Annotated in this window: 122 protein-coding genes, 1 riboswitch and 1 other annotated feature (2 of these 124 only partly in view); of the genes, 9 read left to right on the forward strand and 113 right to left on the reverse strand. The window is 46.6% G+C overall.

Features of this window, described 5'->3' with window-relative positions:
• The 4 genes in view from proC to MKZ13_RS19190 are tightly spaced (at most 3 nt apart) and all read left to right on the forward strand, a layout consistent with a single transcriptional unit that may run on beyond the window.
• Positions 1-290 carry the end of a pyrroline-5-carboxylate reductase gene (gene proC, locus MKZ13_RS19175; RefSeq protein WP_036607595.1) on the forward strand. Its footprint begins 571 nt before the window's first position, so only the last 290 of its 861 coding nucleotides appear in the window; its start codon lies beyond the left edge, outside the window; it ends in the stop codon at positions 288-290.
• Complete coding sequence (locus MKZ13_RS19180; RefSeq protein WP_339177442.1) at positions 287-1,510, forward strand: 2,3-diketo-5-methylthiopentyl-1-phosphate enolase; 1,224 nt, start codon at positions 287-289, stop codon at positions 1,508-1,510. The genes proC and MKZ13_RS19180 overlap by 4 nt, the downstream gene beginning before the upstream one ends.
• Positions 1,507-2,184 (forward strand): 2-hydroxy-3-keto-5-methylthiopentenyl-1-phosphate phosphatase, encoded by a 678-nt coding sequence (locus MKZ13_RS19185; protein ID WP_339177443.1) that lies wholly within the window; start codon positions 1,507-1,509, stop codon positions 2,182-2,184. Before MKZ13_RS19180 ends, MKZ13_RS19185 begins: the two co-directional genes overlap by 4 nt.
• 3 nt (positions 2,185-2,187) lie before the next feature.
• The gene (locus tag MKZ13_RS19190; RefSeq protein WP_036607600.1) at positions 2,188-2,841 is read left to right on the forward strand and encodes a methylthioribulose 1-phosphate dehydratase; all 654 of its coding nucleotides are present in this window, start codon (positions 2,188-2,190) and stop codon (positions 2,839-2,841) included.
• Between the two features lie 162 nt (positions 2,842-3,003).
• Here MKZ13_RS19190 and MKZ13_RS19195 read toward each other — a convergent pair whose 3' ends face one another.
• The 25 genes from MKZ13_RS19195 to MKZ13_RS19315 form a co-directional block, all read right to left on the reverse strand.
• Positions 3,004-4,296 (reverse strand): multi-tm2 domain protein, encoded by a 1,293-nt coding sequence (locus MKZ13_RS19195; RefSeq protein ID WP_339177446.1) that lies wholly within the window; start codon positions 4,294-4,296, stop codon positions 3,004-3,006.
• Between the two features lie 37 nt (positions 4,297-4,333).
• Positions 4,334-4,786 (reverse strand): hypothetical protein, encoded by a 453-nt coding sequence (locus MKZ13_RS19200; protein ID WP_339177448.1) that lies wholly within the window; start codon positions 4,784-4,786, stop codon positions 4,334-4,336.
• A complete protein-coding gene (locus MKZ13_RS19205) occupies positions 4,779-5,393 on the reverse strand; it encodes an RNA polymerase sigma factor (RefSeq protein ID WP_339177451.1) in 615 nt (204 codons plus the stop codon). Before MKZ13_RS19205 ends, MKZ13_RS19200 begins: the two co-directional genes overlap by 8 nt.
• 132 nt (positions 5,394-5,525) lie before the next feature.
• Positions 5,526-6,230, reverse strand: a complete 705-nt coding sequence (locus MKZ13_RS19210; protein ID WP_221820358.1) for a DnaD domain-containing protein — start codon at positions 6,228-6,230, stop codon at positions 5,526-5,528.
• Positions 6,231-6,250: 20 nt separating this feature from the next.
• Positions 6,251-7,546, reverse strand: a complete 1,296-nt coding sequence (asnS, locus tag MKZ13_RS19215) for an asparagine--tRNA ligase (protein ID WP_017687752.1) — start codon at positions 7,544-7,546, stop codon at positions 6,251-6,253.
• Between the two features lie 101 nt (positions 7,547-7,647).
• Positions 7,648-8,853 carry an acetate kinase gene (locus MKZ13_RS19220; protein WP_036671987.1) on the reverse strand — a complete coding sequence of 402 codons (1,206 nt, stop codon included), beginning with the start codon at positions 8,851-8,853 and terminating at the stop codon, positions 7,648-7,650.
• Positions 8,850-9,722, reverse strand: a complete 873-nt coding sequence (locus MKZ13_RS19225; protein ID WP_017687750.1) for a 3-hydroxyacyl-CoA dehydrogenase NAD-binding domain-containing protein — start codon at positions 9,720-9,722, stop codon at positions 8,850-8,852. Before MKZ13_RS19225 ends, MKZ13_RS19220 begins: the two co-directional genes overlap by 4 nt.
• A 133-nt stretch (positions 9,723-9,855) precedes the next feature.
• The gene (locus tag MKZ13_RS19230; RefSeq protein WP_339177456.1) at positions 9,856-11,358 is read right to left on the reverse strand and encodes an AAA family ATPase; all 1,503 of its coding nucleotides are present in this window, start codon (positions 11,356-11,358) and stop codon (positions 9,856-9,858) included.
• Positions 11,351-11,878, reverse strand: coding sequence for a hypothetical protein (locus MKZ13_RS19235; protein ID WP_100527246.1), 528 nt, complete (start codon positions 11,876-11,878; stop codon positions 11,351-11,353). Before MKZ13_RS19235 ends, MKZ13_RS19230 begins: the two co-directional genes overlap by 8 nt.
• A 302-nt stretch (positions 11,879-12,180) precedes the next feature.
• Positions 12,181-12,711 carry a DUF5590 domain-containing protein gene (locus tag MKZ13_RS19240; protein WP_339177460.1) on the reverse strand — a complete coding sequence of 177 codons (531 nt, stop codon included), beginning with the start codon at positions 12,709-12,711 and terminating at the stop codon, positions 12,181-12,183.
• Positions 12,712-12,748: 37 nt separating this feature from the next.
• Positions 12,749-14,053, reverse strand: coding sequence for an amidohydrolase (locus MKZ13_RS19245; protein ID WP_339177462.1), 1,305 nt, complete (start codon positions 14,051-14,053; stop codon positions 12,749-12,751).
• Positions 14,040-14,693 carry a redox-sensing transcriptional repressor Rex gene (locus MKZ13_RS19250; protein WP_076209939.1) on the reverse strand — a complete coding sequence of 218 codons (654 nt, stop codon included), beginning with the start codon at positions 14,691-14,693 and terminating at the stop codon, positions 14,040-14,042. The genes MKZ13_RS19245 and MKZ13_RS19250 overlap by 14 nt, the downstream gene beginning before the upstream one ends.
• Positions 14,694-14,911: 218 nt before the next feature.
• Positions 14,912-17,773 carry an ATP-dependent DNA helicase DinG gene (dinG, locus tag MKZ13_RS19255; protein ID WP_339177465.1) on the reverse strand — a complete coding sequence of 954 codons (2,862 nt, stop codon included), beginning with the start codon at positions 17,771-17,773 and terminating at the stop codon, positions 14,912-14,914.
• 141 nt (positions 17,774-17,914) lie between these two features.
• Complete coding sequence (locus MKZ13_RS19260; RefSeq protein ID WP_339177468.1) at positions 17,915-18,529, reverse strand: tetratricopeptide repeat protein; 615 nt, start codon at positions 18,527-18,529, stop codon at positions 17,915-17,917.
• Between the two features lie 126 nt (positions 18,530-18,655).
• Positions 18,656-19,039, reverse strand: a complete 384-nt coding sequence (panD, locus tag MKZ13_RS19265) for an aspartate 1-decarboxylase (protein WP_017687742.1) — start codon at positions 19,037-19,039, stop codon at positions 18,656-18,658.
• Positions 19,032-19,928 (reverse strand): pantoate--beta-alanine ligase, encoded by an 897-nt coding sequence (panC, locus tag MKZ13_RS19270; protein ID WP_339177471.1) that lies wholly within the window; start codon positions 19,926-19,928, stop codon positions 19,032-19,034. Before panC ends, panD begins: the two co-directional genes overlap by 8 nt.
• Positions 19,925-20,803, reverse strand: a complete 879-nt coding sequence (panB, locus tag MKZ13_RS19275; RefSeq protein WP_339177473.1) for a 3-methyl-2-oxobutanoate hydroxymethyltransferase — start codon at positions 20,801-20,803, stop codon at positions 19,925-19,927. The genes panC and panB overlap by 4 nt, the downstream gene beginning before the upstream one ends.
• Positions 20,804-21,146: 343 nt before the next feature.
• A complete protein-coding gene (locus MKZ13_RS19280) occupies positions 21,147-22,124 on the reverse strand; it encodes a biotin--[acetyl-CoA-carboxylase] ligase (RefSeq protein ID WP_237174721.1) in 978 nt (325 codons plus the stop codon).
• Positions 22,111-23,409: a CCA tRNA nucleotidyltransferase gene (locus tag MKZ13_RS19285; RefSeq protein WP_339177476.1), complete on the reverse strand. Its 1,299-nt coding sequence runs from the start codon at positions 23,407-23,409 to the stop codon at positions 22,111-22,113. The genes MKZ13_RS19280 and MKZ13_RS19285 overlap by 14 nt, the downstream gene beginning before the upstream one ends.
• A 62-nt stretch (positions 23,410-23,471) precedes the next feature.
• Positions 23,472-24,632, reverse strand: a complete 1,161-nt coding sequence (gene bshA / locus MKZ13_RS19290; protein WP_036672009.1) for an N-acetyl-alpha-D-glucosaminyl L-malate synthase BshA — start codon at positions 24,630-24,632, stop codon at positions 23,472-23,474.
• Between the two features lie 99 nt (positions 24,633-24,731).
• Positions 24,732-25,430, reverse strand: a complete 699-nt coding sequence (gene bshB1 / locus MKZ13_RS19295; protein WP_237174719.1) for a bacillithiol biosynthesis deacetylase BshB1 — start codon at positions 25,428-25,430, stop codon at positions 24,732-24,734.
• Positions 25,427-25,867 carry a methylglyoxal synthase gene (mgsA, locus tag MKZ13_RS19300; RefSeq protein ID WP_017687735.1) on the reverse strand — a complete coding sequence of 147 codons (441 nt, stop codon included), beginning with the start codon at positions 25,865-25,867 and terminating at the stop codon, positions 25,427-25,429. The genes bshB1 and mgsA overlap by 4 nt, the downstream gene beginning before the upstream one ends.
• A gap of 11 nt (positions 25,868-25,878) precedes the next feature.
• Positions 25,879-26,682: a 4-hydroxy-tetrahydrodipicolinate reductase gene (gene dapB, locus MKZ13_RS19305; protein WP_076209932.1), complete on the reverse strand. Its 804-nt coding sequence runs from the start codon at positions 26,680-26,682 to the stop codon at positions 25,879-25,881.
• Positions 26,683-26,763: 81 nt separating this feature from the next.
• The gene (locus tag MKZ13_RS19310) at positions 26,764-27,288 is read right to left on the reverse strand and encodes a tetratricopeptide repeat protein (RefSeq protein ID WP_091028965.1); all 525 of its coding nucleotides are present in this window, start codon (positions 27,286-27,288) and stop codon (positions 26,764-26,766) included.
• Between the two features lie 50 nt (positions 27,289-27,338).
• Positions 27,339-27,668, reverse strand: coding sequence for a nucleotide pyrophosphohydrolase (locus tag MKZ13_RS19315; RefSeq protein WP_017687732.1), 330 nt, complete (start codon positions 27,666-27,668; stop codon positions 27,339-27,341).
• Positions 27,669-27,839: 171 nt separating this feature from the next.
• Here MKZ13_RS19315 and MKZ13_RS19320 point away from each other — a divergent pair, with 171 nt between their 5' ends.
• On the forward strand, positions 27,840-28,709 hold the full coding sequence (locus MKZ13_RS19320; RefSeq protein ID WP_221820340.1) for a YitT family protein: 870 nt from the start codon (positions 27,840-27,842) through the stop codon (positions 28,707-28,709).
• A gap of 109 nt (positions 28,710-28,818) precedes the next feature.
• Here the strand turns inward: MKZ13_RS19320 and MKZ13_RS19325 are convergent, their stop codons facing one another.
• From MKZ13_RS19325 to mtrB, 32 genes are all read right to left on the reverse strand, one after another.
• Entirely contained in the window at positions 28,819-29,688 is an 870-nt protein-coding gene (locus MKZ13_RS19325) for a sporulation protein YpjB (protein WP_339177481.1), read from the reverse strand.
• A 66-nt stretch (positions 29,689-29,754) separates the two neighbouring features.
• Positions 29,755-30,381, reverse strand: a complete 627-nt coding sequence (locus tag MKZ13_RS19330; RefSeq protein ID WP_339177485.1) for a DUF1405 domain-containing protein — start codon at positions 30,379-30,381, stop codon at positions 29,755-29,757.
• Positions 30,382-30,491: 110 nt separating this feature from the next.
• Entirely contained in the window at positions 30,492-31,376 is an 885-nt protein-coding gene (locus tag MKZ13_RS19335; protein WP_036607643.1) for a menaquinol-cytochrome c reductase cytochrome b/c subunit, read from the reverse strand.
• Between the two features lie 21 nt (positions 31,377-31,397).
• On the reverse strand, positions 31,398-32,069 hold the full coding sequence (locus MKZ13_RS19340; protein ID WP_017687726.1) for a cytochrome b6: 672 nt from the start codon (positions 32,067-32,069) through the stop codon (positions 31,398-31,400).
• A 15-nt stretch (positions 32,070-32,084) separates the two neighbouring features.
• Positions 32,085-32,627, reverse strand: coding sequence for a ubiquinol-cytochrome c reductase iron-sulfur subunit (locus tag MKZ13_RS19345; protein ID WP_017687725.1), 543 nt, complete (start codon positions 32,625-32,627; stop codon positions 32,085-32,087).
• 192 nt (positions 32,628-32,819) lie between these two features.
• Positions 32,820-33,242: a DUF2487 family protein gene (locus MKZ13_RS19350; RefSeq protein WP_339177486.1), complete on the reverse strand. Its 423-nt coding sequence runs from the start codon at positions 33,240-33,242 to the stop codon at positions 32,820-32,822.
• A gap of 152 nt (positions 33,243-33,394) precedes the next feature.
• Positions 33,395-33,574: an IDEAL domain-containing protein gene (locus MKZ13_RS19355; protein WP_017687723.1), complete on the reverse strand. Its 180-nt coding sequence runs from the start codon at positions 33,572-33,574 to the stop codon at positions 33,395-33,397.
• A 23-nt stretch (positions 33,575-33,597) separates the two neighbouring features.
• Positions 33,598-34,104 carry a gamma carbonic anhydrase family protein gene (locus MKZ13_RS19360; protein ID WP_036607653.1) on the reverse strand — a complete coding sequence of 169 codons (507 nt, stop codon included), beginning with the start codon at positions 34,102-34,104 and terminating at the stop codon, positions 33,598-33,600.
• Positions 34,105-34,148: 44 nt separating this feature from the next.
• Positions 34,149-35,267 carry a hypothetical protein gene (locus tag MKZ13_RS19365; RefSeq protein WP_339177489.1) on the reverse strand — a complete coding sequence of 373 codons (1,119 nt, stop codon included), beginning with the start codon at positions 35,265-35,267 and terminating at the stop codon, positions 34,149-34,151.
• 233 nt (positions 35,268-35,500) lie between these two features.
• Entirely contained in the window at positions 35,501-36,100 is a 600-nt protein-coding gene (locus tag MKZ13_RS19370) for a histidine phosphatase family protein (RefSeq protein ID WP_339177491.1), read from the reverse strand.
• Positions 36,101-36,143: 43 nt separating this feature from the next.
• Positions 36,144-36,779, reverse strand: coding sequence for a hypothetical protein (locus MKZ13_RS19375; RefSeq protein ID WP_307410807.1), 636 nt, complete (start codon positions 36,777-36,779; stop codon positions 36,144-36,146).
• Positions 36,776-37,369 (reverse strand): sigma-70 family RNA polymerase sigma factor, encoded by a 594-nt coding sequence (locus MKZ13_RS19380; RefSeq protein WP_036607662.1) that lies wholly within the window; start codon positions 37,367-37,369, stop codon positions 36,776-36,778. Before MKZ13_RS19380 ends, MKZ13_RS19375 begins: the two co-directional genes overlap by 4 nt.
• Before the next feature lie 728 nt (positions 37,370-38,097).
• Complete coding sequence (locus tag MKZ13_RS19385; protein ID WP_074095636.1) at positions 38,098-39,192, reverse strand: prephenate dehydrogenase; 1,095 nt, start codon at positions 39,190-39,192, stop codon at positions 38,098-38,100.
• 26 nt (positions 39,193-39,218) lie between these two features.
• Positions 39,219-40,319, reverse strand: coding sequence for a histidinol-phosphate transaminase (hisC, locus tag MKZ13_RS19390; protein ID WP_237174708.1), 1,101 nt, complete (start codon positions 40,317-40,319; stop codon positions 39,219-39,221).
• A gap of 86 nt (positions 40,320-40,405) precedes the next feature.
• Positions 40,406-41,212 carry a tryptophan synthase subunit alpha gene (gene trpA / locus MKZ13_RS19395; RefSeq protein WP_339177497.1) on the reverse strand — a complete coding sequence of 269 codons (807 nt, stop codon included), beginning with the start codon at positions 41,210-41,212 and terminating at the stop codon, positions 40,406-40,408.
• A complete protein-coding gene (gene trpB / locus MKZ13_RS19400; protein WP_017687714.1) occupies positions 41,209-42,408 on the reverse strand; it encodes a tryptophan synthase subunit beta in 1,200 nt (399 codons plus the stop codon). Before trpB ends, trpA begins: the two co-directional genes overlap by 4 nt.
• Entirely contained in the window at positions 42,405-43,106 is a 702-nt protein-coding gene (locus MKZ13_RS19405; protein WP_339185417.1) for a phosphoribosylanthranilate isomerase, read from the reverse strand. The genes trpB and MKZ13_RS19405 overlap by 4 nt, the downstream gene beginning before the upstream one ends.
• A 35-nt stretch (positions 43,107-43,141) precedes the next feature.
• Positions 43,142-43,930, reverse strand: coding sequence for an indole-3-glycerol phosphate synthase TrpC (gene trpC / locus MKZ13_RS19410; RefSeq protein ID WP_339177499.1), 789 nt, complete (start codon positions 43,928-43,930; stop codon positions 43,142-43,144).
• A complete protein-coding gene (gene trpD, locus MKZ13_RS19415; protein ID WP_091034830.1) occupies positions 43,920-44,960 on the reverse strand; it encodes an anthranilate phosphoribosyltransferase in 1,041 nt (346 codons plus the stop codon). The genes trpC and trpD overlap by 11 nt, the downstream gene beginning before the upstream one ends.
• Positions 44,961-45,028: 68 nt before the next feature.
• Positions 45,029-46,597, reverse strand: a complete 1,569-nt coding sequence (gene trpE, locus MKZ13_RS19420) for an anthranilate synthase component I (protein WP_036607674.1) — start codon at positions 46,595-46,597, stop codon at positions 45,029-45,031.
• Between the two features lie 730 nt (positions 46,598-47,327).
• Complete coding sequence (aroH, locus tag MKZ13_RS19425; protein ID WP_036607677.1) at positions 47,328-47,705, reverse strand: chorismate mutase; 378 nt, start codon at positions 47,703-47,705, stop codon at positions 47,328-47,330.
• A gap of 5 nt (positions 47,706-47,710) precedes the next feature.
• On the reverse strand, positions 47,711-48,805 hold the full coding sequence (gene aroB / locus MKZ13_RS19430; RefSeq protein ID WP_127549783.1) for a 3-dehydroquinate synthase: 1,095 nt from the start codon (positions 48,803-48,805) through the stop codon (positions 47,711-47,713).
• Between the two features lies 1 nt (position 48,806).
• Complete coding sequence (gene aroC, locus MKZ13_RS19435) at positions 48,807-49,976, reverse strand: chorismate synthase (RefSeq protein WP_339177504.1); 1,170 nt, start codon at positions 49,974-49,976, stop codon at positions 48,807-48,809.
• 178 nt (positions 49,977-50,154) lie between these two features.
• Positions 50,155-50,949: a protein-glutamate O-methyltransferase CheR gene (locus MKZ13_RS19440; protein ID WP_047843560.1), complete on the reverse strand. Its 795-nt coding sequence runs from the start codon at positions 50,947-50,949 to the stop codon at positions 50,155-50,157.
• 25 nt (positions 50,950-50,974) lie between these two features.
• On the reverse strand, positions 50,975-51,418 hold the full coding sequence (gene ndk / locus MKZ13_RS19445; protein ID WP_017687704.1) for a nucleoside-diphosphate kinase: 444 nt from the start codon (positions 51,416-51,418) through the stop codon (positions 50,975-50,977).
• A 154-nt stretch (positions 51,419-51,572) separates the two neighbouring features.
• Positions 51,573-52,547 carry a polyprenyl synthetase family protein gene (locus MKZ13_RS19450; protein ID WP_017687703.1) on the reverse strand — a complete coding sequence of 325 codons (975 nt, stop codon included), beginning with the start codon at positions 52,545-52,547 and terminating at the stop codon, positions 51,573-51,575.
• A 345-nt stretch (positions 52,548-52,892) separates the two neighbouring features.
• Complete coding sequence (locus MKZ13_RS19455) at positions 52,893-53,513, reverse strand: flavin prenyltransferase UbiX (RefSeq protein WP_237174702.1); 621 nt, start codon at positions 53,511-53,513, stop codon at positions 52,893-52,895.
• Positions 53,514-54,380 carry a UbiA-like polyprenyltransferase gene (locus tag MKZ13_RS19460; RefSeq protein WP_339177509.1) on the reverse strand — a complete coding sequence of 289 codons (867 nt, stop codon included), beginning with the start codon at positions 54,378-54,380 and terminating at the stop codon, positions 53,514-53,516. It abuts the gene before it with no gap.
• Positions 54,373-55,101 (reverse strand): demethylmenaquinone methyltransferase, encoded by a 729-nt coding sequence (locus MKZ13_RS19465; RefSeq protein ID WP_017687700.1) that lies wholly within the window; start codon positions 55,099-55,101, stop codon positions 54,373-54,375. Before MKZ13_RS19465 ends, MKZ13_RS19460 begins: the two co-directional genes overlap by 8 nt.
• Before the next feature lie 15 nt (positions 55,102-55,116).
• The gene (locus MKZ13_RS19470) at positions 55,117-55,980 is read right to left on the reverse strand and encodes a heptaprenyl diphosphate synthase component 1 (RefSeq protein ID WP_076209916.1); all 864 of its coding nucleotides are present in this window, start codon (positions 55,978-55,980) and stop codon (positions 55,117-55,119) included.
• A gap of 98 nt (positions 55,981-56,078) precedes the next feature.
• On the reverse strand, positions 56,079-56,633 hold the full coding sequence (locus tag MKZ13_RS19475; RefSeq protein WP_339177513.1) for a hypothetical protein: 555 nt from the start codon (positions 56,631-56,633) through the stop codon (positions 56,079-56,081).
• Positions 56,634-56,754: 121 nt separating this feature from the next.
• Positions 56,755-56,976, reverse strand: coding sequence for a trp RNA-binding attenuation protein MtrB (mtrB, locus tag MKZ13_RS19480; protein ID WP_017687697.1), 222 nt, complete (start codon positions 56,974-56,976; stop codon positions 56,755-56,757).
• A gap of 147 nt (positions 56,977-57,123) precedes the next feature.
• Here mtrB and MKZ13_RS19485 point away from each other — a divergent pair, with 147 nt between their 5' ends.
• Positions 57,124-57,285, forward strand: coding sequence for a hypothetical protein (locus tag MKZ13_RS19485; protein ID WP_237174699.1), 162 nt, complete (start codon positions 57,124-57,126; stop codon positions 57,283-57,285).
• A 66-nt stretch (positions 57,286-57,351) separates the two neighbouring features.
• On the opposite strand, the gene MKZ13_RS19490 is transcribed toward MKZ13_RS19485, so the two are convergent.
• The 23 genes from MKZ13_RS19490 to MKZ13_RS19600 form a co-directional block, all read right to left on the reverse strand.
• A complete protein-coding gene (locus tag MKZ13_RS19490; protein WP_024630670.1) occupies positions 57,352-57,624 on the reverse strand; it encodes an HU family DNA-binding protein in 273 nt (90 codons plus the stop codon).
• 217 nt (positions 57,625-57,841) lie between these two features.
• The gene (locus tag MKZ13_RS19495; RefSeq protein WP_017687695.1) at positions 57,842-58,828 is read right to left on the reverse strand and encodes an ABC transporter permease; all 987 of its coding nucleotides are present in this window, start codon (positions 58,826-58,828) and stop codon (positions 57,842-57,844) included.
• Positions 58,825-60,342, reverse strand: a complete 1,518-nt coding sequence (locus MKZ13_RS19500) for a sugar ABC transporter ATP-binding protein (protein ID WP_237174698.1) — start codon at positions 60,340-60,342, stop codon at positions 58,825-58,827. The genes MKZ13_RS19495 and MKZ13_RS19500 overlap by 4 nt, the downstream gene beginning before the upstream one ends.
• A gap of 114 nt (positions 60,343-60,456) precedes the next feature.
• Positions 60,457-61,554 (reverse strand): sugar ABC transporter substrate-binding protein, encoded by a 1,098-nt coding sequence (locus MKZ13_RS19505; RefSeq protein ID WP_036672016.1) that lies wholly within the window; start codon positions 61,552-61,554, stop codon positions 60,457-60,459.
• 217 nt (positions 61,555-61,771) lie between these two features.
• Positions 61,772-63,250: a stage IV sporulation protein A gene (gene spoIVA, locus MKZ13_RS19510; protein WP_105409092.1), complete on the reverse strand. Its 1,479-nt coding sequence runs from the start codon at positions 63,248-63,250 to the stop codon at positions 61,772-61,774.
• 453 nt (positions 63,251-63,703) lie between these two features.
• Positions 63,704-64,483, reverse strand: a complete 780-nt coding sequence (locus tag MKZ13_RS19515) for a hypothetical protein (protein WP_339177516.1) — start codon at positions 64,481-64,483, stop codon at positions 63,704-63,706.
• A 46-nt stretch (positions 64,484-64,529) separates the two neighbouring features.
• Positions 64,530-64,880 (reverse strand): 2Fe-2S iron-sulfur cluster-binding protein, encoded by a 351-nt coding sequence (locus tag MKZ13_RS19520; protein WP_237175726.1) that lies wholly within the window; start codon positions 64,878-64,880, stop codon positions 64,530-64,532.
• Positions 64,881-64,897: 17 nt separating this feature from the next.
• Entirely contained in the window at positions 64,898-65,515 is a 618-nt protein-coding gene (locus MKZ13_RS19525) for a hypothetical protein (RefSeq protein WP_339177518.1), read from the reverse strand.
• Positions 65,516-65,598: 83 nt separating this feature from the next.
• Complete coding sequence (locus tag MKZ13_RS19530; RefSeq protein ID WP_017687688.1) at positions 65,599-65,778, reverse strand: DUF2768 family protein; 180 nt, start codon at positions 65,776-65,778, stop codon at positions 65,599-65,601.
• A 173-nt stretch (positions 65,779-65,951) separates the two neighbouring features.
• On the reverse strand, positions 65,952-66,227 hold the full coding sequence (locus MKZ13_RS19535; RefSeq protein ID WP_017687687.1) for a stage VI sporulation protein F: 276 nt from the start codon (positions 66,225-66,227) through the stop codon (positions 65,952-65,954).
• Between the two features lie 103 nt (positions 66,228-66,330).
• The gene (locus MKZ13_RS19540) at positions 66,331-67,371 is read right to left on the reverse strand and encodes an NAD(P)H-dependent glycerol-3-phosphate dehydrogenase (protein WP_339177522.1); all 1,041 of its coding nucleotides are present in this window, start codon (positions 67,369-67,371) and stop codon (positions 66,331-66,333) included.
• Entirely contained in the window at positions 67,364-67,987 is a 624-nt protein-coding gene (gene plsY, locus MKZ13_RS19545; RefSeq protein ID WP_076209908.1) for a glycerol-3-phosphate 1-O-acyltransferase PlsY, read from the reverse strand. The genes MKZ13_RS19540 and plsY overlap by 8 nt, the downstream gene beginning before the upstream one ends.
• An 11-nt stretch (positions 67,988-67,998) precedes the next feature.
• The gene (der, locus tag MKZ13_RS19550) at positions 67,999-69,321 is read right to left on the reverse strand and encodes a ribosome biogenesis GTPase Der (RefSeq protein WP_076209907.1); all 1,323 of its coding nucleotides are present in this window, start codon (positions 69,319-69,321) and stop codon (positions 67,999-68,001) included.
• A 185-nt stretch (positions 69,322-69,506) separates the two neighbouring features.
• On the reverse strand, positions 69,507-70,721 hold the full coding sequence (gene rpsA, locus MKZ13_RS19555; protein ID WP_339177529.1) for a 30S ribosomal protein S1: 1,215 nt from the start codon (positions 70,719-70,721) through the stop codon (positions 69,507-69,509).
• 142 nt (positions 70,722-70,863) lie between these two features.
• The gene (locus MKZ13_RS19560) at positions 70,864-71,451 is read right to left on the reverse strand and encodes a lysophospholipid acyltransferase family protein (protein WP_076209906.1); all 588 of its coding nucleotides are present in this window, start codon (positions 71,449-71,451) and stop codon (positions 70,864-70,866) included.
• On the reverse strand, positions 71,448-72,152 hold the full coding sequence (gene cmk, locus MKZ13_RS19565; RefSeq protein ID WP_339177531.1) for a (d)CMP kinase: 705 nt from the start codon (positions 72,150-72,152) through the stop codon (positions 71,448-71,450). Before cmk ends, MKZ13_RS19560 begins: the two co-directional genes overlap by 4 nt.
• Before the next feature lie 103 nt (positions 72,153-72,255).
• On the reverse strand, positions 72,256-72,480 hold the full coding sequence (locus MKZ13_RS19570) for a hypothetical protein (RefSeq protein ID WP_237174691.1): 225 nt from the start codon (positions 72,478-72,480) through the stop codon (positions 72,256-72,258).
• Between the two features lie 63 nt (positions 72,481-72,543).
• On the reverse strand, positions 72,544-73,197 hold the full coding sequence (locus MKZ13_RS19575; protein WP_076209903.1) for a flagellar brake domain-containing protein: 654 nt from the start codon (positions 73,195-73,197) through the stop codon (positions 72,544-72,546).
• 148 nt (positions 73,198-73,345) lie between these two features.
• Positions 73,346-74,692, reverse strand: coding sequence for a germination protein YpeB (gene ypeB, locus MKZ13_RS19580; RefSeq protein ID WP_124116198.1), 1,347 nt, complete (start codon positions 74,690-74,692; stop codon positions 73,346-73,348).
• A gap of 121 nt (positions 74,693-74,813) precedes the next feature.
• Positions 74,814-74,984 (reverse strand): hypothetical protein, encoded by a 171-nt coding sequence (locus MKZ13_RS19585; protein WP_165980215.1) that lies wholly within the window; start codon positions 74,982-74,984, stop codon positions 74,814-74,816.
• A 114-nt stretch (positions 74,985-75,098) separates the two neighbouring features.
• Positions 75,099-75,794, reverse strand: a complete 696-nt coding sequence (gene prsW, locus MKZ13_RS19590; protein ID WP_237174690.1) for a glutamic-type intramembrane protease PrsW — start codon at positions 75,792-75,794, stop codon at positions 75,099-75,101.
• A 43-nt stretch (positions 75,795-75,837) separates the two neighbouring features.
• Entirely contained in the window at positions 75,838-76,452 is a 615-nt protein-coding gene (locus tag MKZ13_RS19595; protein ID WP_339177534.1) for a genetic competence negative regulator, read from the reverse strand.
• A 187-nt stretch (positions 76,453-76,639) separates the two neighbouring features.
• On the reverse strand, positions 76,640-76,993 hold the full coding sequence (locus tag MKZ13_RS19600; protein ID WP_339177536.1) for a hypothetical protein: 354 nt from the start codon (positions 76,991-76,993) through the stop codon (positions 76,640-76,642).
• Positions 76,994-77,087: 94 nt separating this feature from the next.
• On the opposite strand from MKZ13_RS19600, the gene MKZ13_RS19605 reads away from it, so the two are divergent.
• Positions 77,088-77,984: a polysaccharide deacetylase family protein gene (locus MKZ13_RS19605; RefSeq protein ID WP_339177538.1), complete on the forward strand. Its 897-nt coding sequence runs from the start codon at positions 77,088-77,090 to the stop codon at positions 77,982-77,984.
• Positions 77,985-78,029: 45 nt separating this feature from the next.
• On the opposite strand, the gene MKZ13_RS19610 is transcribed toward MKZ13_RS19605, so the two are convergent.
• The 3 genes from MKZ13_RS19610 to MKZ13_RS19620 all read right to left on the reverse strand — a co-directional run bounded on the left by MKZ13_RS19610 (position 78,030) and on the right by MKZ13_RS19620 (position 79,899).
• Complete coding sequence (locus MKZ13_RS19610) at positions 78,030-78,776, reverse strand: metallophosphoesterase (RefSeq protein WP_339177540.1); 747 nt, start codon at positions 78,774-78,776, stop codon at positions 78,030-78,032.
• An 80-nt stretch (positions 78,777-78,856) separates the two neighbouring features.
• Positions 78,857-79,309, reverse strand: coding sequence for a hypothetical protein (locus tag MKZ13_RS19615; RefSeq protein ID WP_221820294.1), 453 nt, complete (start codon positions 79,307-79,309; stop codon positions 78,857-78,859).
• Complete coding sequence (locus tag MKZ13_RS19620) at positions 79,306-79,899, reverse strand: type II CAAX endopeptidase family protein (RefSeq protein ID WP_036607728.1); 594 nt, start codon at positions 79,897-79,899, stop codon at positions 79,306-79,308. The genes MKZ13_RS19615 and MKZ13_RS19620 overlap by 4 nt, the downstream gene beginning before the upstream one ends.
• 335 nt (positions 79,900-80,234) lie before the next feature.
• Positions 80,235-80,465 (forward strand) — a binding site (T-box leader).
• A 199-nt stretch (positions 80,466-80,664) separates the two neighbouring features.
• On the opposite strand from MKZ13_RS19620, the gene serA reads away from it, so the two are divergent.
• Positions 80,665-82,260 (forward strand): phosphoglycerate dehydrogenase, encoded by a 1,596-nt coding sequence (serA, locus tag MKZ13_RS19625; RefSeq protein ID WP_047843574.1) that lies wholly within the window; start codon positions 80,665-80,667, stop codon positions 82,258-82,260.
• A 299-nt stretch (positions 82,261-82,559) separates the two neighbouring features.
• On the opposite strand, the gene MKZ13_RS19630 is transcribed toward serA, so the two are convergent.
• From MKZ13_RS19630 to MKZ13_RS19750, 25 genes are all read right to left on the reverse strand, one after another.
• Complete coding sequence (locus tag MKZ13_RS19630; RefSeq protein ID WP_339177544.1) at positions 82,560-86,879, reverse strand: collagen-like repeat preface domain-containing protein; 4,320 nt, start codon at positions 86,877-86,879, stop codon at positions 82,560-82,562.
• A gap of 194 nt (positions 86,880-87,073) precedes the next feature.
• Positions 87,074-88,471, reverse strand: a complete 1,398-nt coding sequence (locus tag MKZ13_RS19635) for an ATP-binding protein (protein ID WP_339177546.1) — start codon at positions 88,469-88,471, stop codon at positions 87,074-87,076.
• A gap of 55 nt (positions 88,472-88,526) precedes the next feature.
• Positions 88,527-89,243: a response regulator transcription factor gene (locus tag MKZ13_RS19640; protein WP_017687664.1), complete on the reverse strand. Its 717-nt coding sequence runs from the start codon at positions 89,241-89,243 to the stop codon at positions 88,527-88,529.
• A 139-nt stretch (positions 89,244-89,382) separates the two neighbouring features.
• Positions 89,383-90,645: a cytochrome c biogenesis protein CcsA gene (gene ccsA / locus MKZ13_RS19645; protein ID WP_339177548.1), complete on the reverse strand. Its 1,263-nt coding sequence runs from the start codon at positions 90,643-90,645 to the stop codon at positions 89,383-89,385.
• Positions 90,642-92,315, reverse strand: coding sequence for a cytochrome c biogenesis protein ResB (locus MKZ13_RS19650; RefSeq protein WP_339177550.1), 1,674 nt, complete (start codon positions 92,313-92,315; stop codon positions 90,642-90,644). Before MKZ13_RS19650 ends, ccsA begins: the two co-directional genes overlap by 4 nt.
• A gap of 14 nt (positions 92,316-92,329) precedes the next feature.
• Complete coding sequence (locus MKZ13_RS19655) at positions 92,330-92,857, reverse strand: redoxin family protein (RefSeq protein WP_221822071.1); 528 nt, start codon at positions 92,855-92,857, stop codon at positions 92,330-92,332.
• A gap of 134 nt (positions 92,858-92,991) precedes the next feature.
• On the reverse strand, positions 92,992-93,741 hold the full coding sequence (locus MKZ13_RS19660; protein WP_036607741.1) for a pseudouridine synthase: 750 nt from the start codon (positions 93,739-93,741) through the stop codon (positions 92,992-92,994).
• A gap of 196 nt (positions 93,742-93,937) precedes the next feature.
• A complete protein-coding gene (locus tag MKZ13_RS19665; RefSeq protein ID WP_339177554.1) occupies positions 93,938-94,756 on the reverse strand; it encodes a serine protease in 819 nt (272 codons plus the stop codon).
• 63 nt (positions 94,757-94,819) lie between these two features.
• On the reverse strand, positions 94,820-95,353 hold the full coding sequence (locus MKZ13_RS19670) for a spore maturation protein (RefSeq protein WP_017687658.1): 534 nt from the start codon (positions 95,351-95,353) through the stop codon (positions 94,820-94,822).
• Between the two features lie 6 nt (positions 95,354-95,359).
• A complete protein-coding gene (locus MKZ13_RS19675; RefSeq protein ID WP_339177557.1) occupies positions 95,360-95,986 on the reverse strand; it encodes a nucleoside recognition domain-containing protein in 627 nt (208 codons plus the stop codon).
• Between the two features lie 31 nt (positions 95,987-96,017).
• The gene (locus tag MKZ13_RS19680) at positions 96,018-97,205 is read right to left on the reverse strand and encodes a D-alanyl-D-alanine carboxypeptidase family protein (RefSeq protein WP_339177560.1); all 1,188 of its coding nucleotides are present in this window, start codon (positions 97,203-97,205) and stop codon (positions 96,018-96,020) included.
• A 130-nt stretch (positions 97,206-97,335) separates the two neighbouring features.
• The gene (ytfJ, locus tag MKZ13_RS19685) at positions 97,336-97,812 is read right to left on the reverse strand and encodes a GerW family sporulation protein (RefSeq protein WP_221822074.1); all 477 of its coding nucleotides are present in this window, start codon (positions 97,810-97,812) and stop codon (positions 97,336-97,338) included.
• Positions 97,813-98,038: 226 nt separating this feature from the next.
• Positions 98,039-98,764 (reverse strand): DUF2953 domain-containing protein, encoded by a 726-nt coding sequence (locus MKZ13_RS19690; RefSeq protein WP_339177563.1) that lies wholly within the window; start codon positions 98,762-98,764, stop codon positions 98,039-98,041.
• Positions 98,765-99,142: 378 nt separating this feature from the next.
• Positions 99,143-99,799 carry an SMC-Scp complex subunit ScpB gene (gene scpB, locus MKZ13_RS19695; protein ID WP_221822076.1) on the reverse strand — a complete coding sequence of 219 codons (657 nt, stop codon included), beginning with the start codon at positions 99,797-99,799 and terminating at the stop codon, positions 99,143-99,145.
• Entirely contained in the window at positions 99,768-100,568 is an 801-nt protein-coding gene (locus MKZ13_RS19700) for a segregation/condensation protein A (protein WP_036672308.1), read from the reverse strand. The genes scpB and MKZ13_RS19700 overlap by 32 nt, the downstream gene beginning before the upstream one ends.
• Before the next feature lie 104 nt (positions 100,569-100,672).
• Positions 100,673-101,140 carry a 6,7-dimethyl-8-ribityllumazine synthase gene (gene ribE, locus MKZ13_RS19705; protein WP_076215868.1) on the reverse strand — a complete coding sequence of 156 codons (468 nt, stop codon included), beginning with the start codon at positions 101,138-101,140 and terminating at the stop codon, positions 100,673-100,675.
• 102 nt (positions 101,141-101,242) lie between these two features.
• Positions 101,243-102,475, reverse strand: a complete 1,233-nt coding sequence (locus tag MKZ13_RS19710; protein ID WP_076215865.1) for a bifunctional 3,4-dihydroxy-2-butanone-4-phosphate synthase/GTP cyclohydrolase II — start codon at positions 102,473-102,475, stop codon at positions 101,243-101,245.
• A gap of 32 nt (positions 102,476-102,507) precedes the next feature.
• Entirely contained in the window at positions 102,508-103,176 is a 669-nt protein-coding gene (ribE, locus tag MKZ13_RS19715; RefSeq protein WP_221822079.1) for a riboflavin synthase, read from the reverse strand.
• A gap of 61 nt (positions 103,177-103,237) precedes the next feature.
• Complete coding sequence (gene ribD, locus MKZ13_RS19720; RefSeq protein WP_036607842.1) at positions 103,238-104,341, reverse strand: bifunctional diaminohydroxyphosphoribosylaminopyrimidine deaminase/5-amino-6-(5-phosphoribosylamino)uracil reductase RibD; 1,104 nt, start codon at positions 104,339-104,341, stop codon at positions 103,238-103,240.
• A gap of 322 nt (positions 104,342-104,663) precedes the next feature.
• Positions 104,664-104,832, reverse strand: a riboswitch (FMN riboswitch).
• Positions 104,833-104,999: 167 nt separating this feature from the next.
• Entirely contained in the window at positions 105,000-106,289 is a 1,290-nt protein-coding gene (locus tag MKZ13_RS19725) for a hypothetical protein (RefSeq protein WP_260632835.1), read from the reverse strand.
• A 131-nt stretch (positions 106,290-106,420) separates the two neighbouring features.
• Positions 106,421-106,852 (reverse strand): peptidylprolyl isomerase, encoded by a 432-nt coding sequence (locus tag MKZ13_RS19730; protein ID WP_017687646.1) that lies wholly within the window; start codon positions 106,850-106,852, stop codon positions 106,421-106,423.
• 248 nt (positions 106,853-107,100) lie between these two features.
• The gene (gene lysA, locus MKZ13_RS19735; protein ID WP_017687645.1) at positions 107,101-108,432 is read right to left on the reverse strand and encodes a diaminopimelate decarboxylase; all 1,332 of its coding nucleotides are present in this window, start codon (positions 108,430-108,432) and stop codon (positions 107,101-107,103) included.
• A 103-nt stretch (positions 108,433-108,535) separates the two neighbouring features.
• Positions 108,536-110,203, reverse strand: coding sequence for a spore germination protein (locus MKZ13_RS19740; RefSeq protein WP_221822084.1), 1,668 nt, complete (start codon positions 110,201-110,203; stop codon positions 108,536-108,538).
• 24 nt (positions 110,204-110,227) lie between these two features.
• Positions 110,228-110,656, reverse strand: coding sequence for a stage V sporulation protein AB (locus tag MKZ13_RS19745; RefSeq protein ID WP_221822086.1), 429 nt, complete (start codon positions 110,654-110,656; stop codon positions 110,228-110,230).
• The gene (locus MKZ13_RS19750) at positions 110,637-111,293 is read right to left on the reverse strand and encodes a stage V sporulation protein AA (RefSeq protein ID WP_076215849.1); all 657 of its coding nucleotides are present in this window, start codon (positions 111,291-111,293) and stop codon (positions 110,637-110,639) included. Before MKZ13_RS19750 ends, MKZ13_RS19745 begins: the two co-directional genes overlap by 20 nt.
• A gap of 105 nt (positions 111,294-111,398) precedes the next feature.
• Between MKZ13_RS19750 and MKZ13_RS19755 the strand changes: the two genes are divergently transcribed.
• On the forward strand, positions 111,399-111,551 hold the full coding sequence (locus MKZ13_RS19755; protein WP_339177573.1) for a hypothetical protein: 153 nt from the start codon (positions 111,399-111,401) through the stop codon (positions 111,549-111,551).
• Positions 111,552-111,986: 435 nt separating this feature from the next.
• Here the strand turns inward: MKZ13_RS19755 and sigF are convergent, their stop codons facing one another.
• The 5 genes from sigF to MKZ13_RS19780 form a co-directional block, all read right to left on the reverse strand.
• A complete protein-coding gene (gene sigF, locus MKZ13_RS19760; protein WP_036607856.1) occupies positions 111,987-112,742 on the reverse strand; it encodes an RNA polymerase sporulation sigma factor SigF in 756 nt (251 codons plus the stop codon).
• 14 nt (positions 112,743-112,756) lie between these two features.
• Positions 112,757-113,212 (reverse strand): anti-sigma F factor, encoded by a 456-nt coding sequence (gene spoIIAB / locus MKZ13_RS19765; protein WP_036672324.1) that lies wholly within the window; start codon positions 113,210-113,212, stop codon positions 112,757-112,759.
• A complete protein-coding gene (spoIIAA, locus tag MKZ13_RS19770) occupies positions 113,209-113,562 on the reverse strand; it encodes an anti-sigma F factor antagonist (protein ID WP_017687636.1) in 354 nt (117 codons plus the stop codon). The genes spoIIAB and spoIIAA overlap by 4 nt, the downstream gene beginning before the upstream one ends.
• A gap of 144 nt (positions 113,563-113,706) precedes the next feature.
• Positions 113,707-114,828: a D-alanyl-D-alanine carboxypeptidase family protein gene (locus tag MKZ13_RS19775; RefSeq protein ID WP_339185418.1), complete on the reverse strand. Its 1,122-nt coding sequence runs from the start codon at positions 114,826-114,828 to the stop codon at positions 113,707-113,709.
• Positions 114,829-115,128: 300 nt separating this feature from the next.
• Positions 115,129-115,343, reverse strand: the end of a protein-coding gene (locus MKZ13_RS19780; RefSeq protein ID WP_221822088.1) for a purine-nucleoside phosphorylase. Its footprint extends 610 nt past the window's final position; only the last 215 of its 825 coding nucleotides appear in the window; its start codon lies off the right edge, out of view; the stop codon is at positions 115,129-115,131.

Below are 115,343 nucleotides of genomic sequence, written 5' to 3' on the forward strand. Positions count from 1 at the left end.
ACTATCTAATGGAGGCCATGATTGCCGCAGGTATTCGTGGTGGCTTATCCAGCCAGCAATCTCGTGATCTCACTGTTCAGACGGTGCTTGGCGCGTCACGTATGGTACAACAAACCGGTTTGGAACCAATGAAGCTTCGTAGTGATGTGACATCCCCGGGAGGGGCAACCCAGGCAGCACTGAAAACGCTGGACGAAGGAGATTTCTTTGAAAATGTAATCGCAGCCGTCAACCGCTGTGCAGAGCGCTCACGGGAGATGGGAGCTGCTTTGGAAGGGGATTTAAAATGAATAACATGTGCACAGCCACATATCGTCTGCATGATGATCATGCAGACTTTCGCAAGAAAGCTCAGTCCATCGCGATTGGCATGACCGTGGGTAGCTGGACGGAGTTGCCGCAAGCACAACGTGAAGCAATGCAGAAGCATCTGGGCGAAGTAATCAGCGTAGAAGTCCATGAAGCTGATGGCATGGCTGCGGGTGAGCGTTACGCTGATATTACCATTGGATATCCTGATGTTAACTTCAGTCGTGATATCCCAGCCCTGCTCGTGACGGTCTTTGGCAAAATTTCAATGGATGGCCGGATCAAACTAACAAAGCTTGGTTTCTCGGATGGCTTCCTCAGTGCATTCCCGGGACCCAAGTTTGGACTGAATGGTGTTCGTGATCTGCTTGGTGTACACGACCGACCACTGTTAATGAGTATCTTCAAGTCAGTTATTGGGCTAAATGCAGATGAACTGCGTGAACAATTTATTCGTCAGGCTCTTGGTGGCGTTGATCTGATCAAGGACGATGAGATTCTGTTTGAGAATAAATTGACACCCATCGAAAAAAGAGTCGAGGTCTGCATGAAAGCTGCCGAACAGGCACGCAAGGAGACCGGCAAGAAACTTCTGTATGCAACCAATCTTACAGGACCTACATCTCGTCTGAAGCAACAAGCTGAACGTGCCATTGGCGCTGGAGCAAATGCATTATTGTTCAACGTATTGTCATACGGATATGATGTCCTGCATGAACTCAGCAGTGATCCTGATATCAATGTGCCGATTATGGCTCACCCTGCTCTTGCAGGTGCACTGTATCCTTCACCACATTACGGCATCTCGGCTTCGGTTGTACTTGGCCAGCTGATGCGTCTTGCGGGTGCCGATCTGGTGCTCTTCCCTTCTCCTTATGGTTCGGTTACAATGCCGAAGGAAGAAAACATGGCGATCACGGAGCAATTACTGACAGCTGATCTGCCAGTACGAACCAGTATGCCAGTGCCTTCAGCCGGTATACACCCAGGCCTTGTACCGCTTATTTTGCGCGACTTTGGCACAGATGTCATCGTTAATGCTGGTGGCGGTATTCATGGACATCCTATGGGCACTGAAGCAGGCGGACGTGCATTCCTGCAAGCCATTGAGGCAGCTCAGCGTTCCATTCCACTCGCTCAGTATGCAATCGAGCATCCAGAGCTGAAAAGCGCATTGGACCTGTGGGGTGGCGAACGATGAGAAGTGATAAAAAAACAGTCATTTTCTGTGACTTTGACGGTACGATTACCCTCTCGGACAACATCGTAGCGATCATGAAACATTTCAAGCCTGAGGGCATTGAAGCGATTATGAAAGATACGATCGAGCAGAACATCTCGCTGCGTGAAGGTGTTGGAGCCATGTTCGCTCTTCTGCCTGCATCCCAGAAAGATGAAATTGTGGAATTTGTACTTGGACAAGCGGGTATCCGTGAAGGATTCAGCGAGTTTCTTGTATATGTTCGCAGCGAAGGGATCGAATTCAATGTGACCAGCGGGGGTATGGACTTTTTTATCGAACCGTTACTCGCACCATTTCATATCCCGCAGGATCATGTCTTTTGCAACGGAGCTGACTTCTCGGGTGAAACCATTCGGATTGAATGGCCGAATCCCTGCCAGCCTCCTTGTGAGAACGGGTGCGGTATGTGTAAAACAACCGTGATTCGTACCTTCCCGGAAGAACAATACAATCGAATTCTTATTGGAGACAGTCTGACAGATTTTGAAGGTGCCAAAATTGCCGATCTCGTCTACTCACGCTCCATTTTGACGGATAAATGTATTGAACTTGGTGTGGACCATGTGCCATTCGCTACCTTTTACGATATCATCGAAGATATGAAACAGAAGCAAACACAAGGAGTGCTGTAAACGATGGGCTTTGAAAAGATTACATTGGAACACAAACGTCAGGTCCTTGAAGAACTGGCTGATATTAAAGCGTTGTTCGCCAGTCGTAACTGGTTCCCCGGAACAAGTGGCAATCTGTCAATGCGTGTAGGAGACTTTGACCCGGAGCAATTTTATTTTGCGGTTACCGCCTCAGGCAAAGACAAATCTCTTCGCACACCGGAAGACTTCCTTTTTGTGGACAAACACGGCAAAGCGATTGAGACAACAACGTTGAAACCAAGTGCCGAAACGTTGATTCACTGTGAAATCTATCGTTTGACCGGTTGTGGTGCTGTATTCCACGTGCATACCGTGTTTAACAACCTGATTAGCGAATTCTTTGGAGCAGATGGACACGTACCGATTCAAGGAATTGAATTGATCAAGGCTTTTAACATCTGGGAAGAAAATGCGGAGATTCGTGTACCCGTCCTGCCTAACTTTGCAGATATTCCATCTATCGCTGAATTGGTGCCAGGTGTACTTGATGCCAACGTACCAGGAATTTTGCTGCGTAACCACGGCATATATGCGTGGGGCAAGGATGCTTTTGAAGCGAAACGTCATCTGGAGGCTTTCGAATTCCTATTCGAAGTGATGTACCGTCAACTTCTCCTGAAGGGTGCTACGAAATAGCAATCATTTATTCGAAATCAAAGCTGGACAACCAAAAACACGCCAGAGGCTGGTATACATAAGCCTTTGGCGTGTTTTTGTTGTGGGATAACAGCGATTGAAAGGTAGCTCTGTCATCGTATTGTCAGTGTAAATAATCTCCAATTCAACTTGGATCGTAAATTACAGTCGATCATCCCGATCCTTGAATAAAAAGAGACTGTCTGCTCCCTCATCATTTCGATGAGCAGCACTATGGATACCCGTCCCCCTCTGCTTGCCAAACAGCAGCTTCAAGCCGCCAAAAATGAGCAGCAAGGATACAATGACGGTGTTCAGATAGGAACGGATCTCATACGTCATGAATGCATTAGGGAAGAGCTCATTCAGCTGTGGAATGACAAGACGGATCGCCAGGTAATATAGACCCAGCGCGGCAATCCCGAATCCAATCAGACGCTGATGGCGGGCCCAGTCCTTGAAGATCGGTTGATCAACCAAAGGCTCGCGTCCATAGCGACTGGAACACTGTAGCCCGTCAAAGAAGCTGTAGAACCAGATCAACGGAATCATGAACAGGAACACCGATAAATGAAGCAGGTCCAGAATATAGATGCTTGCAAGGAACAGGAACATTAATTGCATGCCTCTTTTTTGCAATCCCAGATAGAGATGACCCGCACCTGGAAAAGCGGAAAGCAGCGTTGCAAGCACTTTGCTACGTCGTCCGGCTACTCTGCCCATCTCCAATTCTTCGAATAATGTCCGATCCTGCAACACCTCACCAGCCTGCTTACGGTGGACATGTTGCACCGCATCAAACATGCAGTATACCCAAATTACTGGAAGAATGAGTAAGAACATTAGAAACACCGATTCATTGGTGATCGAAGCTACAAAAACCATCATGGCAAATGAACCAAAGAACGCCATCAGAAACGACAATCCGCGATGCAACAATCCCAGATGAAGGTGTCCCAATCCCGGAACAAATGAGAGCAAAATGGTGAAGAATCGTTCACCCTCACTGCCTTTTTGGTACATGGGTTGACCATAGGGCCCCTCTGGATGGCCATATTCACCACCTGGATGTTGATGTAGCTCATCTTCATTCATCTGCTCCATAGGCCCTTGTTGACCCATGTATGCTCCCTGGTAGGCTGCTCCTTGGTGTGGAGGAGCTCCATAAGGCGCACCGTATCCCCTATAATGAGCATCTCGTGCAGAAGGCGCACGGAGTAGAACAATAATCATGTCCAGCATACTGATCCCCCAGAAAAAAGCGGCAAAAAGTGCACCGATAATCATTAAATCTTGATCATTAGTGACCATTGCTAGCATAAAAGAGCCAACAGCTGTTCCGAAGAAAAGCAATGGATAAATCACAGCCCTTGCGGCCCGTCCCCAATACATGAAACCGAGACCTGGTATCAGGTTTAATAGAAATGCGAGTAATTTGTTACGATCTGAGTGCACAGTCGTCATCCTTTCTTTTCAGGCAATGCGAAACTATTTATGGTTTAGGCTTGAAGTTATCCAGCCATGAAGTGGCTGCCTCCGTCCATTTCTCGGTAAAAGACCCTCTGTGGTCGCCATCCTGGAACTTGTGATATGGTGCTACCTTGTCAAAAAGTCCAGACGAGAGGAAGATCAATGTCAAACAGGCCGCTACCGCGTAATGGAACACTTTATGATCAAGCCAGCGCCGGTTTCGCCCAGCACGGGATTTGCGTTGTACCTTGGGTGATTGAATGCCCTCAATCCGATGCATGACTGAATCCGCAAACCCTGTTGGGTCATGTAGCGGAGGCAGTTCTCCATGGATACCAAGCGCTTCCAGATAGATGTCCATCGCATCCGGATCTTCCATCAGAAGCTGTTCCATTTGGTTCGCTTGAGTTTCACTCATATGGCCTTCAATATATTCAGTCCATTGCGCAGCGGTATACTTCTCCTGTTTACTCATACCATTCATCCTCCTTCCAATGTTTTCGAATCCACTGCCGGGCACGATACAAGCGGGATTCCACAGTCTTCACAGCCACCTGTGCATCACTGGCAATCTGCTCATAATTTTTTTCGCTTAGATAATACGCAGTGATAATGTCACGATGTTGAGCAGGCAACTGATTAATTCGCTCGCGAAGTTTATCCTGACGTTCTTCACGAACGAGACGGGTAAGAACGTCTTCATCCCGTCCGGGCATATTGATTATTTTTTCTTCTCCACCCAGATCCTCAGCAGTTCGTCTGCCCAGCTTGCGTTTGGCATCAATCGCTTTGTGAAAGGCAATTCGGGTTAACCACGTTTTGAAACCTTCAGAACGGTAGTCGGGGAGAGACTTATACATCTGTATGAACGCCTCCTGAGCTGCATCCTGTGCTTCCTGATCGTTCCTGAGTACGGAATAGGCCACATGGTATACATGCTGGCTATATTTATCAATCAGAGTACGCATCTGGGATGTATCTCCTTGACGGATTTGTTCGATTACGCGCGCTTCATCAATAACTCTCCCCTCCTCTCCAATACTATAGACGACAGCTTGTGTGTTAACCCCTGCGTGATCCATCAAATTTTTGTAAAACAAAATGAAATCATTGCCTGAAAGGTTGATGTTGCTGATCACTCATCCAATCTTTAATCCAAAAAAACAGGCACAGAATGACTTCTGGCCTGTTTCTTGTCCCTGTCTACGCTGGAATTAACGTCCACCATTACGAAACCGCTGTGTGTACGCCTTCGCGTCTTGAACGGTCTTGACACGATTGCGACTCCACTCAAGCAGGATTCGATCGATATACCGGAAATGTACTTTGCCTGCAAAAACCGCTTCCTTCAGAGCCATGAGAATCAATTCCTCTTGATAACGGTCCTGATCCAACCAGCCGGATATCGTCTCGCACTCCATTGGCGAGAGCGGACGTCCGAATTCTTTTTCGAAAATGGAGAACATGTTCCGTTCTTCCTCTTCTTTTTGAACACTGTTCGAATCTTGACGTGCTGTATTGCTGCGCTGCTGCTCCGCACGGAATGCGGCTACTTCTTCAGCAGTACATGCTGCAAGCTTGGCATATAATCCATGTAAATCATATCGCTCGTACTGGATGTCCCGTTCTTCGTCACGGTGCTCGTCAATAGCAATATACCCATCCCTCATCAGACGTTGCAACATTCTGGCAATGCCTTCAGGTGCAAGCCCCATGCGCGCCGCAAGCTCTTCAAGCGTGGGAAACTCATTGAACTCTGCCTGACGGAACCCTAACAGTTGAATCAGAAGAAGCACTTCTGCATCTGATAGGCCAAGCTGGTGATAATAACGTAACAAGGCATACGGCAGATGGGCTGTACCCGAAGTCATGCCATAAGCTGCTCCATCCAACCAAGCTTTGGATGTGGTGTCTTCCATAGACGCTCCCCGGTTAAGCATTAAGGGTACAGACGATAGAGCATACGTGGGAATGCGATTGTTTCACGTACATGATCCAAACCACAGATCCATGCTACCGTCCGCTCCAATCCCAGACCGAAACCGGAGTGAGGAACCGATCCGTATTTACGCAAATCCAGATACCATTGGTAAGCTTCATCCGAGAGATTGTGCTCCTCAAAACGTTGTTGCATCAATTCCGGATCATCGATACGTTGCGAACCGCCAATAATCTCTCCGTAGCCTTCTGGTGCAATCATATCCGCACAGAGGACAACTTCAGGACGATTCGGATCTGGTTTCATATAAAATGCCTTGATTCCAGCAGGGTAATGCGTGATAAAGACCGGTGTATTGTACTTCTCAGCAATTGCTGTTTCGTGTGGTGCACCAAAGTCTTCTCCCCAAGGAATATCAAAGCCTTGTCCATGCAGGAACTCAATTGCTTCATCATACGTAATTCGTGGGAATGGCGCTACGATGCCTTCGAGTTTGGATACGTCACGACCGATAGATTCCAGTTCTGCACGGCAGTTTTTCACCACGGATTGAACGACATGAGCGATAAATTTCTCTTGTACACGCAGACTCTCCTCGTGATCTACAAATGCCATTTCCGGCTCAATCATCCAGAACTCAATCAAGTGACGACGTGTTTTGGACTTCTCTGCACGGAATGTTGGACCGAAGGAATATACCTTGCCCAGCGCCATGGCTGCAGCTTCCATATACAATTGACCACTTTGTGTCAGATAAGCATCTTCATCAAAGTATTTGATGTGGAACAGGTTAGTTGTTCCTTCCGCAGACGATGGTGTCAAAATAGGAGGATCAACTTGTGTGAATCCGTTACCATCAAAGAACTGCTGAACAGCGCGAATAATCTCTGCACGAATCACCATAACAGCACGCTGCTTCGTGGAACGAAGCCACAGATGACGATGATCCATCAAGAAATCAACACCATGCTCTTTAGGCGTAATTGGATAGTTTTCAGTCAGGTGAATGATCTCAACCCCTGTAACAGTCATCTCGTAACCAGACGCACTGCGAGGTTCTTCACGAATAATACCTGTAACATACAAAGAGCTTTCTTGAGTCAGGCTTTTGGCATTGTTCCAGATCTCTTCACTAACTTCACTTTTTACAACAACCCCTTGGATATATCCGGTTCCATCACGCAGCTGCAAAAACTGAATTTTACCGCTGGAACGTTTGTTGTTAATCCAGGCACCGATTGTTACGGTTTCGCCCACATGCTCGTTCACATTACGAATTACACAATTCGTATTCATGCCCATATCTCCCCTTGGTTCCTGAATTTGAAAATGCAGCGGGCAGGCTTATGCCTGTCCTCTGCACTTCCTTGTCATTCTATATTTACTTTACAGTTAGATTACTGAGAATTCAATACGATTCGGTGTGTATCACGTGCAATGACCAATTCTTCGTTTGTTGGCACAACGAGAACTTCCACTTTGGAGTTCGCTGTTGTGATCCGGCGTGGTTCGCCAGAACGAATGGCATTCAGCGCTTCATCCAGTTCAACACCCAGATAAGTGAGCTGCTCACATACTTTTTGGCGAAGTACAACGGAGTTCTCACCTACACCAGCCGTAAAGACGATCACGTCTACACCGTTCATTGCAGCTGCATATGATCCGATGTATTTACGCAGACGGTACTCGTACATTTCAAAAGCAAGTGTGGAGTTGGCATCGCCATTCTCCATACCTTCCGTAATCTCACGCATGTCACTGCTGATTCCGGAGATCGCAAGCAATCCACTGTGTTTGTTCAACATGGAGTTCACTTCGCTTACGCTCAGTTCTTCCTTGTTCATTACATAAGGTACGATGGCTGGGTCAAGGTCACCAGAACGTGTTCCCATCATCAGTCCTTCAAGCGGAGTCATACCCATCGAAGTATCCACGGATACGCCACCTTTAACTGCTGTTACACTACCACCGTTACCGACGTGACAAGTGATAATTTTCAGATCTTCCACTGGACGATCCAGATATTCAGCAGCTGCCTTGCTTACGAAATCATGGGAAGTACCATGTGCGCCGTAGCGACGTACTTTATATTTTTTGTAAAGCACACGCGGAATAGCATACAGATAAGCTTTTTCCGGCATCGTCTGATGGAACGCTGTATCAAAGACCATAACCTGTGGCACACCAGGCATATTTAATTCGGCCGCACGAATACCCATCATTGCTGCAGGGTTATGAAGTGGAGCCAAGTCGAACAAACGACGAATTTCAGCTTTAGCAGCATCATCTACCAATGCAGATTCTTTAAATGCTTCACCACCGTGAACAACACGGTGTCCAACAGCTTGAATTTCACTTACAGAATCCAGTACACCATTTTCTTTGTGAGTCAAAATATCAATGACTTTACGGATCGCTGTTGTATGCTCCAGAATTTCACTAACTTCTGTAACATCCTCACGGCCTGTCGGTTTGTGTGTCAGAATGGAGGAATCCATTCCGATCCGCTCTACCAGACCTTTAGCCAGTACAGATTCGTCAGTCATATTATACAGTTGATATTTGAGCGAGGAACTCCCCGCATTAATTACGAGTACTTTCACAGTCGGTCACCATCCTTGTCGTACTTGAAGAATCCTTCGCCTGTTTTGGCACCCAGGTGTCCTGCACGCACCATTTTCTTCAGGACTGTAGAAGGACGATATTTCAATTCTCCGAATTCACGGAACATTCTTTCGAGTGCAGCTTCAACAGAATCCAATCCGAAACGGTCAGCCATTTCGAGTGGTCCATGTTGGAAGTTGTATCCGATACGCATTGCGTCATCGATATCTTCAGCAGATGCAACACCTTCTTGCAATACATGCAACGCTTCGTTAATCAGCAGGCAGATCAAGCGGGAAGTTACGAATCCAGGGGATTCATAAATCATGACTCCTTTTTTGTCCGCTACTTCTTCAACAAAACGTCTGGTCTCTTCGAATGTTGTATCCGAAGTTTTCAGTCCACGAATAATCTCTACAAGATCAACCCGGGATACCGGGTGAATAAAGTGCATACCAATAACACGCTCTGGGTATTTGGTCGAGCTTGCAAGCTCGGTCAAACTCAGCGTGGATGTATTACTTGCAAGAATGACATTGCTTGGACAAACTTGGTCCAGTTGGCTGAATACTGCTTTTTTCGCATCCAGATCCTCTGAAATCGTCTCAATGACCATGTCGCAAGTTCCAAGTTCAGCTAAATGAGCTACCTTGGTAATACGGGAAAGAATCAATTTCTTCTCCGCTTTTGTAATCGCCCATTTCTCCAGTTGTTTATCCAGATTGGTTTCGATCATGTCATATGCATGATCCAGCTTTTGTGTTGTATGCTCCACGAGAAGCACATCAAGTCCTTTGGCTGCGAGCATCTGGGAAATACCTTGCCCCATCGTACCGCCGCCGACAACTCCTATTTTTTTGAAAAACATGGTTCTGCTCCATCCTTTCGGTTCTCTATTTCTCTATTGTACCCTGTTCGCCGAAAATTACAAATTTCGACCCAACATATAATAATATCTTAGCACGAGTGAAATGTAAAAAAAAATAACCAGCATAAATAAATTATGCTGGTAGAAGGGCACTGTCACGAAATTGACAACGAAATTGTTCGCCAGACAAAACTTCCTCACGGATCAAGATGTCGAGTGAATTGTCGAAAATTGTCCGTTGTGCTTCAAGCAACTGCTTCGTCTGTTCCATCAGTTCTTGCAGAATTAATTTATTCTCTCGCATCAGTTCCTCGGTTGTGACCATATCCATGTTCACAATCCCAAGTGAAGTCAACCCCGAAGCCATCATCGTCTGAACAACATTGGTTGCCTGATCAAAGTCATTGCGTGACCCTGTGGAACGACCACCGTAGTACATTTCCTCCGCAGCTGCTCCTCCGAGTGCAATCATGATCTGCTCTTCCAGGAAGCGCTTCGTATAAAGGAACTGTTCCTGTTGCGGGTTATGACGTACATATCCCAGCGCCTGACCACGCGGACTAAGTGCCACCTGACTAACACTGCCTGGACGAACGAGTTCAGCCATAATGGCATGTCCCAACTCATGAATGGCGACCCTTTTCTTCTCTTCCACGCTGGACTCACGGTCTGTCTTCTCACCCATCATGACTTTATCAATAGCCAGGGACAAATGCCGCTGTTCAATGTTTAACAGCCCGTCTCTCATGGCGTATATTGCTGCTTCGTTCATCACACTTTCGAGCTGTGCACCGGAGAAACCATATGATTCTTCCGCTGTTTTCTCCAGATTAACTTCCTTCAACAGAGGTTTGTTCACCGCATGCAGTTCCAGGATATGCTTTCTGCCCTTTTTGTCAGGCAAGTCCACTTGAATGTGGCGGTCAAAACGTCCCGGTCGCGTCAGGGCGCTATCCAGCATCTCTTTACGGTTCGTTGCAGCGATAACCAGAATTCTTGGCGTATCGGAAGAATAGATTCCGTCCATTTCCGTCAGGAGCTGATTGAGGGTCTGATCATATTCACGCTGTTGACCACCCTCACGTTTCCCCCCGATGACATCGATTTCATCGATAAAGATAATAGCGTTTTCCTTATTTTCCTTGGTGGCACGGGTTCTTGCGTCCTTGAACAAATCCCGAATTCTGCTGGCACCCACACCAACATACATTTCCACGAACTCACTACCCGATGCTGCTACAAAAATAGAATCGGTGTAATGGGCAGCAGCCTTGGCCATCAACGTTTTCCCTGTCCCTGGAGGGCCCGTCAGCAAAATCCCTTTTAACGGGCGAATCCCGAACTTCCGGATTTCTTCATGTTTGATCAGAAAGTCAAGCGCTTCACGCAATTCCTGCTTAGCACTGTCTTGTCCGCCAATTTCTTCAAAAGTAAGCTTGGAAGGTCCTTTTTTCTTCCGTTTACGTTCCTGTGCAGCGCCTACTGTAATCCCGCCACGCATTTGCATCATGAACAGCAAAGCTCCGATAAGCACTGCTGCAATCAGGATCGGAACAATATTAACACCAGTAAAAGCAAGGAAAATAATCAATACGGGAAAAAATCCGATGGCAACTTCTTTTGTCCACTTAGGCATTAGGCCACACTCCTATCTGACCGGGCACACGCGGCAGAATAATAAACTTGCTGGCATCTCCGTCTCTGAGACTGACATATACATTGTTGTCATCCATCGCTGTATTTACCTTCATTCCATTCGTCGCCATCTTTGACAACGTTGGTGTAATCTCGGTGTATTGCTTGTTCTCCATCGCCTGAGCTACGGTGAACATCGCATCCCCCCACCAACTTTCCAGCGCTTCACTGGAATGATCCACAACATCCAACTTTAGTGAGCGTGTTCCAATCAGGGTCTGTCCTTCTTTGTGAATATATTGTACCAGTCTGCCCAAATCAACATCAGGTTGCAGATCCAGTTTCAATTGTACATCATTGCGGTTAATAGTTAATTGAACGTCATTGACTCCATCGTACTGGGTAACCATCTTTTCAATCGGATTCTGCACGGCCACTTGACGATATACAAACCAACCTCCAAACAACACAACGGCTGAAATGACGGCAGTTATAGCAATAGGCAATACTTTTAGCTTCAAGTGAATTACCCCTCCCAGAATTTGGCCCAACTTACTGGCTTATTGGTATATACGAATATGTGCACATTGACTCCTGCGAGAATTTCGACAGGATTATTTGTTTTTGAATGTAACTTTGAGTACATATCTGAGTATATCACATCGTATATACAATTTCGAAGGCGAAAATATGAATAAATTATTAATTTTAACTATTTAAATCAAATATGTTTACAGGCAACACAAAGAACCGGTTCAGTCGGATATCCGTCTGCCGGTTCTTTCATTTCTTTAAATTCTCTAGTTATGTCACTCTATTTGTTCTAGCTGTTCGGGAGTGTGTAGATCAGGTCCACCTGTTCTCCATTGCTAAAACGATAAAAGCGATAGTGGTTATGCGTACCGTCTTTATAATACACTTGCCACACATATATTCCATTCACAACTCCGGGCATGATTCGCTTAATCTCGCCGGCAGGAACCTCAGAACTGAAGCGATTGCGTATCTGCGCTTCGGACATACCATTCTGTAGCAATTCACTGTGTACAGCGTTTGCACCCGTAGCAGGTTGATTGTTTGCGTCGAACTTAACCCAGACCATAACATCCTGGTTATCCTTGTTTTTGCCGATCAGGGTCCAGTAGATGTTGTCAGAGCCTTCTTTGTCTCCCCAGATGTACTTGCGCAATTCATCATAGGATGTAATGCCCAGTTGCTTCTGTGCTGCCTGTATAGCGAGCGCTTCTTCCTTGCGCTGGTCCTGCGTGACATAGACGTAATAACGCTGAAGTCCAAACAGAATCAGAACCAGTGCAAGCAGCGAAATCCATATCCACTTCTTTTTTTTCTTCAAAAGCCGAACTTCCTTTCCCTATGATGCTGTCCTGCAATTAACGAGCAAGCAGACCATCAAATGCCAATTGAGACTCCCGCAAAATGCGTTCTTCATCCAGCGTAAGACATTCGCCATGTTTCACCACTTGTTTTCCATCCACCCATACGTGCTCAACATCTTTGGCAGAAGCCGAGTAGATCGCATGTGAGATCAGGTCTGTATGTGGATAGAAATGTGCCTGTTCAATGTCCAAGGCGATAAAGTCAGCCTTCATGCCGACCTGGAGTGCTCCGGTATTGTTCAAGAAGATAGATTTGGCACCGTATGACGTTCCGAGTAGTAACGCTTCGCCTGCTGGCACTGCCGTCGGGTCACCAGATACACCTTTGTGGATCAATGCAGCCAGTCTCATTTCCTCGAACATATCCAGGTTGTTGTTGCTTGCCGGTCCGTCTGTTCCGAGTGACACGGTAACTCCTGCTTTCAGCAACGCAGGTACCCGCGCAACACCGGAAGCGAGTTTCAGGTTACTTCCCGGGTTATGGGATACAGCCACATCATGACGGGCCAGAATCTCAATCTCTTCGTCATTCAGATGCACCGCATGTGCAACCAGGGATGGACGAGAGAAAAAGCCCAGTTTCTCCAGATGTGCCACAGGACGCAGTCCATAATCAGCCACGTTCTGCTCGACTTCACGAAGCGTTTCCGACATATGTGTATGAAGGGGAAGGTTTAGGTCGTTCGCGACCTGCACAAGCTTCTCTATGTAGTCAGGAGGGCATGTATATGGTGCATGTGGCGAGATTACAGCTGTTATACGACCATCTGCCTGTCCATTCCACTCACGTGCAAACGCTGCCGACTCCTCCAGCTTCCGCAATTGCTCTTCTTCCGAGCACAGCCCGATTACACCACGTGCCAGTGCTGCTCTAACGCCGGATTGCTCCACAACTTTGGCCACTTGATCCATGTGATCGTACATGTCCAGGAAAGCTGTAGTTCCGCCTTTCAACATTTCAAGCACCGATAGCGAAGTTCCCCAATATACGTCTTCTGAAGTCAATTTTGCTTCCATCGGCCACATTTTTTCCTGCAACCATACTTGCAACGCAAGATCGTCTCCGTGCCCTCTGAGCAACGACATTGCTGCATGACCATGCGTATTGATCAGACCCGGCAGGAAGAACAATCCTTTTCCATCCACTTTGGTACAATTTTTGTCTTCATCCGGCAATGTCTCACCAATATGCACAATCTTGTCATTCTCAACAACCATGTATCCTTGAACCACGTTCCATGTTGCGCCTTCATTAACGGCAAATTTGCCGTTGTGGATTACCCATCTATTTGTTGTCATCTTCCTCGTCGTCCTTTCCAGTCTCCAAGTAATAGGCCAAACTAAGCAGATCCGTAGTAAAGTCAGCATGGTGAATGCGGATATGCGGCGGTGTTTTTAGAATTGTTGGTGCAAAATTAAGGATCGCTTCGATTCCGGATTCAATAAGCTGATCGGCTACATTTTGGGCTTCCGTATCCGGAACCGTGATAATTCCGATGCGGATGTTATCCGTTTTAACCGCCTCCGTCAATTCATCCATTGGTTTTACTGTCAAACTGTTGATTTGACTACCAATCTTCGGTCCATATGCATCAAATACAGCAACAATCTTCATGTTGTCTTTCAGATATGCGTTGTAGTTGGACAAGGCTTGACCTAGATTACCCGCGCCTACCAGAGCTACATTAATTTGCTGATCAATCTTGAGAATGTGACGAATTTTCTCGATCAAATAGGATACATCATACCCGATCCCTTTACGACCAAAATCACCGAAGTAAGCCAGGTCTTTACGAATTTGGGCCGGATTCAGGTCCAGCCTCTGTCCAAGCTCTTGAGAAGAAACAGTAGCCACCTCACGCTGATGCAACTCGTTCAAATAACGCAAGTATACAGGCAGACGTCGTACCACCGCTTCCGAAATTTTATCCGATTTCATTCTTGCTCCCCCTTACCAAGGCCACGATAAAATAATAGATGAAAAGATGAGCATTCTGTATAAACTCAAAGATAAACGTGACATTTTATACAGAATGCTCCTTGTAATTTAGGTTATAAGTTCTTACGTGCAACTGCTTTAATCGGATACGGAAATATCTAATAAAGTTTAACGCCAAACGATAGTGTCATGCAATGATGTAACGAACAAAACAACCATTATTTTTGTTCATTAGCAGATTTTTCCAACCACTCGGTAATTCGTGGAACCATCTGCTCCGTGAGCATGTGTTCCATTTTGGGACCAGGTAATGAATATAAAAAGAATTTACCATAGTACGCTTCAATCACCCGTGTATCATAAACAATGACAATTCCTCTGTCCTTCGCTGTACGCACCAACCGGCCAAATCCCTGTTTGAAACGAATGACCGCTTGCGGCACGGACAGTTTCATGAACGGATTTTTCTTCTGTTCCTGAAGCAGCTCACTCTTGGCTTCCACCAACGGATGATTCGGTGGCTGGAAAGGCAGTCGAACAATAGCGAGACAGGTTAGGGCCTCTCCCGGGATATCTACACCCTCCCAGAAGCTGCTTGTGCCCAAAAGTACCGTTGCTTTGGCATCTTGGAACCTGCGAGTCAATTTGGAACGACTTCCACTGTCAACGCCTTGCCCAAGCAACGAGATGTCGTTACCAGATAGCGCCTCCTTCAGCGGATCATAGACCTGTCGCAGCATCTTGTATGAAGTAAACAGAACCATCATGCGTCCACGCGTGGCAATTGCCGTCTCTGCGAGTGATTGCACCAGCATATTAACAAAGTGCGCATCACCCACACTTCCCTTCACACTTGGGAAATCACGCGGAATCACCAGAAGTGCCTGATCGCGATAGTTGAAAGGTGATGGCAGCATCGACGTTAACAGCCGATTATTCTCGGAAGCTTCCTGCAAGCCAAGCTGTTCAATCATGAACTGGAATGACTTATCCACAGAGAGCGTAGCCGATGTAAGCACAACACTTTTCTTTTTGTCAAAAAACAAATCCTTAAGCTGTGCACTGACATCTACAGGTACGGCATACAGCTGGAGAGATTTACTGCGGAACTGGCCGCTGGCTTCCATCCAGTACACCGTTTTGGCGTCATCCATACGCATGAAGAAACGTAGATTCTCCTTCAATGTGGTCAGATCTTTCAGCAATCCTGTAATGTCTGTGATCAGACTATCCGATTGATAATCATCCTGATCTTCTTTCACCTCAAGCAGCAATTTGTCCCCTTTGCGAACCAAATCGCCCAGAGTCACATAGATCTGGTTCTCCAGATCCTGCAACTCCTGCCATTTCGCAGGTTTCTGAGATGCTTTCAGACGCAGTGAAAATTGCCCCGTTTCTCCCGGTGAAGCATCACTTCGTTCAGGCAACAGACCGAACAAGGCATCGCTCATACGATCCCACAGCTCCTTAACTTCAAGAGCGAGCGGGAACATCTGATCCACCATGGAGCCCCATTGCACCGAATTTTCATGCCCGGATAACTGGGAACGAAGCATAGGCAGCTGACCATTACGACTGTCTTTAAATAGGCGGGTCAGTGTATGAACCAAGGTGAAATATTTCATATGCATTCCAAGATGTTTACCAGCGACATCCTCCAGATGATGTGCCTCGTCGATCACAAGACTCTCATAGGCTGGCAGCAGCTGATGCGCGGCTTTCACATCCGTAAATAATTTGGAGTGATTGGTGATTACGATATCAGACAACCCTGCCTCATGTTTGGCACGATGGTAGAAACATTTGCGGAACCATGGACATGATCTTCCCAGACAAGACTCAGATTCGCTCTGTACCGTCTCCCAGAAGTCCCCTCCGCGTCCGCTAAGGTTAAGTTCCTCATCATCTCCGGTTTCGGTCTGCGTAAGCCAGACAATCATCTGAGCTGCTGTGAAATAATCCTCTTTGGGTGTGGCGAACTCACGTTTATTGATTTTGTGTTCAAATTTTCGCAGGCACAGGTAATGTCCACGCCCTTTGAAGACAGCAGCCTTAAACGGGAACGGAACCACTTGGGTCAGCATCGGAATGTCTCGCTCTCTCAATTGCTCCTGCAGATTGATTGTATGCGTGCTAACCATAACTTTCTGTTCTTGCTTCACACTTTCGTAAATAGCAGGCAAGAGATAACCCAGAGATTTACCAGTGCCTGTTCCTGCTTCGATCAAGAGATGTTTTTCTTCATCCAGGGCTTGCCTTACACTGCTGAACATCTGAGTCTGCGCTTCACGCTCCTCGTAATGATCCAGCGTATCCTTCAGGTTCTCCCGAACCTGGTCCATAAACTGTTCGAAGCTTACACCATCAAGGGGGTTAGCCTCCCGCTCATCGCGTGGTGCACCTATATCAGTCCAATCACTTACATTAAGAGCAAGCTGACGATAATAGGTATGTCCGTCCAGGTCCTGAATCGGCTCTGCTTCCTTCTCACTGCGCATTCCGTCCAAAAACCAACCCAAGTCACTGTCTTCTGGTGAAAACAGGTCACTGAGGCGCTGAATCGTTATGAGCGGTAATTCCTTTAACTCATCCAGACACTTGAGCAATACATAGGCTGTCGCCAGTGCATCACTGTCTGCCTGGTGAGGGCGATCATGTTGAAATCCAAATTCGGAAGACACATAACCGAGTTGATAAGAACCCAGTGATGGGAATGTGATCTTCAGAAAATCAATCGTGTCCAGAATGCGGCCAGTGAACGGCAAATAACCGCAACGGTCGAGAGCATTCTGCAAAAAGTGAAAATCAAAAGCGACGTTGTGTCCAACAAGCACCACATCATTAAGCAGCGGAACCATCTCCATCATCATCTCTTCGAGTGAAGGAGCGTCCGCCACATCTTCATCGGTAATACCCGTTAACCCCGAAATAAACGGGGGAATCGGTACACCAGGGTTCACATAAGAACTATATATTTGAGTTATGCTGTAGTCATGATCTATGATGGCAAGTCCGGCCTGTATAATCTCACCGTCGGACTGCGTGCCGGTTGTTTCGAAATCCAATACGGCAAATTTCATTGCAATGTACGGTCCCTTCCATTCCAGTCTATGTTACAGCATAGCAAAAAAAAGGGGATTTGAAAATTAACTGACAAAAAAGCGGTGTCCCCGCCGCTATGCCAAAGGAGGGAACACCGTTTTTTGTCGCCGAATTCCCGCTTAATGAAGGGTCGTCAGCTGATTAGCATATTGCAATTTTCCCCTGTTCAACCTGCAAGCTTCCATGTTGTACAGTGGTTCGGTCAATGTCGGGTCATACTGAAGGGCCTGTGCAAAGAGTGAACATGCAGCTTCGGGATTCGCAAGCTTGGCTTGAATACAGCCCAGGGCGTTACATACAAGCCCTTTTAAGCGAGGCGAACCCTTAAGATACATGATCTGCTGCAAATGTGTCCCGGCTTCCGCCATTTGTTCCAGATTCAGATACGCGAGCGCCAGGTAAAAACGAGTCAATGCACTCTCCGGATGGTCGGTCACAACCCGGGAGAACTGCATGATCGCCTGCGGATACATCTGTAATTTGAAATAGCCCTGACCTCGACTGAAACATTCCAGATGGAGTTCAGGTAGAGCGGTAACAGCTTCCTGTTCCGGCTCAAGGGAAGCAGGCTTATCCATCTCCCGCTCCCTTACCTGGCTCATCTTTTCTTCAAACATCAGCCATTCATCCAGCATTCCGTCACTCATCCGCTTAAGCAAGTTCCACTTTTGCAGCAATTCTTGTTTGTTCAGGCCTTCAGCGGAAGGATAGCTCTTGATAATTTCATCTAACATGTCGTTCATTTCTGCGAAAACATGCTGGAACATCGATGCATCCCCACCCTTGAAAAAATGGATTAGTGCAGTGACCTGTACTCATTTTTTGCTTCAAGGGCCGATTTCATTCTCCTTACCAGTCGATTACATAATTGTTGCGTGGACTTCCTGTTTCATCGTTTGTACAGGTTTATTCTGTCCATCTACAAATACAACGGTTGGTTTGTGAGTATTTGCCTCTTCTTGCGACATCATGGCGTAAGAAATGATAATGACGTTATCTCCAGGCTGCACCAGACGTGCAGCTGCGCCGTTAAGACATATGACCCCGCTTCCGCGTGGTCCTGGAATCACATAAGTTTCCAGACGTGCACCATTGTTGTTGTTCACAATTTGCACTTTTTCGTTTTCCATCAAGTCGGATGTTTCCATCAAGTCTTCATCTATGGTAATGCTACCCACATAGTTCAAATTGGCTTCCGTTACCGTAGCCCGGTGGATTTTGGATTTCATCAGTGTTCTAAACATGAGACAGTACCTCCGATTTTTGCAACCTTATATTGTCAATCAATCTTGTTTTTCCAAATTTCACCGCAAGTGCGATGAGCAGATCGTCACGTCCTTGAACTTCTTCCTGATCTGCGAGCGGCTCCAGACTTGGAAAAGCCTGAATCTCGGCGTAGTCGATAACAGCAAGCGGTGAGCTTGCAATCTGCTCGCGCAGAATACGACGGATATCTGCGGCGTTTATAGCTACACCTGTATCTGCCGCTTCTTGAGCTGCACACAGTGCCTTCGACAGAACTAAAGCCTGATTACGCTGTTCTTCGCTAAGATAGACATTACGTGAACTGAGGGCAAGACCATCCTCTTCGCGAACAATCGGACAAGGTACAATTTCTACAGGCATATTCAAATCATTCACCATCTGTTGAATGACCGCAACCTGCTGAGCGTCTTTCATTCCAAAAAATGCACGCTGTGGCTGTACAATGTTAAACAGTTTGGAGACTACGGTCGTTACCCCGTCAAAATGCCCCGGACGGGAAGCGCCACATAGGCGCTCCGTCAGTTTGGAGACAGATACCGTCGTTTGCGTTGCCTGTGGATACATCTCTTCAACAGAGGGAATAAATACGATATCCACTCCTTGTGAACGTGCTGTCTCCACATCTCTGGCTTCATCCCGCGGATAGCTGTCAAAATCTTCATTAGGTCCAAATTGAATTGGATTAACAAATATGCTTAATACCACGATATCGCTCTGTTGTCTGGCTGCCTGCATCAAGCTTGCATGACCTTGATGAAGATAACCCATTGTTGGTACCAGACCTACAACGGACGCACTGGACCGAATCGCTTGACGCTTCAAGCTTAGTTCCTGTCTTAACTCTGCGATTGTCCGTAATACTTTCATGAGTTATTCCCCACCTTTTCCTTGCGTTGTCCGCCGTACAGTTGATCCAGAACACCATCCGCAGCATTGAATACATGCTCTTCGGCCGGGAACGAACGATCTTTCACTTCTTTTACGTAAGCTTCGATACTGGTTCTGATTAATGTACCCACATCTCCATAGGTTTTGACAAATCGTTTGGGCGTATACGGAGAGGCGTATTGAACCACATCGTGGAATACCAGTACCTGACCATCACAACCTCGTCCTGCTCCAATTCCGATGGTTGGGATGGACAGTTCCTCCGAAATCGCCCGTGCAACTTCTTCCGTAACCAGTTCAAGCACAATGCCAAACGCGCCTGCAGCTTCCAGAGCTTTGGCTTCGTCCATCAGACGTTTTGCATCCGCTGCATCCTTGCCCTGAATGCGGTAACCACCAATCTGATTAACCGATTGAGGTGTCAGTCCAATATGTCCAAGAACAGGCACGCCTGCTTGCACGACTGCTCTGACGGTGTCCGCTATCTCGACTCCGCCTTCCATTTTAACCGCATGGGCTTGCCCCTCCTGCATCAGTCGACGTACACCCTTAAGCGTCTCATCCACGCTGCCATGATAGGTCATAAAAGGCATATCAGCCACAATAAACGTTTTCTCGGCCCCGCGCACTACGGAACGTGTATGGTATACCATGTCGTCGATGGTCACCGGAAGCGTCGAGTTATAACCCAGTACTACATTACCAAGTGAGTCACCAACCAGGATCAGATCGATACCTGCTTCCTCTGCGAGGAGCGCCGTTGGATAATCGTAAGCCGTGATCATGGTAAGTGGCACGCCATCCTGCTTATATTTTTTCATTTTCACAATATTCATCGCTTGTTTGTTCGCCATTTTCTCTCATGGCTCCTTTCTTCTTTTCAAATAAACGCAACAAAAAAACCTTTTAGTTTTCCACTAAAAAGTCCCGAAAAGTCAAAAAAGAGTCACTTGCGATCGTCCCTTCTGTCTCGGTCCTCTTCGGCTCAGAGCAGAATCCAACAACTCACTTAAACGTATTTCATTCTTGCACTGCGGTCTGCTTATATAAAACCATTCAAGCAGAACAAAGGTTACTGTTACGGGAGTGCAATTCGGTCTGCATTAGCCGATATCGCCTCACGAACACAGTATACCAAAGTTCTGCTCAAACTTCACGTCTTATGTTCATTTTACCAGTGAAAATTCGACAAATTGTTTATGATTTCCAGGAAATCTCACCAGAGATGATTAGTGTATGTTCTCCATCGTGCTTCTCCACGATAAGTGCTCCCGAAGGGTCAAGACCGATGGCCTTCCCTTCAATGACACCATGAGGATTCGTCACAGTAATCTCTCGATTCATCGATACGGACAGGGCCTCCCATAGTGCTGAGATCACGCCGAATCCTTCTTTTTGATACAAATAATACAACTGTTCAAGCTCCGTCAAAATGGCAGCCGTTAGTTTGGTTCGATCAACAGATTGACCCGTCTCCATCTTGAGCGAAGTAGCTATAGTTGTAAGATCTTCCGGATAATCCTCTGGATCAAAATTCACGTCAACACCTATACCTGCAATACAGTATCTGACTTCATGATCTTCCACCGTGGATTCAAGCAATATGCCACATACCTTGCGTCCATCAATCAACAGATCATTTGGCCATTTGATGCCTGCATCAGCTCCTGAACAAGCTCGAACGGCACGACATACAGCCACTCCTGTTAATAAAGTTAGCTGCGGCGTGTGCTGAAGTGGTAGATCAGGACGTAACAGAACACTCATCCAGATTCCTTTACCCGGAGGAGAGAACCACTGTCGACCAAAACGTCCTCTTCCTCCTGTTTGTTCTTCCGCAATGACCACAGCACCTTCTGCCTGCCCTTGCTCAGCTAGCTTGAGAACATCCCCTTGCGTAGACAGGGTCGAAGTCAACAAAACAGCCTTACGGCCAAATACGGTTGTATCCAGTGCCAATTGGAGGGCAGTAGCGTCAATGCTATCCGGCTTCGTTACCAGACGGTATCCTTTGCGGGATACGGCTTCAAACTCATAACCCATGTCTCGCAACTTGTTCACATGTTTCCACACAGCGGTCCGACTGATGGACAGATTACGGCTGATCTCTTCACCCGATACGAATCGTCCTTCTGCATTTAATAACATATGTAACAGATCTTCATGTTTGGTCATCTTGAACCACCCGCTTCACTTCTGCACTTAGTGCTGCATGCTGATTCGCTATCGTTCCAATCGCTGTTTCTCGTAACAAATGTTTCATCAGTTGACCCAGCCAAGGTCCGCCTTTGCGCTGTACCATTTGTAACACTTGTTCCCCTGTGATATCCAGCTCTTTCAAGTCATGCACAGGGATCGATTGACTCCATTCGCCGGCAAGCTCTTGAACCAAAACAACCTGCGTTTCTGCCTGTTCGGACTGATTCCGCCATCCTGCTGGCAGTGCAGACTGTATTCGAAGCCAATCATCCACCGCCTGAACGCCACAAGCCAGAACAGTAACGATCCAATCGGAACGAAGACTGACCATATCCTTCTGCTCCTGAACGGAAGTATGAATCAACTGTTCCACCTGAAGGACCCCTGTTATTCGAGAACGATGTTCATTGGAAAATGTCCACTGACGTAATAATACATCTGCTTCATCCTTGCTATAACCACCAGCAATCAGGATGAGTGACCAGCGGAGCAACACATGCTCACCTGACAATTGTTCCAGATCAGATAACAACGTCTTGTTAAAACGAGCCGAGCTAACCGGCGCTTTGATGTGCGCAAGCGCATCACTTCTGTATAACAGCTCCACCCCTCTTAAAGGGTGCGGTCCCGACATCATTTTTACCATCTCGGTGCGTACCCGTTCCATTGCTATATGTTGAAGCAGGTCTTTCTGCCTTACAAGACCTTTCCACGTGTTATGGGCTATTTTGAAATCAAATACAGAAGCAAACCTAACACAGCGGAGCATGCGCAGTGCATCTTCACCAAATCGTTCCATCGCAGAACCTACACATCTGACTCGCTCTTCCTTGATATCTGCCTGCCCACCGAAAGGGTCAACAATTGTCCCAGTGACGTCCATGGCAAGAGCGTTCATCGTGAAATCACGCCGCTGTAAGTCTTCCTTGATATCCTGAACAAATTGAACCGCAGCAGGTCTGCGGTTATCCTGATATTCGGATTCTGTTCGAAATGTGGTCACTTCAAAGTAATAACCGCCTGAACGAACGGTAATCGTACCGTGTTGCAGACCTGTAGGAATACAATCGTGAAACAGTTCCATGACTTGCTCAGGAGAAGCAGATGTCGTGATATCCATATCGTCTACAACTCGTCCCAGCAATTCGTCACGAACGCAACCACCTACCCAATATGCCTTGTAGCCATGTTTGTTTAATGTTTTGAGTACATTCTCACTTTGCATTGCCATTTCATGATCTACCTGTGTCCATTGAACCACCACATATCACCTCTTCTCTTGCCTGTTGTGGTATGCACAGTATGATTTCGTCAAAGAAATGATTAACCGCAAACCGGCTTCAGATTCGGAACTTCCCTTCCCAACACCCGGTAATATATCTGTTCATATTCGTGCCGAATGGCATCATTGCAAAAGTCGTGATGCGCGCGCTGAAGACATGCTTCCCTGAACTCCGCAGCCAAACGATCGTCCGTCAACAAACGGATGGTGTTCTCGGCCATGGATTGTGTATCCCCGATCGCGGATAAATACCCCGTTTTACCATGTAAGACCAGTTCCGGAATTCCTCCGGCCTGTGAACCGATCGTCGGTACGCCACAAGCCATTGCTTCGAGCGCCACAAGTCCGAAACTCTCCTTCTCCGATGGAAGCATCAACACGTCTGCCATGGAAATGACCTGAGCAATGTCATCCTGTTTGCCAAGGAAATGAACTTTATCATTCAAGCCGAGATCATTAATTTTCCATTGCATCTTCGGCAAATCTGGTCCTTCACCGACAAATAACAGTTTGGCAGGAACCTGCTCCTGGACCTGACGGAAGACCTCTACCACATCTTGAGTTCTCTTCACCGGTCTGAAATTGGAGATGTGCATTAATATTTTTTCGTCGGGCGTAGCAAAGTCTCTTCGCAGACTGGCAGCATCCCGCGGATAATATATTCGTTTGTCAATGAAATTATAGGTTAGATCGATTGGGCGCTGAATATCCAGCAATTCGACCGTTTCCCGAATCAAATCTTGTGATACGGCAGTAACCGCGTCACTTTCATTAATGGCTAGACGGATCAGATCCTTCAGAGATTCATCCTGAGCCAGAACCGTAATATCCGTTCCGTGCAAGGTGGTAACCACTTTAAGACCGTCTCCTACCATCTGTTTCGCAAGAAAAGCACATACTGCGTGTGGCACGGCATAATGAACATGCAGCAGATCCAGCTGCTGTGACTTAGCCACCTGAGCCATCTTTGTTGCCAGTGACAGGTCATACGGAGGGTAACGGAAAACATAATAATCATTTACTTCAACTTCATGATAGAAAATATTTTTCTGGAACGTACCCAGTCTGAACGGGATACTGTTGGCAATAAAATGAACCTGATGCCCCTGTTCGGCAAGTAATTTGCCCAGCTCCGTTGCGACAACGCCAGACCCGCCGAGGGACGGATAACAGGTGATGCCGATTTTTAGCTTTTTATCCATCCTGTGGACGCTCCTTTGATCTCCCGCTTCATGCAGGTTGATATAATGCAATGGAATAATGAAACCCTTCGTTTCATTAAACGTAAAATGTGAAATCGCTTATTGGGCACCCGGGCCAAATTGATGAACCACGTAAGGTGTAATTGTAGCAAAACCTTCTGCAAACGGGATGAGACTGCGTTGTCCGAGCAAGGAATCACGGGCTCTTACACGTTCAATATACCCTTGATTCAATGGCGTCGAGACCGCTCCGTCTCCCAGTTCGAATTGGGAACGATAAGAGAGCAATGATGTTTCTTTTTGCTCATAGTGTTCCGTAATATCAACAATCAAATCCGTAGGCCCGATGTCATTAATAAAGTAAAAATAAAGTTCCTTCACCTGCACGGCAGGCATGTCCGGCATGTAGTTGCGAAGCTTGGCGTTAAATACAGCCTCCTGCACAAGCTTACTGCAATTGACATGATCCGGATGACGATCTTCCCAGTACGGAGCAAATACCATCCGAGGGGCATGACGTCGTATCTCAGCCGTCACCGCCTGTACATGTTCAGGCGTAAGATATAAACCACGATCAGGAAGCCCCAGATTCGTTCGACACGAAAGACCGAGGACGCGGGAGGCTTGCTCCGCTTCCTCGGTTCTGCGCTCTACTGTTCCGTTGGAAGACATCTCAGCACGAGTCAGATCACACACGCCTACTTTCAAGCCAGCAGCGGTATGTTTGGCAATCGTTCCACCCATACCAATCTCCGCATCGTCTGCATGTGCTCCAAAGATGAGAATATCCAGACTCATTCGGAATCACCCGAATTCAATCCAGCCTCCGGCTTGTATTTATGTACCAGCTCTCTCCAGGCAAAATCGCCACGATCCAGAGCCTTAACCAGAATCTCAGCGGTTGCGATATTGGTGGCAAGTGGAATTCCCTGCACATCACAAAGACGCAGCAACGCATTAATATCCGGCTCGTGAGGTTGTGCCATCAGTGGATCGCGCAGGAAAATAATCAGATCCATCTCATTTTGCGCAACCAAAGCTCCAATCTGCTGATCTCCGCCCAGTGGGCCTGATTCGAATCGATGAATCTTCAGAGACGTTCCTTCCATAATACGAAGGCCTGTTGTTCCTGTAGAATATAATTGATGGTCCGTAAAAACAGGCTCATATGCCGTCACGAAGTTAACCATCTCTTCTTTTTTACGATCATGGGCGATAAATGCTATTTTCAACATGACAATCTCCTTTAGTCGATAAAGTGGTCAAATCCGTAGATCATTCCTGTATATTCCATAACCTTTTGCACACCAATCTTAACACCAGGCATATAACCTGCGCGCTCATAGGAGTCATGCCGAATTTTGAGAGACTGTCCATAGTCTCCGAAAACAACTTCCTGCTGCGCGAATACGCCAGGCAATCGTACACTGTGAATTCGGAAGCCGTTGTAATAACCGCCGCGTGATCCTTCAATCGTTTCTTCCTCATTCGGATTACCCTGACGAAGTTCTTCCCGATTGGCAGCAATCAGTTCGGCAGTTTTGATCGCAGTTCCGGAAGGAGCATCCAGCTTCTGATCCCCGTGATATTCGATAATCTCCACATTTGGCATATGTTTGGCAGCCTGCGCTGCGAATCGCATCATCAGAATGGCACCAATCGAGAAGTTAGGGGCAATAAGCCCTCCAATTCCTTTGTCCTGGCATTGCTTGTCCAACTGTTCAATCTGCTCCGGCGTAAAGCCGGTAACACCCATGACAGGTCTGACTCCATGACGGATCGCGATTTCGGTATGTGTAAAAGCATATTGCGGCACTGTAAAATCAACCATAACCTGAGGTTTTGTTTCGGCAAAAGCCATTTCGATATCATCAGTCACCAGCACCCCGCACGCTGGCAAACCAACAAGGGTTCCTGCATCCGTGCCTGCTCCGGAGCGGTTGACAGCCGCTGCAAGCTCCAATTCCGGGTCCTGAAGTACCAATTTCACAACTTCACGGCCCATACGGCCAGCCGCTCCGATCACGGCAACTCTGATTACTTCACTCATATTGACTGCATCTCCTCACTATGTTGGATCATATCGTAGAATCCATTTCAACTCGAAAGAAATCTTTGCAAAATGAATTCTTTATTGAATGGATTTCATACGTTGCTTGATTTCCTGTAACATCTGATGCAGTTGCCCATTCTGCGGGTCCAGCAAAATTGCCTCACGTAGCGCCTGAATTGCATAGTCAAATTCATTCAAATCACTGTAAGCCAGCGCAAGCATAACATGAGCCTCCACTGAGAGCGGATCAAGTTTGACCGCTTCTTGCAGAAGCGTAGACGCTTCCACGTAACGCTCCTGTGTTGCAATACCCGCCTGCTCCAACAGCAACTTCGCTCTGGAGGTCAATTCTTTTGCTTCCAACGTCTGCAGATGCAAAATATACTCTTCTGTTCCTGGCGACAGTTCAACCGCCTTGCGCGCATATTCAAGCGCTGGAACCAGATGCTTGCTGCGGGCGTGTGTAATGGAACAGCGATAATATAACTCCGCATGTTTTGGATGAGCGTGAATGGCTGACTCGAACCAACGAATCGCCTGCTCAAAATCATTTTGCAATATACAGCGGTAAGCCTGCTGCATATATTCTTCCGGTTTCATCATTAAGCTGACCCTCCCCGATCGGGTGATGGTACAGCATATGTAATCTACGCCTAATCGGTGTTTTTGGGTGTCCACCGATTGGCATCGCGGGTGTTAAATTTATGCATGACTTTGTCGTGCGCCTCAGCCAGATCAATTCCCAGCGAGTTCGCAAAACAAATCGTGATAAATAAAATATCTCCAAGCTCAAGTTCAATGGAATTGGCTGCTTCGGAAGATTTCTTTGGCTTCTCGCCGAACTCATGATTCACTTCCCTCGCAAGCTCCCCAACCTCTTCAGACATCCGGGCCAACATGGCCAGAGGACTGAAATACCCCTCCTTGAACTGGGAGATATACTGATCAACCTCACGCTGCATTTCTGCGATGCTTTTCTCCATGAGAACGGATTCTCCTTTGAAATGATGTCGTATTTGTTCCTAATAATATCAGTTATTTAGATTCACTTCCACCATCATCAGCGACAAATCATTTTTAAAGATTCAATAAACAGGTATACTAGATGGGAATGATTAGTTCTTCATTCTAATTTATCTACAGCGAGGGATCTTATGAGCACTGCCAAAACCTGGGTTCAAGTTAAACTGGTTCTTCCCATCGTGCTGGGGACAGCCTTATATGCCTTTGGGCTCCTCTATTTCATTATCCCCAACCAGCTTATGGAAGGTGGCCTCACCGGGGTTACGGTGCTGATCAATTACGCTTTTGGCATCTCACCCTCACTTACAACCTTGATTCTGAATGTTCCCCTCTTTCTGATTGGGCTCAAAATTTTGGGCGGCAGACAGATGATCTATACGGGTATCGGAATCGGGGCGCTGACCGTTTTTCTATGGTTGTTTGAGAAGTTGATTCATCTGGGCTGGATTGAACCATTACATACCGAGAATGACCTCCTGCTCGCAGCCCTATATGCAGGTGTCACCCTTGGAGCCGGCCTTGGCATTGTATTTCGTTGGGGTGGAACGACGGGCGGTTCAGACATCATTGCCCGTATTCTCAACCGCAAGTATGGATGGAGTATGGGCCGAGTATTACTGGGCATCGACTTCGTCATTATCGGGCTCTCTCTCATCTACATCCCCAAAGAAAAAATTCTGTATACGCTCGTAGCTGTATTCATCGCCTCCAAAGTCATCGATTTTATTCAGGAAGGTGCATATTCTGCCCGGGCATTTATGATCATTAGTGACCATGCACCCGAGATTGCGGACCAGATTACACGGGATATGGACCGTGGCGTCACCCTCATTCCAGCCATTGGCGCGTACTCTAAACAGGCCAAACACATGGCCTACTGCGTGATCTCCAGGCAAGAGTTCAGGCGACTGCAGACCATTGTACGTTCCATTGACCCGAGAGCTTTTGTCATCATCAGCGATGTTCACGATGTACATGGCGAAGGTTTCAAAGAAAGCTGATATAACACAGAAAGTACATGAAAACCTCTTTTTACATGAAGAGCCGTTAGGTGTGGCTGTTCATGCGGAAAGAGGTCTTTTTATATACTACGATCAACTTCATATCCAATTAGCGCCGAAAAGGAAAAATCCCCTGCTGCTGCGCACGATATTTACGATATCCGGCGTAACTTAACGTCGCCACAATGACCGAACTAATGAGCAGCCCGGCTGCCCTGCGATCGGGACCCTGTACAAACGGTACAAAGGCACTCTCGTCCTTCTCGCGACCAAACAACTGGTTCACCAGTTCCTCCCCATGGCCCACCATGCTCTTTAATTGAGCCAGATCAGGTTGCTTGGCAGCGGTAAGCCCTTTGGTATGAGATAACCAGGCGTCCATCTGAGCAATCTCATACGGTTCACGGCGAATCAGTGCGGCAGGACGAATCGTTTCATAATGCTCCTCCAGAACGGTGTAGCGGTTTGCCAGAACGGCCGCAGTTTGCCCTTGATTTGTAGCAGCGGATAAAGCGTCCAGATCGTTTTTCACGATTTTATAATACTGAAGCCATAAAGGCTTGGTTGGATTCGCGAGACTATCTGCTGCAAGTCTGAGCTTGGCTGAGGACTGCTGAAGAGAAGCATCGTCATTTTTCACCTTCACAACGGCTTGTTTCACTTCAACTATGGTTTCGGACAAGGCGTGAATGCCCTCGACTGTTGTTTGTCCCTCAAAGGAGATATGCTCCAGACTTTTACTGATACGCAGAATGCTTCCGCGCACTTCTTCAATATTATTCTCGAGCGCCTGACGATACAATATGGCTGCTTCCTCATTCAGTTGTGCAATTGAATTGCTTGTGGACACTTGCTGATCTGAATTCGAATTCAATGCTTCACTTTGCGCGGATACACGATATGCTAAGTTCGTCCACAGCATTAGAGCCATGAACGATACCACCAGTAAGCCAGTTTTGATCCCAAACGTTCTCTTCATGGACATCCCTCCCACCACCAATGTATGGCGGGGGACAGTTCATTAGAACAAGCTCAAGATCGGATATCAGGTTCGTTTCGCCTGTCTTAAGGCAAGCCACGCGCACAGAATGCTTACCAGTGTCAGTCCGAATGTGAAATTACGCACACCATCTACATGATCATAGAGGGATGCGGGTAACCAAGGGTAAATATCATATGTATAATCCATCGTATCGTTCAACAGCGTCCAGAGACCTGCAACGACAAGAGAAGCCCAGCGGAACCCGAAAAAGCGTACATAAATAAGAGCTTCAATGGCCATTGCACTATGCGAAGCAATCAACATCCAGTCTTGCCAGTGCTGTGTACCACCTTGCATCCAGCCAGCGAAAATAATGGACACGGCCCACACGCCATATTTCACAGATGTGACTACGGCAAGCGCCTGAATCACATGTCCGATCCATTTGATCATGATGGACCGTGGTGGGTACAAGACCCATAACAACGCTAAAGTAAAAAACAAACTCGCTGTTGGGCTATCCGGCACAAATACGATCTGCCAAATCGGCTGCTCAGCCAGCGTCAATTTCATTTGCTCTCCGTACCAGATGTATCCGTATACCGTTCCTACCGCATTACACCAAAATAATAGCCACAGGAAATAACGATTGGTTAGAAATTCCCTACTCCAGAAATACGATAAAGCCACATTCCCTGCCCCTTCCTTCATCAATATTGTGCACGATACAGTGCTGTCCAAAAAAACACTTCAAAAAACCTGACCGCATAAACGATCAGGTTTCATTGGTTATTTCGATTTTACTGTTCTGCTTTCTGTTTCGCAAGCCATTCGGTCAGATGAGTGATCTCTTCATCCGTGACACCTTGAGCAATAGCATTATTGTACTGAGGTTGCATTGCATTGTATCCTTCTTTGATAATGGTCAGAATCTCTTCCTGGCTGTGCTTGTCACCTATGCCTCGAAGCGAAGGTCCAGTTGCGCCCTTCATATCAGCCGCATGGCAGCCAATACATCCAGCCTTCTTGTACGTTTCCATTGCAGGATCATCCTGTTCCACGATTGCAACTTCTTCTTGCTGTCCAGGTGCATTGGAAACGGGTGGGAGTCCCTGTTCACGCCTCTCCAGCGCTTCTTCTTCACGTTGAATATGTTCAGGTTTCTGTCCACTTGCTTCCAACTCATGCTCGTAGTGCGTCCACGCTACATTCGTCAGGTAAAATACAGAAATGACCGACAAAATCATCAGTGATGAAGCAATCGGGCGTTTATAGAAACGCCGCTCCTTGCCTGTGTCCAGGAATGGTGCCAGCAGCAAAGCTCCAAAAGCGACTCCGCTGACCCCCAGTACGCCGAGCAGAACGTAATCGCCCGATGCATAGGGATACTTCAAGTACTGATACAGAAAAAGGAAGTACCAGTCCGGCATAGGAATTACGGATGCGCTCGGATTGGCCGGATAGCCCAAAGGTGCAGGTTCTGAGATCGTTAGTACCAGAATCCCCACCAATACAACGACACCAACCATCCATTCTTTCAGCAGGAAGTTGGGAATAAAGGCTTCTGATTTGCCGGGATATGCCGTGTAATCAGGAGGGGTAATAAATCCCGCCCCTTTACGGACCCGTGAATCACCGACAAAGATAACCTTTTCCTCATCATCCTTCTTATGTCCGTGAGCCATTGCGATTCCTCCCTTCTCAGTTTATAGTGGTCCCGAAATGCCCTGTCTGCGGATCATGATAAAGTGTCCGACCAGAAGCACCAGAAGCACAGCGGGGAGGAAGAATACGTGCAGGGCAAAGAATCGGGTTAGTGTCTGTGCACCAACAATCGTACCGCCTTGCAGGAATTCTTTGATAATTGGTCCCAGCCAAGGAACCGTGTTGGCAATTTCCAGTGTTACTTTTGTTGCAAAATAGGCTTTGTTATCCCATGGCAACAAGTACCCTGTCAGCCCCAGGCCCAACATGACGAAAAAGATCAGCATGCCAACAACCCAGTTCATTTCTCGCGGTGCCTTGTAAGAGCCTGTAAAGAACACACGCATCGTATGTAAGAACATCATTACGATAACCAGACTGGCTCCCCAGTGGTGCATGCCGCGAACAATTTGGCCGAAGGCTACTTTGGTCTGCAGATACTCCACACTTGCGTAGGCATTGATAATATCAGGTACATAATACATGGTCAGGAACATGCCTGACAGAATCTGAATAACAGTAATAAAGAACGTCAATCCACCAAAGCAGTACACGAATGCGGAAAAGTGATGAGCCGGATTTACATGCTCTGGAACTTCATGATCCGCAACGTCCCGCCAGATTGGCGTGATGTCAAGACGCTCGTCAATCCAGTCATAGACATTTTTAAACATCTGCGTTCACGCCTCCTAATTCACTCGGGTGTTCGGAACAATGTCGCCCAGATATACCCAACCCTGCTCTTCCTTGACTACGTACTCATCCAGCGGTTTGGGGGCTACGGCAAGATTCTTCCCTTCCTTGTCATAGTGCGCGCCATGGCAGGGGCAATGATACTCGTCAGGGTATTGCTTGTCACTATTCCAGCCTACTGTACATCCCAGATGTTTACAGATAGGTGAGAGTGCATAAATTTTACCCTGTTCGTCTTTGCGAATCCACGCCACTAACGATGCATTACTAAGATACCAACCATCCTGTTGTTTAAGTTCAAAGGTGAATTCTTGAGGCTCATTCGTAATTTTGCTGATTTCAGCTACTTTGACAGAGGTGCCTTCTCCCTTATGTTGCAAAATCGGGTCCACCGCAAAACGGACCATAGGAAGGATTGCACCGGCGGCCATGTAGGCTGTAGCTCCACCAAGCGTGTACGTCAAAAACTGCCTGCGTGACATCTCCATGCGGCTTGGCAATTTCAATGAAGCTTCGTGGTGGTCATGCTCACTGCTCATACTGTCTCCAACCCCCTTTTTCAGCCAACTCTCTCAAACGTTTTCATTTTCATAAATTCCACGACTTACTAGAACATACATAATCATATAGTAGCCCTAGAACACCGTCAAGAATTTGTCACACATTTTTAAGGTTCAATTGTAAGCGTTATTAAAAAATTGTTGTAAAATTGTCACATTTGTCGCCAAAAACTATTTTTTCCACAACTCTCGTATTTTCTCCCCTATAAATCTCGCAATCCCCTCTTCTCCGACCTCACGAGTTAACACGGACCGACTCAAAACCAGATCAGCAGCTGGAATTTCCATGCCATCCAAATGACCATTTGATGACATAATAACCACATATTTGAATCCTGAGGATTTAAGCTGTGCGGACAAGGAATTTAATGTCATTGACAATTCTGAATTAGCATAATGAAAGGCTGGATATGTCATGATTCTCCCTTTGAAAGGAATTTCGACCAGATCCAGAAAATCTCTCAGCCGCTCCAATGCCTCGGTAGCTTCAACTGGCGACTGCTCACCGCTAAGAGCTGTGTATGGAATAAGGCATGTATCCAGATAGAGTTGCAGTTCAGCCCAGCTGTCTTGAGTCATCTCACTGAATTTCAATTCCCTATATCCCCTCTCTATCCATTTTATTCCCATATTATATATGACCATATCTTATAAATCCAGACATTCATTTCAGAATTACACATATCAAAAAAGGAAATACGCCTCTGCGCATTCCCTTTTATCTCAGAAAGGAACTATTTTGCCTATCAGTTTATGGTCCTCAGTTCATCCGTCAGACTCCGGAAAGCTACTTCGTCTCCGGTAGCTAACGCTTTATCGATTTCCAAATAGAGCTTCTCGCTGCGCTGTTTGCGAAGCGCTTCGTCCCACACCATCTCAGCTGCCAGCCCCAACATGACTTCATACGTAACTTTCATTTTATCCAATAGGATGCACCTCCAAAACGGATTTAAGAGCTCCTATATTCTTTTCCTTTGGTAACATAACCGAGTGAAGTTCTGGACATCCGCTCCAGATCGGCATCAGTCAGCTCACGTATCACTTTGGCAGGTGTCCCCAAAGCAAGAGTATAGGGCGGAATTTTACTATTCTCAGTAACAACAGAACCGGCTCCAATCAGCGTATATTCGCCAATGTCGGCTCCATTCAGCAGAATGGCTCCCATGCCGATTAATGATCCTGTTCCAATACAACAACCATGAATGATCGCTGTGTGTCCTACTGAAACATCATCTCCCACAATCAAAGGTTGATCAGTATTGACATGCCCAACAACGTTATCTTGAATATTACAGCGCTTTCCAATGATAATAGGAGCCAAATCAGCCCGCAGGACTGCATTGAACCAGACGGAAGACTCTTCTCCCATTCTCAAATCACCGATCAGTTTTGCACCTTCAGCCATATATACGGAAGGGTGTAACTGAGGTTGTAGACCTTTGTATGGAATTATCATTATTATCACTCCTTAATTTGGGAGTGATTTTAGCAACTTGTCCTTCACTTGTCAAACATAATAGGTGTAATGTCTCCTGAGATGGAGCGACAGGATGCAGCAAGACGTGTGCCCCAGGCTGTCATTTGTATAGTCCGGCCTTCCTCATGTTCCCCAATACGGACCATGCCAAGATGCAGCATCATTTTAACAATTCTGTTATCATAGATGGCATCGGCCGTATCATAATAGAACGGCTGAATGAATGGACCGATCTGACGAAACAGCGACTCGGCGGTTGACCATTCTTGGGCACATTCACCTGTCCAGTACACAATAGAGGACAGATTGGGAATAGCACCTTTATACAATCTTAACCAAAACCTAAATAGCTGTATCATTTCGGCGGTTTTCTCAGCCCCCAGCTTGTCTTCTCCAGCTGCTGATAGCTTCAGCGTGCCTTGCTCCTCATGAACCAGCCGATGGTGAAATGCATAGTCGTAGAGAAGTGCGAAACGATCCGGGTAATCCTTGAAGGAACGACCATATCCGAATCGCCATCCACCTTTGCCCACCAATTCCTCACTAATGTGCAAATGCTCCATAATCTGCTGTTGAGAGCGACGGTACATCATGCCTTCAGCGTTAAGGGCAATCTCATGCTGCTGGACATACTGCAGGAACAACTTGAGATCATCCGCTAAGAGATGATACTCATCCCGATACATGGGCGGTTCTGTTGTTTTGGTAATCCCTGCTCGCAGATGTGTGGATAACACATCCCTGAATCTTAATTTCAGATCCTGGGGTACCTGATACAAATACCTGGTCTGCTGCGTTGTCCCATTGAACAACCATCCACTCTTATTAAAGCGAACGATGAGATCACGTGGACTCGCGCCAGCCTCACTCTCCTTTTTGTCCATCGATTGACGGGCTATGGCAATGAGTTCTTCCATACCATAATACTGGCGAGGGTCAAACAACAAGTTGTTCAAAAAACGCTGATCTGCTTGATTCAGTTGACGTACCTGCTGCTCAAAAAAGGGTCTGCTGCCCAATGTAGTGAGAATACTCTGGATGAGTTCATGTTTGGAATTGGGCTTGCATTCACATTGGTAATAGTCTGCTATTCGATTAAGCTGGCCAATATCGGCAAAAGTAAGCATATCCGCTAGATTCATGGGTCCATCGCCTCGCCCGTTAACTACTTCGACTGCTGATTCGGAGCCTGAAATAGTTTGGTTTTGTAAACATCGTTGACGGAATTCCCATAATCTAAACCTCTTTTTGGAAATCTTTTATGTTTTAAAACATACTATGCCTCAAGTTGGTCAATCAGAAGAAAAATGAGAGGTTTGAAATCATATACAGTCTTTATTTCCCCATAAAACGCAAAAAAACAACCCAAGTTAGCTTACTCAGGTTGTTTCGCGGTGTCCAAAGACAGATGTCGTGTGCAATTATATAACAGCGGACTCCAGTCATCACGTTCCTTTTCCAGGATCGTCAGTGACAGGTTTCCAATCCGTTCTGTATACCGATCTTTAAACAAGGCTGTTAACAGGTTAGCTAAGAAAGCTCCGTGAGTGACAATGAGCACGTTTTGGTCTGGATAGGCAGACCATAGATCTTCCAGAAACGACAGTGCACGAATCTGGATATCCGCTATCTGCTCCTGCCCCAAATCTAATGTCTCCCAGGATTTGCCCCAGCGGGCAACCCGTTCTTCTGAAGTCAGACCTTCAATCTGACCAAAAGCCCTTTCTTTCAACCGTGCGTCAGGCTCAAGCAAAGGTACATTCAACAGCTTGGAGATAATCTCCCCTGTTTCCTGTGCCCGCGATAATCCACTTGTGATGATATAGTCCCATTGGTATTCTTCCGTCAGCAGACGTCTTCCCAGGCGCTCTGCCTGTTCACGACCTTCTCCATTCAGAGGAATATCCGTCTGACCCTGTATACGGCCCGCCGCATTCCAGTCTGTAAGACCGTGACGAATAAGCCCGATTCGCACTTACACCCCTCATTTCTCCACACGGCGAACGAAAGGTTATTACCTATGCACTCGCACCTTGTTTGCGTTTATTCGTTGTTCGATGCATACGTCCAAGAGAAAATAACGCCATTCCTATTGCAAGTAAAGAGAGGGCCATCCAATACTGCGGATAAGCAGGTCCCATGCTCACAACAAAAGGTTCTATGATACTTCCTCTGTCCGCTCCAGTCATGTTGTACTGATACATTCCCGAGGATGATGGTCCGCTTCCGGCAACCCCTGTCTCCAGGATACCCGTAGCCACAACCTTGGTTTGCTCAGCTTCTGATACGTCTGGCTTAAACATTGCCATATACAGAAAGCTGCATAAAAAAATAGCCAGGAACGCGGCGATCCACAAAGACATATGCTTGCGGATCACAGCAGAGAAACGATTAACCTTTACCTCTTCCGGCAGAAGCCATGGAGACTCCGCGTAGATCCGGTCCATAACGTTACGGTTCACTCTCTCTGCCTGTTGTTCTGTCACTGGAACCGGAATGCTGTGCAGCAAGATCTGAGCTTCTTCCCAGACCTCAAACTGCTCGGAGCACTCTTCACAACCAGCGAGATGAGCATGAAATGCAATCCGCTGAGGATGAGTTTCCGGCAAGTCCCAGACCAGTGCAAACAGTTCCTGGGCTTCATTGCAATTCATCGGTTCTTCATCCCTTCATATGGCTCGTACACCGGTTCGAAGAAATAAGGTTCCAATTGAGTTTTTACGCTTGATCTTGCTCTGAATAATAGCGATTTCACAGAACTGACGCTCTGCCCAAGAATATTCGCAATCTCTTGGTAGTCTAGTTGATCATACTCGCGGAGTATAATCGCAGAACGCTGCTTCTCCGGCAAATTGTTAATCGCATCCCTAACCAGCATCACCCGCTCGCTGCGTAGTACAGCATACTCCGGTGTATTCTCCGAAGGAGCAACGGGAACAATCCCGCTCTCTTCAAGAGGGACATTTCCGCTGCGCTGTTTGCGAAGCTCACTCAGTACCGTATTTCTCGCAATGGTATATAACCAGGTTGAGAATGAGGCATCCACCTCTCGGAAAGAGTGCAGACTGCGGAACGCCTTATAGAAAGTCTCAGAACAGAGATCTTCCGCAAGCAGCTCCATATTGGAACTTTTCAACATATGATATACGAAAGCCAGTATTTTACGCTGATAACGACTCATCAGCTCGGAATATAACTCCAGGTTACCTTCCTTGATCTCTCGAATCAACTGGGAATCCGTCATTTGAGTGCGACCCCTCCTCGCCCATCCATGTGCTTCTCCCCGTTCGACTCTATCCATGTATTACCGAACAGGCACAAAAAAGTTGCGGTTCTCACCGCATATAAAAAGCGTTCAGCGCCATAACTGGCCTTCCCGCCAAATTCCCCTATGTAATGGCAATTTCCCCAACGTTTCTACATTAACAGTATTTATTGTACAACGGTCTGCATCATCCTGGCAAATCCATTGGTATCCACAGAACCCGACCTGTCATTCATATGCGGTCATTTTCACGTTCATGACTTCATTTTGAGCCTTTTTGGTAACCCTTGCTTATATAGACGGACGATATACCGAAAAGGTTACAAAAATGTGATATTTATTTGATCTAAGGTATCCTAACAGATTAAGGAGGGAGATGTAAATAGAGGATGTAAGTTAAAGTGTAACTATTAACATATCAATGCCTTTCCCATAACTTTTTTAGACAAAAAAAAGACCGCTTACATAAGCGGCCATTGCTCACGTGGAGCAATACAGTTATTGGATAGGAGTGGAGAGAAACCATACTGTACCCTTATTATATGTATACGTTTTCATTTTGTCAACACTTTCAGTAAAATTGTTTGAATTAATTATATCTTTAGGTAAATCAGGATAATACATCCTTTTTTTCGTGACTGAAAATCACATAACAACTACTCCAATATAACCTCACAAAAAAGAGGGCTTTCGCCCTCTTTCTCGTCTTATATCCACACTTGATAGCCTAAGGAATCCAATAACGTCTTGGCTCGTTCCATATCTTCTTCCTGACGGAAAGACAGACGCATAATGCCCGGCACATCCACCCGGTTTTCGATAATCTCCAAGTTGCTCAAGTTGATATCATTCGCCCCAAGCTCAGTTGCAATCTTACCGATCATACCCGGTGCATCCTGGACATCAGTATACAGATCAAATAACGGCGAAATCATGCCTTTGCGTCGTTCTGGTAATATACTGCGGAACTCGCGGGCCTGACGGAATGCCTCCTCTATGCCTTCACCGTTCTTATGCTCCAGCATATCCGTAAAGGCCGTCATCTGGCTATTCCAGTCCTTAAGCAAGCCCAGCAGTACATCACGGTTGCTAAGCAAGATATCTCTCCACACAATAGCATCACTGGACGCAATCCGGGTAATATCCCGGAAACCACCTGCAGCCAGCATTTTATACAGTGGATTCGACTCATTATATTCACGCACCTGATTCACCAGTGCAACAGCAATAACATGTGGCAGATGACTAATCGCCCCCACGATATCATCGTGCAGCAGAGGCTCCACACGCACGATCTGTGCCCGCGTATATGCAAGCAGCTCAGACAGCCTGCTGTAGGCTTCCTCAGGTACATGTTCTGAAGGGGTTAAGACATAGTATGCATTCTCAAACAACACAGCTGAGGCCGCATCAACGCCTGCACGCTCCGACCCTGCCATGGGATGACCACCAATGAAGTAAGCGTCAGTCAACCGCACATGCTCGGCACAAGCGGCAATGGAAGCCTTGGTGCTTCCTACGTCCGTGATGATACATCCTTTTTTCAATGGCAGCTTGGAGAGCTTTTCGAAATAGGATTCAAGCAAACCTACGGGAACGCACAAAAAAATAAAGTCGGCATCCTCTACCGCTTCTTCCAGAGAGAGCGTGGCATCATCCACCACACCGCTCGCTATGTACTTGTCCTTCAGTTCATCCAAGTGGGCGTAGCCCATCACGGTTACACCTGGCTTGCCTTTGAAGCAGAGCGCCAGTGAACCGCCGATGAGTCCTACACCAATCATTGCAATTTTTAGTTTCACGGGTCCTCACTCTTTCATCGCCAGTATTAAGGGCGTGCTACCGCCTTCTCAGCCAGCGTGTTCTCCAGTGCCGTGACAAATGCACGGTTCTGTTCTGATGTTCCGACGGACACACGAATGTAAGTTGGGTATACGTGGAATCCTGAGCGAACGATAATGCCTTGTTTGAGCAAGGATTGGAACGCATTTGCCGAAGGCATATTCAGGTCAACCATAATGAAATTACCCTGTGAAGGGAAATACGACAATCCGAGCCGTGTAAATTCATTTTGCAGGTAATCCCGATCCGTTGCATTCCGCTTCGAGCACTCTTGAACAAAATCCTGATCCAGTAGTGCAGCTTTTGCCGCAACCTGTCCAAAACGGGAGGTGTTAAACGGTTCACGTACACGGTTAATCAAATCAATAATTTCGGGACGTGCAATACCATATCCGATCCGAAGCGAAGCCAAACCGTAAATTTTGGAGAATGTCCGCAGGATGACCAAGTTCGGATACCGTTCGATCAATGGTATACTTTGCGGATATGCTTCATCGGTTACGAATTCATAATAAGCTTCGTCCAGTATAACCATCACATGAGCAGGCACACGGTCCATAAAGGCTGTAAGTTCCTGCTCGGAGATAATCGTACCTGTCGGATTATTTGGATTACACACCCATACTGCTTTGGTTTTGTCGTTAATTTGCGCGAGCATCGCGCTCAGATCATGCGTGCCATCTTTCAGAGGCACTTCGATGGACACGGCACCCTCAATATCTGCATTGCTTTTATATACAGAAAATGTCTGATCTGCCATGATGGTCTCGTCACCCGGCAAGAAGAAAGCTCTCGTGATCAAAGCAATAATCTCATCGGAACCACAACCAAATATTAAGTTGTTCCGTTCAACGCCAAGATGCTTGGCAAGAACTCCCGTCAGCTCAACCGAGCTACCGTCTGGGTATATGCTTATATTAGTCATTTCTCTCGTAATGGCTTCCAAGGCGGCAGGAGAACTGCCGTACGGGTTTTCGTTGGAGGCCAGCTTGATGACTTGTTCAAGCCCCAGTTCACGTTTCACTTCTTCAATCGGTTTGCCCGGCTGGTACACAGGCAGATTGACAATCTGGGATTTCGGTTTCAACCCGACCGCCTCCTGTTATTGAAATAATGTTAGACACGAATCAGCGTGCACCTCACGTGTCCAAAAGATATCCTTTCAGGACATCTCTATCCCTTTAATTGTGCCACAAAGTTGCGAATTTGCAACAGTCCCGCTGCACGCGTATCCGGATTTTCAAGCAGAGGAATCGCATCTTCCACTTGACGAACAATGGCACTACCTACAACAACGCCATCGCAGATGCGTGAGAAATGTGCCACCTGCTCATGACTGGAGATACCAAAACCTACTGCTACAGGGAGGTCTGTCAGACTTTTCACCGTCTCAATGAAGCTCTCTACGCCATCAAAGAAAGAAGCTCTCTCTCCGGTTACGCCAAGAGAAGATACACAATAGATGAAGCCCCTCGCTCCCGTTACAATCCGCTCAATTCGGGCATTAGATGTAGGTGCAACAAGCGGCACCAGATGCACACCAGCACGATTTGCGCGTTCTCGCATCTCTTCCGCTTCCTCAATCGGCAGGTCCGGAATGATCATGCCACTAATATCGTGTTTGACCAATTCATCAAAGAATACATCCAGTCCTGTCTGTAATACCGGATTATAATAGGTGAACAGTACAAACGGCAGTTTCACACCTGCCTTACGAGCTTTTGCAGCGGTTTCCATAACAGTACGAATGGTAATCTGGCTTTTCAGCGCACGTTCGGAAGCACGCTGAATGACTGGGCCATCCGCAAGCGGATCGGAATAGGGAACACCCAATTCCAAAATATCCGCTCCAGCCTGTTCAAGCTCCTTGATGATATCAATCGTTGTGTCCACATCCGGGTCTCCCACGGTTAAGAATGGAATAAGTGCCGTACGATTCTGTTGCTTCAATTGCTGGAAGGTCTGGTCCATCAGATTCATCCCAAGTCACCTCCCGTGTATTTCATGATGGATTCAACGTCCTTGTCTCCACGTCCCGACAGACAAATGACTACAATATCATCTGCTGTAAGTTCAGGCGCCAGTTTGACAACTTGGGCTACCGCATGTGCAGACTCCAGAGCAGGAATGATTCCCTCCGTCCGACATAGGAGTTGCAGGGCATCCAGTGCTTCCTGATCCGTGATCGGTACATATTTTGCCCGTTCAATATCCTTGAGATAGGAATGCTCCGGACCAACACCCGGATAATCAAGTCCGGCCGAGATGGAATGCGCTGGCTGAACCTGTCCATACTCATCCTGCAACAGGTAACTCATAGATCCCTGGAATACACCATGCGTACCTTTGGTCATCGTTGCAGCGTGATACTCGGTTTCGACCCCTTTGCCTGCGGCTTCAACACCAACAAGCTTCACATCCTGATCACCGATAAATGGATAGAACATACCGATCGCATTACTTCCTCCACCTACAGCTGCTACAATTACATCCGGCAAACGCCCTTCGATCTCCTGAATCTGACGACGGGTCTCATCACCAATCACACGTTGGAAATTCCGCACCATCATCGGATATGGATGAGGACCAACCACTGATCCCAGCACATAGAATGTATCCTCCACATTGCTGACCCAGTAGCGAAGTGCTTCATTACCAGCATCCTTCAGTGTCCGTGTTCCGGACGTCACCGGAATCACTTCTGCTCCGAGCAGCTTCATCCGAAATACGTTTAACTGCTGACGCTCTGTATCTTCTTCGCCCATAAATACTTTGCATTCCAGTCCAAGTAATGCGGCTACGGTTGCCGTTGCAACGCCATGTTGACCTGCACCCGTTTCGGCAATAACTTTCTTTTTCCCCATCCGTTTGGCAAGCAAACCTTGTCCAATGGCGTTATTGATTTTGTGCGCGCCTGTATGATTGAGATCTTCACGTTTCAGATAAATTTTCGGCCCGCCCAATCTGCGTGACAATTGCTCTGCATGATACAATGGCGTTTCACGTCCAGAATACTCGCTTAGCAGATAATTCAGTTCCTTGTTGAATTCCTCATCTTCAGAGAAGTGGCTATATGCCTCCTCCAACTCAATAAGTGCGTTCATTAGTGTCTCAGGTACAAAGCGGCCTCCGAAGTGACCGAAACGCCCGTGTTGATCCGGCAATTGATGTGTCATGCCTGCTTCACCCTTTCTACGAATGCTGTAATTTTGGCAATATCCTTCACACCTTCAGTCTCAACTCCGCTGGATACATCGACGCCGAAAGGTGCATATGTCTGTATTAGTTGTTGTACATTGTCCGGCTGCAAACCTCCTGCAACGAACAGAGCAATTTCGCGACTTTTTGCCCATTCAGCATAGGCAGGGATTCGCTCCCAGGCAAACGTTTTCCCGGAGCCCCCTCCATATAGAGGATCATGGGTATCAAGCAATATCGCATCCACGAATTTATCATAAGTATCAAGAGCCCTTATGGCTGCATCATCAGCTTCCGGTCCCGTTTCATCTTTGGGAAAAGAAAAAACTTTGAACACTTTGGCATTCCACCGCTGCTTCACCTGCTGGCAAAATTCCGCAGTCTCCTGTCCATGCAGTTGAATTACATCCAGCTGAGCAATGTCCATAATGTGTTCCAGTTCTTCGAGCGTAGGATTCACAAATACACCCGCAAGCTTCGGCCGATCATAGGTAGACCATTCGAACAACACCGTTCTTAATGCAGCAGCCTGCTCGGGTTCGATTCGGCGGCGTGATTTGGCAAAAACAACACCAATGTAATCCACAGGCAAGTTTATCATCGATTTTAGCACTTCAACGTCCTGAAGTCCACATATTTTTACGGCCGCTGGCAGCGGGTTTCTCAGTTCTGGCATACTGTCGCCTGTGCCATCGTGTATGGAAGTATTCATCATTTGGGTCCCATCAGATCAGTTACAGCCGCCTCGACATCATCCTTGCGCATGAGATGCTCACCTACGAGAATACCATGAACACCGGCCTGAATCAGAGGTACTGTTGATTCTGGTCCGTCAATACCACTTTCGCTAATCAAGGTAACGCCACTTGGAATCAATTCCATCAAATCCAGTGTCGTGTTCAGACTGGTTTCGAATGTTTTCAAATTACGATTATTGATGCCCACAAGTGTTGCCTGCGGAATCTCCAATACCTGCTCCAGTTCTGTTCGATCGTGGACTTCAATCAAGGCATCCAGCCCCAAACTTTTGGCGAATTCCAGATATTGACGAATCTGTTCAGGTGTCAGAATGCTGGCAATCAGCAGTATCGCATCCGCACCCAGTAATCTGGCCTCGGCAATCTGTCGTTCATCTATAATAAAATCCTTGCGCAATAGCGGAATGTTCACTGCTTGATGGATAGCCTGCAAGTACTCGTTGCTGCCTTGAAAATACGACACATCTGTTAATACGGAGATGCAGTCTGCACCCGCTCGCTCATAAGCAGCAGCAATCTCTACCGGATGAAAATCCGGACGAATTAACCCTTTGGATGGCGAAGCCTTCTTCACTTCAGCAATAAGGCCGAGTTTGCGATTGCGTCTGCTTGATAATGCTTTTTCAAACCCCCGAGTTGCGGGTAGTTGTTCGATTTGTTGGATAGCTTCATCCATGCGAAATGTCTGTGCAAGAACTTCAACTTCTTTATGTTTGGTTGCAACGATTCGATCAAGATACATGACTGTACGCCTCCGTTGTATGAATTAACTGTTCAAGCTTCCCGGCAGCTTTGCCCGAATCTACCGCTTCTGCGGCAAGTGTCACCCCTTCAGCAATGCTATCTGCAAGACCGGATACATAGATGCACGCTCCGGCGTTCAACAGAACGACATCGCGGTAGGCACTCTGCTCACCCTGGAAGATCCTCTTAATAATTTCGGCATTCTGTGCCGCATCTCCTCCAAGCACCGCTTCGAGCGGATGCAGAGACAAACCCATATCACGTGGATCAATATCGTAGGTGTGCACTTCACCATTGCGAAGTTCAGATACCTGAGTCGGTGCCGAGATACTGATTTCATCCAGACCATCATGGCTGGCCACGACCAACGCTCTTTTGAGACCAAGACGATTCAGTACTTCAGCAATCATCGGCGTCCGGGAACGATCATACAGGCCAAGCAATTGGCGATCTGCTCCCGCAGGATTCGTTAAAGGTCCGAGCATGTTGAAAATGGTACGAACACCCAGCTCTTTTCTTGGTCCTGCCGCATGTCGCATGGAAGGGTGATATACTTGGGCAAAACAGAAGCAGATTCCGATATCATCCAGACATTGTCTGGCCTGCTCACCGTTCAGATGGATATTTACACCGAGTGCCTCTAATACATCTGCACTACCCGCTTTGCCTGAAGCTGAACGGTTGCCATGTTTGGCGACCCGAACCGAGACGGCCGAAGCAATGATGGCGGATGCTGTGGAAATGTTGAATTTGTGAATACCCGATCCACCTGTTCCACACGTGTCCAGCAAGCCGCTGCCATCCGTTAGAATCCGTCCGCCCTGACCACGCATGGCTTCAGCAAAACCAGTGATCTCATCCACCGTTTCCCCCTTCATCCGTAGCGCCATCAGCAAACCTCCGATTTGAGCCGGCGTTGCCTCACCTCTCATAATCGAGTACATCAAATCTCTTGCTTCGGCTTGCTCCAGATGGCTGCCCTCCAAAATCTTCGCCAGGCCATTCTTCATGCCTTCCTCACGAGTAATTTCAGCAATGGGGGTTACAGGGTTCTCATTCATTATTGGGTTTATGTTCATCTCCGGTCTCTCCTCTCTCAGTTTTTAGCGGCCGCTGGTGTGACAAAGTAGTCTGCATTCGCCAGTCTCAACGTGCTGTCCTTTTCTTTGGCAGGAAACATTGCTTCTGCTGTTCGAATCGCTTTGAGCAACGCTTTAGCTTTGTTAACCGTTTCCTCATATTCATTCTCAGGTACAGAATCCCATACGATTCCCGCTCCGGCCTGTACATAAGCTTTTCCTTTTTTGAAAATAATCGTACGAATCGTAATACAGGAGTCCATGTTACCCGAGAATCCGAGGTATCCGATTGCTCCTGCATAAGCACCCCGTGCCTCTTTCTCCAGTTCCGCGATAATTTCCATTGCACGCAGTTTCGGTGCTCCGGATACGGTACCCGCTGGCAAGCATGAGAGAAACGCATCGAAGAAATCCTTGTCTTCTCTAAGCTCGCCCGTAACGTTGGATACCATGTGCATAACGTGAGAATACCGTTCAATCTCCATGAACATGTCACACTTCACACTTCCGAAGCTGGATACCCGGCCCAGATCGTTACGCCCCAGATCAACCAGCATCAGATGCTCCGCGCGTTCCTTTTCATCCTGGAGCAGATCAGCAGCGAGTGCACGATCTTCCGCTTCTGTTGCCCCTCTTGGACGTGTACCTGCAATCGGTCGTGTCTCCACACGATTCCCGTCCACCTTGACCAGCGCTTCAGGCGATGTACCCACGATAATCTCATCATCCATTTTGAGGTAGTACATATAAGGTGACGGATTCAGGGTCCGAAGCACACGATACACGTGAAGCGGAGATACTTCCGTATCAATGTGGAAACGCTGGGATAATACCACTTGAAAAATATCACCTGCGCGAATGTAATCTTTGGCTTGCTCCACATTACCGATAAATTGCTCCTTCGTGAGGTTGGAGCGAATATCCCCCAGTTCCACGTCTCCCGGAATAGAACGCGGATTCAGGTTCTCCCCTGGTCCTTGCTGCTGCAAACGTTCTGCGGCCTGCTCCAGCTTCTCCGAAGTCACTGCATACGCTTGACGTATTTCGTCATCCGTTGCACCGTCCTTGACGTGTACATTACCAACGAGCAACATCTGCTGCTTCACATGGTCAAACACGATAATCTGGTCACAGAACATAAAACGAATGTCATCCATATTCAGGTCATCCAGCGCGTGAGCTGGAAGCTTCTCATAATAGGAGAGCAGATCATATCCGAAGAACCCAATTGCCCCACCTGTGAATGGTGGCAGTTCATCATCTTTGGGACTGCGATACTTACGCAGCAGTGCTTTCAGTTCTTCAATCGGTTTGCCTGGCAATTCACGGGTTTTCCCTGCTTCTTCTACAACGATCCGACCCTTCTTGGCCGAAATCATCAGGAACGGATCTGTACCGATGAACGAGTATCTCGCCCATTGGATACCGCCCTCTACACTTTCCAACAGGAATGCCCGGTCGTTGTCAGCATAACGGCGGAATATTCGGATCGGAGTCTCCATATCTGCCAGAATCCGTTTGACTACCGGAATCAGATTATACTCATTCGACATTTTCAGTACTTGATTAACGTTTGGCGTTATCATCAGATCACGTCCTTTCAGATTTAGGTAAGTTCAACTAAAGAGGTTTACACTGAGCACTCCAATGACAGAACAACCTTCCGATCGCTGTTATCCCCAGATTTTTTGATTCCCTTTCTAAAGGGAAAATCCGGGGATAGCGTATGCTTCCGATGTAGCTTTCTTTCAGAAAGCTTTTAGGCGAACGCTTCGCTTCTTCACGTTATTTCTGTTCTCTTCGTTTTTGTGTAAAAGTTTAGTTGAACTTATAGGGGGAGAAGAAACAACTCAATGTACAAAAAAAACCTCTACCATCAGGTAGAGGTTTGGTTATAAGCTGTATTTAACAGGGTGATGCTTCATAAATAACAAGTCCCTATACTTCGCTGTCGGATTATTCACAGGTGGCTGAATTGATGCATCTCACATCATCCAATTCGGGAAAATATATCAGTTATAACACGTCAACTACTCATTCCAATATTTCGTAAAATATAGGAGAGTGCATTGATTGTGTTTGTACCAAAATATATCAAAACAAAAGGTGTCTTATGACACGTTTGTTTTCCCTGTTCCTGTTACCTATTCCGTAGCACGACGTACCGTGAATCAGTTGACCGGTTTCTGTTGCCCCGGTTACCACCCACTGGACTCTGCTATATACTCCACTAGCTCAGCTGCTCTCAGCTCAATCTCTACTCTACTCAACTGGTTATCACTATACATCATTATGATCGGTTTGACAACCCACTACTTAAGAGCCAGAAGGTGTTGCCAAATCCGGACGTAATGCCTGTGCACCGTTCAGATACACATGGTTGATTTCATTCTGAGCTTTGTTTGTATTCACATGCACCATGAAACGAATGCACTGCGCCAAGGCACCTTTAACAGGAACCTCCAGTGCACACATTAGTGGTACAAGTTCCCAGCCATCCAGTTGGCGAATAGCTTTTGCCGGGAATGCAGCATCCAGATCCCCAGTTAACGTAATCCACACACTGCAGATATCTTCCGGTTGGATCTCATTGCGATCCACGATCTCCTGCAACAATACAGCCGTTTCCTTCAAAATCTGTTCTTCGTTGTTCTGCGTGACTGTTGTAGCCCCGCGAATTCCCCGTGTGACCATTGCTGTCATTCTCCCTTCCTGAGCGTTTCAATGACGTCCCGAACTGCCGACACAGGTACGTCCTTCACAATTCTTGCAGCCCCAATCCGATCAGGAATGATAAACACCATATGACCTTCACGGAACTTTTTGTCATGCATCATCGCTTCCATTAATGCATCCGTGTCGAGATGCGCAGGCATCGTTGTTGGAAGGCGAAGCGAACGCAGCATGCGGACCGTATCTTCATAGAGCCCTGCTGGCGCACCAAGCTTCTCACCAAGCAATGCTGATCCAGCCATACCGATCGAGATCGCTTCTCCGTGCAGGAATTCTCCATAACCGGCAATCGCTTCAATGGCATGACCAATCGTATGTCCCAAGTTCAATAACGCACGTTCTCCATTTTCACGTTCGTCTCTGGATACAATCTCTGCTTTAATACCACAACCACGCTCCAAGCCGTATCCCAATGCTTCCGGATTAAGCGCAAGCAGTTCTTCCGCATGTTCCTCACACCAATGTGCAAAAGCCTCATCACGGATCAGTCCGTGCTTCAGCATCTCTGACAACCCTGCCGATACATCTCGTGGTGGCAAGGATTGAAGTGTGTCCACATCATAGAGCACTAGCTCTGGCTGGTGGAACGCACCGATCATATTTTTGGCCAGCGGATGATTGACAGCTACTTTACCGCCCACACTGCTGTCATGCGCCAAAATCGTTGTAGGTACTTGAACAAACTTGATTCCACGCATATATGTAGCGGCAACAAAGCCAGCCAGATCACCTACGACCCCACCACCTAGGGCCAGAATCGCAGAACTCCGATCCAGTTTGCCTTCGATCGCAACGGTCATCATATCCTGGTACACCGAAAGGGATTTCGATGTTTCACCAGAGGGCACAACCGCCGATACGACTGTATAACCAGCCGTACGCAGCGTTTGCTCCAAACCTGACAAGTATTTGGGAGCCACATTTTCATCTGTAATGATGAGTAACGGACTTTTTTTGGTCAAGCCATATTGCTCAAAATATTGAGGGGCTTGTGCCAATAGGCCACTACCAATCAGAATCGGATATGAGCGTTCCTCCAACTGTACCGTCAGCTGACGCATATTAGTAATTCTCCAGTTGAGCGTTATAACTTGCAACATTGGCACGGATCTCTTCCATGGAATCCCCGCCGAATTTCTCCAGGAATGCTTTGGCAATTTCCCACGCTACAACATGCTCCATAACCACACTCGCTGCGGGTACAGCACAAGCGTCCGAGCGCTCAACCTGAGCCGTAAATGCTTCTTTTGTATCAATATCAACACTTTGCAGTGGCTTATACAACGTTGGGATCGGCTTCATCACACCACGTACAACGACTGGCATACCGTTCGTCATACCACCTTCGAATCCACCCAGACGGTTGGTTGCCCGGTGGTAGCCGCGCTCGTCCGTATGCATGATTTCATCATGCACCTGTGATCCCCGAATGACTCCGGCTTCGAATCCGATACCAATCTCTACACCTTTGAATGCATTAATGGACATTACGCCTTGAGCGATTCGTGCATCCAGCTTGCGATCGTATTGAACATAACTACCGAGACCAATAGGTACCCCTTCAACGATACATTCCACTATTCCTCCGATGGAATCGCCTTCTTGTTTAATCTGGTCGATGTAGGCTTCCATCTTCTTCTCTGTCTCAGCATCCGTAACACGTACAGAGGAAGCTTCTGTCACCGCGATCAGTTCATCAATCGGAAGGTCCTGATACGGAGCTTCGATCTCTCCAATGCGAAGTACACGTCCAGCTACCTTGATTCCGAATTCAGCCAGGAATTGACGTGCAATGGCACCACATGCCACACGTACCGTTGTCTCACGTGCACTGGAGCGCTCCAGTACGTTACGCAAGTCTTTGAGATTATACTTGAGTCCACCGTTCAGATCAGCGTGTCCGGGACGAGGACGGTGAACGCGACGTTTCTCCTCGTCACTGCCTTCAACCGGCTCAATATTCATAATATTCTGCCAATGTTTCCAGTCGTTATTTTGAACAACCAGCGCTACCGGAGCACCTGTTGTATATCCGTGACGGATACCACCAACGAAATTCGCCTGATCCTTCTCGATCTGCATCCGGCGTCCACGGCCATATCCCTTTTGGCGGCGGTGAAGCTGGAAATTCAGTTCTTCAAAGTCAATCGTCAAATTACTTGGCAATCCTTCAATAATAGCGGTCAATTGGGGTCCGTGCGTCTCCCCTGCGGTTAAATAGCGTAAACTCATAATACGTTCCCCCTTTAAACTGTTAAACTTCACATTGCTAAAATCCCATAATTTCTTTGCTTATTATAGTATAGCTGACCGTCTTTGACAAGAAAGTCGGCTCTTTCTTGTACTTGGTATACAAATAACCGCCTGAACACATGTACATGTGCTTCAGACGGCTGAACAACCATTATCATTATTTTTTCCGATAGAAGAATGTCTCTGCTGTCTCCAGACCATATTGTCCCGGGGAGAAGATCTGCTCCGTACTGCCCACAAACAAAATACCGCCTGGACGCAAACTTGCTGCAAATTTGTGGTACAACAGGTTTTTGGCTTCCTCGGTAAAATAGATCATGACATTTCGGCACACAATCAGATCGTACCCATCGTCAAAACGGTCCACCAGCAAATTTTGTTTCATGAACTTGATCGAATTTTTGAGTTGCTCATCAATACGGTATACCAAGCCATCCTGCTTGAAGTAACGGTTCGCCGTTTCCTTTGGCACATCCTTAAGCGAGCGTTCCATATAACGCCCTTCCTTGGCTTTGGCCAATGCACCTTCATCCAGATCACTTGCCGTAATGGAGCTGTCCTTCAAAATACCCATCGTGTCCAGAATCATGGCGAGTGTATAAGGTTCTTCACCTGTTGAACAGGCTGCACTCCAAACTTTAGCACGACGCTTGGAACCCAACAGCTCAGGCAGAATCTCGTCCCGCAGCACTTCCCAACGATTGGGATTACGCCAGAATTCCGACACGTTAATCGTCATACGATCAAGGAACTCGTAGAACAATGATTTATCTTTCTGCATAGCTTCAAAAAAGTTAGAAAATGTATGAAACCCGTTTTTGTTGCGAAGTGTGGTCAGCCTTCTTTTCATCTGGCCTTCCTTGTATTGAGCAAGATCAATGCCTGTGCTCTCTTTGATTTTACGAATGAATCCGGTGTAATCCGGGTCTAGTAGTTGTTCTTGCTCCAGCATCGTGTATCACCCTTTTGGCTAATAATTACAACCAGGCTGCGATGCTCTTGTCGTATACCACCAGTTCATCTGAAGCAAAGAAATTTGCTGCTTCACGGGAAGCACTTTCTGGTGAATCTGCCCCATGAATCAGATTATGTGGTGTGTGGCTGGCGAAGTCTCCGCGAATGGTACCCGGAGCTGCTTCCTTCACATTGGTTTTTCCGATGACGATGCGCGCAAGCGCCACAATATCGTCGCCTTCCCACACCATGGCAAATACAGGCCCAGATGTGATAAAACGAACCAAATCATCGAAAAATGGTTTGCCCTCATGTTCAGCATAATGGCGTTTTGCCTGATCCTCAGACATCTGCACCAATTTGCCTGCCACCAACTTAAATCCTTTGTCTTCCAGACGGCTAATAATTCGACCGATCAATCCACGCTGCACACCATCCGGCTTCACCATCAAAAATGTACGATCCATCAGCTCACTCCTCACTCACGGTTCAAAGTTAATCACTATGTAAACGCAATCCCTCTGATTGTAACATACATGTCCAAATCCTCCCAATGAGGAATATCACAGTTCTGTTCATCTTTGGGTGTGAGCAATCCGAGAGTTGAAGGTCATACAAAGTTTAATGCGTACGTTTAACCACAAAATGAGCGATATCACGCAGGTTTTTGGTCGTCTTGATGTTAGGTAGCTGATCGAGAGCATCGAGCGCTTTCTTCATATATCGGTCAGCAAGGGCTTCTGCTTTAGCAATTCCTTGACTTTGGCGAATCATTCCAATTGCATCCGATGCACTTGCCCGTCCTTCTTCATGCTGGACACGGGAAATCTCCTTAAGCAAAGGTTCCCGCAGATCGGATTCTTCCAAGGCATAAAGTACAGGAAGAGTGATATTCCCTTGCTTCATGTCACTGCCAGGTGGCTTGCCAAGTTGTTTCTCAGTACCTACCAGATCAAGTACATCATCTTGAATCTGGAAAGCCATCCCCACATTGTATCCGTACGTATACAGCAGGGAAGATACATGCTCAGGCGCACGTGTAGCCAATGCCCCTAACTGACAGCTAACCGCAATCAAAAGTGCTGTTTTGCGGCGAATCCGCAGCAGATAGTTACGAACACTTTGTCCCGTATTGAAAAAGTCGCGAATTTGCTCCATCTCACCAATGGACATCTGTACCATGGCTTTGGCAAGGATACGATGAATAGCTGGATCGGATAATCCGGCAGTCATTTCAAGTGCCTTACCGTAGATATAGTCTCCAGTGTACATGGCAATCCGATTATCCCATTTTGACTTCACCGTAGGTTTGCCTCGGCGTGTCTCCGCATTATCAATAACATCATCGTGAACGAGGGATGCCGAATGAATGAGCTCCAGCGGAACCGCAACCAGCTTCAGACGTTCAATGTCGTATGTACCAAATTTCCCGCCAAGTAACACAAAAACGGGCCGTAACCGTTTTCCTCCTGCTTTGAGCAAATGAAGTGACGTTTCACTCAGCAGCTTCTGTTCTCCTCGAACACTGCGATACAATTCTTTCTCAATGTAATCCATGTCCTTTTTTAACAACCCGAAAATATCCAATAGTTTCATTCGTTCACCCGTATCAGCGTATTGTCAGTCCATAAATTCATGCTTACCTTCCCCTCCAGCAAGTCGGGCCTGCAGGCATTACGAAAAACCCGGCTTACCGTTCTTGCTTGTGTTTTGCTATAAGGTAATCTAACTTGTTTTTCTTCTCCGAATGTCATAGCCGACAACCGGAAATTAAACTCTGCGACTTGTTCTGAAACAAAATACAGAAGTTGCCGGAGCATGGGTCAAGACTGTGGTTCATGAAGACTCACCATCAGCACTCACCAATACCCCGGGATTCGGGGGACAAATAAACCGAGCAACACTTTGGCAAAAAAAACAGCCTTGTATCGAACTCAGTCGTTATCCCCGTTCATCCGGTTCTCCCCATCTTGTAAACAGTTGATGTGGGATGCGCAAGCTATCCAGCACTTTTCCCACCAAAAACAGAATCAACTCATCCATAGTCTGAGGTTTGTAATAAAAAGCAGGCATAGCCGGTATCATTCGTACACCAAGCCGAGAAAGCTTCAGCATGTTCTCCAGATGGATTGCATGAAGAGGTGTCTCACGTGGTACGAGGATCAATGTTCTTCCCTCTTTCATCATAACATCGGCTGCGCGAGACATCAGATTATCCGATGATCCCTGCGCGATGGACGAAAGAGTTCCCATCGAACATGGCATGATAATCATGCCGTCTGCCAGATAAGAACCACTTGCAATGGAGGCCCCTATATCACTCACAGGATGATAGATCAGAGAACCGGCACGGTTGCCGAATTTTTCTTCCAGCACCGCGTCCCGATTCGTCACATCCCAGTCCAATTCTTCTTTCAATACACGCCACCCTGCATTGGATATGACCAGATGAATGGTATATTCCAAATCAAGCAGCGTTTCAATTAATCGAATGCCATATATGCTGCCACTCGCTCCGGTAATTCCGACAACCAGTCGTTTATTGTCCGGCTGCTGTACCATTTATTTCACCGCCAGATCAATCAGAGTGAACGTAAATACGATTAAACTAAGCAAACTGTTCATGGTAAAAAACGCCGTTTGAACACGGCTCATATCATTAGGCGATACAATATAGTGTTGATAGAACAGAATTCCATACGTTACCAACATGCCTGCTCCATACCACCAGCTCAGATCTGTCATCAATAATATCGCAAGAAAACCAATTGCAGTAATCACATGGAAGAACTTAGCGATCTGCAAGGATTTAACCAGGCCAAAACGGGAAGGTATGGAGTGAAGCCCCTCTCCCTGATCGAAATCCAGATCCTGACATGCATAGATAATATCAAAACCCGCTGTCCAGAACACAATCGTAACGTACAGCACAATCGCTGTCCAATCCATCGTTCCTGTTACAGCTACCCAGCCACCAAGTGGTGCCAAACCAATCGTCATTCCGAGAACAATGTGGCATAACCATGTGAATCGTTTGGTGTACGAATACAGTACTAACATAAACACAGCAATAGGCAACAGCTGCATCGATAATACATTAAGATTGGATGAGGCCCAGAATAACAATATAAATGAGATAATGACAAATATAACAACTTCCCCATTTTTCAACAGTCCTGCCGGGATGGCTCTCATCGCGGTACGCGGGTTTTTGCCATCAATCGCTTGGTCAATAATTCGGTTCAAACCAAAAGCCGCACTACGTGCGCCGACCATCGCAAGCAATACCCACATGATCTGCATCCAGCTTGGGAAGGTATCATTCACTACCATAGAGCCGAGAATGGCCCCCATAAATGCAAAAGGTAAAGCAAAAAGCGTGTGTTCAATCTTGATCATTTCTAAAAAGATGCGAATTTTCCTAAACATGCTGATTCTCCTTGGTTCCAATATGCAGTGCCGCTATACCTCCGGTCAGAGGGTAGGCCTGCACTTGTTGTAATCCAGTTTCTGCAAAGATGTCTGCCAGTTCCTGCCTTCCCGGAAAAATGGCCAGTGAGTCCGGCAGCCATTTGTACTGCTCAAAACTTTTAGCAAACACTTTGGCAAGATTCGGTAAAACCTTCTCAAAATAAAAATAATAAATGCCTTTGAACGGCTGCCATGTTGGCTTGGACAATTCCAGGCACACAACCATACCGCCCGGTTTGACCACACGTTTCATTTCAGACAACACTTGTCTGAGATCAGGTACATTACGCAGCCCGAACCCGATCGTCACATAATCAAATGAATTGTCTTCATAAGGAAGTGACATGGCATTTCCCTGTGTCAGGGTAATCTGCTTTTGACGCTGCACCGCATTGATCTTTGTCTGGCCGACCTCCAGCATGTTGCTACTGAAATCAAGTCCGTGCATGTGCCCCGTTTCACTTGCCTCTGCCATAGCAAGCGTCCAGTCACATGTGCCGCAGCACAAATCAAGACCGGTATCGCCTTTGGACATATTCATCTTTTTCATGGTGAATTTACGCCAAGCCTTATGCCTGCGGAAACTTAGAATATCATTCATGACATCATATTTTCCGGCTATACTCTGAAAAACCGAATGGACATATTCTTCTTTCGGTTTGGTCTCTCCGCTCCCCATTCGTCTGTCTCCCCCTCAATCTTCCCTTACTGCCGCATGTGAAGGCTGCAAATATGCCAGGTAAGGCTCTAGAATTGCATGTATCTCATGCAAACCCATCCGCCCTTCCTCGTCTTGCAACAACAGTTGAATGCGGTGTGTACACTCGCGAAGCTTGTCCAGCAAAACCTCGCCAACCCTATGCTTCAGCACCATAGCGTTCCATGCACGTGCATCCGGTTCAGACTGACGCAACACATTGCGTTCATCGTCATTACCATGCTCGTATATGTGCCAGTATGCATAGCTATGAAGATATTGTTTTGCGTCATTCATCCGCTTCAGTTCTTCCACGATCGTTTCGCAGGAGCTGAATTCAGTCAGCAGGCTGTTCCATAATGACTCTTCGTTATGTTGAATCATGCCTGTAAATGAAAGAAACAGCTGCATCCTCAGCTGTACCGTTTCACGCAAGTATTCATCAGCCGAAACGAGAAGCTTCTTCATCCGTTCATACAGCGTCATCTTGCGTGCGTTCACTCCGGATACAGCACCACTGAGTTTGCCAATCATTTCAATTCTGCCCGCTTGGGCAAGCAATTGATAAAAACGGCTACTTAAATAATCCCCGGCGAGTACATTCAACTGGCGTGAACGCATCTCCTGCTCTCTCCGCTCACCGGAAATGGTATCGATTCGATCATGCGTATCCATGGCCAACTGAACGAGCGAAGTTGCAAGAGCATATAACTCCTGATGCACCTTTTCGTCTGTGCGGCCCACAAATACCTGCAACAGACGTGCCCGGCTATCCGGAAATGATGGGATTTCCGTATGTTGTCGAATCATGTCGTAATCCGTATATTTCTTTGCTAGTTGGGGTACGCGATATGAATTCATTCTCAGCCTCCGAGCCTTAACATTGTTAAACCATTTCTGCACTACAATCTTATATATTATAGCATATGTTGAACGGGCACGCACTGAATCCTGCTATTCTATTCCCCCTGACTTGTCATTTCGAATTGCTTCTTCCAGAGTTCGGTCTCCATCAAATGAAACCAGTCCTTCAATTCATCTGAAAAGGCCGCACTTTTCCAGTTCCGTAATGTTTCAATCGCATACAGAGGCCACTCTCCACGCCGAATATCAGCAGCAAGCAACAGATGTCGTTTATGCATCCATTCATCTTCTGCCATCACACGCAGCAGCACCTGATCCACGTTATCCAGGCTCCGAAAGCCCAGATCCGCCACAGCTGCCATGTTCTCATAGATTTCAGTGTAACTTGTACCCGTTCCTTTAACTTTGAGGTCCAGCGTCAAAATGGACTGTTTCCATTCCACTCTTGCAATGGGCGTTGATAGTTGCATGGAACTTAGCACATCAACCAGATTGTCATTCGTTAGCTGAACTGGATGATGTGCTGCAGAGGCAGGCTGTACGTTGTCCCCACCCCATGTACGCATATGTAAGGTTTGTATCGCAACAAGCAGAAAGACCGCCGCAACCGTTGCCAGCATTGAAGCAGTAACAATCATCCGCGGTTTCATATACGCCTCCCTGCCTTTACCTGTTAGTGTAGTCTGTCCGGTAAAGGCTCATACCTCATTGTACAATGAAAAAAAGCAGGCTATGCCTGCAATCTTCATTTGAATATATTCAATCTGTACATTACTCCGATTCAATCTGTCCATGCTTGGTAATCAGCGTGGCTTTGCCCCGGATTTTAATAGCTGAAGTATGGGTGGTAAATTGGGCAAACATCACTTCACCCTTGTCCAATTTCTCGGTGTGGTGAAAACGTGTATCCTGACCTCGGGTTAATCCGATCACCTGGACACCATTTTCCTCTGCCTTAATTACAATATAATCATTGCCGGTTGGATGATCCATCACGCATGTCCCCTTCTTTCGTTCGATAGCGTTAATGATGATAAAGATTGTTTCATTTGTCAACCTGCGCCTTATTCGAATGAACCGTAAGAATCGGCTACCCTCGGGTCATACTACAGTTATACAGCCTCAGAAAGGAGAATCTGGATGAAGTACACCCCTGCCGCACTTACAGACGAGCATATTCATCAGTTAAAAGAAATCGAACAGCATCTGTCTGCAGCTGCTGGTGAAGAACTGATTCTGGTTGCTTATACCGGGCAACCGGAGAATCCTGAGCACTCGGATAGCCGCAAGAATCATCGTTAAAGGGCAAAAGAAAAGGCCGTGAACAAGTCACGGTCTTTTTGTCGACATATGGAATATGTAGAAATCTTATTTAATTCCGTCTTTGAGCGCTTTACCTGGTTTGAATGCAGGAATTTTGCTCGCAGGAATTTCGATTTCTTCACCTGTTTGCGGGTTGCGTCCTTTACGTGCAGAGCGCTCGCGAACTTCGAAGTTCCCAAAACCAACCAATTGTACTTTATCTCCGCTTTGAAGAGCCTCAGAGATTGCTTCGAATACGGCATCAACCGCTTTCGTTACATCTTTCTTGGACAATTCAGTCGCTTCAGATACGTGTGTAATCAAGTCTGATTTGTTCATTTGTTTTTCACCTCCTGTATCAATGTCCTGAATGTTATACTGTGTTTCCGTTTTATAGCGAAATATACGTTCATACGCAAAAAATCTACGTACATCTTGAGCGCTGAACACAAATCTCCGCCTGCGGTCAACAGTCATTTTCGGCAGAATGTCGTCTGAAACCACGGGCATTTCAGACGCCGAACAAATTTCATACTAATACAGACAGCCCACAATTTCAAGTCCGGTTGCGGTTTAAGACGTAAAATGTAACCGCCAGGGCAAGCACGAGAACCCCACCTTTTACAATATCATGTGTGAAATACTGTACGTTCATCATCGTTAAACCATTCACAAGTACACCAATCAGAACCGAACCAATGAAGGTTCCGATGACATTTGGTTTACCCGCACCAAACACAGAGAAACCGACAAATACTGCAGCTACGGATTCCATTAACAACGGAGATCCCGCATCAATTTGCCCAGATCCTACTTTGGAAGCATAGATAATACCCCCGATTGCTGCAAACACTCCAGCGGCTACATAGGCGAGTGTACGCACCTTTTTCACCTTGATTCCAGACAACCGTGCAGCTTCCTCATTACCACCGGTAATGTACATCTGGCGACCATATTTCGTATACGTCAAAAAGATATGCACACCTATTACCGCAATAAGTAGCATGATAACCGATATCGGCATACCAAGCCATTTGCCCTGCCCTATTAGCAGAAATGTCGGGTCCATCTCTCCCGCAGCTTTGCTTCCATCAGGGAACTGCATGTGATTGTAAATGGTATATCCCTGTGCATACGTTTTGTGAATACCTCCGATGATGTACATCGTGGCAAGGGTTGCGAGCAAATCCGGAATACGCAATTTTACGATCAGCAAAGCGTTCAGTAAACCAATAACAGCTCCGATAATCAATGGCACGATAATGACGATTGCGAGCGGTTGCTGATACCAGATCATTAATGAAGCCGTAACGACGGTAGTTAATGAGACAGTCGCCCCAACCGAGAGATCAAATCCATCAACAATGAGAGATAACGTAACACCGATCGCTACAAACGTAACGATCGAGATCGAGCCCAAAATATCGGTCAAGTTACTGTACGTAAAGAAATAAGGCAATTTAATACCGAAAAATGCGATAACACCTATGATGACAATAATCGCCCCGTAACGGAACGCAAAATCCAGTGATTTATCCTTCATGATTGCACCTCTTGTCCACCGCTTGCATAGTATAGCAGCTGTTCTTGGTTAGTCTCGCCTCGTTTGAACTCTTTTACGATAACACCCTCGCACATGACAGCGATTCGGTCGCCAATTCCCATGCCTTCATCCAGTTCACAGGTGAAATAGATTACACCCTTGCCCGCCAAAGCCAGTTCATTGATGATGCGGAAAATGTCGCTTTTCGCCCCTATATCTACACCTTTGGTTGGCTCATCAAATATAAATACATCCGCATCCGCATTAAGCCATTTACCAATGGCTACCTTCTGCTGATTACCACCACTTAGATATTTCACTTCCTGTTTCACGGACGATGTTTTAATTCCAAGCTGTTTCACCAATGACTCTGCATTCAGTCGTTCCCGCTTGCGGCTTACAAAACCCAATGTACTAAGACGGCTTAGCAAAGGTAGACTTAAATTCCGTTCCACGTTCTCCTGAATCAGGATTCCTTGTTTACGTCGCTCCTCGGGTACCGAAACAATCCCCAGAGCCGCCGCATCCGCAGGCTGAGACAGGCGGAGATTACGGTTATTAAGCCGGATCTCGCCTCCCTCCAGCCGATCTGCACCAATCAGCAAACGAGAGCTTTCCGTTTTACCCGCGCCTACCAGACCTACCACAGCTAGGACTTCACCTCGGCGTACAGAGAGGTCAACACCTTTGACTTTCACTCCACGACGAAGCCCACGTGCCTCTAACAACAGCTCCCCCACGGGCGCTTCCGTCTTCGGAAACTCTTCTTCGAATGGTTTGCCCAGCATCTGTGTAACCAAATCGTTGATCGTCAGACCCTTTGCTTCACCGGTAAATACATGCTGCCCATCTCTCATAACCGTAACGCGATCACAGTGACCCGTCACTTCAGCAAGACGATGGGTAATGAAAATACAAGCTACGCCCCGATCCTTCAGGAGATGAACAATCCGGAAAAATGCATCCGTCTCTTCCTGGCTCAGCGGTGCGGTAGGTTCATCAAAAATGATGACTTTGGCATCCTGGATCAAAATCCGTGCCAGCAAAATCATCTGTTTTTCTGCAAGTGTCAGATCGGCCACTTTTTGGTGAACGGATATGTCTGCTCCTAATTGCTTCAACGCCTCAACCGCACGCTGTTGCAGTTTTCGTGGACTTTTCCACCAACCCCCGGCAGATGAAGCCAACTGATCCAACATAATGTTCTCCGCAGCCGTCAGCTGTGGCACCAGTGCTGCATCCACTTCCTGATAGACACAGTGAATCCCACTTGCCTTTGCGTCTCCTGGAGAACTTAAATGTAGCGCTTGTCCACTCAACTGAATCGTACCCTGATCCAATGGATAGGCACCGGACAAAATTTTCATTAACGTGCTCTTACCGGCACCATTGGCACCCAACAGCGCATGAATCTCCCCACCTTTTACAGAGAAATCCACATCCTTCAGTGCAGGAATACCTGAAAACTGCTTGTGGATATGTTCCATTTGAAGCAGAATCGGTGCAGTGCTCATGATGTTAACCTCCAATCGTTCCCTTCCGGGAGCATCCCTTTTTTCATCCAGACCACACATATCTTCATTTATGTTTGAAAAAGCGCGCCTTGCGGCGCGCTTCCCATACGCTGCTTATTTAGCAGTAATTCCGTATTCGCTCATCCAGTCCTTGATTCCTTGTGTGCTGCCACCCCAACCTTCAACGAACTCTGACAGCTCCGAAGTGGAGATTTGTTTATCTGGAAGAGCTTCACGTTGAACATAGACCGGGTTAAGAACAACTGCATCTTCCGTCTCGTCCCCGTTCAGTTTTTGATAAGCATAACGTACCTGGACGCGTCCAATATCCGTTGGATCAACAGCAGCAGAAGCAACCCAAGGATTTTTCGGGTCCTGAATCATTTGCAGGTCCTCGTCACTCATATCGATACCATACACTTTGATCTCATCACGTCCAGCTTGTTGAATCGCACGCGCTGCACCTTTGGCGAACTCATCCCATGCAGTCCATACAGCTGTAATCTCACCTTTTGGATATTGCTTGAGAATAGCTTCCATTTTGGCTTGAGTATCCAGCGCCGGGTTCTGTGCAGAACCGAATGTCGCTATTTCCTTGATGTCCGGATTTGCTTTCATGAATTCACCGTATGCGATCTGACGGCGTTCCATCGGTGCGAAACCAGCTACCCATACTTTGACAATATTGCCTTGTCCATTGATATCTTTTTTCATTTGCTCCAGCGTCAGTTCAGCCATCTTCTGATCATCCTGCGACAGGACTGTAGCTCCCGGAACACTAATAGCTGCGTCAAACACGACCACTGGAATATTCTGTTCTACTGCCTTCTTCACACCTGGCTCTAATAGGGAATCACCGTGATCTGTGAGAATGGCATCAAATTTCTGGTTAATAGCGCTATCAAGCAAGGATACCATCTTTGCTTTGTCATTATCGGCAACAAACGTTGTCAGTTCTCCACCGAATTTTTCGATTTCTTCTTTTACACCCTGTACATATTGCTGCGAGAAAGTACCTGTATTGAATTCCATAATAAGTGCGATCCGTTTGCCACTTAGAGGGCCTGTAACTGCTTCCGTTTTTGGTGTATCATCTGATGCACCCGAAGCCGGAGTGGCTGCCGGTTCTTTCTTGATTCCGCAAGCGGACAACGCCAATGTAAATACTAATAACACACTCAACCATACCCATTTTGTCTCTTTTCTTTTCATCTCTGTATCCCCCTGTCCACTCTCTGTGATCTCGATCACAATAGTTGAATATTAATATAACGGCTAATCCCTAGTATGTAAATGGGTTTTAGCAATTTAAAGCTAAAACTCGCTAAGTTTTTTCGAAAGTACTATTCTTCCTATCCATTTCATCCAAAATAAAGAAATCACATAAAAAAGACCGCGAGGGGATGCCCCCTTACGGTCTTTTGATGTTTTACAGAATGATGGCGATCAAGCCGCCCGAACCTTCGTTAATGATTCTTCCCAGCGTCTCTTGCAATTTGTACCTTGCATTATCCGGCATCATGGCAATCTTGCCCTGAATCCCTTCTCGCACAATGGAGTGCAGGGAACGACCGAACATGTCTGAATCCCATACCTTGATCGGATCGTTCTCGAAGTCCTGCATCAGGTATCTCACCAGTTCCTCACTCTGCTTCTCTGTGCCGATGATTGGAGCGAACTCCGATTCCACATCAACCCGGATCATGTGAATGGACGGTGCCGTTGCTTTCAGCCGTACGCCAAATTTGGTGCCCTGACGAATGAGCTCAGGTTCATCCAGAGCCATCTCGGCAAGAGATGGAGCAGCAATGCCGTATCCGGTCGTTTTGACCATCTCCAGCGCTTCTGCAAAGCGGTCATATTCTCTCTTCGCATGCGAGAATTCCTGCATCAATTGCAGCAGATGATCCTTACCGCGAATCTCGATGCCAACCACTTCCACGAGAATCTGATCATACAGTTCATCCGGCGCATACAGGTCAATTTCGGCTACACCCTGCCCCATATTCATGCCACTCAGACCTGCGCGATCAATGAATTCATATTCCATGAACTGTGCGACAACCCGATCCACGTCACGAAGTCTGCGAATATCCTTGACGGTATCCCGTACGGAATTTTCGTAGTTGCTCCGCAGCCAGTGAGTCTCGTTGAGCACCATAACCCAGCTTGGCAAGTTTACATTCACTTCATGCACAGGGAACTCATAGAGCACTTCACGAAGTACACCCGTCACATCATCTTCCGTCATGGTCGCTGCACTGAGTGTCATCACCGGAATGTCGTACTTGGCAGCAAGCTCACTCCGCAATTGCAGGGCTTCTTCACTGCGAGGACGAGTGGAGTTGATGACCAGGACAAACGGTTTACCCACTTCTTTTAATTCCGCAATGACCCGTTCTTCAGATTCCACATAGGAACTGCGGGCAATTTCGGCGATTGTGCCGTCTGTTGTTACCACAACACCCAGTGTAGAATGCTCCTGAATGACTTTGCGAGTACCAATCTCGGCGGCTTCCTGGAATGGAATTGGTTCCTCGAACCAAGGCGTGGAGATCATGCGTGGACCATTCTCATCCTCGTATCCCTTGGCTCCTTCCACCGCGTAACCTACACAATCCACAAGACGCACATTGACATCGAGTCCTTCTGCCACCTTGATCTGGACTGCGTTATTTGGTACGAATTTTGGTTCGGTAGTCATGATGGTTTTACCTGCTGCACTCTGTGGAAGTTCATCCACCGCTCGAGCACGGTCAGCCTCGTTAGTGATGTTTGGCAACACGATGGTTTCCATGAATCGTTTAATAAATGTTGATTTTCCCGTCCGGACTGCGCCGACAACCCCGAGATAAATATCCCCTCCGGTCCGCTCAGCTATGTCCTTAAAAATGTCCACTTTCTCCAATGAAATCCCCTCCCTAAATTACTCCGAAGGAAAAATGCTAAAGAGCATCCGCTTCGTTTTTTCAATCAGAAGACTGAAATCCCTGCAACGGTAGAGCCGCCTTTGTGAGTGCCCGGAAGTCGTCCGCCGCCGAACGTTGCATTCTGATGAAACCGGCGAGAGCGGCGTTAACTCGTACATGCAATTGGACTAGTATCATCTTATGTATCCGTATGCGGCAATATGACGCGTATTTTTGTTTTTTTATCTTATGGTGATGACATTAGGAGAATCCCCCGATCTCGGACTGCGCGTCTTTATTTCAATCTACTTTATGTGATCCGTGAAGCTTTTATGACGGTTATTGCTCATACTGACAAAGAAAAAAGAGATATCCCTTATTTGGAATATCTCTTTTTGAACCATTAGAGGCATGGTCGTCATACAGCTAAACCATTTGAATTGCAATCATGCTTATTTTATTGGCTGGGCAACCGGCGCATTATTTTGCCATGCGTAGAAAACGGATTTTACAGGTACGAAGTAGGAGTGTTCCACCAGCAAATCCCGAACATCTTCAGTCTCTGCTGGAGACACGTCAGACTTGTCCACTGCCTGCATAATATCAAAAGCGTAATCCACATAGACCTTGCCTTCGTCATCCATCATAAAAGGTAACGCCTGACCTGAATATACACTATTCAGCGTAATGGAAGGAGTACCTGCCTGAGCAGCCAGCTCCATATCCACAGCATATAACCCCGGATACAGTTCTTCCCCGCTTGGCAGCTTATTGTTATGTACAGACTTATATTGATTAACCATTCGTTGCACATCGTTTACTTTCTGTACGGTCAGAAGGTCCATCACTTTAACGGTCGGATTCACTTCTTCGTCCTGAATAAGGAAGTAAGCGCTCCCACCGCTTTCAAAAGCAGTCCCCGGTATTTCATCCAGATACCCCAGTTGTTTCAACTTGGGCAGATCCACTCTGAACTTTTCATATTTTGGCGTATCCATATCTGCATTGATGATTGGCAAAATCCCCTCATCTTGCTGGAATGCCTCGACCGCACTCTGGATACGGCTCACGCTTTCCCGATACGCTATCTTAGGGTCCGAATTGCTCTGGGATGGATACATACAACCACTTGCTGTAAAAGCAAACAACAGGAATAACAGCAGACCGACCGTCTGATGTCTCAGACGCTGCCGTCCGCTTCCTTCCACACATTTTGGCTTGTTCCTAATCATTCGTGTCCTCCTTGAATAACTCATTAGAGAATCCATTTCATAACGCTCAGAACCAGTCGTCTTCCTGTTGTTGACGTTCCAGTTGTTTCCGAATGGCTGCCTTCAGCGGGTCCTCTGGAACATGAACCGATAGAGTTCCACACACCTTGGCCTGACAGGACAGTCGTGTACCTGCTTCCAACAGAGAACCCAGCTTGCGCTTTTCTGCATCTGTTGGTGGATACAGTTCCGCCCGATGTTCTTCATCTACGTTCACTTTGCACATCAGGCAAGCCGCTTTACCATCACATCGGGTCGTAATCTGGACTCCAGCACGTCGTGCTGCATGCAGAAGTGTCACCCCTGGTTTGAGCGCTATCGATTTGTTCATAGGTAAAAAAGTAACTTTATAGTCCATCATTTTCCTCCCTCAACCTACTGGGGCCATGTAAAGCCAACAAGCTCTTCCACTTCGGCTCTGAAGCGGCTTGTCCATACATTCTGTTGACTTAAAAGCATCATTATAGGTTGATGTGCATCTGGCTGCTCACGCATCTGTTTCGCAATGGGGACATAACGATCTTCACGACCTCGCAGCAGATTAAACAACAGCTCATGCGCAAGCGGCATCAGTCGCAGGGTATATGAACCCACTTGTGCTACTGGTGCATGCGGAGCAAGTACATGTTCAATCTCGATACGGTACCAACTTTTTCGAGCCCATATTTCGAAACCACCAACCAGTTCCAACGCACATTCACCCACCTGATAGTGGCTCAGCAGAGAAGCATACGGTCCTGTCTTGTCCACTGTAGGCTCGTCAAGCATTTTCCCCGGAGCGCTACGGTGAAGTTCTTTAGCAGCAGCAACATCCGCATAGATATCAATATCTCTCGGAGCCTGTTGCAACTCCACCCCTTGAAGCAGCAACCCACAACTTCCTCCAAGTAACCATGTCTGCGGCTGTGTGTTCCAGGCTTTGGCCGTTTCCAGCAAAGCCGCGTGTAATTCCGGATAACGCTCTGTCCGCCCCTCCGTATCATGCGGCCTCATAGGCTCACACTCCCCTCATCCGTGTTCATTGTGTCAGTTCTTATGATGTGCTTATGCGGATGTTATCTTTCAGGCATGGGAAATCAGGTCAGAGAAGCGATTCCACCGAAAAAGCCAATCAGCATAATCAAAAATGCAATTAGAGAAAGAATCCCCCGTACAATACCTTTTGTTTTGGCACGAGCAAACGTAATCAGGAATACAGATAGTCCCATAATGAGGATGGCCACCAATGACAGCCACATCTTGTCCATTGCGCTCATAATCCAGCAGTCTCCCCTTCAGTCCGATATTCATCACTGACACTGTGACAATTGCAACCATTATAACATGAAATTCAGCTCAACTTTCCAAAAAAAAGACAAAAAAGCAAGCCGGCAGAAGCCGACTCGTCTTTTTGTCTTACTGGATCACCTGCACAAGCAGGTGTGATCTATTATTTTTTCATCATCATTTTCATTAACGATTCCATACTGCTCGGATTCAATCCGCTTTTCTTGACCGCACTCACAATATCCTTAACTGTATCCTCAGATACCGGAACTTTCGCCATGGCGGATACTTGTTTGATCAATTGGCGCAACTGAGCTTCATTCTGAATCGTCGTTGGTTTCACCGTGCTCGCCAATTTCTTAACGGCACCTTCCGTTATCGTTTTACCCGTTTTCTTGTTGATTGCATTCAGTGCATCTTTGGAAATGTTGTTACCCATTCGTCTCCCCTCCTCCGGCAATACTCATGTGTATAGTATGAGTCTGCTACAGAAAAGGTGAATAAGCTTCTTATTTCATAAGGTACGTTTAGGCTGATTACAATCAGGAATGCCACTGCTCCCAGGTTTCAAGCTTCATGACTTCCATTTCAGTCTTCGGGTCACGCCCCATCAAGGCTTCAACCGCATCACGCGGCTGTCTCTCCTGGAATAAAACGTGATATAACTGATCCGCAATTGGCATTTGTACACCGTATTTTTGTGAGATGAAATAGGCAGCTTGCGTAGTTCGAATGCCTTCTACCACCATGCCCATGGACTTCAGTACATCATCCAGCTTCTGTCCCTGGCCCAACATGGAACCTGCTCTCCAGTTCCGACTGTGCTGACTTGTAGCCGTTACAACCAGATCCCCGATTCCGGCAAGTCCCGAAAACGTTAGCGGATTTGCTCCCATCTCAACACCAATACGTGTGATTTCTGCCAGACCGCGTGTTAGCAAAGCGGCTTTGGCATTATCACCAAATTGCAGACCATCAGACATGCCTGCACCAAGAGCAATGATATTTTTGAATGCGCCTGCAAGCTCAACACCAATCATGTCCCGATTCGTGTAAACCCGGAAATAGGCATTCATAAACAAAGCTTGGGCAGACTCGGCAGATGACTTATCCAGAGAAGCTACAACCACTGTCGTTGGACAACGCTTCACCACTTCTTCCGCATGGCTTGGGCCAGAAAGAACAACAACACGTCCTTCTTCACATTCAAGCTCTTCTGAAATGACTGTGGATATCCGTTTGAGGCTTTCTGTCTCGAAACCTTTGGTTGCATGAATGACTAACATCTCAGGCTTGTAATAAGCCTTAAGCTGGTTCGTAACTGCACGCATGGCTGATGAAGGCGCAACAATTAACACAGCTATAGCGCCTTCCACCGCAGCTTCCATATCAGTTGTTGCTTGAATTCGTGGTGAAAGCTCCGCATCCGGAAGATAGCGAGTATTGGTGTGTTTGTTATTGATTTCGTTAGCCTGGTCTTCACCACGTGTCCACATCATCACGTCCAACTGATTGGCGGCGAGTACACTGGCCAGAGCTGTCCCCCAGCTTCCAGCGACCAGAACAGCAACTTTTTTAGACAACTCGTTTACCCCCTCCAGGGTTTTTCGATCCCAATTTATTTTCCTGTCCTTTGGCGAGCTTCGCAATATTGGTACGATGTCTCCAGAACGCAAACAGACAAATAATCAGACTCCCCCAGAAGATATTCATTGAATATCCGGGTAATACCAGGATAAAGATGGGTGTAAATGCTACAAAAATCAGAGACCCCAATGAAACATAGCGTGTCAATACAATAGACAGAATGGCGATCACCCCAGCACATAACGCAGGTAGGAAAGCAAGACTCACCAGAACACCAATGGCTGTGGCAATGCCTTTTCCTCCACGAAAATGGAAGTAAAGCGGCCAGTTATGTCCTGCAATGGCTGCTATACCACTGAGTGCAGGAATCCAGGCAGAACCGTCACTCAGCCAGATTCCAATCCATACAGCTGCAACACCTTTAAGTACGTCAAGTAACAGAACAGCAATTGCCGGTCCTTTACCCAAAATACGCAATGTATTGGTAGCTCCCGCGTTTCCGCTTCCGTGCTGACGAATATCGATCCCCCGTATCGCTTTGGCAAGGAGGACACTAAAGCTGATCGAACCGAGCAGATAACTCAGTACAATCGCTGCGATTTGTAAAATCACACACTTCTCCCCTAACTTTCGTCGGACTTCTTCCGAGTAAATATGCGAATTGGTGTTCCTTCGAAATCAAACGCTGCACGGATTTTATTCTCCAGATAGCGCTCATATGAGAAGTGCATCAACTCAGGATCGTTCACAAAAATAACCATGGTCGGCGGTTTAACTGCAACCTGAGTCACATAGTTAATTCTCATTCTCCGTCCTTTATCTGTTGGCGGAGGATTAATGGCAACCGCATCAGACACCACATCGTTAAGCAGATGTGTCTGCACACGTAACGAGTGTTGCTCTGCTACACGTTGCACAACCGGCAACAGTTTTTGTAAGCGTTGTTTTGTGAGAGCCGACAAAAATACGACCGGAGCATAAGTCATAAATAGGAAGTGATCCCGAATTTTTCTCTCAAACTCTTTCATCGTCTTGTCATGCTTCTCTACCACGTCCCATTTGTTCACAACAAACAATGACGCTTTACCCGCTTCGAATGCATATCCTGCAATATGCTTGTCCTGTTCAATAATGCCTTCTTCACCATTAATGACAATCAGAACAACATCTGCACGCTCAATCGCACGCATCGCACGCATTACACTGTATTTCTCAGTTGTTTCATATACTTTACCACGCTTACGCATACCTGCTGTATCAATCAGCACGTAACGTTGGCCGTCTTTTTCAAAAGGTGTATCAATTGCATCCCGGGTCGTTCCAGCCACGTCACTTACAATGACACGCTCTTCACCCAGAATAGCGTTCACCAGTGAAGATTTACCCACATTAGGACGTCCGATCAGAGCTACACGAATGACATCTTCATCGTAAGTCTCTTCCTCAAGTTCTGGCAGCTTCTCCACAATTGCATCAAGCAAATCACCTACACCTGTACCGTGACTTCCGGATACGCCGATAGGATCACCGAAACCAAATCCATAAAACTCATAAATGAGCTCACTTCGTCCGATATTATCCACTTTGTTAACGGCTACAACAATAGGCTTGCCTGAGCGGTAGAGCATCTCTGCTACCTCTTCATCCGATTGCGTAATACCTGCTTTTGCATCACACATGAATACAATAACATCCGCTTCTTCAATAGCGAGCTCTGCTTGCATCCGAATCGATTTTAAGATTACATCTTCACCATCAATTTCGATACCACCTGTATCAATGATACTAAATGGTTTACCGTTCCATTCACCGATTCCATATATGCGGTCACGGGTAATGCCCGGCTTGTCTTCCACAATGGCCAGTCTGTCGCCGATGATCCGATTGAAAATGGTGGATTTACCCACGTTCGGTCGTCCGACAATTGCCACAACGGGTCTTGCCATACATTCCACTCCTCCTGTCCATACTTACGATACTCATCATAGCAAAAAAGATATGTCTTGGCTAACGTTTCATGCCAAATTACTCGCAATAAAAACAATCGGCGAACCCGCCTTGGGCTCGCCGATCTTGCTTTTGTTATTCAGCAAAATATGCAGTATATAACTTAGAACCATGCATTGTTAACTTATTTGAATTTGCTGAGTTTGTCTCCAAACAGTTCGCCAAGCGTAGTGCTCATACCTTGATTGTTCAAGGAAACGTTTGGATTGTTAATTTCTTCACGCGGAGCATTGTTTCTTGAAGGTCTTTCTGATTTTTGTGGTTGAGCTGGAGCTTCTTCTGTTTCTTTGATGCTCAAGCTTACACGTTGCTCAGAAGGGTTCATGTCCAAGATTTTAACCTGAACTTCCTGTCCTTCTTTCAGCACTTCATGAGGAGTGCCGATGTGTTTGTGAGAGATTTGCGAGATATGCACAAGTCCTTCAACACCAGGAGCGATTTCAACAAATGCACCGAAGTCTACCAGACGTTTTACAACACCTGTTACGATATCGCTGGAATTGAATTTTTCGCTTGCTGTTTCCCAAGGACCTGGTTGAACAGCTTTCATGCTCAGGCTGATTTTACCTTTTTCAGGGTCAACTTTCAGCACTTTCACACTAACTTTATCACCTTCAGACAGTACATCGGATGGTTTTTCAACGTGTGTCCAAGCCAGCTCGGATACGTGAACCAAACCGTCAACTCCGCCCACATCAACGAATGCACCGAATTGAGTCAAACGTTGTACTGTACCTTCGATTACTTGACCTTCTTGCAAACCAGCCATTACTGTAGCTTTGTTTGCTTCGAATTCTTGCTCCAGTACGTCTTTTTGGGAAAGGATCACTTTGTTGTTCTCACGGTCGATCTCTTTCACTTTAACACGCAGTGTGCGTCCTTTGTAGTCGCTGAAGTCTTCAACGAAATGGCGTTCAACCATGGAAGCCGGGATAAATCCACGTACGCCCACGTCTGCTACCAGACCGCCTTTAACAACATCACCTACAACAACTTCGAATACGTCTTGGTCTTCAAAATGCTTTTGCAATTGATCCCATGCGTTTTCGCTGTCGATTGCACGTTTGGACAGAACGAGTTTTTCTTTCTCGTCGTCGATGCTAAGAACTCTAGCTTCAACTTCTTGTCCAACTTCTACTGCGTCAGACGCGCTGTCAACATGTAATGAAGACAGTTCACGAATTGGAATGACACCGTCATATTTATATCCAATGCTCACATAGGCTTGGTTATCTTCCAATTTGACGATGGTTCCTTTTACGGTATCTCCTTTTTTCAAGGAAACGAATTGATCCAACTCATCTTGGGTTGCTTCTTGATTTTTCATTTCTTCCGACATGTCAAATACCCTCCTCAATTCAAAAACCCCATTATATTCAAACCTGCCTGTAGCAGAGTTCAAAACACTTTCATCACTGAGTGCTCAAGCTTTAGTCTCCCTCAAAAATATGGAAACATGCACTCAGCTACCGACGAAGCCATTACTTGCTTGGCACGCCCGTTTGCACCATTTCGTTAATCTTGGACATAATCTTTTCAGTCGCCTTCTCCAGAGCTTCTCCAGATGGGTCTTCCTTGAACTCGTCCAAACTTACTGGTGCTCCATATACAACTTTCATCTTACGAAAAACTTTGTAGTTACCGATAATAGCAGTAGGAATAACTGTAGCGCCACTGCGGAGAGCAAAACTCGCTGCCCCTTTTTTGCCGATACCTCCATCATTGTGACGGCTTCCCGAGGGGAAGATTCCAAGCACTTGACCATCACGCAAAATATTGAGTGAGGTTTTGATGGATTCCTTGCTGACACCTCCACGTTTAACGGGGAAAGCACCCACGGCTTTAATAATTCGGCCGAGTACCGGAATGTCAAACAATTCGCTTTTGGCCATGAAACGCACCTGACGGCGAATTTTGATACCAACGGTTGGAGGATCGAAGTTACTAATATGATTGGAACATAAAAGTACGCCGCCTTCTTTCGGAATATTCTCCCGTCCAACGGCCTCCAAGCGGAAAAGAATGGTATAAATGATCCGCAGTAATGTGCTGCAAAATGTGTAAATCATAGACCGATCTCTCCTCTGACCATTGTGCAATAAGATACGATTTTGTCAACCACTTCATGAATGTTCATCTCCGTTGTATCAAGGACGATAGCATCCTCAGCACAACGCAATGGGGAAATTTCCCGATTCTCATCCAATCTGTCACGGGTGGCAATGTCTCGCTCCAGCTGTTGCAACGTCAGTCCATCAGAGGGGTCCAGTTCTTTGAAGCGGCGAAGCGCACGCTCTTCGACACTGGCAGTCACAAAGATTTTCACTTCCGCATCGGGCAGTACTGTCGTTCCGATATCGCGTCCATCCATGACGACGCCCTTGCGCAAAGCCATTTGCCGCTGAGTATCCACTAATTGCGTACGCAGCCCCTCGATTTGCGCATATCGGGACACGATTCCCGTCACTTCACGGGAGCGGATTTCCGAGGTTACTTCTTCCCCATTACAGAACACTTTCTGTCCGTCGGGATCCGGTTGTAAATCAATGACCAGCTTTTGGGCTTCCTGAAGTACCTGTACCACTTCTTCCGGCGCAATATCTTTCCGAAGCATGTGCAAGGTTACCGCACGGTACATTGCGCCTGTATCGACGTATACATACGCGAGCGCCTCTGCAACCAATCGGGCCACCGTGCTTTTCCCGGCACCGGCAGGTCCGTCAATTGCAACGTTCATTTTCCCGTTCTCTGATGTGTTCTGGCTTGCCAACGGGGCATTCCTCCTCAAACGATAAACCTCAATAAAAAAACAGGCATTGCCTGCATCGTGAAAATTATACCACACTCTACACATGGATGCAAAAACAGACAAATCAACGACGTTTGTAATCATTCACCGTTTGCACTTCAATTGGCGTTCCTTCCAGGCGGTCAATGGTGGTCAAATTCTTTTTGAAGCCTGGTACCAACAGCAGCAATTGATATACCACAAGCAGGATTAGAAGGGCTGTAATCAGAATCGTAACCTTTCGTTCCATTCGCCTGGAGAAAACATAATAAAGTCGTTCATATCTGCGGGTTGCATGACGATGATTCAAGGCAATACCTCCGTTTTTTTCATTACGGTACCCGCAGTTCCCTCTTCTTATGCCACAACATTCCTATTTTGTGCGATAGTCAAGTTGCCGTTCAAAACAAAACTTGATAATTTTTTGGCGCTCCGAATCTGAAATCTGCACAAACTTCAGCATGCATAGCTGTCTGCCGGTTTCCAGAGTTTTGATCCGCACAACTTCAGCTTCAAAATTCACATGTTCAATGGTTGAATTCCGGTAGGGAACCAGCAACCAGCATTTCAATTTTTGACCTTCAGCTATTGAAAACCCTGTTTCGCCGTAGATGGACAATCCACCGCCACCAATATCTTCAGTCAATCCGACGGCACGGGTCAGATCTTCACTCTGGATGGCCAGTTCGAGATTTGCGTGAACACGAAGAAAGCTGCGCCGTTGTATTTTGGATATATCGCTCGGAAGCGGTTTGCGGATACGGACAAGACGGACCACATCTTCCTCAAATCCCGTGACATAGGTATTAAAATAATGACGGACTCCATCCTCCGTAATATATGAAATCGACAATTCCTCTCCGAAAAAGAGCCTTTTCAGACGGCTGCTTCCTTGTTGCATCGGGACCTCAATCAGAAAACTGGTGTCATCCATATCTGCAATGCGTGATTTGTATTCTTTGTGTTCCTCTTTTTCATCTGCAGAAGCAATCTGGATGTATAAAATTTCATTTATTTTAGGAAACAAGCTGTTCACCGCCACTTTATGTATTTATCTTCGTATGTACGAGGACTATTATACCATGACCTTTCTCACATTGAACAAGAAAAAAACAGACCACATCGTGGTCTGCCGCAGTTATTCGCTCAGCTTAAAATTCAGATTATCCATCTTTTTATGAGGTTGCATTGACCGGTTTGATCTCTTCAACCGCTTCTTCCATTCCTGTATTTGCATTAATGTATATCCGGTAACGAGAACCGTTAATTTTCCCTCCGAATTCATAACACAATACTTCTTTGCTGTAATCATTCTCAATCAGGGATTTGCGAACATAATTTTCTTCGAACTCCGAGTTAAGCTTTTTCCGCGCCTGTTGCTCCGTAAGAGTTGCTTTCGGAATTTTGCGCTTGTCATTATGTTCGTAGACAAAGTCACTCGCCTGGAAGCCGGTTACTTCACCTGTATCCAAACCTACACGAACTGACATTTTCTCAGGATAGATCAAAGTGTCTCCTTGCTTACGTACATAAGTAAGGTTACCCAGATTACCATATTCATCGTAGTTTACGGCCTTCATATCCTTATAACCTTTGTTCATTAGGAATTGATCTGCTTTAGCCATGGCATTCTGACGAGACACTTTTTTGGTTCCGATTGGACGCGTATCACTGTAAGAGATCAGCATTCCGCCATTACGGGTGAAATCCATCATCAGTTTGCCATTGTTGGCATGATCAATCGTCGCAGTGTAGGACTCCCAGTCTGTTCCTTTGCCGTTCTCCTGCACTTGGATTTTGCTACGATCCGCATCAGAAAATTTTGCAGCCTTGCTCTGGATCTGTTCTTTGGTCACCGGCAAACCGCCCAGTTTCTTGACTGATCGTTTTGCATAGATATTGGATACGGAAGGACCCCAATCAAGCTCCGGGTATTCCTGTACCTTTTTGTTCACAGTACGAAAACCATCAACGATCGTGTTGTCCATGGTTTGCTCTTGTGTTGCCATGGCAGTCTCTGCATCCATCCAGCGCAATCGGTCCGTCAACACTTTCTGCTGCACATCTTGCAGATTCTTGGTAATCTCGGATGAATTCTGATACAGCTTTTTCAGGTTGCCCATTTCCTTCTCACTTAGCGGTTCGTTCGTCAAATCACGCATCGACGCCCGGTAGGCAAAGTTGGAAATACGTGAGAGAAACTCCTCTGTCTCGTTAAATGGCAGCATGGTGAGTGGCAGTTGGTTGATTTCATTCTGCGCTTCACTGGTGAGTCGCCATACATTCATCAGACCTTTGCGATGCATCCCCTGTGATGTAGAGTGAACCGCCAAGGTATTTCCAATCTCCGAATGCAATTTGTCCATATGAAAAGATAAATCGTGAAAGGCACGCTGATATTGATTCTCTGCCTTAATCAGAATTGCATTCTTCTCCTGATTCTCCTGATAGCCCCACACGAGCGCACCGACCAGCAGAACCGCAAATATCGGAAACATAACTGAACTTAATCGTTTATACATCGGTAGAGTCTCCTTTCTTCTAAACCACTACCTCTATTGTGGATCGAAGAAAGATCTCTTATGCATGCGATTTCCAGTCCTTACACAAGCAGGCTGCTAAAGTACTGTTTGGGTCCTCCTTTTAATTCAACTGAATCCCAGTTGCCATGCCCTCTTCTTCAATTTCGAACTGGTCTCTGTTATCACAGAGGCACTGCTTGAATCCCGTCTCAATCCGGCCCCGTTCTTTCTTGCCTCGTAATGTAAATCGTTCACCGCATTGTTTGCATCTGATTTTAATTTTAATTCTCATCACAACGATCTCCGTTTCTGTTGGTCATTCCCCGGGAGTTTATCTGTAAAAATAAAAACACACCGGAGCCATAGGCGCAATATGCGCTTTATGTCCACCAGTGTGTCCCTATTTTTATAATTTAACCTCTTCCTCCCGCTTCACAAAACGAAAAGGAGAACGGTTATTAGCTCGTGTGATTTTACCCATTGCCCCATACCACAGGCCCGCCATTAGCGGCGCTATAAACCACAACCAATGATTCACCATGGTGTTCATGATGACATCGTACAATGCATGCCAGAAAAAAGGTAATACCAGAGAAAGAACCAGATACCACCGCTTTTTCTTACCACCGATAAACTTGGCTTTACCCATATAATAACCCATGATTACCGCAAACATAGCGTGCCCTGAAACAGGGAGCAGTGCCCGAAGGAACATGGCTGAGACGGATGCATTCCCCGCAAAGGCATACAACACATTCTCAACAGTGGCAAATCCAAGTGAAACAGCGACTGCATATAAGATCCCGTCATACGGCTCATCAAATTCGGTGTGATTATAGATGATATGATAAAGTACGAACCATTTAACGAATTCCTCCACACCACCTGAGATCATAATGGCCTCAAGATAAGGATTATCCCCGAGCCATATCATCATGCCACGCTGAATAATCATCACAGGCAGTACCATCAGAATTCCCATGAGGAAAACCCGCAATACCATATGAAGTGGCTCATAATCATAACGGTCTTTCAGGTAAAAGTATGTTAACAAGGCGAGACCCGGAGCAACTGCTGCCGCTAAGACCGAAAACAAAAGCACCGAAATTCCCTCCTCTGACTAAAGACGCGATTACAACTAGAGATTAATCCTGGCGTTTGAAGTGGGTGCAGATAACATCAATCGCTTGTGCAGGAATAACAACCTTACCATACTCTTCCATAACTGCCGGAGTAACTGAGGAGCCTTCGCCAAACTCAGCAAGCAAGGCAATCAATGCCGCATGTTTGGTGGTATCTACCTCATCTGGCTCCAAATGCAAGAACCACTTGTCTTTATAAGAATAAAGTCTCCCAGCATCCGTAACATGCTGACGCAACATATGTGCAGCTTCAATGAGCACTTCAAAGTCCTTGAATGCATAAACGATGGAATCGCTTTGCTCGAGTGTAACTTCCATTTCATATACTTCTTCAGGAAGATCATCTTCATGACCTGAACCATATTGTTGCGGATCATATTTTCCTCGTGTGACAATGACAACCATCCCTTGAGCGGGAAGTGCGAATACTTCGACAGCGAGTGGACCTGTGGCATCAAATCCAAGTTCGGAATAGGCCTGATCCATCATTTCAGTGAACAGTTCATGAACCTTAGGTATTTCCTGCCACATATCTTCTTTTTGTATTCCGCGCTCGCTCAGATCGTCAAAGGTCAGGAAAATCCGTATCTTATCGTGACTTAGTCGTTCTATTTTCATACAGGATCTCCCCTTTATAAGCAAGTCTTATAACAGATTATGAAGCACAAAACAATATGTGCTGAAAATAAATCTATGTAGTTATGTTATCATTTTATACCTCTAAATGCACGAAGTAAAATCGACAAAAAAAGAATCATTCCACAGCCAATCTAGACTGTGGATGATTCTAATTGGAGGTTTTGGTTTATAAACCCGGTACTGTTGTGTTTGTTTGACTTAAAATTTGCTCAACTTCATGCTTCACATCCGGATTGGTGCGAATAAAATCTTTGAGCATACTCATATTCGCTTCTTTTTCCTGCGGTGTGATTACTCTTGCGGTCTTTGCTGCCGGATTTTTGTGGGATTCACCATGTTGATTTTGCTTGCTTGTGAACCCGTCCATACCCGGGAAAGTCATTTCCATCATCTTATGTTTTGCCTGATCCATCATGTTACGTGATGAACCCGATGACATCATGGGCAATTTGCCTTTGGACAGCCATGAACTGGCTGCAACACCAATGACAATGCCCCAAAAAAAGGATGACGTCTTCATTTCACCAACCTCCTTCAAGTGTTAAAATCATATTTAGTGTTTGCGGTAGTGAGCGATCTCATTCCGTATAAATACAGGAAAGTGAGTTGAAATCATGTTCAGACATACAGCCGCATTGATCATTGCTGCAAGTTTGCTGCTGTCAGCTTGTGGGACAGCGGAAGAAAATACATCTGATACTTCCGCACCAGCGGGCGAATCAACTACCACGGTTCAAGGAGAGCAAGGTAACTCTAACCCAGCTGAAACAGGAAAACCCGGAACTGGTGTACCCGAGCCTTCAACGGAAGATTCAACTGCGAATGAAGAAAAACCTGAATCTTCGGAGAAGGTTTCTACAGAAGAGAAAGTGGAAAAGACGTATCACATGAATGAAAATTATTATATTAAACCAAACGATGAAGCGAGCCCAAACAAGGTCGTCTTGTTAACTTTTGATGATGGACCCAAAGAAGAAAAAATGATTACTTCACTGATCGACACTTTAGATAAACATAACGCTAAAGCGATATTTTTCGTCAATGGATATCGGGTGAAAAGCCATCCGGAATTGCTCAAACTCATACATGAACGGGGTCAGATTGTAGGCAATCATGCCTGGGATCATGAGGATCTCAAAAAAATGTCCAACGCTGAGGCGGCAAAACAGGTTACAGATGTCCAAAAAATAGTGAAGGATACCATTGGTGTGGAACCGCAATTCTTCCGTCCACCTTTTGGTTCGGGAAATGATGCACTGAAGGCTGCTGTGAAGAAAAATGGCATGTTATATATGACTTGGTCTAATGGTTCGCTCGATTGGGATAAAAGCACCAAAGACAAACCGGAAAAAGTCATCCAAAATGTACTGGACCAGTTAAATCCCGGAAGCAATATTTTGATGCACGAGTTGCCATGGACGGTTGAAGCATTGGATGAATTGCTGACCAAGCTCGAGAAGAAAGGCTATTCCTTTGTTGATCCGCGTACAATTGAATTGGAAGCTCGTTAAATTGTAATCTTGTGCATTAAAATAAAACAGCCTTGATCCAATGGATCAAGGCTGTTTCGCTGTGAGTGCTTTTTCCGCGGGCACTCTTAACGTGATCATATGCATCTCCGCAGGACAACCTAGTCGGAGAGGAAGATGATTTGTACCGTATCCTCTGCTAACAAGCATTTTGCCTCCTTGGTGAATGTCCTCCGGACTTCGCTTCAGGGAGTACCACCCATTCGATACGGGACGATACGATTTTCCAAGGAACACAGGTCCGAAAAATGGTACAACCAATTGTCCGCCATGTGTATGACCGCTTAAAATAAGATCTGCATTTTCTTCCAAGCGAAGGGCCTGCAAAGGATCATGAACGATAGCAATTTTGCAAAAACGGTTACCGATCTGCTGTAGTAATACATCGCCCTGTTTGGAACGGTAGTCTATGCCGATCAGACTCAGTCTGTCATTGCCCCTTTGCAGATATTCCACATTATCCTGCAGGAGTTTAACGTCCGATTCCCGAAGAATTCGCGCAAGTTGAGCGGTACCAGCCCTCTTGTCATGGTTGCCATACACCGTAAATGAAGGAGCAATGTTCGATAAAATTTTCATGTTATGTCTAACTAGAGACCATGAAATTCCTTTTTCCGCAACATCCCCGCCGATGAGAACCCAGTCCACCTTGTTTTTAACGTTTTCCAGATCCTTCTGGTTCAGCTTGCGCTTGTGCGTGTCGGATACATACAAAATCTTAGCCCCGTCAAAGGATGTTGGCAGATGAGGCACTTCAACCTCTTCTTCAATCATTTGATGAACGCGGGCTTCACGCCACATATGAAAAAATAGTAAAACTCCCATCAAAATAATAAAACCTGTGAGTAAAAGCATTACCACGGCAAGGGAAGGAACGTATTCAGAGCGGGTGCCCCTTCAACCCCCCACCAAACCAGACTAATCGTTAACATGACAAAAATAAAAATGAGTGAATTGACAAACCTTTTGCTCAATTTTAACCGACGTGAAGGATGCAATTCTGTTCGTGTAGGAAGCGAACCCGCTTCGGGGATCGATTCTTCCGTTGATGTTGACGTTTTTTTGGAGCGTGATGGTGCCCTTTGAGGAAGTACTGGACTTTCCAGCTTTTCTGTATAGGGCTTGCGCTGTGATCTAGGTAAAGAAACGGAAGTAATTGGTGTGATTCCGCCAACCTCAGCAGCTGCTGCCGTTTCAGCAACGATGCTTACTTGAGAAGCCACCTGACGCTCGGATTTCTCTTTTTTATCCGATTGACGATGGCGCTGACTGCCATATGTCTTCATTCTACTTAATGGCTGATTCATGATCCCCTCCGAAAACGTATCGCTAATCCGGACACCAAATCAATAATAAAGTGACATAATATAGGCGCCCATAATGTGCCGGACTGCAAGTAAATCCAACCCAATCCATAACTTGAGACAAACACCCAGCCTGTTGGAATCCAGTGGCGCAAATAACGAATATGGATAACTGCGAATAAAATACTTGTCCAGTAAGGACCGATGGCATGTTGGATGGCTCCACGGAATAATAACTCCTCACACACTGCAACAATGGCTGCTATGCATACAATGTGCCAGATCGGACGCCCACGGAACAGCATCTCGTTAATTCCACCGTCATCCATGCTTTCCTGAGGTATAACATACGACAGTACCAAGTCCATAACAAGCATAATTCCTGCAAGACCAAGACCCCACCATATAAATTGGTAATTGTCAGGCCATGCGAGTACATCTAACAAGTTTCGTTTCTGCAATAAGATCCACACAACTCCGATAATCAGTGTCAGACCTTGTGTAAAGTATAGATTGATTAAAAGCAAACGCTCGGTAAGCTGCTGTGGCTCAGCCTTCTGAATCTTGAACTTGGGAAACTTGAATTTTTTCATCGGATGTGTCTGTCCTCTTGAGTTAAATTTGATGGATAACAATTACGTTGTCCAATCGGATAGTATACTAAATGATAGCCAAAAAACCAATTAGGTTCAAGACCTGCCCCAAGTCCTGCTTTTATATCCATGCCATTACTTCATTAAAGCAGTAAAATCCAGTTCATCAAACAGCTTACTTTCCATCTTCTTGTGGTAGGTATATTAACTATGGTATTACTTATGGTGACTCTGTTTATGTGTGAATCTAAAGACATCTGCAAAACATTTTAAAACATTTAAGCCTATTGACATGCTCATGTCAGCCATGATACATTATGAAAAAATTAGTCACGTTAAACACGATGATGGAAAAAAGACGTTGCTTCGTCTTACAGAGAGCCGATGGTAGGTGTGAATCGGTGGCAGGCAAATGGTCTTGAGCGCTCCTGAGTTATTGCATTGAAATTGGAGTAGGTGCAATCGGTTTAGACCCGTTATCCTCTTCGGTCTTCATTGACCGCTAAGACTGTCGTTGCGAAACGGCGGTGAATTAGGGTGGTACCACGACAACTCTCGTCCCTTATTGCGCAAGCAGTATGTGGATTGAGAGTTTTTTGATTTATTTTAAAGGATATCTGTGGGATCACTCTATTTGCTTCACCTTCCCCCTCTGTTGCGACACCGCGTTGTTGGGCGGAAGAATCAACCTGGTTTTAAGGAATACCTCTTCGCTGAGGTCAGACCTTGACGATATAGATACACATACCTAAGGAGGAAGAAACCATGTACAAAGTGTTAGTGTCGGACCCAATCAGTGATCTGGGAATCCAGCAACTGGTGGATGCAAATGATGTTGTTGTTGAGAAGAAAACCGGTCTTAGTGAAGATGAACTTGTTGCCATTATTGGTGATTATGATGCTCTCTTGGTTCGCAGCCAGACTCGTGTTACAGATCGTATTATGACAGCTGGTACCAACCTTAAGGTGATCGGACGTGCAGGTGTTGGTGTAGATAACATTGATCTGGAAGCTGCTACACAGCGCGGTATTATCGTTATTAATGCACCTGATGGCAATACCATCACAACCTGTGAGCACACGTTTGCCATGATGATGGCATTGGCACGACACATTCCTCAGGCCTACGCCAAAACAATTCAGGGTACGTGGGATCGTAAAACCTTCCTGGGTGTGGAATTAAGAAATAAAACGCTCGGTGTACTGGGTATGGGACGGATCGGTAGTGAAGTTGCCAAGCGCGCCAAAGCATTCGGAATGGACATTCTTGCTTACGACCCGTTCCTGACGGAGGAGCGTGCCGAGAAGCTGCAAGTGAAACTTGCTAGTGTAGATGATATCATTCGCAATGCGGACTTCATGACCGTTCACACGCCATTAACACCGGAAACACGGCATATGATTTCACGTCCACAATTCGAAGTGATGAAAAAAGGCATGCGTATCATCAACTGTGCCCGTGGTGGTGTAGTTGACGAGATGGCACTTGTGGAAGCCATTGATCAAGGTATTGTTGCTGGTGCAGCATTTGACGTATTTGAAAGCGAGCCGCCAGCCGCTGATCACCCGTTCCTGAATCACCCAAGCATTATCGTTACGCCTCACCTTGGTGCATCCACAGTAGAAGCACAAGAGAACGTGGCTATCGATGTATCGGAACAAGTTCTTCATATTCTGCGCAATGAACCGTTCAAGAACGCAGTTAACATGCCGGCTGTTGCACCAACCGTGATGAACAAATTGCAGCCGTATTTCAAATTGGGTGAAACGTTGGGTAGTTTTGCAGCACAGATTACACAAAATGCAGTGCAGGAGATTCGGATCGACTATGCTGGTGAACTTTCTGAAGTAGATACTTCTCCTCTCACACGTTACATTGTGAAAGGGATTCTCGCCAGACATTTGGGTGGGGAAGCCAACATCGTTAACTCCATGCATCTGGCCAAAATCCGTGATCTGAATGTGGTTGTAAGCCAAACCTCAACAACTAAAGGATTTACTAACCTGATTACCGTAACATTGGTTACAACTCAGGATGCTGAGGAACGCCGTGTAGCAGGTACATTGCTTGCAGGTTATGGAGAACGTATTGTTCGTCTGGACAAATTCCCGGTAGATATCGCTCCGGAAAGTCATCAAATTTTGATCTCACATAATGATAAACCAGGTATTATCGGGCGTGTAGGAACCCTACTTGGACAAAACGATGTCAACATCGCATCCATGCAAGTTGGACGTAAAATTATTGGTGGTGCAGCGATCATGATTCTGACCGTAGATAAAGCTGTTCCAAAAGATGTGCTTGTGCAGCTTGCTGCGCTGCCAGAAATCAATACTGCTGTTGAAATTGTTCTGGAATAATCAAAATATTTTTAAATGTATAAGAAGAGACGGGACCCTTGTGGTTCCGTCTTTTTTGTCGCTAAGTAAATTGCGTATTCATTTCAATTTTAAAATTAATTTTACTTCTGGCCGTGCGGAACTGACTCTTTCGGTCGTCCCAAACATCTAATGTAGGATTGACCACTACTACCTGGAAAGAAAGAGAAACCCAAGATCTTAAATTGATCTGGGTTTCTCGAGAATCAAATGCACCAATCTCATATGAGTTCCGCTTCTTTTGCCTATTAGGGAAATAGTCTTAATACATTATCGAACTATTAACTTAACTGAATAATGTTTAGTGTAGATCCCGGAGGAGAAAGAATAGCTGTGCCAACGAGCCCGAGTAATTGTAACTGTATTGTTGAACCAGCGGTAACGGTAATCATAAAGTCCGACTGCAGCTGACTGAGAGAAAGTACTGGAGATACTACACTCGCTGGAATAGCTGTACCGTTAAGTAAAACCCGAGATTGGATAGCAAGTGCAGCTGTCAGACTTATTTTGTATGAGATGTAGTAACGACCTGCGTTGGTCAGTGTGAAGGTGTCATTAGCCCCATTGACGGTTATACCTGTGCCAATATTTTGGTTATTCGGTAATGGAACGAGTGTACCACCCAATATTACAACAATCGTACCATTAGTGTTCTCAGCAAAAGCCGAGTTAGATGTTACAGATGTTCCAGTTGCACCTGTTGCTCCGGTTACTCCGGTACTTCCGGTACTTCCGGTACTTCCGGTTAAGCCCACTCCCGTGGCTCCTGTAGCTCCTGTTCCCCCAGTCGCACCAGTTGCTCCGGTGCTTCCCGTTAGGCCAACTCCCGTAGCTCCCGTTATACCTGTGGCCCCTGTTTCCCCAGTGACACCAGTTGGCCCGGTACTTCCCGTTGCTCCGGTTTCCCCCGTCGCACCAGTTGCCCCGGTACTCCCCGTTACGCCGATTCCCGTTGCTCCCGTTATACCTGTCGCTCCGCTTTCCCCCGTAACACCAGTTGCTCCGGTACTTCCTGTTACACCGACTCCCGTGGCTCCGGTTATACCTGTCGCTCCTGTTCCCCCAGTGACACCAGTTACCCCGGTGCTTCCCGTTATGCCGACTCCTGTGGCTCCCGTTATACCTGTCGCTCCGGTTTCCCCTGTGATACCAGTCACCCCGATGCTTCCCGTTATGCCGGCTCCCGTGGCTCCCGTTATACCTGTCGCTCCGGTTTCCCCTGTGATACCAGTTACCCCGGTGCTTCCCGTTACGCCAACTCCCGTGGCTCCGGTTATACCTGTGGCTCCTGTTCCCCCAGTGATACCAGTTACCCCGGTGCTTCCCGTTATGCCGACTCCCGTGGCTCCGGTTATACCTGTGGCTCCTGTTTCACCTGTAGCTCCAGTAATACCTGTTACGCTTAATCCCGTGGCTCCTGTGATCCCCGTCGCCCCAGTCAACCCTGTAACACCAGTCGCTCCTGTCTCACCAGTTGCCCCAGTTCCTCCAGTTCCTCCAGTTACTCCTGTTGATCCCGTTACGCTTAATCCTGTGGCTCCTGTAATTCCAGTTGCCCCGGTTAGCCCCGCAACACCAGTCGCTCCGGTTTCACCAGTACTTCCTGTAACTCCAATGCCGGTTGCTCCTGTCACACCTGTCGCTCCTGCTCCAGCGATCAACGTGTAATCTGGTGAAGTCCCCGGCGTTCCGGTTGGCGATGCCGCATTCGCAATATACGTACTGCCGTTGAACGTTACTACTTGACCCGCTGGATACGTTGGGGCTACGGCTGGATCGAATGGTACAATGCCACTCAAACCTACGCCTGTCGCTCCCGTTTCACCAGTTGCCCCGGTTCCTCCAGTTACTCCTGTTGATCCCGTTACGCTTAATCCTGTAGCTCCTGTAATTCCAGTTTCCCCGGTCAACCCTGTAAGACCAGTCGCTCCGGTTTCACCCGTACTTCCTGTAACTCCAACTCCAGTTGTACCGGTCACACCTGTCGCTCCTGCGCCCGCAAGCAACGTGTAATCCGGTGAAGTCCCCGGCGTTCCGGTTGGCGATGCCACATTTGCAATATACGTACTGCCGTTGAACGTTACGACTTGACCCGCTGGATACGTTGGGGCTACGGCTGGATCGAATGGTACAATGCCACTCAAACCTACGCCTGTCGCTCCCGTTTCACCAGTTGCCCCGGTTCCTCCAGTCACTCCTGTTGATCCCGTTACGCTTAATCCTGTGGCTCCTGTAATTCCCGTCGCCCCAGTCAACCCTACAAGACCAGTCGCTCCTGTTTCACCAGTTGCCCCAGTTCCTCCAGTTACTCCTGTTACGCTTAATCCCGTGGCTCCTGTAATTCCCGTCGCCCCGGTTAACCCTGTAAGACCAGTCGCTCCTGTTTCACCAGTACTTCCCGTTACTCCAACTCCAGTTGCACCGGTCACACCTGTCGCTCCTGCGCCAGCAATCAACGTGTAATCCGGTGAAGTCCCCGGCGTTCCGGTTGGAGATGCCACATTTGCAATATACGTACTACCGTTAAACGTTACGACTTGACCTGCAGGATACGTTGGGGCCACGGCTGGATCGAATGGTACAATGCCACTCAAACCTACGCCTGTCGCTCCTGTTACGCCGGATGCTCCTGTTTCACCAGTACTTCCCGTTACTCCAACTCCAGTTGCACCGGTCACACCTGTCGCTCCTGCGCCAGCAATCAACGTGTAATCCGGTGAAGTCCCCGGCGTTCCGGTTGGAGATGCCACATTTGCAATATACGTACTACCGTTAAACGTTACGACTTGACCTGCAGGATACGTTGGGGCTACGGCTGGATCGAATGATACAATGCCACTCAAACCTACGCCTGTCGCTCCAGTTGCCCCGGTTCCTCCAGTTACTCCTGTTGATCCCGTTACGCTTAAACCCGTGGCTCCTGTAATTCCCGTCGCCCCAGTCAACCCTGTAAGACCAGACGCTCCTATAGCTCCGGTACTTCCCGTTACTCCAACTCCAGTTACTCCTGTAACTCCCGTTGCTCCTGCTCCAGCAAGCAACGTGTAATCCGGTGAAGTCCCAGGCGTTCCGGTTGGCGATGCCACATTTGCAATATACGTACTACCATTGAAAGTGACGACCTGACCCGCTGGATACGTTGGGGCTACGGCTGGATCAAATGGCACTAGGCCTGTCAATCCCGCCCCGGTTGTTCCCGTTACACCTGACGCACCTGTGGCTCCTGTAGGTCCTGCACCTGCAAGCAATGTATAGTCTGGCGAAGTACCTGGCGTACCCGTAGGAGAAGCCACAGTCGTTATATACGTACTGCCATTGAAGGTAACGACCTGACCTGCTGGGTACGTTGGAGCTACTGCAGGGTCAAACGGAACTGCACCATTGAGACCGATGCCCGTAGCTCCGGTCGCACCTGTAACTCCCGATCCTGCTAACAACGTATAATCTGGAGAACTTCCTGGCGTACCCGTTGGCGAAGCGAGATTTGTAATGTAAGTACTGCCACCAAACGTGACGATCTGTCCAGCTGGATATGTTGGGGCTAATGCGGGATCGAATGGCACGATGCCACTTAATCCTGCACCTGTGGCTCCAGTTACACCAGTCGCCCCCGCAGCAGCGATTAATGTGTAATCCGATGAAGATCCCGGTGTTCCTAGAGGACCAGCTACACTTGCAATGTAAGTACTACCATTATACGTAATGACTTGACCTGCTGGATAACCCGGGGCGAGCGCTGGATTAAATGCTACTGCTCCTGTCAAACCACCTCCGGTTGCTCCCGTTGCTCCAGTCGTTCCACCCGACAGCAAAAGAGTGTAGTCTGGAGAACTTCCGGGTGTACCCAAGGGACCGTTTACATTGGCAACATAAAGACTGCCATCGTAGCTTACTACTTGACCTTGAGCATAAGTTGGTCCCAGTGCAGGATCATATGCAGTAATATTGTTCAAGCCAACACCAGGTGCTCCTGCCGGCCCCTGTGCTCCCTGTGGACCGACTGGGCCAACCGGCCCTACTGGTCCAATTCCTCCAGGTGTACCAGTAGCCCCTTTCACCCCAGGGACTCCCGGGACACCGGGTACCCCCGGAACTCCTGGCACTCCCTGTGGACCAGCTGGTCCGGTAATCCCTCCAGTTCCAAGAGTTGTCGTCGCCCGGCCTAATGATATGGAGATTGATCGAATTAATCCCACAAGTTTATCTTTTTCTGTAGGTGGTACTTCAAGAAGCAACGTCACACTTAACAAGTCATCCAGTAAGTTCTGCAAGTTACCTGCGAGATTAATAAGAGGAACAGGGACAATCTCTGAACCTGCAATCGTTAATTCCAATACGGCTTGTAATTCTGCCTTTACCCCCGCACGAAATCCGGATTGATTCACAAAAGTAAGTAACTGGCGTAATGCGTTCTGCAAAGACATTATATTGGCTGAAATCGGCTGACTGATTGCAGCAGGAATAGCCACAGCCAAAGAACGCAGTATGGATTCAAACTCCTCCAGTTCTCTTGTAGTTATTGGAATAAACGGAGAGCCCGCTCTAAAAGATCTGCCGTCCAGAAAAGCTTTAATATTGACCCTTTTTCGATCATCGGACATGCTTATCTCAATCCTCCTCTATCTTGCTCGCTTTTCAAGCTTATGTAACATAGGAAGGAAAATTATCTTGGACACTCTTTTTAGTCAAAAAAAGACCATTCATGTTCCACGTTGAACAAGATTAAACGGTAGTCTTCAACAAAAAAACACCCTCCTTAAGAGGGTGTTTCCGCACTTTTTGTATGAAATTCAGGCTATTTCGATGAATCCAAAGGAAATTGCAAAATAAACTCTGTTCCTTCGCCAAGCACACTATTGACAGTAATCATGCCCTGATGCGCATCAACAATATTTTTCACAATCGCTAAACCAAGCCCCGTACCTACACTTTCTCCCCGAACACGAGCCTTGTCTGCTTTGTAGAATCGTTCAAAAATAAATGGCAAGTCGGATGAAGGGATACCTACACCCTGATCTTTCACAGAAACTCTGACAAATGGAGCACGAAGATAAGTGACCCTCTCGGCTGAGATCATTACATTTTTGCCAGTAGGTGTATGTCTGAACGCATTATCCAGCAAATTCGTAAATACTTGCTCAAGTCGATCCTCATCTGCCTGTTGAAGTTCAATAGTTGGTTGTTCGAACTTAAATTGCAGTTGAATTCCCTGTTCTTTTGAACGCACCGAGAACTTCCGATATACACGTTCAAGTAGCTCTCCGAGGTCAACTTCCTTCATCACCATGTCCGTGTGTCCAGCTTCCATCCGCGCAAGGTCAAGCAAGTCTTTAACCAGTCTGCCCATCCGCAAGGACTCATCATGAATGACTTGGATCAGTTCTTCGCTCTCTTCGGGTGAGGTTGCCATGCCGTCCAGAAGCGCTTCGCTGTAGCCTTGCATCATAGATAATGGGGTACGTATCTCATGAGATACGTTAGCCACGAAATCACGCCGCATTTTTTCCAGACGCACTTCTTCTGTTACATCTCTTAAGACAGCCACAGCCCCTCTGACAACACTGTCAGCATACAACGGTGCCATCTGAACAGACCAGACACCTTGCTGTACGTGAACATTGGAGTTCTGGTCCCCACCTTGCTCCATCACCATTCTGAACAAAGGAAGAAGGGGCTCAGGTACATCACGCGATGTCTTGTCAGACTGCTCGGATTCTTGTCCTTCGTCCATTTTTGCCCAATCGAGATCATACCATGTCTGCATGATCTTTTCTCCAGGCGGATTCGTCAGAATAACTTTGCCTGCACCATCAAATGTAACCACCGCATCGGTCATGCTGCGAAGCACACTCGCCAAATGTTCCTTCTCATGGTTAAGGTTTCGAATATTATCTTCCAGTTGGGCAGCCATATGATTAAATGTGTTGGCAAGTTCACCAATCTCATCACTCGTTACCAGGGAGAGACGTGTTCCGTAGTTCCCTTTGCGAATCGCATTGGCTGCCTGAATCAATTGCTGCATGGGTTGCGTTATTTTGGTGAATAGAAACAATGCAAAAAACGTGGTTAAACTGAATCCGATAATACAGATATAGGTGAACAACCGCTTAATATCTCTGGATTCGGATTCTGCAAAGTTTGTATCAATGTAGGGCAGCAAAAAAAGACCCAGCGCTATAAGTACACAACCCACAAGGCAGATAATAGTGATCCATAACTTCCCGACCAGTGATCTCCAGAAACTAAAACTACTTCGGTACTTCCAGTTTATAACCCACACCCCACACCGTCGTAATCATGGCCGCCGATTCAGGCGATACCTTGTTAAGTTTCTCGCGAAGACGCTTCACGTGCGTATCCACGGTACGAAGATCGCCAAAGAATTCGTAATTCCATACATCTTTGAGCAATTCTTCTCTGGAGAAAACTTTGTCGGGAGATGTTGCCAGGTAGTGCAGCAATTCATATTCTTTCGGTGTAAGACTAATCTCTTCGCCACCAGCGGTTACCCGGTGGGCATCATGCTCAATAACCAGATGCGGGAACACGATGTTGTTACTCGAATTGCTCTCCTTGGAGAGATAAGCTGTCGCGGAAGATCGACGCAAAATCGCTTTGACGCGATAAATCACTTCACGCGGGCTGAATGGTTTTACAACATAATCATCAGCGCCAACTTCGAAGCCTTGAACCCGGTTAATCTCTTCACCTTTTGCAGTGAGCATCAAAACCGGCGTTGATTTCACCTGACGAAGACGGGTACACACTTCAACACCATCCATACCCGGCAACATCACATCAAGCAAAATCAGCCCGTAGTCCCCTGCTGTTGCTTTACGCAGCGCAGTTTCCCCATCCTCAGCTTCATCGATTTCATAACCTTCTTTTTCAAGATACATTTTCAAAAGCCTGCGGATTCTCTCTTCGTCATCCACGACCAGTATTCGATTCTCATGTTCAGCCATGCCTCTCCAGCCCCTTTGCAATAACTCCTCATCACTTCTATTATGTTCGATCTGGCGAACAATATTTGAATACCCTTCAATAAAAAGGTACGTTTGTGTTTCCCGCTTCTAAACTCAACCTTTGCAATACAAGTCTGTCCTAGTCAGCTCCAGCATAAGAATGTAATCCGGCAATTACCAGATTCACCCCAACTAGTGTAAACATGACGACCAGGAAGCCAAGAACTGCAAGCCATGCAGACTTCTGACCTTGCCAACCTCTGGATAAACGCAAATGCAGATACACACTATAATATAGCCACGTAATCAATGCCCACACCTCTTTGGGGTCCCAACCCCAAAAGCGACTCCAGGCAATTTGAGCCCAGATCATGGCAAAAATTAATGCTCCCAGCGTAAATATCGGAAAACCAATGGCAATCGCGCGATAACTTATCTCATCCAGATCATCGGCATCGATTCCATCCATCATTGGTTGTAACGCTTGTCCCAGTGGTCTGCGCACAAGAAGTCGTACAATTCCATACAGGATTAGACCTACAATAAGTGACCAAACCACCGTATTCAGCTTGCGCCCGGCATTTACCCCGTTCATCCAGGAAGGCGTCTCAAGTAAAGGTTTTTTCATGCCAAGAAACGGTGTCATGCTCTCCACTTCGCTATTATATGGTGCAAAAATCGGAGGCATGCGATAAATCACTTTCTCTATTGTACTATTTTCCTGTACCTCTGTGTCAATGCTGACCATTTTCTGTACAAAAACCGCCTCGTAACCAGCTGTACGAAAGGCAAATACCGTTCCGATAAATCCGATGACTACAACGATCGTAACCAGGGTGAATTCAACCCATCCTCGTTGACGTCTTGAAGACTTGTCTTTACCACTGAAATCAACAGTACGGAGCAAATACATGAACCCTGCGGCAAAACCCACGGCGAAGAATGCTTCACCAAGCGCAGCCAATGTCACGTGAATTTTCAGCCAAATGGACTGAAGCGCCGGGATTAATGGTTGTACCTCCTGAGGAAATACAGCGGCGTACGCCATAATAATAATGGTAAGTGGTAAGGCAAACAAACCCAGTAATGACTTTCGGTATATGGCATATACAACAATAAATGCAACCATGATCATCATGGACAGAAAAGACATGAACTCATACATGTTACTGACCGGGATATGACCTGCCCCAGCCCATCGGGTTACAAAAAATACGATATGCGCCGCCAAGGCAACAGTCGAAGCGATAAAAGCTCTTTTACCCCAGCGATTCATATGGTCCAGAGGATCACGATTACTCCATTTTTTGCCCATGACCGCGACAGCATATAACAAGAATGCAGCACAATAGAGAAAGAAAGATACGATAAATGCGTCGCTGCTGAAATCCAATAATCTCATGCCTGGTTCCCCCCGTTATCCAACGACTTCTCTTCAACTTCCAGATTCATCTGTTTCAAAACGGCCGCAACTTCACGCCTGAAGCCAAACCAGTTTTTGTTGGTATGTCCACCCAAGGTGAGCTGTTTATCATCAAAACGAATCCAAATGCGGCGATGATGCCAATAAAAACCCATGACCAGACCCAACATAACAATACCGGCTCCTACCCACACAAAAGGCATTGCCTTATCCACTCTTATATTGAGATAACTTACGGACTGAATAATATCGACCTTGTCCATGCTGTCTACTTCCAGCTGTAAAGGAATATCAGCTCCAATCAGCTGTTGGTTAATCGCATCCTGTTGAAACCGTTGTTTATCAATCTGCTTCGCAAAGTACAGATATTGTATCCCCTCTTCGGGCAGATCCGGTCCCTTGATGAGAAAGAGAAAAGCAGGTGCATTAGGTGAAGGCGATTTTGATTTGGGCTGACCATTCTCATCCAATCCAAAGTCCATAAACTTTTCTTTTACCGTAAGCTTATAAGGACCAGCTTCAAATGTTCTTTGGGTATCTACCATATCGATCTTGAGTGCCCCGTATACTTCACCCGTCTTTGTATTGACCAGATCAGGTGTTACGGACCGAATGGTGGGTGTTAGATCATAATCAAACTGATATGCTTTCAGACCGTTATAATTCAATGGATGATTCACGCGTACATCATGTCTGGCCACCTCAGCTAACTGAGGTTTCTTCGAGAGATCCGAACAATCTGCTGTACATTCATACAAAACAACTTTTGTTTCGAACAGTTTCGGAACGGTTTTATTGAGGTTACGGAATTGCTCAGGTACTTCTTCCTCACTGTAGAATTCAACATTAAACTTTTCATTTTGGAGATACATCGACGTATTCGGGATCTTTTTGATCTCACCTTCAGGAAAAGCGACATGCTCGTCCAGATTCAGACCTGGAAGCCCTCGTGCGAGCACCGCCAGCAGAAATATAATGAGTCCAATATGGATGACATATGGGCCCCATCGACTGAATCGCTGTTTCTCTGCGAGTAATGTATCACCCTGGGTGTGCACGCGGTATCCTTTCTTTTTCAGTGGCGTAACCGCTTTCTTAATCCAGTCTTCTGGTGCCTCTTCGATGGTACCTTGGTACACGAGACGCTGTCTTGTCAAAAATTGCGTATGCTTACGTATTCTTTGTTTATTCAGTGCTTTGTAGAGCGGCAGGACGCGATCCAGACTGCATATCACCAATGATGCCCCAATCAGCACCAGCAGTAGAATAAACCACCAGGATTCGTATGTATGGGATAAACCCAACAGATAATAGATATGTCCCAACTGACCGTATGTTTCTTTGTAGTACACGGAAGGATCGATATTCAGAAATGTACTTTCTTGCGGATAGATTGTACCAAGCATAGAACCTACAAGCGTAAAAACAATCATATAGACGGCAATTTTAACGGAAGAAAAAAAGTTCCATATGCGGTCAATGATGTTGGGATTACTACGCTGTGAACGGCGCGCCATGCCATCATAACGCATTTCCAACACTTCATCCGATTTAGCTTCAGACTCCAGCAGCGGTTTCCCACATGCTTCACATAGTACAGTGCCTACCGGATTCTGGTGTCCGCACTCACATTTGGTATTTTGGAACACGAATAGACCTCCTGTCAGGGCTGCTTCGCCAGTTGCGAAATTTGAGCGTCAAGTGTGTCCAAATCAAGTTGACCGATATGAATGGTAGAGATTTTGCCCGTGTCGGATACAAAGAATGTCGTTGGCATCGGAGAGATCCCAAAATCACGAACCGAGTTTTTCTCCCGATCAAGCATGATTGGAAACGTAACCCCAACCTGCCGAACAAAATTATCCACGGTCATCTGGTCTTCTCCAACATTAATCCCGACAAATTGCACTCCCTGTTCCTTCCATTTGTCAGCTTGCGCCTGAAGTGCAGGCATTTCTTTAACACAAGGTTCACACCATGTGCCCCAGAAATTGATCACCATCGCTTTTCCTTTGTACTCATCAGACGTATGAACTTGACCATCCAGGCCCAGCAGTTCAAAAGAAGGAGACTTGTCCCCTTCCTTTGGCTTGCCATTCGAGCCGGATACCGATGTCGTAATCGCATATCCGCCCAACACCAGGATCAATAACAAAATGACGATTTGCACCGTTCTTCTTGATTTCCCCATGTGCTGCTCCCCTTTTAAGTGACTGTAGCATTCGCATCTTATTGGTCTAAGACAACTGTGAACATCCTATGAACAATTATAGCGAATTTCGTCACAAAACTGCGGCGGTTTTATGAAAATTATGTGTCCTCACATTACCTTTTTTTCATTTTTTTGGCTGGTTCTGATTGTGCGAGGGTAATTAGGTTGTTAACTTCTTCTTTGGTCAGATGACGTGTCAGACCACGTTTCAGGTTTTGTAGCAAAATACCACCAAACGAAATCCGTTTCAGACGGGTTACCGGATGGTTGATTGCCTCGAACATACGTCTAACCTGACGGTTACGTCCTTCATAGATCGTAATGGAAATGACCGACTCATTGGCCGCTGTATCCACATCTTTGTACTCTACCTCTGCAGGAGCAGTCATGCCGTCATCCAGCATAATGCCTGTCTTTAATTTCTCCAGAGCTGTACCATGCGGCACACCTTTAACCGTTGCATGATACGTTTTGGGTACGTGATGCTTCGGATGCGTCAGCAAATGTGCAAACTCACCATCATTGGTAAGGATCAATAAGCCCTCTGTGTCATAATCCAGACGACCCACAGGATATACACGTTCCTTGACACCTTTCAGGTAGTCGGATACAATTTTCCGACCTTCCGGGTCAGATGCACTTGTGATTACGCCTTTTGGCTTGTTTAACATCAAGTACACTTTTTTCTCACTGCGGATCGGTTTTCCATTAACCGTAATCATATCCTCTTCGGGGTTCGCTTTTGTACCCAGTTCGGTTACGACCTCCCCGTTAACTTCTACTTTGCCGGACAGGATTAGTTCCTCGCTCTTGCGGCGGGATGCAATGCCTGCCTGTGCGATAATTTTTTGTAATCTTTCCATGTTTGTCATGTCACCTCACACTAATGATACCCATCACGCAAGGAAATCACAAGGATAATCCAAGGATTTTGTAAACTGGCGACACGAATATGCATTTTAGGCTACCTTCCCCTTTGAGGTTGACGCAAAAAAAGCCTGCCTTTACACGACCTGTTGAACACAGATGGCGTAAAGATAGACCTTTTTCTCAAATCATTTAATTGGAAACTTTGCCGGCAACTGCAACCTGTTTTTTGGCAGGTTTAGTACTCTCTTTAATGAAAGTCTGCAATGTTTTGGAAGTAATATAATAAGTACGTCCACCGTACACAAATGTCATCATACCAATGACCCGGTTGTTCTGATCCATAACAGGACCACCTGAATTACCTTGGGCCATGGATTTCACAATACTGCCGATTCCCTTTTTACCTGGAACGTCCGAAGCTTGAGAACTGAACACTCTGCTTTTGGCTATCGTATTGTAGGTTGAAGGAAAATCTTCATCCAGGATGACAAGATCACCAGCAGGATTTTTGGGAAATCCAATCGTATAGACAACCTGGTTATCCCTTGCATTAGCAAATGTGACCGGTTGGGCATCTATTTCCTTGTCCAGCTTCAGCAGTGCCATGTCTGTGACCGGATCTGTCTTAATAATTTTCGCCTTTATAGGTTTACTAAGGGAACCCGGGCTTGCAACAGTCAGTGTACCTTCATCACCATCAGACAGTTCAGCAAAACTCTGAACGACATGGTAATTCGTGAGCACTTCATCCTTTGAGATCAATATTGAGGTACCAACATCATAATATACCATATCGGGTTCATCCTGCTTGACCAAACGTACATTCACGACTGGAAAAGAATCCGCTGTGACTGCCATTTGTGCACGCAGCTGTTTGTCGAAGTGACCTGTAAAATGTATCGTCTGAACGGCTTGAGCTGCCGCCAACCCCGTTGACCCCGCGAGCATTGCAACAGCAAGCACGCCTGACATTCCGACACGGAGCATTCGTTTCCAACTCTTCTGCATGTCTCACTCTCCTCCGCTATTATTCTAGCATATCTAATATATCGGAAGGAAAGGAGATATCTTTTAACCAAAAACGAGCAAACAAATGGCGAGGGCAGCAATAAAACCAACGACATCGGAAAACAACCCTACTTTGAGTGCATACCGACCGTTCCTTATGCCTACAGCTCCAAAATAAACAGTCAGCACATATAACGTGGTGTCTGTACTTCCCTGAATCGTAGATGCCATACGTCCAATCATGGAGTCAGGGCCATGGGTTTTGATCAGATCGGTTGTAAACGCCAGAGAGCCTGTCCCCGTTAAAGGACGCAGTATTCCGAGTGGCAACACTTCCCCTGGAACACCCATCCATGACACAAGTGGAGCGAACAGACTAATCACAAAATCCAGTGCACCCGAGGCACGAAATACGCTGATTGCGACCATCATGCCCACGAGATGCGGAATAATACTGATTGCAGTAGAGAATCCATCCTTGGCCCCATCAACAAAGGATTCGTAAACCGGGACCTTTTTGGTAAACGCATATAATGGAACAAACGCGATAATAACCGGGATGGCCCAGACGGAGATCCAGTTGATGAAGGTTAACAAAGTTGCTCATCCTTTCATGCCGGGATTGCCACTTTTCTGTATGTGCGGCGGTTTGTGTAATGCCCTGTTCCGATACCAGCGATCGGCGATTATAGCAGCAAGTGTAGCGATAATGGTAGCCATCAATGTTGTTCCCACAATCTCTGTAGCATTGGCGGAATGATAGTTTAAGCGGATGGCGATCAGCGTTGTCGGAATAATGGTAATACTAGCCGTATTCAGAGCCAGTAAGGTGCACATGGCAGGAGAAGCTGTTTGTTTGTCCGGATTAAGCTCCTGCAGCTGTTGCATGGCTTTGATTCCCATCGGAGTAGCCGCATTTCCTAGCCCCAGCAGATTGGCACTCATATTAGAGAGAATATAACCCATCGCCGGATGATTTTTGGGCACATCGGGGAACAGGAAGCCAACAACCGGACCGAGCAGCTTGGCAATCCGGGCCAGGAGACCCGCATCTTCAGCCATTTTCATCATGCCCATCCAGAACACTAGCACACTAATCAGTCCAAAACAGACCGTGACTCCCGTTGCCGCCCCATCAAAAGCAGCTTGCGTGACCACTTCGATATTGCCGTTGACGGCTGCAAAAGCAAATCCGATTAAAATCATGAGCAGCCAAATTAAATTAATCACGGATTATATCATCCCTTCAATGGCGATTTAGCTAAGGAGACAATAGATGGCTTAACACGGCACGCCATGCAGCTGCCCAGGAAGAGACATCACCGATTCCACCCAGTGTTGCATCTTCTGTCTTCGGTTCAGGAGGAATATAACTGCCTTTGCGATACACGGGAATTGAGCCAACAAGTTTGCCGTCAAGCTGCATATCAATGCGACCTGCCAATCCGAACGAAGGATCTGTCGATTGTTCCTTGCCTTCCGTTTCCGACTGTCCTCGATTTTCGTGTAGTATCAATTTCTTGGTCAATGAGCCTTGTTCACTCTTAGCCAGTGGGTACCAGAATCCCCGGCCCGTAACGACATCCGTATTTTGCACAGGCTGTTCTTGCTTGGCGACCTCTACCAATGGGAAGTATTCAAACCCGAAATCTAGCATCCGAGCATGATCGTTCCAATCGTTTCCGTCGTTCAGCGTTACCGCGGCGAGCTGCTGTCCATTACGTGTAGCGGAGCTGACCAAACATCTGAAAGCTTTTTTTGTGTAGCCGGTCTTCACTCCATCCGCACCTTCATACATCCGCAGCATTTTATTTTTATTGTGCCAAGAGTATTCCCAGCTTTCATTGGGGTTCGGTGCGGATTTGTCCTCCGTGGCTACGATGCGTTTGAACACCGGATTGTGCAACGCATATGCCGTTAATCGGGCCAAGTCATTGGCTGTAGAATAGTGACCTTCTGCATCCAGTCCATGAGGGTTCATAAAATGGGAATGCGTCAGACCGATTTGCTCCGCCTTTTTGTTCATTAACAGGACAAAGCCTTCTTCCGATCCACCTACATGTTCCGCTATTGCAGAGGCCGCGTCATTGCCTGAACGGAGCATTAGCCCGTACAACATGTTCTCCAGCGTCATCTCTTCACCTAACTTGAGATAGAGAGATGATCCTTCTTTGGCAAAAGCAGTGGGTGTCACTTTAACTTTTTCATCCAGCTTGCTGTGTTCAATCGCAACGATCGCTGTCATGATTTTGGTCAAGCTGGCAATTCGCAGTTCCTTATCCCCATCTTTGCTGTATAAGATCCGGCCTGATGTCACATCAATGAGAGCAGCGCTTTGCGCATGTGTAGACGGACCTTGAATTGTTGCCTGGGCTTGAGTAACCCCAAATGAAGACAGCAAGAAGACAGGGATAAGCATGCATGCAATGACTTTCGTTATTTTTCGCATCGATTCATTCCTCCGGGTCACTTGGAATCTTGTACTATCTTATGTCCGGACAACTTGGAGTATGTCCCATAGGGCAAAAACAGCAAAAATCCCTCACGCTTGGATGCGGGAGGGATCATGACGAAATGATTCAGCTATAAGTTGATGGGTCTGGTGTAACGGGTACATCTGATGTATTCGTTTGTGTTGTATTACGTTGGAACATGCCCTGGATTCGGTCAAGAACATAAGGGGTAGAGTCAATGAGCTTCTCAAACAAATGCGTGGAGTTATCGAGTGGTACAATGTGTACCCCTTGTTTACCAACGACAAGAAATGCGATTGGGCGTATGGAAACTCCACCACCACTACCTCCACCAAAAGGTGAAGATACAGAGGCATGCTCTGTCTTCGCTCCTGTCGTGGAACCTGTCTCCTTGTTCTTTTCATCATTCACGCGAAAATCGCTACCACCTGCTGCAAATCCGAAACCCACTTTACTGATCGGCAGAATGACTGTACCGTCAGGTGTTTCAACTGCATCGCCAACGATAGTATTGACATCCACCATGGCCTTGATATTTTCCATTGCAGTTTCCATTAAGCCTTGAATTGGATGATCTGACATCTGAATTCCCTCCAGTTTCAATGTAAGCTAGGTTTGATCTAACCATATGATCCCCAAACTCCAGGGGACTTATGTAACAAATGCATTTTATCCATATCCTGCGATTTCTCAGTCTCATCTGGGCTAAAATGTGTAACGAGTGTTCTACACATCACTGTACCCATCAGAAACTGCCAGTCCAAATTGAGAAAACATGAACGAATAACACATTGCTGTCTTCAAAGAGTTACGGTTTTGCCCCTTCGAGCTTTTGTTTCTCCTTGTGTTTACGACGCTGCTCCCGCAGTAGCTTGAACCACATCCGCCATCCGCCCTCGACTTGTAACACTCGGGTTAATAACCTTATTCCTGCAACCATAATGGCTGTAATCCGGATCTTCAATCGGAATTCAAGTTCCGTCCGGAACTCCATCTCATCTGACCATACCGGTATAACTTCAAGCATTGGCGTCTTTTCAAACTTAACCTGATAGGTCAGAAAACCAATGATAATGGACTTGATTCCCCATACCCAACCCGTAAGGACAGCCGTATACGCTGCATCACCAACCCCGATGTGGGTAGCCCAGGACAGTTGAGTCATATGTACGCGTGTGAGTGTTTGCTTAAGCCACAGCTTGAGCGCGTCCGTTGCCCTAAGCATGATTTTCACATCTTTAGCCCACTTCTTGACTTTGCGTTTGTTGACCCTCTCGCTTCCCTGGACCTCCCCTCTCGAATGATTCATGGATTGTTCGGTCTTGACCAGAAAACCTTCCTTCATATTGCGAAAAACAATACTCGGGATCTCATAGTTAATGCGCACAATTCCATAGAGAAGACGAACATTAATATTGGCGTAATCATCACTTTTATGTTTACTGAATGTAAAATGTACATGAACATTTGAGATGAGGACTGCGGCAATCAGCAATGCGAACAACAAACCGATTCCTCCAAGCCAAATCCACACAGGCCTTACCTCCAAGCCCTCAATTCTTTTCTCGTCTAGTATGGCACTTTGAATAGGAAAAAATTCACGTCTGACCTAAAAATCCCATTTCATATTTGTTTGGAACCGGTCCGTAACCTTTTATATACACAAATTGGTCTAAAGATTAGTTACACTGGTCACTCCGATGACAGAATAACCTTCCGATCGCTGTTATCCCCAGATTTTTTTGATTCCCTTCTCTAAAGGGTAAATCCGGGGATAAAGGCGAACACTCCGTTTCTTCAGATTATTTCTGTCCTCTCCGTTCTGTGTACAATGTTTAGTTCAATTCATCTAAAAATAATACACAAAAAAACCGACTCCACTGATGGGTGCCGGTTAGTATGAGCTTGCAAATTAGAGTGAAGAATCCGTATTATCATCTTCGCTGTCGATATGACTTAGATCATCCGCCGGATCAGCACTTTCCGGTTCCAGTTGTTGCAGATCCAGTTTGTTGAATAAGAGTTGTGTCTCTTCCTCCAGGTTTTCCGAATCTTCAAACAAGCCTGGTTCCGGTAGGTCTTTAATTGAAGCCAATCCGAAATAATCCAGAAATGACTTGGTCGTTCCGTACAGAATTGGTCGTCCGATCGCCTCGGCTCGTCCCACTTCAATAATCAAATCCTTATTCACAAGCGTATGAATGGCCCGCTCCGATTTTACACCGCGGATTTCCTCAATCTCTACCCGTGTAATGGGCTGCCGGTACGCCACAATAGCCAGCGTCTCCAGAGCCGCTTGGGATAAGGACGTTCGTGCCGGAGAGTACGCCAGTTTCTCAAAATACACAGCATGCTCAGGCAAGGTGCCCAACTGAACTACACCCGCGATCTTGAGAATCTGTACACCTCGTCCCTGCTGTGAAAATTCATGAATCATCTCCTCAATCGCGTCCGTTACAAGCTCCACTCGTTGGTCGACGATCTCGGCGATTTGTTTGATACTCAGACCTTCTTCTCCGGACAAAAACAGCAGGCCTTCAATAATCGATTTCAATTTCGGAAAATCCATGATTCTTTGTTTCCCCTCTCCACTCCATAACGATATCCTCAAACATCCGTTCCTGATAACAGACAATCTGCTTCATCTTCATCAGTTCCAGCACCGCCAGAAAAGTGACAACAATCTCATGGCGATAGATATGCTCATCCATCAACTTGGAGAATAACAGTCTGCCTCCCGGCCCCATACTTTCCAAAGCGCCGATGACATCCCGTATCCGGTCCTTAACCGAAATCTCATCCCGTTTGATTCGGGTTACAGTTGTACGCTTCTCAGCCTTGCGTAGCGCCTTCTGGAATGCTGCAATCAGATCAGAGGTGTGTAAACCCTCAACCGGGTTCGATTGGGCTTCTACGGGCATATAGGGGCGCAGATCCTCGGGCTCTTTGGAAAATATAAGGCTGCGTTCCCACTCCCGTTCATGCAGATGACGCGCAATTCCCTTGTACTTGCGATATTCTATCAGACGTGCAATCAGCTCTGCACGTGGATCATAATCTTCTTCTTCCATATAATCATAATCCTCGAAATCCTCAATGACCGGTGGTTTGGGCAGTAAAAGTTTGCTCTTGATCGACAGCAATGTTGCTGCCATGACCAGAAATTCACTCGTAATATCCAGTTCCAGTTCCTGCATCGAATGCAGGTACGCCATGTATTGATCGGTAATATCGCTGATGGGAATATCCTGGATATGAATTTCAGCCTTATCAATCAGATGAAGCAGCAGATCCAAAGGCCCTTCAAAAGTCTCCAGTTTGTATGTAACTACCGTCACTAGACGAATCCTCCCGCCAGAAAAATACAAAACCCTGCTAAGCCGTCCGAATCCGGTTTCCCGTGTTCGTCTGCGCAAAGCAGGGCACTACTATTAAATAAGCACTATTTTAGCTGTTTCGTCAAGTTTGCCATCTCGATTGCCGCCGTAGCCGCATCCCAACCTTTGTTACCCGCCTTGGTTCCGGCACGTTCAATCGCTTGTTCAATATTTTCTGTTGTAACCAGTCCAAAGATTGTAGGCACGCCTGTTTTCAGGTTGATTGCCGCTACCCCTTTAGCCATCTCGTTGCACACATAATCGTAATGCGTAGTGGACCCACGAATGACAGTTCCCAAGGTAATTACTGCATCATACTTGCCGCTCTCCGCCATTTTCTGCGCTATTAAAGGGATTTCGAACGCACCAGGAACCCAGGCTACATCCACTTCCTCATCCTTCACGCCGTGACGTTTGAATGCATCGAGCGCTGCGCTAAGCAATTTGCTCGTGATGAATTCATTGAAACGTCCAACAACAACTCCATATCTTAATCCTTCTGATACTAAATGTCCTTCAAAAAATTGTGCCATTCAAGTCATCTCCCTAACGGTATAATGTAATGTAAGTAACGGAAATCCCTAATTAATCTCTTCCATAAATTACATAGTGAACGTTATTCAACTAAAATATATTTACTCTTCGTTCTGCTCGATATCATCAAACTTGAGCATATGCCCCAACTTGGCTTGCTTGGTATGAAGATACACCGTATTGTCCTCGTTCTCCTCCATCTGGATCGCGACACGCTCTACGACTTCAAGTCCATATCCTTCAAGACCTTTAATTTTACGAGGGTTGTTAGTTAGCAGTCTGATCTGACGAACCCCAAGGTCTTTCAGAATTTGAGCGCCAATTCCGTAATCACGCAAGTCAGCAGCAAAACCCAAACTCAGGTTTGCGTCAACAGTATCCATACCTTCCTCTTGCAGCTTATAGGCTTTGAGTTTGTTGATCAGCCCAATCCCCCGACCTTCCTGTCTCATATATAACAGTACGCCATTGCCTTCCTCGTGAATCTGTTTGAGTGCCGCATCAAACTGCGGACCACAGTCACAACGATGCGAATGGAATACATCACCTGTCAAACATTCAGAGTGCACACGTACAAGCACAGGTTTCGAACCATCAATTTCTCCTTTGACCAAAGCCACGTGTTCCTTATTGTCCACAGCATTTGTATAAGCCACCGCTTGAAACTCACCAAAGTCAGTTGGCATACGCACAGCCACTTCACGTTGAACCAGCTGTTCTTTTTCGTTACGGTAACGAATCATGTCCTGAATACTGATCAGCTTCAGATCATGTTTGCGGGCAATCTCCTGCAGATCCGGAAGTCTGGCCATCGTGCCATCTTCCTTAATCACTTCACAGATAACGCCAGCAGGGTAGGAACCACACATGATAGCAAGATCTACTGCAGCTTCCGTATGTCCGGCACGCCGGAGTACACCGCCGTCTTTTGCAATCAACGGGAACATGTGACCAGGCTTACGGAAGTCCCCGGCTTTCGCCTCAGGATCAATCAGACCTTTCACAGTAATAGAGCGTTCATGTGCCGAGATACCTGTTGTCGTATCTTTGTGGTCCACAGAAACGGTGAAAGCTGTTCCATGGAAATCCGTATTTTGTTGAACCATTGGTTTCAGGTTAAGTTCGTCCGCACGTTGTTGTGTAATCGGAACACAGACCAGACCTCTACCTTCAGTAATCATGAAATTAATGACTTCAGGTGTCGCCTTTTCGGCCAAAGCGATAAAATCGCCTTCATTCTCCCGATCTTCATCATCCACAACAATGACGGGTTTACCACGCATGAGATCATATATGGCTTCTTCTATTGTGTCCAGAATGGATTGTTCTGACATTGGTCCACCTCCAGTTAATTTCTGTTCTCTATTTATACAAATCCGTGATTGGAGAGAAAATCTTCACTGATACTGCGCGGCTTGCCAGCCTCCGTCTCCCGATGTCCTCTGCCATACTGGAGCAGATGATCCACATATTTGCCCAAAATATCGCATTCGATATTAATGGTATCCCCTGTCTTTTTCACATTTAGTACAGTTTCACCAATGGTATGCGGGATAATGGAAACCGTGAATGCGGTATCCGATGTATGGACAACGGTCAAGCTAATGCCATCCAGTGTAACCGATCCTTTGGGGATCAAATATTTGAACAACTGGTGATCATCAGGCTTGATCTCAAACACAATTGCATTCTGATCACGTGTTATACTGCCAATCACTCCAGTACCATCGACATGGCCCTGTACGATATGTCCGCCAAAACGACCGCCTGATTGCATGGCCCGCTCCAGATTAACTTTACTGCCTGATTGCAGCTGACTGAGATTGGTATGGCGATAGGTTTCAGGCATTACATCGGCGCTAAAACCTCCACCTTCGAGCGTTGTCGCAGTTAAGCACACGCCGTTCACTGCTACACTATCACCAATCTTCAGATCGTCCATGATGGCGGAAGCTCCGATATTCAGGACCATCGCTTCGCCTTTCCGACCAATACGCCGGATCTGACCGACTTCTTCCACCAAACCGGTAAACATGCTGCCGCCTCCCTTTTTCAAGTTATAAAAAACCTAACTTTCTACTTTCAAATCCATTTATTTATTCAGGCCACACCGGAATACCACCAATGCTGATATTATCTCCAACTTGTTCGATCTCCAACTGATTCAATTGAATCGCCTGATTCATACGTTCCACACCTTCGAAGCGGAAGCTTCCAGGTGTATCATAACCGCCTACAATCTTCGGAGCGATAAACATCAGCAGTCGATCGACCAACCTTGCCTCCAGCATGGCTCCATTCAAGGTACCTCCACCTTCAAGCAAAATTGAACCAATGTCACGCTCACCCAACTTGCTAAGTCCGTTTAACAGATCCACACGTGGTCCAGGACCACAGCGTATAATTTCGACGCCGTAGGCTTCCAAACGTTCAGCAGCTTCAGGACTGGCTTCGTCTGTTGTTAGCACCCATGTTGGAGCAAGACCATCCTTAACCATTTTGGCACCTACTGGAAGACGTAACTTTGAATCCACCACAATGCGCACCGGACTAATGCCTTCGACTTGCAAACGGGTTGTAAGTTCCGGATTATCGGCAATCACTGTGTCCACGCCAACCATAATTCCCTGGTGACGATGACGAAGGGCATGCACAATCTCACGAGCAGGCTCGTTCGAGATCCACTTGCTGTCTCCGCTGCGAGTAGCAATTTTCCCATCCAAAGTTGTAGCTGTCTTCAGTGTCACAAAAGGTAGACCCGTTGTAATAAATTTAATGAATTTTTCATTCATGCGTCTTCCACGCTCACGCAGTACGCCAACTTCAACTTCAATGCCTTGTTGACGAAGCATGCTTATGCCTCTGCCGGATACTTGCGGATTTGGATCTTCACAACATACCACAACACGTTTCACCTTTTCATGAATCAGGCGTTCACTACAAGGTGGCGTCTTGCCATAATGACTACAAGGCTCAAGTGTAACGTATACCGTACTTCCTTCTGCATCACTGCCTGCCATGTTAAGTGCATGCACCTCTGCATGACCGGTTCCACGTTTCAGATGGCTCCCCAGGCCTACAATACGACCTTCTTTCACAACTACACATCCAACGACCGGATTGATCCCCGTCTGTCCCTGTGCTCGTTCCGCCATATCCAATGCCAGTGCCATATAAAATTCATCATTGATCATTTCCAAATCCGTTCACCCCGCGGTTTAAAGTCTTGTTTATTAAAAAATCCCCGTCGAACAATCAGTTCGATGGGGATGATGAGAGACAAATGTCAACAGCAGGAGTGAAATGGATACAGCACGCCAACACTTTGCCCAAAACTTCATTTCGGGCAAGTGAAAATAGACACATACCTTAATGAACATCAATTACAGGTAAAGAGCTTTTAAAGTGCGGCATATGTATGGAACTGTCCGGCGTAACCGGATCTCCCTGCACAGTGCAAGACATCACACATCGTGATCGTGCAGCAATACTCCTGCTGAATGCAAACCTGTTAGGTCTGCACCTCTCCTTCTCCCATCCAGACTATACTGTCGGTTCTGGAATTACACCAGATCAGCCATCTGCCAATGGCAGACAGGTCACGGACTTTGCATCAAGTGCTGGACAAATAGGTCCTTACACTTCCTGCATCACCGCCGGTAGGGAATTGCACCCTGCCCTGAAGGATTGCTTTCGTTATTACTTGGATGTTAGCACTTTAATGCCAAAAAATCAATTGTTTTTTGTTCCTTTTTGTCACATACTAACTTTTAATAAGCTAAGAAACAACAAAAACCGCTTCCTCTCAGGAGGTACGGTTTTTGCTTGGAGGCACATTCTCACATCCATCGTATCATTCTACATATCAGGAAAACACCAGCTCGCCATATGCTTTAATTCTTTGGCATTATGAAATGGAATGCGGTCAGGTTCTTGCAGGGGCGAAGTCGGAAGCGAGAACTCTCGTGCGACCCTTCTGACCCAACTTGTGGAATCAATCCCAATAGCCGAGCATTTCCAGCGTCCATTCGCTCTCGGTCGAAACGTCCCATGCAAATCTGCTTTTCCCGGCATCTCTGGAAAGACACCATCCAGATATTCGACGATGACGCGTTTGTCTCTGACTTCATGACAATATACTGTCACCCATACACCTTCCCGGACCCGAACAGCATACACATCGCCAGACTGTACCTCCCCGGTACCTGCATCAGGAGATGCCTTTGGCACTTTTCCGCGAACACTTCTCTTCTTCTCCAATGCACCTAAGATCGTGTCCTTTACAGCTGGACTCTCATCAGGCTTATCCGCAAGAGATATATTATTCAGATCAAACTCATGAAATATCTTGTTCAGGTTGTTCTCATTAATTCCGACAGATGAATCCCACCACGCCAGAGGGGCCTGCACTTCAACCCGCACATTGGGGCGTGCGTCACGTTGCATATAAGAGGTAAATTCCGTGATCATACCAGGATGCTCCGGCGTATCCAGTATGCCAATCAGAGCTAACGTCTCAAGCAAATCACGGTAGACATATTCCTTCTGTGTAGGCAAAAGACGTTCCTTCTTGAGCGCTACTGCTGCCTTGCTGTAACGTGTTTTGGGAGGTAACTCGCGCAGCACCGTTAACACCGCACGGAATGTCCAGCGGTCGTATTCATTGGGTATTGGAATCTCCTTCGCGGTAGCCAGTTCTCGAAGTGCCAACACGCTTCCAAAAGGATCACCGTCCAACGGGGTTCCATTGGTCATCCTCCAATACCATTGCAGCGTCGTGTCGATTGCTTGATCTACACTTAATCCGCAGATCTTACAAGTGTTCGAAGATGGATATGGCGTATGTTCATGACTTGGCATACTGCTCGCAATAAGCTTGCTTGTAAGCAACGAGCGCCAAATCATGGGTGCTGACCACAAAGAGGATACAAAGGCCTGCGCTGCATCATTGATCGTCCATTGATTTGCAACTTTTTTCAGCTCAGTAATCGTTTCATCATGTTGCGGACGTACAAATCGATTCGGTTCATGCCCGGCTGCCTCAAGCGCTTCTCGATCCTTTACGGATAGACTATCCGGAACGACATGCCGCGATGCCTGCAGTTCTTCATTCCACAACGTGCGCTCACTATAAATTTGTTTTAACAAGCTTAGCTGAGTAACCATATCCAAGGTTTTATTCATCCTTTCTAATCATCGATTTCAAGTATGTAAAAAAATAAAAAAAGTGCTTCTTTAAAAGAAGCACTTCATGATTGGATCCAGTTAAGGTGAAGGTATTAAGCTTCTACAACTTCAACAGTTTCCATTTTGTCTTTACCTTCCAAAGCGTCCACGAACTCCATACCTTTAGTTACTTTACCAAATACAGTATGTTGTCCATCCAAATGTGGTTGCGGTTGGTAGCAGATGTAGAACTGGCTTCCACCTGTGTTACGGCCAGCATGTGCCATAGCAAGTGTTCCGCGCTCATGTTTGTTTGGGTTGATTTCACAGTTGATTGTGTAACCTGGGCCACCTGCACCGGAACCGTTAGGGCATCCGCCTTGAGCTACAAAGCCCGGAATAACGCGGTGGAATGTAAGACCATTGTAGAAACCGGAGTTAGCCAGTTTCTCAAAGTTTGCTACTGTGTTTGGAGCTTCTTGATCGAACAGATCGATCAAAACTTCTCCGCCGTTTGCCAATTTAATTTTCGCTTGTTTCGCCATATGTAAATGACTCCTTTCGTATTGACCATCGTTAATGGTACCAAAACGCATGACCCTGGGCCAAGCATTACAGCACTTTTCTTAGTGTACACCGAAAATGTCTGGATCGCAAAAAAAACGACAACTTTTTTCATGATTTAGCTCAAATACGCAAAAAGCAGACGAAAAAGGAAGGTTCCTTTTCATCTGCTTCAACTGCAAAATCCCTATATCTTGAATAATGCAGAACCGCATTATCTTTTGACGAATTAGCGAGTCACTGGCTGTTTGCCAATACGTGCAGGTACCAGGTCATTCTGGATGATATCTTGATACGTCTCACGGCGTACCACGACATCTCCTTGACCGTCTTTGACAAATACAACGGCCGGACGACGAATCCGGTTGTAGTTGCTCGCCATGGAGTAGTTATACGCGCCTGTGCAAGCTACAGCGAGCAGATCGCCGCTTTCCACTTTTGGCAGGTCCAGATCCCAGATCAACATATCGCCACTCTCGCAGCATTTACCCGCAACAGATACCGTTTCCTGAGCAGCCTCATTTGCACGATTGGCAAGCACAGCTTCGTACTTGGATTCATACAAAGCAGGACGTGGGTTATCAGTCATACCACCATCCACGGCAACGTATTTACGTACACCTGGAATGTCTTTGCTTGTTCCAACAGTATACAGCGTTGTTCCCGCTTCACCCACGATGCTGCGGCCTGGTTCAACCCAGATCTCAGGTACGGCATAGCCGATTTGAGCAAAATGATTTTTAACGGCATCTGTAATAGCCTTCACGTATTGCGCAACTTCAAGCGGCGTATCTCCATCGATATAACGGATTCCGAATCCACCACCAAGGTTAACCACTTTGAAAGCAACATTAAGACGCTCATATACACTTGCTGCAAATTCAGCAACACGTTGAACAGCCATCTGGAAGCCTTCAACTTCGAAGATCTGGGAACCAATGTGGGAATGCACACCGAGCAATACCAGGTTGGACTGCTTGGAAGCCAAGTCAATCGCTTCAAATGCTGTACCATTGCCGATATCGAATCCAAATTTCGAATCCGTTTGACCTGTGGAAATATATTCATGCGTATGTGCCTCAACACCAGGCGTCACACGAAGCAAAATGTTCACTTTACGATTTTTGTCCGCTGCTACAGCCTGCAACAGATGCAATTCATTGAAGTTATCAACAACAAAACATCCGATCTCCGCATCAAGAGCCATTTCGATCTCTTCCAACGTTTTGTTGTTACCGTGGAAGTGAATGCGCTCAGCTGGGAATCCTGCTTGCAGTGCAGTAAACAGTTCACCATCAGATACAACATCCAGGGAAAGTCCTTCTTCTGCTGCAAGGGCACACATCGCCATTACACAGAATGCTTTACTTGCGTAAGCAACCTGGAAGCCCAGTCCGGAAGCACGGAATGCTTCCATGTACTCTCTGCAACGCTCGCGAACCAATTGCTCGTCCACAACATACAGGGGAGTTCCAAATTGTTCTTTCAGATCTGTTGCATCAACTCCGCCAATCTCCAGATGTCCTTGCGCATTTATTTTACTTGTACCATGTAAATACATAATCTGCATTCCTCACTTTTTATATACTGGAACAATTGATATTCCAATGATTTTACACCAGTATATCAAATTAGACAGCGAGATGAATGGATTTTTCGGAAGATCATTTGTGTTTTTTACTTTTTCGCAGTTCCCCGTCCGGATCATCGGACATTTTGGTGTTATCACGGGTTTTATTAAATGATGGACGTTTTTTATTTTCCAGCAACGGTAGCCGGAATAAAAAATTGCCCAGGGCTTTTGCATTAAACGGTATAAAAGGCCAGAGATACGAAGAATTGTACGACCGGTGAACGGTAAGCGCCAATATGAGCAATGTACAGCCCACGACCAATCCCGGAACCTTGAATATCGCTACTGCAATGAGCAGAACTAACCTGACCAACCTGTTGGCGAGACCCAGCTCGTAACTCGGCGTAGCAAACATACCGATGGCTGCGATAGCCATATAGAGTACAACTTCATTGACAAAATATCCTGTTTTGACGGCGATATCCCCGACTAGAATTGCCGCGATCAAGCCCATAGCCGATGCCAGAGGTGTAGGCGTATGGACCGCTGCCATCCGTAATAAATCGACGCCCAGTTCGATCAGTAGAAACTGTAGAATCAGCGGTAGCTTTACATTTTCCTGCGGACCAATGAAGTCGAGTCCCATCGGTTTAATCGAAGGGTCAATAACCATGAGAAGCCATAGTGGTAGCAAAAACAATGATATGAGAATCCCTGCAAAACGCACCCATCTTAAATACGTCCCCATCAATGCCGTCTGTCTGTTTTCCTCCGCATGTTCACACAGATCGAAGAAGGTCGTAGGCAAAATCATCACACTTGGGGAAGTGTCTACAAAAATGACAACTCTCCCTTCCAGTAAATGGGAAGCTGTAACATCTGGTCGTTCCGAATAACGAACCAGCGGGAACGGATTCCAACCCTTGTTGATAATCGCTTCCTCTAGCTGCTTGTCGGCTGCGGGAATACCATCGATATCCACTCGCTGTATTTTTTCACGAACGGAATCTACCTGCACTTTATCCACAATATCGTCAATATACACCACACAGACATCGGTTTGTGTTCTCCGCCCCACTTGCATAATTTCGAATTTCAGGCCAGGGTCGCGTATTCTGCGGCGCACCAGGGTTACGTTGGTCAGGAGTGTTTCGGTAAAGCCGTCTCTGGAACCTCGGACTACCCTTTCCAATGAAGGTTCTTCGGGTGAACGTACCGGATAACTCCGGGTATCCATAATTAAGACCGAGCGGTCCCCTTCAACGAACATTGCGCTCATCCCGGTAAGAACCTTGTTGATGACCGCACTCATCTTGTCGACTTTTTCCACCTGAATATGGGGAATGTAACATTCAAAATAGGATTTGAGAGCATGTCCGGACACGTCATCTGGCGTGAGATAGGTCAGTCTTTTCAATACTTCAAGCAAAATCTCATCCTTGGCAAAGCCCGTGATCATCAGCAATCCAACGTGCTTGCCCCCCAGGACCATTTCCCTCATATTAACGTCGAACGATTCTCCAAGCCCCAGTACCTGTTGCAGCGTATATTTGTTCTCACTCATGCGTGGGGAGATATCATCGTTTTCCTGCCAATATTGTACGGATTCCTCAATGCTGTCGGACATCTCATTTTGTTTTTTCTTATTGTACGCTTTCTCCTCTTCTTCCTTCTGAATCTCATAAGCAGACTTGTGTAACATCTCTTCCGTTATACCTTCACTATTTTCCTGGCCTGTGTGCTCCGTTCGTTCATCCATCTTCCATCCTCCTATGGCCACGAGTTACCGCTGATATATAAAAAAATCAAACAGGGAACCTGTCATTTTGCCCAAAATCATGGCGAGCAGTAATCCAAACAAATAAGGTTTCATGCCCAATCGTTTGGCTAATACGGGCAGTACATTGAGTACCTCAGTGAGCGCCGCGGCCAGCAGGCCGATGAACACGCCACAGAACAAACCAACAATCGGGCTGAGCAGCAGCACCCCATGCATTTTCCAGTGCCAGAAGTCCGCCACGGTCCCGAGCAGTGAACCACCTATTAGCGCCCCTTCGTACCAGTGAGTCCTGTCATACGATTGCGTAAGTTGAGCCAACCTTGGGATCATATCGAGCACCAGAATGAGCGCAATTACGCCGCTCCCTACGGCAATTCCCCCTGCAATACCCAATACAATGCTGATTGCTCCATTAAGAACGCTCATCCGCATTCATCTCCCTGCGTTCCTGCTCATGCATCCGTTCGCTCTCTTCAATCACCACATATTTATCTACATTTTGCTGGTATAGAAACATCTCCACTTCTAGCGGGGTAGGTTCCTCATTCCACTTTTTCTTGAACAAATGATTAAAAAATACGGCCATTCCGAATCCAATGCCAATGGAATACGCCACTTGGAACAAATAGGGATGTTCGTCCCGATGCCCAGTAAGCATCTCCACAATACGAATCTGTACTTCCTGCATGTTCACATCAGCATGAAAATTCATGATGGTTAAGGCTGATCCAAAGAACAGCAGCAGCCAAACCAGAATGAATAGGGACTTGGAAGGTTGACCATTTCCCGCAATGACTTCAACCAACGTATGACCTGATCCCATCAGTTCCACAGTTACCTCCGGCAAGATGTGCCGAATTCGGGGAATAATCTGCAATATATCAATGAGGATCAGATTGCCATCCTCCGGTCCAGGGCGCAGCAGTTCAAGCTCCAGTAGCCTGCCCTCCTGGTCTTCAGAAGAGGTCAGTACATGTGCAATGTCTCCAAGCTTGACTGCTCTGCCCCTCTGGATGCGAATACGGCTGCGCAGACGAATATAGACCATTGGAGTGGGTGTCTGGGACATCCAAAGCACTCCTTTACTGCGTAATTTAGGTTAGTATTTGAAGAATGTGCAAATTTATTACAAACGGGTTGGAAAAAGATCGGGAGGTTGTGCTAGTGCTGCGGGATGGATCGGTCATTGGTCGCTGTTATCCCCGGATTTCTTGAACTCTCCTTTTCAAGGAGGAAATCCGGTGCTAAAGGCGAACGCTTCGCTCCTTTTGACCGATTCCATCCCTCCGCTGCCCATCGTCCTCCCGTTTCCAAACGTTTGAAATAAATATGCTGGGGAGGTGGCAGGAAGGGAATTCAAAGAAGAGCTTTTGGGTGTTATTTGGCTCAAAATTCTATGACTCCTGAAGTTATCTTCTGAATACAACATAGACTACAACTTTGTAGAGATTTGGAGCCGAAGGCGAAGGCTTGGCTTCTTCAGGTCTAATCTGCCGCCTGCGTTGCTTATGTATCCTTAGGTGAACCCTCACGCTTCGCTCCTTTTGACCGATTCCATCCCTCCGCTACCCATCGTCCTCCCGTTTCCATACGTTTGAAATAAATATGCTGGGGTAGTAGACAGAAAGGGAATTAAAAGTGGGGATATTCGCTTTGTTTCTCTAACAACAAATAACCTCCCCCGCCATAATGCGCGATAGAAGGTTGTTAGTTGTCGTATATTGGTGTATAAACGCCAATACTGTTGGTGCAACCCATGAAATCACTGCGCGATCTGGTCGCGGATGGATTGCAGTATTTTTTTCTCCAGACGTGATACCTGCACCTGAGATATTCCCAATCTGCTGGCAACCTCGGACTGGGTCTGATCCCGGTAATACCGAAGATAAACAATTAACCGCTCCCGCTCACTGAGACCACCGATGGCTTCGTTCAGGGCCAGCTTGTCAAACCAACGTTCCTGAGACTCGTCGGCAATCTGATCCATTAACGTAATAGGATCACCGTCATTCTCGAATACCGTCTCATGGATGGAGGTCGGGGGTTTGTTCGCTTCCTGGGCAAATACGACTTCCTCCGGGGTTACCCCCAGCTCTGCGGCAACTTCCTTAATCGTTGGCAAACGATCCAAATGTTTAGACAGTTCGTCCCTTTTTTTGCGGACTTTATTCGCCATCTCTTTCAGTGAACGACTGACCTTCAAGGTACCGTCATCCCGCAGGAATCGCTGGATTTCTCCGATGATCATCGGTACCGCGTAGGTTGAGAACTTCACGTCATAACTGAGATCGAATTTGTCTACTGACTTGAGCAGACCGATACAACCAATCTGGAACAGATCTTCCGGATCATATCCCCTGTTCATAAAACGCTGTACGACGGACCAGACGAGTCTGATGTTGCAGTTCACCAGCGTATCCCGTGAGACATGGTCACCCGACTGACTGAGCGCAATCAGCCGTTTGACCTCGGCATCGTCCAAATAGGTCTGTGAAGATGGTTTCACTTCAGCATCCATAAGAACACCAACCCCTAATTATACAATGCTTTCTTGGATTCAATCCTTTTTTTCATCTTGATGGAGGTGCCTCTGCCGGGCTCACTGCTGACTTCGAATTCATCCATAAAGTTTTCCATAATGGTGAAGCCCATGCCCGACCGCTCAAGTTCGGGTTTGGACGTATATAGCGGCTGCTTGGCCAATTCAAGATCTTCGATTCCTTCACCGCGGTCTTCCACAATAATGGTGATCATGTCTTCCCGAATCTCCGCCTGGATGGACACAACACCCTCGGAGTTATTGTTGTATCCGTGGATGATACTGTTGGTCACGGCTTCCGAAATGACCGTCTTCAGGTCACTGAGCTCGTCCATCGTTGGATCAAGCTGGGAGATAAATGCAGCAACGGTTACCCGTGCAAACGATTCATTCTCTGACTTGGCCGCGAATTGCAGATTCATGAAATTTGTCCCTGTTCCTTCATTCATGAGACGACCTCCAGACCTGAGAGAGCAGTTCCCTCATTTTCGTATATCGGCATAATCTTGAAAAGACCCGACATTTCCAGCAAACGGTACACTGGCGAATTGACGTCACAGACCACCATCTTGCCACCTTTATTCTTAATGAGCTTGTATCTTCCCAAAATGACACCCAGACCTGAACTGTCCATAAATTGCAGATCTTTCAGGCTGAGTACCAGATGCTCGCTTTGTCTCCGCTGGATAGCTTCATCCATTTGCATCCGTACCATGTCAGCTGTATGGTGATCCAGCTCCCCGGATAATCGTACAATCAGAATCCCGCGATGGTGTTCCATTTCCACATGCAAGTTCACGTTTGCTCACTCTCCTCCCTGTCTTAGAACAAGGATTTCTACGCTTCCGAAGGCTTTTCCTGCCCCCCGACAAAACTAGAAGAAAACCCCTATTTAACTACAAAATATGTTCGAAGGATACGTGCAACTCGCAGAAATCGCCGTTTAGTCAAACAGGTTGGACGTTGTCCGCTTGAACAGCTTCCACCAGCCAGCCTTATTCACATCCTGCGGAGCCTGAATGTCGAACTCCTTAATCACGTCATTGCCCTGGTAGACCACCAGTTTACCAATACTTTGCCCGGCTTTGATCGGAGCTTTCAATTCTTTGGCGACCAGCAATTCATGCCGGATGTCATTGGATTTGGCTCCTTTGCGCATCAGCACACTATAATTTTGCGTGGCATTCAGAGGCAACTCGGCAACTTCACCTTTTTCAATTTTCAGACTGCCCAGCAGATCCCCTGCCTTGTAGAGCGCCTTCATCGTATATTGACTGAACGCATAGTCAAACATCGAAGATACTTCGCTGTTCCGTGTTTTGGTATTTGGTTCACCGAGTACCACGGAAACGACACGCAGTCCATCCTTGGACGCTGTTGCAGACAAGCAGAATTTCGCTTCGGAGGTATAACCTGTTTTCAAACCGTCTGCCCCTTGATAAAAACGAACCAGCTTGTTTGTGTTCACTAGCCAGAATGGCTTTTCCGAATCTTTGCGAAGATAATCCTGATATGCACCAGTGTACTTTGTAATCCCGGAATGCTTCAGCAGTTCACGGCTCATGACAGCAATGTCATGGGCAGACGAATAATGATTATCGACCGGCAGACCGTTACAGTTGGCAAAATGAGTATCCTTCATGCCAAGCTCCTTCGCACGCTCATTCATCAGCTGTACAAAAGCTTCTTCCGAGCCAGCAATCTTCTCGGCCATAGCAACAGAGGCATCATTGCCTGATGCCATGGCAATCCCTTTTAACATATCGTCGACCGTCATTTCTTCCCCAGGCTCCAGAAAGATCTGCGAACCGCCCATGGAAGCTGCATATTCGCTCGTTCTTACTTTGTCCGTCAGCTTCAGCTTGCCCGAGTCGATCGCTTCGATCGTAAGCAGCATTGTCATAATTTTTGTAATGCTCGCCGGAGGCAGTTGATCATGACTGTTTTTCTCATAAATGACCGTTCCCGTATCTGCATCCATTAAGATCGCAGAGCGTGCCGACGGGGCCAGATCAGTTCCTCCTGCTGCCTTCGGTTTTTCTTCAGCCAATGCTGTTGATGCCATAAGGGACAGCAGAATACAAAGGGTCATGAACGATGCCATTATTCTTTTCTTCACAAGGTTACCTCCTCAAATGACTTGCTTACTGCATGTTCCATGCATGTACTGCTAATCATTGTCGGCCCGTTTCCAGTAAATTATTCCATGTAAAGCATGATTTCCCGAACTTTTATTGAAAATGTGGTTAAAGCAAAAAAAACACTGCACTCAACGAATGAGTAACCGTACGTTTATCACAACAAAAAAAGGTTACCCCCGATGATTTCTCATCTAAAGAGGTAACCCTATCTACTCAAATCTTGCTTACATTTGTGGAATAACCGCCAATACCAGCGCCAGGAACGACTCACGCACACGTTCCGTCGTTTCCATCACCTCATCATGTGACAACGGCTGGTCCAGAATTCCGGCAGCCATGTTGCTGATACAGGAAATACCGAGTACTTCCAGGCCTGCGTGGCGTGCGACGATCACTTCAGATACAGTAGACATGCCCACTGCGTCTGCGCCCAATGTAC

It is taken from the genome of Paenibacillus sp. FSL R5-0701 (assembly GCF_037973995.1).
GTDB lineage: Bacteria > Bacillota > Bacilli > Paenibacillales > Paenibacillaceae > Paenibacillus.

Coding starts and splice junctions, on each gene's coding strand:
- MKZ13_RS19180 (WP_339177442.1), top strand. CDS start 287: ATGAATAACATGTGCACAGCCACATATCGTCTGCATGATGATCATGCA.
- MKZ13_RS19185 (WP_339177443.1), top strand. CDS start 1,507: ATGAGAAGTGATAAAAAAACAGTCATTTTCTGTGACTTTGACGGTACG.
- MKZ13_RS19190 (WP_036607600.1), top strand. CDS start 2,188: ATGGGCTTTGAAAAGATTACATTGGAACACAAACGTCAGGTCCTTGAA.
- MKZ13_RS19200 (WP_339177448.1), bottom strand. CDS start 4,786: ATGAGTAAACAGGAGAAGTATACCGCTGCGCAATGGACTGAATATATT.
- MKZ13_RS19205 (WP_339177451.1), bottom strand. CDS start 5,393: ATGGATCACGCAGGGGTTAACACACAAGCTGTCGTCTATAGTATTGGA.
- MKZ13_RS19210 (WP_221820358.1), bottom strand. CDS start 6,230: ATGGAAGACACCACATCCAAAGCTTGGTTGGATGGAGCAGCTTATGGC.
- asnS (WP_017687752.1), bottom strand. CDS start 7,546: ATGAATACGAATTGTGTAATTCGTAATGTGAACGAGCATGTGGGCGAA.
- MKZ13_RS19225 (WP_017687750.1), bottom strand. CDS start 9,722: ATGTTTTTCAAAAAAATAGGAGTTGTCGGCGGCGGTACGATGGGGCAA.
- MKZ13_RS19230 (WP_339177456.1), bottom strand. CDS start 11,358: ATGCCTAAGTGGACAAAAGAAGTTGCCATCGGATTTTTTCCCGTATTG.
- MKZ13_RS19245 (WP_339177462.1), bottom strand. CDS start 14,053: ATGACAACAAATAGATGGGTAATCCACAACGGCAAATTTGCCGTTAAT.
- MKZ13_RS19250 (WP_076209939.1), bottom strand. CDS start 14,693: ATGAAATCGGATAAAATTTCGGAAGCGGTGGTACGACGTCTGCCTGTA.
- dinG (WP_339177465.1), bottom strand. CDS start 17,773: ATGAAATTTGCCGTATTGGATTTCGAAACAACCGGCACGCAGTCCGAC.
- MKZ13_RS19260 (WP_339177468.1), bottom strand. CDS start 18,529: ATGTTAGATGAAATTATCAAGAGCTATCCTTCCGCTGAAGGCCTGAAC.
- panD (WP_017687742.1), bottom strand. CDS start 19,039: ATGTTTAGAACACTGATGAAATCCAAAATCCACCGGGCTACGGTAACG.
- panC (WP_339177471.1), bottom strand. CDS start 19,928: ATGAAAGTATTACGGACAATCGCAGAGTTAAGACAGGAACTAAGCTTG.
- panB (WP_339177473.1), bottom strand. CDS start 20,803: ATGGCGAACAAACAAGCGATGAATATTGTGAAAATGAAAAAATATAAG.
- MKZ13_RS19280 (WP_237174721.1), bottom strand. CDS start 22,124: ATGACCAAACATGAAGATCTGTTACATATGTTATTAAATGCAGAAGGA.
- bshA (WP_036672009.1), bottom strand. CDS start 24,632: ATGGATAAAAAGCTAAAAATCGGCATCACCTGTTATCCGTCCCTCGGC.
- bshB1 (WP_237174719.1), bottom strand. CDS start 25,430: ATGAGTCTGGATATTCTCATCTTTGGAGCACATGCAGACGATGCGGAG.
- mgsA (WP_017687735.1), bottom strand. CDS start 25,867: ATGTTGAAAATAGCATTTATCGCCCATGATCGTAAAAAAGAAGAGATG.
- dapB (WP_076209932.1), bottom strand. CDS start 26,682: ATGAGTGAAGTAATCAGAGTTGCCGTGATCGGAGCGGCTGGCCGTATG.
- MKZ13_RS19310 (WP_091028965.1), bottom strand. CDS start 27,288: ATGATGAAACCGGAAGAATATATGCAGCAGGCTTACCGCTGTATATTG.
- MKZ13_RS19315 (WP_017687732.1), bottom strand. CDS start 27,668: ATGGAGAAAAGCATCGCAGAAATGCAGCGTGAGGTTGATCAGTATATC.
- MKZ13_RS19320 (WP_221820340.1), top strand. CDS start 27,840: ATGAGCACTGCCAAAACCTGGGTTCAAGTTAAACTGGTTCTTCCCATC.
- MKZ13_RS19325 (WP_339177481.1), bottom strand. CDS start 29,688: ATGAAGAGAACGTTTGGGATCAAAACTGGCTTACTGGTGGTATCGTTC.
- MKZ13_RS19335 (WP_036607643.1), bottom strand. CDS start 31,376: ATGGCTCACGGACATAAGAAGGATGATGAGGAAAAGGTTATCTTTGTC.
- MKZ13_RS19340 (WP_017687726.1), bottom strand. CDS start 32,069: ATGTTTAAAAATGTCTATGACTGGATTGACGAGCGTCTTGACATCACG.
- MKZ13_RS19345 (WP_017687725.1), bottom strand. CDS start 32,627: ATGAGCAGTGAGCATGACCACCACGAAGCTTCATTGAAATTGCCAAGC.
- MKZ13_RS19360 (WP_036607653.1), bottom strand. CDS start 34,104: ATGATAATTCCATACAAAGGTCTACAACCTCAGTTACACCCTTCCGTA.
- MKZ13_RS19365 (WP_339177489.1), bottom strand. CDS start 35,267: ATGAATCTAGCGGATATGCTTACTTTTGCCGATATTGGCCAGCTTAAT.
- MKZ13_RS19375 (WP_307410807.1), bottom strand. CDS start 36,779: ATGAATTGCAATGAAGCCCAGGAACTGTTTGCACTGGTCTGGGACTTG.
- MKZ13_RS19380 (WP_036607662.1), bottom strand. CDS start 37,369: ATGACGGATTCCCAGTTGATTCGAGAGATCAAGGAAGGTAACCTGGAG.
- trpA (WP_339177497.1), bottom strand. CDS start 41,212: ATGAATCTGATGGACCAGACCTTCCAGCAATTGAAGCAACAGAATCGT.
- trpB (WP_017687714.1), bottom strand. CDS start 42,408: ATGACACATCAATTGCCGGATCAACACGGGCGTTTCGGTCACTTCGGA.
- MKZ13_RS19405 (WP_339185417.1), bottom strand. CDS start 43,106: ATGCCAGAACTGAGAAACCCGCTGCCAGCGGCCGTAAAAATATGTGGA.
- trpC (WP_339177499.1), bottom strand. CDS start 43,930: ATGTATCTTGATCGAATCGTTGCAACCAAACATAAAGAAGTTGAAGTT.
- trpE (WP_036607674.1), bottom strand. CDS start 46,597: ATGATAACGCCAAACGTTAATCAAGTACTGAAAATGTCGAATGAGTAT.
- aroH (WP_036607677.1), bottom strand. CDS start 47,705: ATGGTCACACGGGGAATTCGCGGGGCTACAACAGTCACGCAGAACAAC.
- aroB (WP_127549783.1), bottom strand. CDS start 48,805: ATGCGTCAGCTGACGGTACAGTTGGAGGAACGCTCATATCCGATTCTG.
- aroC (WP_339177504.1), bottom strand. CDS start 49,976: ATGAGTTTACGCTATTTAACCGCAGGGGAGACGCACGGACCCCAATTG.
- MKZ13_RS19440 (WP_047843560.1), bottom strand. CDS start 50,949: ATGCTGGAGCAAGAACAACTACTAGACCCGGATTACACCGGATTCATT.
- ndk (WP_017687704.1), bottom strand. CDS start 51,418: ATGGATCGTACATTTTTGATGGTGAAGCCGGATGGTGTGCAGCGTGGA.
- MKZ13_RS19450 (WP_017687703.1), bottom strand. CDS start 52,547: ATGAAACTATTGGATATTTTCGGGTTGTTAAAAAAGGACATGGATTAC.
- MKZ13_RS19455 (WP_237174702.1), bottom strand. CDS start 53,513: ATGGTACAGCAGCCGGACAATAAACGACTGGTTGTCGGAATTACCGGA.
- MKZ13_RS19460 (WP_339177509.1), bottom strand. CDS start 54,380: ATGTTTAGGAAAATTCGCATCTTTTTAGAAATGATCAAGATTGAACAC.
- MKZ13_RS19465 (WP_017687700.1), bottom strand. CDS start 55,101: ATGGGGAGCGGAGAGACCAAACCGAAAGAAGAATATGTCCATTCGGTT.
- MKZ13_RS19470 (WP_076209916.1), bottom strand. CDS start 55,980: ATGAATTCATATCGCGTACCCCAACTAGCAAAGAAATATACGGATTAC.
- MKZ13_RS19475 (WP_339177513.1), bottom strand. CDS start 56,633: ATGAAACCGCGGATGATTGTTACTGCTTCAATGCTGGCAACGGTTGCG.
- mtrB (WP_017687697.1), bottom strand. CDS start 56,976: ATGGATCATCCAACCGGCAATGATTATATTGTAATTAAGGCAGAGGAA.
- MKZ13_RS19485 (WP_237174699.1), top strand. CDS start 57,124: ATGAAGTACACCCCTGCCGCACTTACAGACGAGCATATTCATCAGTTA.
- MKZ13_RS19490 (WP_024630670.1), bottom strand. CDS start 57,624: ATGAACAAATCAGACTTGATTACACACGTATCTGAAGCGACTGAATTG.
- MKZ13_RS19495 (WP_017687695.1), bottom strand. CDS start 58,828: ATGAAGGATAAATCACTGGATTTTGCGTTCCGTTACGGGGCGATTATT.
- MKZ13_RS19500 (WP_237174698.1), bottom strand. CDS start 60,342: ATGAGCACTGCACCGATTCTGCTTCAAATGGAACATATCCACAAGCAG.
- MKZ13_RS19505 (WP_036672016.1), bottom strand. CDS start 61,554: ATGAAAAGAAAAGAGACAAAATGGGTATGGTTGAGTGTGTTATTAGTA.
- MKZ13_RS19515 (WP_339177516.1), bottom strand. CDS start 64,483: ATGATTAGGAACAAGCCAAAATGTGTGGAAGGAAGCGGACGGCAGCGT.
- MKZ13_RS19520 (WP_237175726.1), bottom strand. CDS start 64,880: ATGGACTATAAAGTTACTTTTTTACCTATGAACAAATCGATAGCGCTC.
- MKZ13_RS19525 (WP_339177518.1), bottom strand. CDS start 65,515: ATGAGGCCGCATGATACGGAGGGGCGGACAGAGCGTTATCCGGAATTA.
- MKZ13_RS19530 (WP_017687688.1), bottom strand. CDS start 65,778: ATGAGCGCAATGGACAAGATGTGGCTGTCATTGGTGGCCATCCTCATT.
- MKZ13_RS19535 (WP_017687687.1), bottom strand. CDS start 66,227: ATGGGTAACAACATTTCCAAAGATGCACTGAATGCAATCAACAAGAAA.
- der (WP_076209907.1), bottom strand. CDS start 69,321: ATGGCAAGACCCGTTGTGGCAATTGTCGGACGACCGAACGTGGGTAAA.
- rpsA (WP_339177529.1), bottom strand. CDS start 70,721: ATGTCGGAAGAAATGAAAAATCAAGAAGCAACCCAAGATGAGTTGGAT.
- MKZ13_RS19560 (WP_076209906.1), bottom strand. CDS start 71,451: ATGATTTACACATTTTGCAGCACATTACTGCGGATCATTTATACCATT.
- ypeB (WP_124116198.1), bottom strand. CDS start 74,692: ATGTATAAACGATTAAGTTCAGTTATGTTTCCGATATTTGCGGTTCTG.
- MKZ13_RS19585 (WP_165980215.1), bottom strand. CDS start 74,984: ATGAGAATTAAAATTAAAATCAGATGCAAACAATGCGGTGAACGATTT.
- MKZ13_RS19595 (WP_339177534.1), bottom strand. CDS start 76,452: ATGAAAATAGAACGACTAAGTCACGATAAGATACGGATTTTCCTGACC.
- MKZ13_RS19600 (WP_339177536.1), bottom strand. CDS start 76,993: ATGAAGACGTCATCCTTTTTTTGGGGCATTGTCATTGGTGTTGCAGCC.
- MKZ13_RS19605 (WP_339177538.1), top strand. CDS start 77,088: ATGTTCAGACATACAGCCGCATTGATCATTGCTGCAAGTTTGCTGCTG.
- MKZ13_RS19610 (WP_339177540.1), bottom strand. CDS start 78,776: ATGATTGAAGAAGAGGTTGAAGTGCCTCATCTGCCAACATCCTTTGAC.
- MKZ13_RS19615 (WP_221820294.1), bottom strand. CDS start 79,309: ATGAATCAGCCATTAAGTAGAATGAAGACATATGGCAGTCAGCGCCAT.
- MKZ13_RS19620 (WP_036607728.1), bottom strand. CDS start 79,899: ATGAAAAAATTCAAGTTTCCCAAGTTCAAGATTCAGAAGGCTGAGCCA.
- serA (WP_047843574.1), top strand. CDS start 80,665: ATGTACAAAGTGTTAGTGTCGGACCCAATCAGTGATCTGGGAATCCAG.
- MKZ13_RS19630 (WP_339177544.1), bottom strand. CDS start 86,879: ATGTCCGATGATCGAAAAAGGGTCAATATTAAAGCTTTTCTGGACGGC.
- MKZ13_RS19640 (WP_017687664.1), bottom strand. CDS start 89,243: ATGGCTGAACATGAGAATCGAATACTGGTCGTGGATGACGAAGAGAGA.
- ccsA (WP_339177548.1), bottom strand. CDS start 90,645: ATGAGATTATTGGATTTCAGCAGCGACGCATTTATCGTATCTTTCTTT.
- MKZ13_RS19655 (WP_221822071.1), bottom strand. CDS start 92,857: ATGGGGAAATCAAGAAGAACGGTGCAAATCGTCATTTTGTTATTGATC.
- MKZ13_RS19660 (WP_036607741.1), bottom strand. CDS start 93,741: ATGGAAAGATTACAAAAAATTATCGCACAGGCAGGCATTGCATCCCGC.
- MKZ13_RS19665 (WP_339177554.1), bottom strand. CDS start 94,756: ATGCAGAAGAGTTGGAAACGAATGCTCCGTGTCGGAATGTCAGGCGTG.
- MKZ13_RS19680 (WP_339177560.1), bottom strand. CDS start 97,205: ATGCGAAAAATAACGAAAGTCATTGCATGCATGCTTATCCCTGTCTTC.
- ytfJ (WP_221822074.1), bottom strand. CDS start 97,812: ATGTCAGATCATCCAATTCAAGGCTTAATGGAAACTGCAATGGAAAAT.
- scpB (WP_221822076.1), bottom strand. CDS start 99,799: ATGGATTTTCCGAAATTGAAATCGATTATTGAAGGCCTGCTGTTTTTG.
- ribE (WP_076215868.1), bottom strand. CDS start 101,140: ATGGCACAATTTTTTGAAGGACATTTAGTATCAGAAGGATTAAGATAT.
- MKZ13_RS19710 (WP_076215865.1), bottom strand. CDS start 102,475: ATGTCAGAACAATCCATTCTGGACACAATAGAAGAAGCCATATATGAT.
- ribE (WP_221822079.1), bottom strand. CDS start 103,176: ATGTTTACCGGTTTGGTGGAAGAAGTCGGTCAGATCCGGCGTATTGGT.
- MKZ13_RS19730 (WP_017687646.1), bottom strand. CDS start 106,852: ATGGCGAAACAAGCGAAAATTAAATTGGCAAACGGCGGAGAAGTTTTG.
- lysA (WP_017687645.1), bottom strand. CDS start 108,432: ATGTATTTACATGGTACAAGTAAAATAAATGCGCAAGGACATCTGGAG.
- MKZ13_RS19740 (WP_221822084.1), bottom strand. CDS start 110,203: ATGGATGAACGAACGGAGCACACAGGCCAGGAAAATAGTGAAGGTATA.
- MKZ13_RS19745 (WP_221822086.1), bottom strand. CDS start 110,656: ATGCGGATGAGCGTTCTTAATGGAGCAATCAGCATTGTATTGGGTATT.
- MKZ13_RS19750 (WP_076215849.1), bottom strand. CDS start 111,293: ATGTCCCAGACACCCACTCCAATGGTCTATATTCGTCTGCGCAGCCGT.
- MKZ13_RS19755 (WP_339177573.1), top strand. CDS start 111,399: ATGGATCGGTCATTGGTCGCTGTTATCCCCGGATTTCTTGAACTCTCC.
- sigF (WP_036607856.1), bottom strand. CDS start 112,742: ATGGATGCTGAAGTGAAACCATCTTCACAGACCTATTTGGACGATGCC.
- spoIIAB (WP_036672324.1), bottom strand. CDS start 113,212: ATGAATGAAGGAACAGGGACAAATTTCATGAATCTGCAATTCGCGGCC.
- MKZ13_RS19775 (WP_339185418.1), bottom strand. CDS start 114,828: ATGGCATCAACAGCATTGGCTGAAGAAAAACCGAAGGCAGCAGGAGGA.